This window comes from Kribbella sp. VKM Ac-2568, from assembly GCF_004345365.1.
Classification (GTDB): Bacteria; Actinomycetota; Actinomycetes; order Propionibacteriales; family Kribbellaceae; genus Kribbella; species Kribbella orskensis.
This window is the reverse complement of the sequence record NZ_SLVF01000002.1, coordinates 342,499-457,841: the sequence shown is the minus strand read 5'-3', so window position 1 is coordinate 457,841 and position 115,343 is coordinate 342,499. Positions and strand designations below refer to the sequence as shown.

The following is a 115,343-nucleotide window of genomic DNA, read 5'->3' as shown; positions in this document are numbered from 1 at the left end:
GCTGTCCTTCGCGAAGGCGGAGCCCGGCGCGCAGGCCGCCCTGAAGGAGACCCGGCGGCCTCGGTTCGGGTGGATGTCTTCGTGGCGCACACCTGGCCGAACCGGCCGTGAGAACACGCGGGAGCGTTGAAAGCTGTGCCCAGCATCGTCCTGGCCGGCGGCGGTAGCGCCGGCCATACCTCACCCCTGATCGCCACCGCCGACGCCCTGCGCCGGATCGACCCGACGGTCGAGATCCTCGCTCTCGGTACCGAGCGCGGTCTCGAGACCCGCGTGGTCCCCGAGGCCGGGTACCGGCTGGAGCTGATCCCGCCCGTCCCGCTGCCGCGCAAGCCGACGCCCGCGCTGTTCGCGGTACCGGGCAGGATGCTCGGCTCGGTGAACGCCGCCCGCAAGGTGCTGGACGAGGCCAAGGCCGACGTCCTGGTCGGTTTCGGCGGCTACGTCTCGACCCCGGCGTACGTCGCCGCGTGGCGCCGCAAGACGCCGATCGTCGTGCACGAGGGCAACGCCGTACCGGGCATCGCGAACAAGTTCGCCGCCCGCTACTGCACCCAGAACGTCATCACCTCCTTCCCCGGCACGGACCTGCCCCACGCCCAGTACGTCGGGCTGCCGATCCGCCGGGCCATCTCCACGCTGGACCGGGCGGCTCTGCGGGCCGAGGCCAGGCAGTTCTTCGGGCTGGACCCGGACGCGCCGACCCTGTTCATCACGGGTGGTTCGCAGGGCGCGCAGCGGCTGAACGAGGCGTTCGCCGGCGCGGCCGGCGATCTGCAGGCCGCCGGGATCCAGGTGCTGCACGCGATCGGGCCGAAGAACTCGCTCGAGGTCGCGCAGGGCGGCCCGTACCCGTACAGGGTGCTGTCCTACGTTGACCGGATGGACTACGCCTACGCCGCCGCCGACCTGGTGGTGTGCAGGGCGGGGTCGAACACGGTCACCGAGGTGTCGGGCGTCGGACTGCCGGCCATCTACGTTCCGTTGCCGCACGGTAACGGTGAGCAGGTGCTGAACGCCAAGCCAGTGGTCGATGCGGGCGGCGGGCTGGTCGTCGACAACGCCGCGGTGACGCCGGACTGGGTTCGCGCGACGGTTCCGCAACTTCTGCACGACCGCGGGCGTCTGACAGCCATGTCCACCGCAGCCCAGGGCGTGATCCGCACCGACGCCGACGACCGGTTGGCGCGCATCATCCTCGATGTGGTGAGGTCTGCTTCGTGATCGTCACCGCACCTGACACGAATCTGCCCGCGGAGAAGCTGGGCAAGGTCCACTTCATCGGTATCGGCGGCGCCGGGATGTCGGGCATCGCCCGGATCATGGCCGCCCGCGGGATCGAGGTCTCCGGCTCGGACGCCAAGGACGGCAGGGTGCTCGCCGCGCTCCGCGCCCTCGGCGCGACCTGCTGGGTCGGTCATGCCGCGGAGCACGTCGCCGAGGCGGACACCGTCGTCGTCTCGACCGCGATCCGGGAGACCAATCCTGAGGTGGTTGCCGCCCGCGAGGCCGGCATCCCGATCCTGCCCCGGGCCGCCGCGCTCGCGTCGGTGATGGTCGGCCGGCGGACGATCGCCGTGGCCGGTACGCACGGCAAGACCACCACCACCTCGATGCTGACCGTCGCGCTGCAGCACTGCGCCGCCGACCCGTCGTACGCGATCGGTGGCAACCTGAACGAGTCAGGCTCGAACGCGCACGACGGCAGCGGCGACTTGTTCGTGGCCGAGGCCGACGAGTCCGACCGTTCCTTCCTGACCTACAGCCCCGAGGTGTCGATCGTCACGTCGGTGGAGCCGGACCACCTGGACAACTACGGCGACGAGGCCAGCTACCGGCTCGCGTTCGAGCAGTTCTGCGACCGGGTCATCCCCGGCGGGTTCATGGTGATCTGCTTCGACGACCCGGGCGCGCGCCGGCTGGCCGAGTTCGCCCGCGCCCGCGGCATCGACGTCCGCACGTACGGCGAGTCGGCGGACGCGGACACCCGGGTCACCGAGATCACCGCGACCGGGGCGACCCAGTCGTTCGTGCCGGTGTTCCACGGCCGCAAGCTTCCGGTGGTCAACCTGCAGCAGGCGGGCAAGCACAACGCATTGAACGCGGCGGCCGCCCTCACCGTCGGACTCGGCCTGGGCTTCTCCGCGGCCGACCTGGCCGAGGGCCTCGCGTCCTTCACCGGGACCGGCCGGCGGTTCGAGTTCAAGGGCCTGGAGGACGGCGTCCGGGTCTTCGACTCCTACGCGCACCACCCGACCGAGCTTGCCGTCGACCTGACGGCGGCCCGCACGGTGGCGGGCGAGGGCCGCGTGATCGCGTGCTTCCAGCCGCACCTGTTCAGCCGCACCAGGATCTTCGCGACCCAGTTCTCCGAGGCTCTCGCGCTCGCCGACGAGGTCGTGGTGATGGACATCTTCGCGGCCCGGGAAGACCCCGAGCCGGGCGTCACCGGTGCGCTGATCGCGAACCACGTGCCGCTCAAGCCGGACCAGGTTCGGTTCGAGCCGTCCTGGTCCGCTGTACCGCGGCTGGTCGCGGACATCGCCGAGCCGGGCGACCTGGTGGTCACCCTCGGTGCGGGCGACGTGACGCTGATCGGGCCCGAGGTGGTCGGCCTGCTGGCCGAGCGGGCGGCTGCCCAGGCGGCGGCCGCGGAGTGAGCCGGTGGTGAGCGGGGGATGAGCCAGAGCACTGACCTGGCCCGGGCACAGCAGCGGTTCGCGCGCCGGCAGCGGTTGGTGCGATGGCGCGGCTGGCTGCCCTGGACGGTCGGCGGCCTGGTCGTGGTGCTCGGCGGAATCACCGTCTGGTTGTTCTACTTCTCGTCCGTGTTCGCCGTCTCCGGGGTGAAGGTGTCCGGCGCCGATACGGTGCCGGTGGCAACGATCACCCAGGTGGCCGAGGCGCCGACCGGAACGCCGCTGGTGAAGGTCGACCTGGCCGCGATCGCCGAGCGGGTGCGGACCATCCAGGCGGTGGCGGACGCGCAGGTCACCCGGGCCTGGCCGAACCAGCTGAAGATCGTGGTGACCGAGAGGGTGCCGGTCGTGGTGGTGACGGACGGCAGCAACTTCGAGCTGGTCGACGCCACCGGGGTCGCGTTCAAGACCGTGCCGGCCAGGCCGGAGGGACTGCCCGAGGCCCTGGTGGTCGGCAGCCGGCGCGACGTCACGATCCGCTCGGTGGTGACGGTCTCGGCCGCGCTGCCGGTGAAGCTGCGGTCGGAGGTGGAGTCGATCTCGGCCGCCTCGCCGGATTCGATCACCCTCAACCTCGGCTCCACGGTGAAGGTCGTCTGGGGCAGCTCCGATGACAGCGCGCGCAAGGCCGAAGTACTGAGCGTGCTGATGCGCCGGGAGGCGAAGGTCTACGACGTGTCGGCGCCCGATCTTCCTGTCACCAAAGGCGAAAAGAAGTGACTGCCGACACAACGGCACTCATCGTGGGACCGGCGGCGAGGCGCGTGGACATTGCCGGATCGGGTCCCGTAGCGTTCGAATCAATCTACCGTTGAGATAACTCTAACCATCCACTTGAGGTTCAGGCTTTTCCGGCTGCCGGACAACGGGGATCGGTGTACGGAAGGGTCCGAGGCAGGCGCAGCTCGGACGGCCAACCGGCCATAACGGGAACAGAACGAGGCGAGAGGCGCGGACGTGGCGGCACCGCAGAACTATTTGGCACTCATCAAGGTCGTCGGCATCGGCGGAGGCGGCGTCAACGCCGTGAACCGGATGATCGAGCACGGTCTGAAGGGCGTTGAGTTCATCGCCATCAACACGGACGCGCAGGCTCTGTTGATGAGCGACGCGGACGTCAAGCTCGACATCGGCCGCGAGGAGACCCGCGGACTCGGCGCCGGTGCGAACCCCGCCATCGGCCAGAAGGCCGCCGAGGACCACGCGGAGGAGATCGAGGAGGCGCTCAAGGGCGCCGACATGGTCTTCGTCACCGCGGGCGAGGGCGGCGGCACCGGCACCGGTGGCGCGCCGGTGGTGTCCCGCATCGCGCGCTCCCTCGGAGCGCTGACGATCGGTGTGGTGACCCGGCCGTTCTCGTTCGAGGGCAAGCGCCGGGCGACCCAGGCGGAGGACGGTATCGCCGCCCTCCGTGAAGAGGTCGACACCCTGATCGTCATCCCGAACGACCGCCTGCTGACGATCTCCGACCGCGCCGTCTCCGTTCTGGACGCCTTCAAGCAGGCCGACCAGGTGCTGCTGCAGGGTGTTTCCGGCATCACCGACCTGATCACCACCCCCGGCCTGATCAACGTGGACTTCGCCGACGTGAAGGCGGTCATGTCCAACGCCGGCTCCGCGCTGATGGGTATCGGCTCGTCCCGGGGTGAGGACCGCGCGGTCGCGGCTGCCGAGGCGGCCATCTCCTCGCCGTTGCTGGAGGCAAGCATCGAGGGCGCGCACGGCGTGTTGCTGTCGATCGCGGGCGGCTCCGACCTCGGCCTGTTCGAGATCAACGAGGCGGCCCAGCTCGTCTCGGAGTCCGCGCACACCGACGCGAACATCATCTTCGGCGCGGTCATCGACGACGCCCTCGGTGACGAGGTGCGGGTGACGGTGATCGCGGCCGGCTTCGACGGCGGGATGCCGAAGCGCCGCGAGCAGGCGATGAACAGCGCCCGTCCGCAGAGTCGCCTGCCCGCCGCCGGTGGTGACGTGGCTACCCAGGGGGTGCCGCGCTCGACCCCGGCCGAGGCTGAGGCAACCACCCCACCCGATCAGCAGGCGCCCAGCCAGCCGCCGCCGTACGGCACGCCGCCGACCGCGAGCCAGGCCGGCGCACAGCCGCAAGGTGGGCAGCCCGACGCCGGCTCGGCCACGCAACAGTCTTACCAGCCGCCGGCCGGTACGCCGGTGACGGACGACACGGTTCCGGTGCCGAACACGGATCAGAACCGCGGGACCACCCACTCGGCTCGTCCGCAGGCGGGCGAGCCGGTCCGGACCGCGCAGCCGCAGTCCAACCAGCCGCCGGTCCCGCACCCGCCGACCCCGACGCCGTCGGCACCGACGCAGCACACCTGGCCGACCACGGGCCCGTCGAACTCGCCGTCGTCGCAGCCGGCCCCGCAGCGTCAGCCGCGCAAGCCCGACAACGATGACGACGACCTGGACATCCCCGACTTCCTGAAGTAGTTCCGGCTGAAGTAGTTCCGGCCTCCCGGGTGACCGGGAGGTAATTCGGGAGACGCCTGGTCCTGGCGGTGCTTCACTGACCGCCATGCGCACAGACGAGATCAAGGCAGTCATCGATCAGGTCGCGGCCTTGATCCGCGAGCACTATGTGTTTCCCGACGTCGGCCAGGCGGTGGCCGACAGGTTGATCGCCGCCCAGGTGGCCGGCCGGTACGACGAGGTCACCGAGCCGGTACGGCTCGCCGAGCAGGTGACGGCCGATCTCCAGGTGGGTAACGGGGACAAGCATCTGCGCCTGATCCACCACATCGACGAACTGTTCGAAGAGGACGAGGACCCGGTCGCCGAGGAAGCCGCCTGGGTCCGCCATGTCGAGTTGACCGCCGCCGGGATGGCCCGGGCCGAACGTCTGGCCGGAAATATCGGCGTGCTGGCGATCAAGCCGACGCTGTACGACCCGAAGTACGCCGGTGCCGCGCTGGCCGGAGCCATGACGCTGCTGTGGGGCACCGACGCGCTGCTGCTGGATCTGCGCGGATGCCGCGGTGGATCGCCGGAGATGGTCGCGCTGGTGTGCAGCTATCTCTTGGACGGCGAACCGGTGCACTTGAACGACCTGGTCACGCCGTCCACCGGAGCGGTCCGGCAGCACTGGACGGTTCCGGTGAGTGGGCCCCGCTTCGGCGGCACCAAGCCGATCTGGGTGCTTACCAGCTCGACCACGTTCTCCGGCGCCGAGGAGTTGACCTACAACCTTCAGCAGTTGGGTCGTGCGGTGGTGGTCGGCGAGCGCACCCGGGGCGGCGCTCACCCGCGCGAGGGTTTCACCGTCCACCCGCACCTGGAGGCGTCTGTGCCGATCCAGCGCGCGCTCAATCCGATCTCCGGAACGAACTGGGAAGGAGTCGGCATCTCTCCCGAGGTCGAGGTGGACGCTGAGTCCGCCTTCGCAGAGGCGTATCGACGGGCGCTCGAGCACGTGATCGCACTACCGGCAGCCCCCGGCCGCCGCGAGGTCACCGACGAAGCGCGGGCGGCCGCAGGACTGGTTGCCGTCGCTGGATAACCTTCGGGTGTGTTCGGCTACGACGAGGTTCTCGATGGTGTCCGCTTCGCCTTCACCGATCGCTACGGGGGAGCCAGCAAATCGCCGTACGGCGAGCTGAATCTGGGCAGTGCCGCGGGGGACGAGGCGGACGCGATCGCGGAGAACTTCCGCCGGTTGGCCGGCGCCTTCGAGGTCGACCCGACGGCGGTGATCCGGGTCAGTCAGGTGCATGGACGCGATGTCCACGTCGTCCGGCCCGGCGACGAGCTCCCGGTCCAGCCGAACCCGATCGCCGACGCGCTGGTGACCACCCGGACCGATGTGGTTCTCTGCGTCCGCGCGGCCGACTGCCTGCCGGTACTGCTCGCCGACCGCGTCAACGGAGTCATCGGCGCCGCCCACTCCGGCCGCCGCGGCCTGTACTTCGGTGTCGTCCCGGCGACGGTGGAAGCGATGCGGGCGCTCGGGGCCGAGCAGGTCACCGCCGTGCTCGGGCCGTACGCCTGCGGCCGCTGTTACGAGGTCCCCGAGGAGATGCGCGCCGAGGTCGCCGAGCGCGTGCCCGCGTCGTACGCCGAGACGAGCTGGGGGACACCGTCCATCGACGTGGCCGCAGGGGTTGTGGCGCAGCTGAACGAGCTGGGGTGTGCCGTCATCGACGCGACGAAATGCACCATCGAGTCGGACGACCTGTACTCCTACCGGCGCGAGGGTCCCGTCAGCGGCCGGCTGGCCGGCCTCGTCAGGCTGGCTCCGTGACCGACGCCGTGACCCCCGCGGACGCCGTGGACCGGGAGAACCAGCTGCGGGACAACCTTCGGGCCGTGCGGAAGCGGATCCAGACGGCCTGTGTGGCCGCTGGGAGGGCCGAGGACGCGGTGACCCTGGTCGCGATCACCAAAACGTTCCCGATCAGCGACGTACGGGCTCTGGCGGCGCTGGGAGTGCATGACCTGGGGGAGAACCGCGAGCAGGAGCTGAAGGTCAAGGCTCCGGACTGCCAGGACGTCACCTGGCACTTCGTCGGGCAGTTGCAGTCGAACAAGGCCCGCTCGGTGGTTCGGTGCGCGGCCGTCGTGCACTCGGTCGACCGGTCGTCGCTGGTGAAGGCGTTGTCCCGGGCGGCTGTGGAGGAGGGGAAGACGCTGCGCTGCCTGCTGCAGGTGAGCCTCGCGGCGTACGGATCCGCGGACGCTGCGACCGGGATGAGCCGGGGCGGCGTGGTGCCGGACGACGTACCGGCGTTGGCGGCGGAGGTCGCGGGGGCGGACGGGCTGGAACTGGGCGGCGTGATGGCGGTGGCGCCGCTCGGGTCGGACCCGGACGAGGCGTTCGCCGGACTGGAATCCGTAGCATCGCGGCTACGCTCCGAACACGCCGGCGCGGACTGCATCTCGGCGGGCATGAGCGGCGATCTCGAAGCCGCGATCAGGCACGGAGCGACACACGTTCGGCTCGGGCGCGCATTACTCGGTACGCGTCCTCCTCTGGGCTAGTGTCGACATCGAGCAGGTTTTCGACCCGCTCGCGTTGTCGTTGAACAGGACTGGACCGAGGGGCTGGAGGGCCATGAGCGGCGCGTTGCGCAAGATGGGTGTGTACCTCGGCTTGGTCGAGGACGGCGAGCGCTACAACGCGCGCTACGACGACGAGTACGACGACGGCTACGACGACTACGTGGACGAAGCCGTCGACGGGGAGTCCCACGAGACCGAGCCGGTGCCCGCCCGGAGCAGCAGCTCCGAGGAGCAGGTCGGCACGGTCAGCAAGTTCCCGGATCGACGTGGCGTCACAGCTTCCCCGGAGGTTACCGAGTTGGCCCGCATCACCACCGTGCACCCGCGCAGCTACAACGAGGCGCGCGTGATCGGTGAGCACTTCCGCGACGGCACACCCGTCATCATGAACCTGACCGAGATGGACCACGCGGACGCCAAGCGTCTGGTGGACTTCGCGGCCGGCCTGATCTTCTGCTGCCGTGGGTCGATCGAGCGGATCACCACCAAGGTGTTCCTGGTCTGCCCGCCGAACGTGACGCTGGCCGCGGAGGAGAAGGAGAAGATCGCGGCGGACGGGTTCTACAACCAGAGCTGACGCCCGGTTACCCCCGGTCTTCTACACTCTTGTCTGACTATGACTGCTCTCCTGCTCGTCCTCAGTGTTCTCAGTTGGGTGCTGCTCGCCTTCTTCCTGATGTTGGTGGCGAGGTTCGTGCTCAGTCTGATCGTCATGTTCGCGCCGCAGTGGCACCCGAAGGGCCCGATGCTGCTGCTGTTCGAGCTGATCTACTCGGTCACCGACCCGTTCCTGCGGCCGCTGCGGCGGATCCTGCCGCCGATCGGCGCGGGTGGCATCCGGATCGACCTGTCGATGCTGATGCTGTTCGTGCTCGTCTCGCTGGCGATGTCGATCAACTCGACTGCGATCAGGTCACTGTGATCACAAGCGTGAGGACGCGCACACCTGGGTAGGAGCAGACCCGAGAAACGGGGACACGGGGACCGTTATCGCCCGCCCGGATTCCGCCAGAACACAACGAAGCGATAACGTGATCTACTGAGTCGCCGAGGTCTAGGCCACGGGGACTCCGCCAAGACACAGACAAACGAGGTGAAAGATGCCGCTGACGCCGGATGACGTCCGCTCGAAGCAGTTCACGCCCGTCCGATTGCGGGAGGGCTACGACGTCACTGAGGTCGACTCCTTCCTCGACGAGGTCGAAGCTGAGCTCGAGCGACTTCTCGCCGAGAACGAGGAGCTGCGCGCGAAGCTTGCGGCGGCTCAGCGTGCCGGCAGTGGGCAGGACCGCCCGGTGGTCGACCAGACCGCCGCCCTGCCTCCCGTCGTGCAACAGCCCAAGCCGGCCCCAGTCGTCGTGGAGAAGCCGGAGGAGAAGCCACCGCCAGTCGTCGCGCCCGCTGTTGCGACCGCGGGTGCTGCTGCGGCAGCAGGAACCGTCGGCGACGCCTCCAGCTCCGCTGTGCGGCTGCTGGAGATGGCCACGAAGCACTCCGACGACCTGGTCCAGGAGGCGAAGGACACCGCCGACAAGATCATCGGTGAGGCCCGCGCCAAGGCCGAGCGCCTGGAGAACGAGGCTCGCGGCAAGGCCGACCGGATGACCGGCGAGGCCCGTGCCCGCGCCGAGAAGCTGGACGGCGAGATCGCCGAGCGTCGCGCGCAGATGCTGGGCACGCTGGAGAAGCAGAAGGGTCAGCTCGAGCGCACCATCGACGACCTGCACGCTTACGAGCGCGAGTACCGCAGCCGGCTGAAGACGTACTTCACCGAGCAGCTGAAGGCACTCGGCAACGGCGATGACACGTTGAGCCCGCGCAACGGCTTCCGCCCGGAGGCTCGCGCCCAGGCTCACGGCCACGGCGTTTAAGAACCACCTGCGCTCCAGTTTGTCTGGCCTCTGACAGAGGCGGTGCTAATCCGGCAGCACCGCCTCTTCGTCATGTCTGGACAAATCTGACTGACTGTCGCCCCTTCGTGACGTTGGGTCCCCATCGGCCGCCGGATACCACGGCCAGGTGAGCGGGGCTTTCCGTCCGCCGAGGGTGTCGACGTCGGTGATCCGCAGCCGGGTCGCCACATCGCCGACCCACTCCGCGTGGCAGTCCGCCACGCACAGCCTTCGAGCGCGACGGGTTTCCCCGCCGCGCTGAAGGCCTCCTGCTGTGCGCAGGTTTGGCTCAGGCCTTGGTCAGCCAGTAGCTGAGGCCGAGCTCCTCGTCGGAGCCGGTGCTGAGCTCGTCCGTTGCCGAGGGCGCCGACTGGGTCAGCTCGGTGGCCAGCACCTCGCGGGCGATCTCGTCGGCGTGGTTGCCGAGCGCATTGGCCAGCTCACCCGACGCGGACAGCCAGACGATGATCCGGTCCGAGACCTCCAGGCCGGCGTTCTTGCGGGCCTCCTGCAGGGTCCGGACGACCTCCCGGGCGAGACCGGCCTGCTTGAGCTCCGGCGTCACCTCCAGGTCGAGCGCGACCGTCTCACCTTGCTCGTTGACCACGGACCAGCCCTCACGCGGGCGCTCCGACAGCAGCACCTCGTCCGCGCCGACCTCGATGTTCTCGCCGTCGACCACCACGGTCGCAGTACCGGAGGCCTTGAGTGAGGCGGCCAGTCCGGCGGCGTCCGCAGCGGCGATCGCGGCCGCGACCACCGGCGTCTGCTTGGCGAACCGCTTGCCGAGCTCGCGGAAGTTGCCCTTCGCGGAGTACTCGACGAGGTCGGCGCCGGCCGAGGACAGCGGTTCGACCGAGCCGACGTTCAGCTCTTCCGCGATCTCCTTCAGCAGTTCGTCGTCGAGATCCGCGATCGCGGCCGACCCGACCAGCGCGCGACCGAGCGGCTGCCGAGTGCGGACCTTCGCCTCGGCCCGGGCCGACCGGCCCAGCTCGACTACCCGCCGGGCCATCGAGACGTGCGTCGCCAGCGTGTCGTCGATCAGGCCCTCGTCGTACGTCGGGAACGCGGTCAGGTGGACCGACTCGGGCAGACCCGGGGTAACCGGGCGGAAGACGTCCTGCCAGACCCGCTCGGTGACGAACGGGGTGAGCGGCGACATCACCCGGGTGAGCACGTCCAGCGTCTCGTGCAGTGTCGCCAGAGCGCCGGCGTCACCCGCCCAGAAACGGCGGCGCGACCGGCGGACGTACCAGTTCGACAGCACGTCGACGAACTGGCCGATCAGCGCGCCGAGCTTCTGGGTGTCGAAGGACGCGTAGGCCTCGTCGGTGTCGCGAACCAGCCGGTTCGTCTCGCTGACCAGCCAGCGGTCGAGCACGGACCGCTCCGCGACCGGCGGCGCCTCGGCCGTCGGCGACCAGTCGGCGAGCCGGGCGTAGAGCGCGTGGAAGGCGACCGTGTTCCAGTACGTCAGCAGCACCTTGCGGACGATCTCGTTGAGCACGTTCGGCCCGATGCCGCGCGCCTTCCACGGCGAGCCGGAGCAGGCCATGAACCAGCGCACCGCGTCCGCGCTGTGGTTGTCCATCAGCGGGATCGGCTCGAGGATGTTGCCCAGGTGCTTGGACATCTTCCGGCCGTCCTCGGCCATGATGTGCCCGAGGCAGACGACGTTGCGGTACGACGACTCGTCGAACACCAGGGTGCCGATCGCCATCAGCGTGTAGAACCAGCCGCGCGTCTGGTCGATCGCCTCTGAGATGAAGTCCGCCGGGAAGGCCTGGTCGAACCGCTCCTTCGACCCCTCGACCCACGGGTAGCCCCACTGCGCGAACGGCATCGAGCCCGAGTCGTACCAGGCGTCGATGACCTCGGCGACCCGGCGCGACTCCTCGCCGCAGGTCGGGCAGGCGAAGGTGATGTCGTCGACGTACGGCCGGTGCGGATCGGTTGAGCTGACGTCGCGTCCGGCCAGCTCGCTCAGCTCGGCGAGCGACCCGACGCAGACCTGGTGGTCCTCGGCGCAGCGCCAGATCGGCAGCGGAGTACCCCAGTACCTGGAGCGGGAGACGGCCCAGTCGATGTTGTTGCGCAGCCAGTCGCCGTACCGGCCCCACTTCACCGACTCGGGGAACCAGTTGGTCTTCTCGTTCTCCCGCAGCAGCGCGTCCTTCACCTGGGTGGTGCGGATGTACCAGGACGGCAGCGCGTAGTACATGACCGGGGTGTGGCACCGCCAGCAGTGCGGGTACGGGTGCTCGTACGGCACGTGCCTGAAGAGGACGCCGCGCTCCTGCAGGTCCTTCACCAGGTCCTCGTCGGCCTTCTTGAAGAACTGCCCGCCCACCAGCGGTACGTCGGCGGCGAAGTGGCCGTCCGACTCCACCGGGTTCACCACCGGCAGGTTGTAGGCCCGGGCGACCTGGAGGTCGTCGGCGCCGAACGCGGGGGACTGGTGCACCAGACCGGTGCCGTCCTCGGTGGTCACGTATTCAGCCAGTACGACGTAGTGCGCCGGTTCGGGGAACTCCACCAGGTCGAACGGGCGCTGGTAGGCCCAGTGCTCCATCTCCCGGCCGGAGAACCGCTCGGTGACCGCCCAGGCCTCGCCCAGTGCGCTGAGCAGCGGCTCCGCCACGACCAGCGACTCGTTCCCGTCGGTCGCGACCACGTAGGTGACGTCCGGGTGCACGGCGACGGCCGTGTTGGAGACCAGCGTCCACGGGGTGGTGGTCCAGACCAGTAGGGAGGCCTTGCCCGCGAACGGGCCCGAGGTCAGCGGGAAGCGGACGTAGACCGACGGGTCGACGACCGTCTCGTACCCCTGGGCGAGCTCGTGGTCGGACAGGCCGGTACCGCAGCGCGGGCAGTACGGCGTGATCCGGTAGTCCTCGACCAGTTGGCCCTTGTCGTGGATCTGCTTGAGCGACCACCAGACGGACTCGACGTACTGCGGGTCCATCGTCCGGTACGGGTGCTCCAGATCCACCCAGTAGCCCATCCGGGTGGTCAGCTCGGCGAACTCGTCGACGTGCCGGAGCACCGACTCCCGGCACTTCGCGTTGAACTCCGCGATGCCGTACGCCTCGATGTCCTTCTTGCCGTTGAAGCCGAGCTCCTTCTCGACCGCCACCTCGACCGGGAGTCCGTGGCAGTCCCACCCGGCCTTGCGCTCGACCCAGTGACCTTTCATGGTCCGGTAGCGCGGGAACACGTCCTTGAAGACGCGGGCCTCGATGTGGTGGGTGCCGGGATGTCCGTTCGCGGTCGGCGGGCCCTCGTAGAAGGTCCAGGGGGTGCCGCCGGCCGACTGCTCGAGGCTCTTGGCGAACGTGTCGTTGTCGTCCCAGTAGCCGAGCATCTCCCGCTCGATCGCGGGCAGATCGACCTGAGCCGGGACCTGCCGCCACGGGGTGCTGGGGTTCTCCGCCATTTCCTGCGTCCTTCGTCGAGCCAGTTGCCTGCTGGACGAAGGGACGAGGCGCCGGCGCTGTCGCCGGGCTCCGCGGTACCACCCTTCTTGGTGACCTGGTTGCGATCACCCACTTCATTGCGCGTCGCTGCCGGTTCTACTGGGTCCTGGCGGACTGTTCTTCCGGCGGCTCCGGGGTGATAGCCCCATCAAGGCCTTGCGGTCGCGTTGGGAAAGTGTACGACTCCGCACCACGCGACTACGAATCGTTAATCGGTGGTCAGGAGAGAATTCGTCCATGAGAATTCTCGTGCGGGTGAAACCGGGCGCGTCCCGGACCGCCGTCGGGGGCCGGTATGACGGACCCTCGGGTGCGGCCCTGGTGGTCGCGGTGGCGGCCCGCGCGGTGGAGGGACAGGCGACGAAGGCTGTTCTGCAGGCGGTGGCGGAGGCACTGGGGGTGAGACGCTCCGCGGTGACGCTGGTACGCGGAGCGACCAGCCGGGACAAGCTGCTCGAAGTGGCGGGAAGTGAGGCTGAGATCGGGCCGAAACTGAAGCAATTGCTTGCCTGAACGTTGTCCGACATGTGGCTGTGACGCGCGGAACATCGAGCGGGCTTGAAGGACCGACTACCGTATGTCCACGGTCTGCGCGTCGGGCTGGCACGCGGCCCTCGCGTGTCCTACTGTCTTGCGACCAGTCCGCTTCAGTCTCCGACGAAGGCAGGGGGTAGTCGACCATGGCTACATCGGCTCCGAAGAAGTCCGCCCCCAGACGAAAAGCCGCGGCCGAGAAGAGCGCCGCGAATTCCACTGAAGCTCCGGTCAAGAAGACCGCGGCGAAGAAGACCCCTGCCAAGCAGACATCGACGAAGAGGGTGGCTATGAAGACGAACGAGAACCGCACCCCGGCCACGGCGCCGCCCAAGTCGCCCGTGAAGAAGGCCGAGACGCTCACCGTCAAGGAGGGCGAGACTCCCTGGACCGCGGCCGAGATGGAAGAGCTGCGCGGTGAGCTCGAGGCGGACGCGGTGCACCTGAAGGAAGAGATCCGCGACGCCGAGCAGGAGATCGTCGGTCTGCTCCGCGACGGTGGCGACGGGGCCGGCAACGACCAGGCCGACGTCGGCTCGACCACCCTCGAGCGGGACCACGAGATGTCCTTGGCGAACAACGCCCGCGACATGCTGGACCAGATCGAGCGGGCGCTGTCCCGGATCGACGACGGCACCTACGGCGTCTGCGAGAGCTGCGGCAAGGCGATCGGCAAGGGGCGGTTGCAGGCGTTCCCGCGTGCGACACTGTGCGTGTCATGCAAAGAACGCGAAGAACGCCGCTGAGCGAATCAGAACCGTCCCACCTGCCAGGGGACGCGTCAGCTGACCCCCAGACCGAACCGGCCGACCTCGAGTCGGCCGGTTCTCCGTCGTCCCCGCCTCCGGACGACACCACCTCCGCTGACGAGAACGGCGGCGGCCGCAAGCCGCCGTCGTGGCGGTTGATGGTGGTGTTCGCTGTTGTCGGGTTGCTGGTGCTTGGGCTTGATCAGCTGACCAAGGCGCTGGCGTTGCAGCATCTGACGCCGGGGGAGCCGGTGAATGTGATCGGGTCGCTGCTCAAGTTCAACCTGATCCGCAATCCCGGGGCCGCGTTCAGCCTGGGGTCCGACTTCACCCCGGTGATCAGCGCGGTCCAGATCATCGTCGCGGTCGGCGTCGTCTGGTTGTCCCGGCGACTCGGCTCGATCGGCTGGGCGGTCGCGTTCGGCTTCCTGTTCGGCGGCGCGGTCGGCAACATCACCGACCGGATCTTCCGCGAGCCGTCGCCGTTCCACGGTCACGTGGTCGACTTCCTGCAGACCCCGCACTGGGCGATCTTCAACGTCGCCGACATGGCCGTCACCTCGGCCGCGATCCTGCTGGTGATCCAGACCCTGCGCGGGATCAAGCTCGACGGCACCAAGGACGTGGGTAAGAAGTGAGCGGCGACTCTCGCACGGTGATGGTGCCTGACGGCCTCGCCGGTGAGCGCCTCGACGCCGCGCTGTCGCGGTTGTTCGGCGTCTCCCGGACCAAGGCCGCCGAGCTGATCGAGTCCGGGCTGGTCCAGATGGACGGATCCCCGGCGCTGAAGTCCGCGCGGGTGACTGCCGGCGTGATGCTCGACGTGGAACTGCCCCCGCCGCCCGGCGAGATCACCGTCGTACCGGAGACCGTCGACAACCTGCGGATCGTGCACGACGACGACGAGATCATCGTCGTCGACAAGCCGGTCGGCGTGGCCGCGCACCCGTCGCCGGGCTGGACCGGGCCGACCGTGATCGGGCACCTGGCAGGCGCAGGCTTCTCCATCTCGACCAGCGGCGCCGCGGAGCGCAAGGGCATCGTGCACCGGCTGGACGTCGGTACTTCGGGCCTCATGGTGGTCGCCAAGACGGAGTACAGCTACACCGTGCTGAAGCGCGCCTTCAAGGAGCGCACGGTCAAGAAGATCTACCACGCGCTCGTGCAGGGCCACCCGGATCCGTTCACCGGCACGGTGGACGCGCCGATCGACCGGCACCCGAACCACGACTACAAGTTCGGCGTCGTCGCGGGCGGCAAGCCGAGCGTGACGCACTACGAGACACTCGAGGCCTTCCGGTTCGCGACGCTGCTCGAGATCACCCTGGAGACCGGCCGGACGCACCAGATCCGCGTCCACATGTCCGCGATCGGGCACCCGTGCTGCGGCGACCTCACGTACGGCGCCGACCCGGTGCTCGCCGAGCGCCTCCAGCTCTCCCGCCAGTGGCTCCACGCCATGCGCCTCGGCTTCAACCACCCGGGCTCCGGCGAGTACGTCGAGTACACCTCGGAGTACCCGGCAGACCTCGACCAGGCCCTCGACCAACTGGCCGCCACCCAGTAAGCCCATGAAGCTCTACCTCTCGTCCTTCCGCTTGGGCGACCACCCGGAGCGGCTCGTCGCGCTGCTGCCCGCCTCCGGACGGGTAGCGGTGATCTGCAACGCGATCGACGCCGAAGACCCCGCTCTCCGCCGGGAGAAGGTGGCCGCGGAGATCGAATGGCTGACCGAGCTCGGGCTGCGCCCCGTGGAGGTCGACCTCCGCTCGTACTCCGCCGGTGGCGCTCGCGGCGACTCCGACCTGCGCGCCGGGCTCACGCAGTACGACGGACTGTGGGTGCGCGGCGGGAACGTCTTCGTGCTCCGGGTCGCCCTGGCCCGCAGCGGAGCCGACAAGTTCCTGCCGGACCTGATCCGCTCGGGGGAGCTCGTCTACGCCGGCTACAGCGCCGGGCCGTGTGTGCTGGCCCCGAGTCTGCGCGGGCTGGAGCTCTGCGACGACGTGACCCAGGTCGAGGGCGAGGTGATCTGGGAGGGCCTCGGCGTGCTCGACGAGGCGATCGTCCCGCACCTGAACTCCCCGGGACACCCGGAGACGGAGCTGGTGGAGAAGATCGCCGAGCTGTACGAGCGTACCGGCGTACGGCATCTGAAGCTGCGGGACGGGCAGGCCCTCGTGGTCGCCGGGGAGAGCCGCGAAGTGGTGTGAAGTGGTGTCGTCCACGACCGGATATCGGGCGGCCGAGGACGCGTCGGTGAGCCGACTCAAGGACTGTCGGTGGGCCCACATAGGCTGTGTCAGTCCCGCTCACTCACGCCTCTGGGAGGTCTGCGAAGACATGGCGTCCAGCGACAGTTTCGTGCATCTACACGTGCACACCGAGTACTCCATGCTGGACGGCGCCGCGCGGATCGACGAGTTGTTCAAAACCGCCCAGGAGATGGGCATGCCGGCGATCGCGACCACCGACCACGGCTACGTCTTCGGGGCCTACGAGTTCTGGAAGACGGCCCAGAAGTACGACGTCAAGCCGATCATCGGCGTCGAGGCGTACTTGACGCCGCACACGCACCGCAGCGAGCGAAAGCGGGTCAAGTGGGGCGACGCGAACTCCGGTCGCGACGATGTGTCCGGTAGCGGTGCGTACACCCACATGACGCTGCTGGCGAAGAACACCAGCGGCATGCACAACCTGTTCAGGATGTCATCGCTGGCCAGCCTCGAGGGCTACTACTTCAAGCCCAGGATGGACCGCGAACTGCTGCAGACCTACGGCAAGGGCCTGATCGCGACGACCGGCTGCCCGTCGGGCGAGGTGCAGACCAGACTCCGGCTCGGGCAGTACAAGGAGGCCGTCGAGGCGGCCGCCGAGTTCCGCGACATCTTCGGCGCGGAGAACTACTACTGCGAGCTGATGGACCACGGGCTCGGCATCGAGCGCGACATCCAGCAGGACCTGCTGAAGCTGGCCCGCGAGCTCGGCCTGCCGCTCGTCGCGACGAACGACCTGCACTACACCAAGCCCGAGGACTCGGTCGCGCACGCGGCGCTGCTCTGCGTCCAGTCCGGCTCGACGCTGTCGGATCCGAACCGGTTCAAGTTCGACGCGAACGAGTTCTATGTGAAGACCGCCGCGGAGATGCGCGAGGTCTGGAAGGAACTGCCCGAGGCGTGTGACAACACGCTGCTGATCGCGGAGCAGTGCGACGTGTCCTTCACCGAGGGCGAGGGCCGGTTCATGCCGCGCTTCCCCTGCCCCGAGGGTCACAACGAGGAGTCCTGGTTCGTCGCCGAGGTGGAGACGGGTCTGCACAAGCGCTACCCGGAAGGCGTCCCGGACAACGTCCGCAAGCAAGCCGAGTACGAGATCGAGGTCATCGTCTCGAAGGGCTACGCGGGCTACTTCCTGGTCGTCGCGGACTTCATCAACTGGGCGAAGAACAACGGCATCCGGGTCGGCCCCGGCCGTGGTTCGGGTGCCGGCTCGATGTGCGCTTACGCGATGCGCATCACCGACCTGGACCCGCTGCGCCACGGTCTGATCTTCGAGCGGTTCCTGAACCCGGAACGCATGTCGATGCCCGACTTCGACATCGACTTCGACGACCGTCGCCGCCCCGAGGTGATCCGCTACGTCACCGAGAAGTACGGCGACGACCGGGTCGCGATGATCGTCACCTACGGCACGATCAAGGCCAAGCAGGCGATCAAGGACGCCGGCCGGGTGCTGGATTACCCGTTCGCGATGGGGGACCGGATCACCAAGGCGATGCCGCCCGCGGTGATGGGCAAGGACGTGCCGCTGTCCGGCATCTTCGACCCGCAGCACAAGCGGTACTCCGAGGCCGGCGAGTTCCGCCAGCTGTACGAGTCCGACCAGGACGTGCGCAAGATCGTCGACACCGCGCGCGGGCTGGAGAACCTGAAGCGCCAGTGGGGCGTGCACGCGGCCGGCGTGATCATGTCCAGCGAGCCGCTGATCGACCTGATCCCGATCATGCGCCGCGACCAGGACGGCCAGGTCATCACCCAGTTCGACTACCCGAGCTGCGAGACGCTCGGCCTGGTCAAGATGGACTTCCTCGGCCTGCGCAACCTGACGATCATGGACGACGCGATCAAGAACATCGAGGCCGCGCACGGCTTCACCGTCGACCTGGACGGGCTGGGCAACACCCTCGACGACAAGGCGACGTTCGAGCTGCTGGGCCGGGGCGACACGCTCGGCGTCTTCCAGTTCGACGGCGGGCCGATGCGGGCGCTGCTGCGGCTGATGAAGCCCGACAGCTTCGAGGACATCTCCGCGGTCGGCGCGCTCTACCGGCCCGGCCCGATGGGTGCGAACTCGCACACCAACTACGCGCTGCGCAAGAACGGGCAGCAGGAGATCACCTACCTGCACCCCGAGTTGGAGACGGCGCTGGAGCCGATCCTGGGCCCGACGTACGGGCTGATCGTCTACCAGGAGCAGGTGCTGAAGATCGCCCAGGAGCTGGCCGGCTACAGCCTGGGCAAGGCGGACCTGCTCCGCAAGGCGATGGGCAAGAAGAAGAAGGAAGTACTCGACGCCGAGTACGTAGGCTTCGAGGCCGGGATGAAGGACCACGGCTTCAGCGCCGCCTCGATCAAGGCGCTGTGGGACGTCCTGGTCCCGTTCTCCGACTACGCGTTCAACAAGGCGCACTCCGCGGCGTACGGGCTGGTCTCGTACTGGACCGCCTATCTGAAGGCGAACTACCCCGCGGAGTACATGGCCGCTGTTCTGACGTCCGTGAAGGACGACAAGGACAAGATGGCCATCTACCTGAACGAGTGCCGCCGGATGGGCATCAAGGTGCTGCCGCCGGACGTGAACGAGTCGGACTCGAACTTCACCCCGGTCGGCACCGACATCCGCTTCGGCCTGTCCGCGATCCGCAACGTCGGCGTCAACGTGGTGGCCGAGATCGTCGGCGCGCGGGAGTCCGAGGGCAGGTTCACCGACTTCGTCGACTTCATCGACAAGGTGCCGCTGCCGGTCTGCAACAAGCGCGTGATCGAGTCGCTGGCCAAGGCCGGCTCGTTCGACTCGATGGGGCACGCCCGCCGGGCCGTCGTCGCCGTGCACGAGCAGGCGGTGGACGAGGCGATCGACCTCAAGCGGAACGAGGCGCACGGCCAGTTCGACCTGTTCTCGATGGGCGACGACTCCGACGAGGGCGAGGGCAACAGCCGGCTCACCGTGACGGTGCCCGAGATCGAGGAGTGGGACAAGGCGACCAAGCTCGCGCACGAGCGCGACATGCTCGGGCTGTACGTCTCGGACCACCCGCTGTTCGGCGTCGAGCACGTGCTCACCAACGGCACCGACTGCACCATCGGTCAGCTGCTCGCCGACGAGGACCGCCCCGACGGCACCCAGGTCACGATCGGGGGTCTCGTCACCGCGGTGCAGCGCAAGGTGAACAAGCGCGGTGACATCTATGCGATCGTCACCATCGAGGACCTCGAAGGTTCGATCGAGGTGATGATGTTCTCCTCGGCGTACCAGCTGGCCGCGCACCTGCTCACCAACGACGCGATCATCCTGATGAAGGGCCGGCTGCGCCGCCGCGACGACCGGGTGGAGCTGAGCGGCTCCGACGTCACCGTGCCCGACCTGACCGAGGGCCCGAGCGGGCCGGTGGTGATCACCATGCCGGTCAACCGCTGTACGCCGCCACTGGTCGAGCAGCTCCGCGACGTGCTGCAGTCGCACCCGGGCATGACCGAGGTGCAGCTGCGGCTCCAGGCCCGGCAGAAAACGACGGTGATGCGGATCGGCGACCGGTTCCGGGTCACCCCGACCTCGTCGCTGATGGCAGACCTGAAGGCGCTGCTCGGCCCGTCCTGCCTGGCCAGCTGAGGCAGTGGTGAGCGATGGTCCTTTGCCTGACCAGGGCGGTGGGGCGGGAGTTGCAGGAATGAGCCACACTGGCGACGTGACTCAGCCAGGTCAGCAGCAACCACAGCCGTACCAGCAGCCGTTCGGCTACACCCAGCATCCGCAGCATGGGCAGGCGACGCCGGTGTTGCCGGATCCGAAGATGCCGTGGAGCAAGGCGATCGCCGTGACGATCGCGGTGTTCCTGGTCGCTGGAGTGGTGGCCGGTTGGGCGTGGCAGCAGTTCGCCCCGCTCGCGCAGTACACGGTGGACGACCGTGGTGGGTCGCTCGGCGAAGAGCAGATGACCAAGATCTTCGGCCCGGACGGCACCTTCACGGTGATCGGCTTCCTGGCCGGGCTGGTGCTCGGGGCCGCTGTCTTCTGGTGGTTGCGCAACTACGGTCCGTGGGCGGTCGGGATCGTCGTGCTCGGCTCGGCGCTCGGCGCGGGCATCGCCTGGGGCGTCGGCATGCTGCTGGGGCACGATCCGCTGCAGCCGCGGCTGGAGGCATCCAAGCCGGGTGACCTGCTCGCGGCGCCGCTGGAACTGCACACTTGGACTCCGCTGGCCTCCTGGCTGGTCGGAGCGGCCCTCGCAGCGGCAATAATCGCCGCTACCACTTGGCGGGCAGAACCGGTTGCAACCAGTTCGTCATCTGCCGCGTCACAAACCTCGCCGCAGGTGCAATAGCCTGTCCCGTCCGGTGGTGAGGCCATCGGCAACGCGAGGGGAATCATGTCCGACTACACCAATCCGCCGTCGGGCGAGCGCCACCAAGGCGCGGCCGGCGGACCACAGGGCCCGTACGGCGGCCCACCGCAGGGTCCGGGCTACCCGGGCCAGGGCCAACCGGGTCAGTACCCAGGGGGCCAGGGACAGCCGGGGCAGTACCAGCCGCAGCAGGGGCCGCAGCAGGGGCCGGGGTCGTTGTGGCCGCAGCCTGGTTCGCCCGACTACCCGCAGAACAGCCAGCAGCAGGGCGGTTACCAGCAGGGTGCCCCCGGCAACTACCAGGCCGGCGGCTACCAGCAGGGTGGCTACGAGCAGGGTGGCTACGAGCAGGGTGGCTACCCGCCGGGCGGCCAGCCGCCGTACGGGGGTTTCCCGCAGGCGCAGCAGTGGCAGCCGGAGCCGAAGAGGAAGCGCGGCAAGCTGATCCCGCTGGTCGCCATCGTGGCGGTGCTCGCGGTCATCGGTGGCGGCGCGGTCTTCGCCTACGGGCGGTTGGCCGGCGGTGACCAGCCGGCCGCGGTGCTGCCGGGCAACGCCGTCGCCTACGCCCGGATCGACCTGAACCCGTCGGCCGGTCAGAAGGTGGCCGCGCTGCGGTACCTGATGAAGTTCCCGTCCGCGAAGGAGAAGATCGGCCTCAACAGCGACCAGGACGACCTGCGTCAGAAGCTGTTCGAGCTGATCAAGAAGGACGCCGGCGACGACCTGGCCGACGTCGACTTCGACAAGGACATCAAGCCGTGGCTCGGTGACCGGGCCGGTCTTGCCGCGGTCCCGGGCAAGGACGGCGAGGAGCCGGACGCCGTGGTCGCGGTCCAGGTGAAGGACGAGGGCAAGGCCACCCAGGGTCTGGACAAGCTGTTCGCGGACGAGAAGGACAAGCCGGGCCGGGCGTTCAGCAACGGCTACGTGATCCTGTCCGACGACCAGCCGACGGTCGACGCGGCGGTTGCCGCCAGCAAGGACAGCCCACTGTCGGAGAACGCGAAGTTCAGCAAGGACATGTCCGACCTCGGCGAGCAGGGCTTCGCCTCCTTCTGGGCCGACACCAAGGGCATCGCGCTGGCCGCGGGCAAGCGGCTGACCGACGACCAGCGGGCGGCGCTGCCCGAGGGGAGCGCGGCCGCGGCGCTGCGGTTCGACTCGCAGTACGTCGAGCTGAAGGGCGTCGTGCACGGCGACCAGAGCATCAAGGTCAACGCGTCCGACGCCGGTGACCTGATCGGCAAACTGCCCGACACGACCGCCGGCGCGCTCGCGCTGTCCGACGGCGCGAACCTGGTCGGCACGATCTGGACCCAGCTGGAGAAGTCCTCGTCCGGGCTGAACCTCGGCGAGCTGACGAAGCAGTTCACCGCGGAGACCGGGCTGGTGCTGCCGGACGACCTGAAGCCGCTGCTGGGCAAGAACGTCGCCGTCGCGGTGGACAAGGAAACCTCGAACGGCCCGAAGATCGCCGCCCGGATGGAGACCGACCCGGGTAAGGCCGAGGCGGTCGTGGACAAGGTGAACAACCTGATCCGCACCCGCTCGTCGGTCAACATCCCGATCGAGAAGGCCAAGGACGGCGACACCCTGGTGATCGCCACTGACAAGGCGTACGCCGACCAGGTCCTGCGGGGCGGCAACCTCGGCCAGACCGAGAGCTTCAAGCAGGCCGTGCCGGACAGCTCGGGTGCCGTGATGGTCGGCTACGTCGACTTCGAGGCGGTCAAGTCGCTCAGCGACCGGGTCAGCTCGAACAAGGACTACGACGCGCTGCGCTCGGCCGGCTACTCCGTCCGCGTCACGGGCGACGGTGAGGCCGACTTCACGCTCCGCGTGGTCGCCAAGTAGCAAACCGCACGACCAAGTGGCAAACCGCACGACCAAGTAGCAAACAGGGACCCGGACGGCTGCCGCACAGCCGTCCGGGTCTTTCGTCGTCCACGTCAGCGTCGTACCGCGTAGCGGAGGTTCGTGCTGCGGCCTTCCTGGGTGTTGCTGATCGGGTCGAGATCCACGGTCAGGTTCGAGCTGCGGAAGATCGGGATCCCGTCGCCCAGGAGGATGGGGGCGACGTGGACGAAGATCTCGTCGAGCAAACCGGACTGCAAGCACTGCTCGGCGACGGTGCCTCCCAGGACGAGCAGGTCTTTGCCCTTGGCGGCTGCGAGTGCCGTCCTGACGGCGTCGGTGATGTCGCCGCTGAGAAAGGTGTAGGCGGGGTTCGTCTCGTCTGTGGGCGGGCGGTGGGTGAGGATGAAGATCGGCCCGCGGTAGACACCGCCGTACAACTCGCCGCCGGCCTGGCGACCGAGCTCGTATCCGTTGCGTCCGGCGAGTGCCGCGCCGAGAGTCTCGGGCACTGCCATCCCTTCGCTCTGCGGGCCGAGATCCGCCTTGCGGAGCCAGTCCATCGTGTGGCCGGGACCGGCGATGAATCCGTCGAGCGACATCGTCACGTGATACAGCACCTTCGCCATGGGTCTACCTCCTCGAACGACCGGGGCCTTCCCGGCCATGGTTCTTGAGACGAGGGAGCCCGGGAAAACTCATCACCCGGCGATGTCGAAGCGGGCCGGGCAGCTTCTACCTAGGAGTGAAAGCACTTCGGACAAGGAGAAGCAGAGATGAACCACGTCACCGACATCCGCACCATCGCGATCCCGGTCACCGACCAGGACCGGGCCGTCGACTTCTACGTCGGCACCTTGGGGTTCGAGAAGCACATGGACGCCCCGCTCCCGGAACTCGGCGGTCGCTGGATCGTCGTCGCCCCAGCCGGAGCTACCACCAACCTGGCCCTGGTCCCGGCATCCGACACCAGCCCCGCCGGCACCGACACAGGCATCCGCCTGGTCACCCCCGACGCCGCCACCACCCACGCCACCCTCACCGCCTCCGGCGTCTCCACCGACGACCTGCTCGTCTGGCCGGGCGTCCCGCCCATGTTCACCTTCCGCGACCCCGACCAGAACCAGCTCTACCTGGTCGAGGAGTGAGCTCAGGCGGTGAGCTCGACCCCGGTGAGCTCCTCGCAGGCCCTGAGGAAGTCGGTTTGGACGTCGGGATCTGCGGCGGCGCTGTCATGGCGGTAGGGGTGGAGGTGGTAGAAGTAGTCGCCCGTGGGTGGGTCCGGGGTGGTTGCCAGCCAGACCTGGGTTTCGGGGCCCTGGGACAGGTCGCCCGGGGCGCCCGCGCCACCCATCTTGGTGGCGACCCAGCCGGGGTCGACGGCGTTCGAGGAGACGTCGGGCCAGAGGCGGGCGACCGCGAAGGCCAGGATCACGTCGTACAGCTTGGAGTCCGAGTAGGCCTGAGATCCGTTCCAGCGACGGCGTACCCACTGCAGGTCGTCGAGGGCGAGCTCGCCGCCGAGATGCATCCCCGAGCTGAGGTAGACCAGGCGGCTGGGGCGATCGATCAGCGCGGTGAGCAGGTACGGGGCGAGCACGTTGATCGCGAAGACGTGCTCGAGGCCGTCCACCGTCTCGATGCGCGGCTCGCGATACCCGACCGCGACGTTGTGGATGACGACGTCGAACCGCCCGGACGCGTTCGCCTGGCGGGCCAGGTCCTTCGTCTCAGCGATGCTCGAGACGTCGCCGGTCAGCACCCCGCTCGCACCGGGGAGGGCGGCCCGGGTATCGCGGGCCCGGGACTCGTTGCGGGCATGGAGGACGACCTCGTGGCCCTCGTCCAGCAGCCGTCCAGCCGCCATCAGACCCAGGCCGTCGGCGGAACCGGTGATCAGAATGCGCGACACGTCGTCGCTCCTTTCGCTGTCCCCCGTCCACTGTGCTCGGTCAGGGGGCCTGCGTCCAAGACCCGCTCCGAGCGCTGTCATACCCTGGGGGTATCAGGGAGGTGGCGTGGACGTCGATCTGCGGAAGGTCCGGTACTTCGTCGCCGTGGCCGAGGAGTTGCACTTCGGGCGGGCGGCCGAGCGGTTGCACATCGCCCAGCCGGTGTTGTCGCGGCAGATCCGGGCCCTGGAGGACGAGCTCAAGGTCCAGTTGTTCGTGCGGACCAAGCGGGCCACCGAGCTGACCTGGGCCGGGCGCCAACTGCTCGAGGACGCGCGGCCGTTGCTCGCCTCGGCGGAAGCGGCGAGGCGCCGGGTGGTGCGAGCGGCCCGCGGCCCGAAGACGTTCACCATCGGTTTCATGCCCGGGATCACCGTCACCGCGGCAGTGCGGGCGTTCACCGCACAGCATCCCGGGCTGACGATCGAGCTGCTTCGCACCACCTGGGACGACCAGGTCGAGGTGCTGCACGACGGCAGGGCCGACGTGAGCATCGTGCGGCTGCCGATCGACCAGCAGGGGCTGACCGTCCGCCCGCTGTTCGACGAGCCCCGGGTGGCGATGCTGCCGGCGGACCATCGGCTGGCCGGCAAACCGTCGATCGAGATCAGCGATCTGGCCGATGAGCACCTGCTGCAGCATCCGGACGCTGTACCGGAGTGGCGGGACATCGCCAGCGAGCTGCGCGACGGCCGGCCCCGCCCCGTGCCGACCCTTCACAACGTCGAGGAGAAGCTCGAACACGTTGCTGCAGGCAACGGTATCTCGATCCTCCCGCTGTCCACGGCGAGCTTCTACACCCGTCCTGACGTGGTCAGCGTTCCTGTCGACGACCTCGGCCCGAACCACGTCTGCCTGGCCTGGACCGCGACTCGCCGGTCCAAGGCCGTACAAGACTTCGCCGACATCGCGATCAGGGTGCTGAAGAGTTAGGGCGTCCAGGCCGATGATCTCCCGAGCAGGGCGAGTACGCGGTCGAAGGTCTCCGGTGTGCTGACCGCGAGGCCGGGCTGGAACGCCGCGCCGGGTGTTGTGCGGTTGGCGCCGTCGGGCACGGCTTCGGCGATCGGCAGCGCGGCCGCCAGAACGTCGTCGTCGAAGGACACCGGTACGTCGATCGCGCGGGCCACGTCCCAGCTGTGCACCACGTAGTCGATGAAGTGGAAGCTGACCCCGGTTTCGGCGGGCAGCGTCACGCCGCCGCGGATCTCCGGCAGCCAGAACTCCCGGTCGTCCAGGTCGTCCGCAGCGAAGGCCGACACCACCCGCTCTGCCGACGCCGCGTACTCCTTGGCCGGGTCGTGCACGACCGGCCGGTCCGCCCAGACCGAGCGGTCGCTCGTCTCGCCGTCCGCTACCGCGGCGAACCCGTGGTTCTGGCCGATCATGTGAGCCAGCAGTTGTCCGAGGTCCCACTCCGAGCAGGGCGTGCGCAGGCCGAGCTGATCCGGCCGGACCTGGGCGACCACTGAGGTCGAGACGTCCATCACCCGGCGATGCAGCTCTCGCAGATCATTCATGCCCGTCACGCTAGCCACCGGATCCGACAGTTACGCGGTCGACATGACCCCGGCACGCGTCACCATCAGGCGATGGTGCGAGCCGGAGAAGAAGGTCGCCGTCGCCGTTCTGCTTGCCGACGGCAACAAGAACTCGGACACGGTGGTCTCCGAACTCCTCGCCGCGATCCAGCCGCTGCTAGGCGGCTAGCGCCTCGAGCACACCTTCGCCGTACTTGGCGAGCTTGTTCTCCCCGACGCCGCTGATCTTGCCGAGTTCGGCCAGGGTGCCGGGGAGGTCGGTGGCGATCTGCCGCAGCGTCGCGTCGTGGAAGATCACGTACGCCGGAATGCCCTGCTCCTTGGCGACGGCCGCCCGCCAGGTGCGCAGGCGCTCGAACACCTGGGTGGCTTCGGCGGAGAGGTCCACCGCAGCCTTCTTCTTGCCGCCACTGCTGGACCGGGAAGACCTCAGCGCCCGCTCGGGCTCCCGGCGCATCATCACCTCGCGGCGTCGCCCGAGCACCTCGGCGCTGTCCTCGGTGAGCAGCAGCGTGCCGTAGTCGCCTTCCACCGCGAGCAATCCTTGCGCGAGCAACTGGCGGACCACGCCACGCCACTCGGTGTCCTTCAACTCGGTGCCGATCCCGAAGACGGACAGGTCGTCGTGCCGGAACTGGGTCACCTTCGGCGTCGTCTTGCCGAGCAGGATGTCGATCACCTGGCCGGCGCCGAACTTCTGGTTGCGCTCGTGCTGCAGCCGGTAGACGGCCGAGAGCAGCTTCTGCGCCGGGATCGTGCCGTCCCAGGACTCCGGTGGAATCAGGCAGGTGTCGCAGTTGCCGCAGGGCTCGCCCTTCTGGCCGAAGTACGCCAGGAGTTGCTCGCGGCGGCACTGCACGGTCTCGCACAGCGCGAGCATCGCGTCGAGGTGGGTGCCGAGCCGCCGGCGGTGCGCGGCGTCGCCCTCGGACGTGTCGATCATCTTGCGCTGCTGCACCACGTCCTGCAGGCCGTACGCCAGCCAGGCGGTCGACGGAAGCCCGTCGCGTCCCGCGCGCCCGGTCTCCTGGTAGTACCCCTCGACCGACTTCGGCAGGTCCAGGTGGGCGACGAACCGCACGTCGGGCTTGTCGATGCCCATGCCGAAGGCGATCGTCGCCACCACGACGAGCCCGTCCTCGCGGAGGAAGCGGGACTGGTTCTTCGCGCGGGTCCGACTGTCCAGGCCGGCGTGGTACGGCACGGCCTCGATCCCGTTCTGGGTCAGGAAGACCGCGGTCTTCTCGACGCTGTTGCGGGACAGGCAGTAGACGATGCCGGCGTCACCCGCGTGCTCGGTGCGCAGCAGGTCGAGCAACTGCCGCTGCGGATTGTCCTTCGAGACGATCCGGTACTGGATGTTCGGCCGGTCGAAGCTGGCCACGAAGTGCTTGGCGTCGGTCAGGTTCAGCCGGGTGGCGATCTCGCGGTGCGTCGCCTCGGTCGCGGTCGCGGTCAGCGCGATCCGCGGTACGTCGGGCCAGCGCTCGTGCAACGCCGAGAGCATCAGGTAGTCGGGCCGGAAGTCGTGACCCCACTGGGAGACGCAGTGCGCCTCGTCGATCGCGAACAACGAGATCTTGCCCTGGTCGAGCAACCGCGTCGTCGACTCAACCCGGAGCCGCTCGGGGGCCAGGTAGAGCAGGTCGAGCTCGCCGGACAGGAAGGCCTGCTCGACCTCGCGGCGCTGCTCGTAGTCCTGGGTGGAGTTGAGGAATCCGGCGCGGACGCCGAGCGCTCGCAACGCGTCCACCTGATCCTGCATCAGCGCGATCAGCGGCGAGATCACCACGCCGACGCCGGGCCGGACGAGCGCCGGGATCTGGTAGCACAAGGACTTGCCGCCACCGGTCGGCATCAGCACCAGGGCGTCACCGCCGCCGACGACGGTCTCGATGATGTCCCGTTGCTCCCCACGGAACGAGGCATACCCGAACACGCGGTGGAGGACCTCCAGGGCCTCGCTCGCGGTGTCGTCCAGTGGCTGGCTCGTCTCGGTCACCCGGCGATTCTACGGAGATTGCCCAATCACTGCCGGGCCCCTGTGGACGACGCGCCGATCTCGCCGCGATACGTGCCGATACTCCACACGTTGCCCTCCGGATCCGCCACACTGAACCCGCGCGAGCCGTAGTCCTCCTCGCGCATCTCCCGGACCACGGTCGCGCCAGCGGCCATCGCCTTCGGGAACACCGCGTCGGGATCGTCGTGCACCAGATACACCGAGGACTTCTGGTCGACGAACGCGTCGAACTCGTTCGGCTCGGCGTTGCGGTCGACCGAGCTGACCATCACCCCACCACCGACCGGCCAGGCCAGCTCGGCATGGGCGATCGACCCCTCGGCGGCCCCGGCGTACGAGGCGACCAGGGTGAAGCCCAGGCCCTCGGTGAGGAACTTCAGCGCGGCCTGCCCGTCCCGGTAGATCAACGTCGGCCAGACGCCGATCGCAGTTCCTTGCTGGGCTTGTTTCTGCGTCTCGTTCACGGTTGCGTTCATGCCTCCGACTCTGGCAGCGGGTCCTCGTTCCTGTCTTGGACGAATGGGAGTTCCTCGGTCATCCACTGCCGCGGCGAGCACCCGGCGATCGAGTGCCACTCACGGGTCAGGTGTGCCTGGTCGGCATACCCGAGGTCTGCCGCGAGATCGGCCAGCCTGGTCGTGGGTCGCTGCTTCAGCCGGTTGACGGCCTGCTCGAACCGCAACACTCGCGCAGTGACCTTGGGCGCTAACCCGTACTCCGCGCGGAACCGCTCGGTCAGATGCCGCCGGCTCCACCCGACCTCCGTCGCCAACTCCTGTACTCCGACGCCGCCCGCCGTCTCGCACAACCGTCGCCAGGCCCAGCCGAGCTCGGCCCTCGGCTCGGGCACGGGCTCGTCGCGCCAGTTCTCCAGCAGTAACCGCTCGACCAGGTCGAACCGTTGCTCCCAACTCGTCCTCTCGCGCAGTTGCTCGTTGAGCTCCTGCGCTGGTCGGCCGAGCACTTCGTCGAGGTGGATCACGATCGAGGCGAGCTCACCCGGTGGGATACCGAGCAGCGCCCGCGAACCCGCCGGAGTCAGTGCGAGCTGGATGCCGGCGACGTTGGGGGACTCGCCGATCCGCACGGCCGTCGAGTGCAGCCCGCCGACGAGAGTGTCGAACTTGTCCACCGGAGCACCGGGCCAGGCCACCCCGACCGGCTCGTCCAGGCTGATCACGATCGTCAGGTACTGCGAGGGGAGTCCCCGGTGCACCTCCGGCGGCTCGTCGACGTACGCGTAACCGATCAGGGCGCCCAGATACGGCCGCAGCGCCGGCACGGCCGCGCGGGCGTGGAACTCGAACCCGGACTCCATCTGCTCAGGCTAGATCCCTCCGCCGACAGGAGCAGGCCAAGCGGCCGCGGCCGCTCAGGTGACGACCGCGATGCGGGACCGGAGTACCGGTATCTGGACGCGAGGTGGCACCATGCAAGGTGGACGGAAGCCGCCGCACCGGAACAACCTGGAGAGATCGTCGTGCCTGAACTGAGGTCCCGCACTGTCACCCACGGCCGCAACATGGCGGGCGCCCGCGCCCTCATGCAGGCCTCCGGCGTCGCCAGGGAGGACTTCGGCAAGCCGATCATCGCCGTGGCAAACAGCTTCACCGAGTTCGTCCCCGGGCACACGCACCTGCAGCCGGTCGGCCGGATCGTCTCCGAGGCGATCCACGCGGCGGGCGGGATCGCCCGCGAGTTCAACACGATCGCGGTCGACGACGGCATCGCGATGGGCCACGGCGGGATGCTCTACAGCCTGCCGTCGCGGGACCTGATCGCCGACTCGGTCGAGTACATGGTCGAGGCGCATTGCGCCGACGCGCTGATCTGCATCTCCAACTGCGACAAGATCACCCCGGGCATGCTGATGGCCGCGCTGCGGCTGAACATCCCGACCGTGTTCGTCTCCGGCGGCCCGATGGAGGCCGGCCGGGCCACCCTGGTCGACGGCACCGTGCGCAAGCTCGACCTGATCGACGCGATGTCGGAGGCCGTGAACGAGAACGTCTCCGACGCGGACATCCTGCGGATCGAGGAGAACGCCTGCCCGACCTGCGGTTCCTGCTCCGGCATGTTCACCGCCAACTCGATGAACTGCCTGACCGAGGCGATCGGCCTGTCGCTGCCGGGTAACGGCTCGGTGCTCGCCACCCACACCGCCCGCAAGGCGCTGTACGAGAACGCGGGCCGGACCGTCGTCGAGATCACCAAGCGGTACTACGAGCAGGACGACGCCACCGTGCTGCCCCGGACGGTCGCCTCGCGCGCCGCGTTCGAGAACGCGATGGCGCTGGACATCGCGATGGGCGGTTCGACCAACACGATCCTGCACCTGCTCGCCGCGGCCCAGGAGGCCGAGGTCGACTTCGACCTGGACGACATCAACGACGTCTCGCGTCGCGTGCCCTGCCTGGCGAAGGTCGCGCCGAACGTGGCACCGGGCGGCACCTACTACATGGAGGACGTGCACCGGGCAGGCGGCATCCCCGCCATCCTGGGTGAGCTGTACCGGGCTGGGCTGCTGAACGAGGACATCCACACGGTGCACAGCGCCTCGATCGACGAGTGGCTGAAGAACTGGGACCTGCGCGGCGGTTCGCCTTCCGCCGAGGCTGTCGAGCTCTGGCACGCTGCGCCTGGCTGCAAGCGGTCGGCAACGGCGTTCTCCCAGTCCGAGCGCTGGGACGCCCTCGACACGGACGCTGCCGGCGGCTGCATCCGCGACCACGAGCACGCGTACTCCGTCGACGGCGGCCTGGCGGTCCTCAAGGGCAATCTGGCGGTCGACGGCTGCGTGGTGAAGACGGCGGGCGTCGACGAGTCGATCTGGACCTTCGAGGGGCCGGCGGTCGTCTGTGAGTCGCAGGAAGAGGCGGTCGAGAAGATCCTCGCCAAGGCGGTCAAGCCCGGTGACGTGGTGGTGATCCGCTACGAGGGTCCCAAGGGCGGCCCGGGCATGCAGGAGATGCTCTACCCGACGTCGTTCCTGAAGGGCCGCGGCCTGGGCAAGGTGTGCGCGCTCGTCACCGACGGCCGCTTCTCCGGCGGTACTTCGGGGCTGTCGATCGGCCACGCCTCCCCGGAGGCGGCCTCGGGCGGCACGATCGCCCTGGTCCGGGACGGCGACCAGATCCGCATCGACATCCCGAACCGCTCGATCGACCTGCTCGTCCCTGACGAGGAGCTCGACGCGCGGCGCGAGGCCCTGAACGGCGTCTACGCGCCGAAGGCCCGCGACCGCAAGGTCTCGGCCGCCCTCCGCGCCTACGCCGCGATGGCCACCAGCGCGGACAAGGGCGCAGTACGAGACGTCACGAAGCTCGGCTGAGCTACTCGAGCACCACTATCTACGGTCCGCGAGCAGCGGAGCACACCATCACCCAGCTCGGCCCGGGCGGGAGTCGGCACCTCGCACACCCTCAAGGCACCTGGGACAGGCTATTGCTTGTCCCCGCCCCCAGCATCGTGGCCGAGGTCCCGGTTCCTGACATGCGCGCTCACGCGTTCCACTCGGCTCGGCCGTGAACCCTCAGAGGACTGATTCGAGGTCGAAGGCGAGGGTGATCGCCTCGGTCAGCAGGATCTCCTGGTCGGGGAGGAGGTAGCCGATCAGGCGGCCGAGCTGGAGCTTCGGGATGGTCTGGAGGTTGTCGCAGCTGATCGCGCTCGGGTGGTCGAGGCCGTTCTGGGTGCCGACCAGTACTTCGGTCGACAGGCCGCGGATCGTGCTGGTGATCGGGGCGACGGTGACGTTCCTCAGCCGTGGCCGGATCAGCTCACGGGTCAGGACCACCACGGGCCGGGGCTTGTCCAGCCGGGCGACGTGCAGCGGCCGCATCAGTCGAGGTCGGACAGCGCAGTACCGCCGGCGTAGCTCGCGAGTCCGTCGAGGTCGGACGGCTCGCCGTACTCGGCCAGAATCGCGGCGTCCCGGGCAGCCAGTTCCCGGCGGCGCTCGCGCTCCATCGCCCGGGCCACCACGGAGGCCCGGCTGGATGCCTTGTTGTCGTCGACGAGCCGGTCCATGAACTCGACCAGCTCGTCCGGCAACCGCACAGTGATCTGCTTACTCATACCAGAACCATACCGCTCTGGGATTCACTTAACCACCAGTCGGCGGAGGGGACCGGTCGAGCCGGTCAGTTCGGGGACATGTCGGACCAGGGGAGGTCCGTGGCGGGGAGGGACGGGAGGGCTGTGATCGCGGCGAGCTCGGAATCCAGGAGGCCGACAAGCTGAGCCAGGCGGGTGGTGGTGTCGGTGGACTCGAGGAGCTTCTGGCGGTCGGGAGTGACGAGCGTCATCGCGGCCGACATCAGGTACGAGAGGGTGGTCGGATCGTCCGGCAGTGACTCGATGTGCAGGCCGGGCTGGGAGATCTCGGTCACCGCCGCGGCGTATCGACGAAAGCGCTGGACCGCCACGGTCGCAGTACCGAGGGGGTCGTCGCCGGGTTCCTCGTCGAGGAATTCGACGTCGGCGACCAGGTAGTCGCCGCCGCTGTCGAGCTCGGCGACCTTGAAGCGGCGGTTGCCGGTCAGGGTGACCTCGACCGGGCCGTCGTCGCCCGGGTCCAGGGAGATCTCGGAGATGGTCGCGGCGCAGCCGGTGCCGTAGAGCGAGCGGAACACCCGGTCGCCGAGCTCGTAGCCGTCCCGGACCGCCACCGCTCCGCAGACGAGTTCGCCGCCGTTCTCGACCAGGTCGCGGATCACCGACCGCCCCTGGACGTCGGTGACGGGGATCGGGAGCACCAGCCCTGGGAAGATCACTGTCTCGACAGTGAGGAGCGGCAGGCGGGAGTCCATGCCGTCGAGCCTAATGGCAACCGCCCGCGGTCACCGTCCGTGCAGCAGACGGCGCGCGGGGACCGGGGGAGGCGACCACTAGACTGAGCCCCATGATTCGCCGCGTCGACCTGCGGGGCCGAGTGGCAGCCGGAGAGGTGCTCAACCTCCAAGCCCTGGTCCCCCGAGCCGTATTCGACGTCGAGGCCGCCCTCGACGTCGTCCGACCCATTTGCCTGGACGTCCGTCATCGGGGCCTCGAGGCGATCAGGGAGTACGGCGAGAAGTTCGACCATGTGCGGGTGGAGGACCTCCGGGTCCCGGCCGAGGCGTTGAAGACCGCGCTGGAGGAGCTCGACCCCGAGGTGCGCAGCGCGTTCGAGGAGTCGATCCGGCGGGTGCGCGAGGTCAGCGAGGACGAGCGCGGCGGGGACGTCGAGTCCCAGCCCGCGCCGGGTGGCCGGGTGACCCAGCGGCTGGTCCCGGTGCAGCGCGTCGGGCTGTACGTCCCGGGCGGCCGCGCGCCGCTCGCGTCCAGCGTGGTGATGAACGTCGTACCGGCTCAGGTGGCGGGGGTTCCGTCACTCGCGGTGGCCTCGCCGCCCCAGAAGGAGTTCGGCGGTCTGCCACACCCGACCGTGCTCGCGGTCTGCGCGATGCTTGGCATCGACGAGGTCTACGCGATGGGTGGCGCCCAGGCGATCGCCGGGTTCGCGTACGGCTTCGAGGGCTGCCGCAAGGTCAACCTGATCACCGGTCCGGGCAACATCTACGTCGTCGCGGCCAAGCGGTTCCTGCTGGGCGAGGTCGGCATCGACTCCGAGGCCGGCCCGACCGAGATCGCCGTGCTGGCCGACGACAGCGCGAACGCCGCGCACGTCGCCGCGGACCTGATCAGCCAGGCCGAGCACGACCCGATGGCGGCCAGTGTGCTCGTCACCCCCAGCGAGACGCTTGCCGCCGCGGTGGAGGCCGAGCTCGGCGTGCAGGTCGCGCGGACGAGGCACCGGGAGCGGGTGGAGGAAGCCCTCGCCGGGCAGCAGTCGGCCGTAGTACTGGTCGACGACCTGGAGCAGGGCACCGCGGTGGTGGACGCGTATGCGGCCGAGCACCTCGAGATCCAGACGGTGGACGCCGAGGAGCGAGCCGGGCTGATCAACAACGCCGGCGCGATCTTCATCGGCGGCTGGTCACCGGTGTCGCTGGGCGACTACTGCGCGGGGTCGAACCACGTCCTCCCGACGGCAGGCTGCGCGTGCCACTCGTCCGGCCTGTCCGTGCGCAGCTTCCTGAAGGCGATGCACGTCGTGAACTACTCGCGCGAGGCGCTGCAGCAGGTCGCCGGGCACGTGGTCGCGCTCGCGCACGCCGAGGACCTGCCGGCCCACGGCTCGGCCGTGTCCGTTCGCTTCCGGGATGAGGACTGATGGGCCGCTTCGACGGGCTGCCGCTGCGCGACGAGCTGAAGAGCTTCGAACCGTACGGCGCGCCGCAGCTGGACGTCCCCGTCCTGCTCAACGTCAACGAGAACCCGTACCCGCCGAGCGAGGCGACCGTCGCGGACATCACCGCGTCCGTGGCGGAGGCCGCGCGCGGCCTGAACCGGTACCCGGACCGCGAGTTCCTCGACCTGCGGGCCGACCTCGCGGCGTACCTGGGGCGTGAATCGGACGCGCAGCTCACCGCCGAGCAGGTGTGGGTCGCCAACGGGTCCAACGAGGTGATGCTGCACCTGCTGCAGGCCTTCGGCGGTCCAGGCCGTACTGCGCTCTCGTTCGCGCCGACGTACTCGATGTATCCGGAGTATGCGCGGGACACGAACACGGCCTGGGTCACCGGTCGCCGGTCCGAGGACTTCACCCTGGACCAGAGCAAGGCCCTCGCCGCGATCTCCCGGCACAGGCCGTCCGTAGTACTGCTGGCGTCACCGAACAACCCCACCGGTACCGCGCTGCCGATCCAGCTGGTCGAGGCGGTCGCCGCCCGGACCTCCGCGATGGGGGCGGTCCTGGTGGTGGACGAGGCGTACGCCGAGTTCCGCCGGGCCGGTACGCCGAGCGCGGTCACGTTGTTGCCGTCGTACCCCAACCTGGCGGTGGCTCGGACCACCTCGAAGGCGTTCGCGCTGGCCGGGGCGCGGGTCGGTTATCTTGCCGCCAGCAAGCAACTCGTGGACGCGCTGCGGATCGTCCGGCTGCCCTACCACCTGTCGGCCGTGACGCAGGCGGTCGCCCGGGCGGCGCTGCGGCACTCCGACGAGCTGCTCGGCCGGGTCGAGCAGCTCCGCACCGAGCGCGACGAGACGGTCGACTGGCTGCGGGCCCAGGGCCTGCGGGCGGTGGACTCCGACGCGAACTTCGTGCTGTTCGGCACCTTCGCCGACCGGCACGCGGTCTGGCAGTCGCTGCTGGACGACGGCGTGCTGATCCGGGAGACCGGGCCGGCCGGCTGGCTGCGGGTGTCGATCGGCACCGGCGCCGAGATGGCGGCGTTCCGCGCCTCGCTGGAAAGAGTTCTGAAGACAGACGTGGGAAGGCAGACATGAGCAGGACAGGCCGGATCGATCGCGAGACCAGCGAGTCCAAGGTGCTGGTCGAGCTCGACCTGGACGGCACCGGACGGGCGGACATCTCCACGGGGGTCGGCTTCTACGACCACATGCTCAACGCGCTGGCCAAGCACGCGCTGCTCGACCTGCACGTGAACACGGTCGGCGATCTGGAGACCGACGCGCACCACACCGTTGAGGACACCGCGATCGGCATCGGCCAGGCTTTGAAGGAAGCGCTGGGGGACAAGCGCGGGATCAGGCGGTTCGGCGACGCGACCGTTCCGCTGGACGAGGCGCTCGTGCACTGCACGGTCGACCTGTCCGGCCGGCCGTACTGCGTGCACACCGGTGAGCCCGACGGCCAGGTCTACGCGATCATCGGCGGCGACTACGCCGGTTCGCTGACCCAGCACGTCTTCGAGACGCTCGCGTTCAACGCCGCGATCTGCATCCACATCCGGGTGCTGTCCGGCCGCGACCCGCACCACATCGTCGAGGCCCAGTTCAAGGCCTTCGCGCGGGCGCTCCGGGCCGCGGCCGAGCTCGACCCGCGGCAGCCGGGCATCCCCTCCACCAAGGGCGCCCTGTGAGCAAGAAGGTCGTCCTGCTCGACTACGGCTCGGGCAACATCCGCTCCGGCGAGCGTGCGTTGCAGCGGGTCGGCGCGGACGTCACCGTCACCGCGGACTTCCAGCAGGCGCTCGACGCGGACGGCCTGCTGGTGCCCGGCGTCGGCGCCTTCGAAGCCTGTATGACGGGCCTGCGCGCGGTGCGCGGCGACGTCCTGGTGGATCGCCGGCTGACCGGCGGGCGGCCCGTGCTCGGGATCTGCGTCGGTATGCAGATCCTCTTCGGCAAAGGCATCGAGCACGGGGTCGAGAGCGAGGGCTGCCACCAGTGGCCCGGGGTGGTGGAGCGGCTCCAGCCGAACGGTGACGAGCCGGTTCCGCACATGGGCTGGAACACGGTCGACGTACCGTCCGGCAGCAAGCTGTTCGAGGGCATCGACAAGGAGCGGTTCTACTTCGTCCACTCCTACGGCGTCCGCGAGTGGGAGCTGAAGGACACCCGAGCCTCGGTGGCCCCGGCGGTCACCTGGACGTCATACGGCGGCGACCGGTTCGTGGCGGCGGTGGAGAACGGCCCGCTCAGCGCCACCCAGTTCCACCCGGAGAAGTCCGGCGACGCCGGCGCCGATCTGCTGGCCAACTGGGTCCGCTCGCTCTGAGGGCGGCTCGGGCGAACGGCCTCCGCCTCATGCGGAGGGGGTGAGGACGGCTCCGGGCGCCCGGGTGTGGGATGGGTTGCGGCGGCAAGTCATGTCGTCGTGATCGAGGGGTGGCCGGCGATGGGCGGGATCAGCAGCACCACGGAACGGGCGGCCGGCGACCCGTGATGTCCTGGACCGCGGGCTTCCGGGCCCACCAGTTCGTCCGGCAGAGCCTGTGGGTGGTGCCGCTGATCGGTGGCGTGATCGGTGCGGTGCTGGCCGACGTCGACCTGTGGCTCGAGGGCCGGATCGCCTTGCCGCCGGGGTGGTCGTACTCCGAGGACACCGCGAACGCCGTGTTGTCGGCCGCCGCGGCCGCGATGGTCGGGCTGATCGGCTTCGTGGTCACGATCGGCGTGCTGGTCGTGCAGATGGCGACCGGCACTCTGTCGCCACGCTTCATGCGGCTGTGGTACCGGGATCGGCTGCAGAAGCTCGTCCTCGCGGCGTTCACGGCCACGTTCACCTTCGCCTTCGCCCTGCTGCGCCATGTGGAGTCCGACTCCGTACCCGATCTGGGTATCACCCTGGTCGGGCTGGCCGTCGCTGCCGACCTGATCCTCCTGCTGCTGTACTTCGACCGATTCGTGCACGCGCTCCGGCCGGTCGCCGTCGCGGCTGCGATGGCACAGGCCGGTCTTGCGGTCGAAGCCGGCGAGGATCGCCTCACCACGGCCGCCGGGTCGGGCGATCAGGGGGTCGGGCGCGGCGCGCCGGACGAACGGGTGATGGCGCCTAGGTCGGGCGCCATCCAGGCCATCGACATCGCGGGCCTCGTCCGGTTCGCGGCGGCTCGCGGCCAGGTCTGCGTCGTACCGCACACGATCGGTGACTTCGTCACCGTGGGGAGCGTGCTGATGGAGGTTCACGGGGCGGCGAGCGAGACCGACCTGCGCCGTCTGGGCGGGATGATCTCGCTGGGCCGTGAGCGCACGATCGACCAGGACCCGGCCTTCGCCCTGCGCATTCTGGTCGACATCGCCATCCGCGCGCTGTCCCCGGCGGTCAACGACCCCACCACGGCAACCCAGGTGATCAACCACATCGACGCCCTCCTGCTCGGGATCGGGTCTTCCGACCGCGCCTTCCGGGGGACCGCCCTCGACGCCGACGGCCGGGTCCGCCTGGTCGTCCGGACCCGCGGCTGGGCGGAGTATCTCGACATCGGGGTGACCGAGATCCGCCAGTACGGCGCCACCTCCCCGCAGATCTGCCGGCGGTTGCGCGCCATGCTCGAGGATCTGCGGGCCGGAGTCCTGCCCGCACGCCGGGCGGCCGTGCAATTTCAGCTCGATGCCCTGGACCGGGCAACCGACGCGGCGTTCGCCGACCCGTTCGAGCGGGCGCTGGCGAGGATGAGCGACCGGCAGGGCCTCGGCACCACCCGGCCCGGCGAGACGTCCGATGCCAGCCGTTGATCGGCGACTCATCGCGCGGACATCGGCGGTCCGCGCGCTGTTGCTGCGGTCCGCCGCCCTCGGGGTCGCGACCGCGGCCCTGGTCGTCGCGCAAGCCTGGCTGCTTGCGGGGCTGCTCTCCGCGTCCTTCCAGGACGGCGCGGGCCTCGACGAGTTGCGCGGCCCGCTGCTGATCCTGCTCGGCGTCGTCATCGCCCGTGCCGTGCTCGCCTGGTTGGCCGAGCTGATGGCGCACCGGGCCGGCACCCAGGCCAAGGCGGAGCTGCGGATGGCCCTGCTGCGGCACGTCGTCGCACTGGGCCCGGCCTGGCTCGCCGGGCACCGCACCGCTGAGCTCGAGGCACTGGGTACCCGCGGCCTCGATGCGCTCGACGGCTACTTCACCCGCTACCTGCCGCAACTGGTATTGGCGGTCGTCATCCCTACCGCAGTCATCACCGCGGCAGTGACGCAGGACATCGTGGCAGCGGCGATCATCGCCGCCACGGTTCCCCTGATCCCACTGCTGATGGCGGTCGTCGGTGCCGGTGCCAGGGCCCAGGCGGCCAAGCGTCTTGTCGCCCTGCAGCGGCTGGGCGGCCACTTCCTCGACAGCATCGCCGGACTGACGACGCTCAAGGTGTTCGGGCGGGCGCGCGCCCAGGCAGACCTGGTCCGTCGTACGACGGACGACTTCCGCGAGGAGACGATGGGCACACTCCGAGTGGCCTTCCTGTCCTCCCTGGTGTTGGAGCTGCTCGCGTCGTTGTCGGTGGCGGTGGTCGCGGTGGCTGTCGGAATCAGGCTCGTCAGCGGCGATCTCGACCTCTCGACCGGCTTGTTCGTGCTCATCCTCGCTCCTGAGGCCTACCTCCCGCTGCGCACTCTGGGCGCGAGCTTTCACGCCAGCGCGGATGGTGCCGCCGCGGCGGACCAGGTGTTCACGGTCCTGGACAGCCCGCTTCCGGCCGGCGATACCGGCGCCGGTCTCCTGTGCTACCCGGCCGTGGATCTGCGGGTGGACGAGGTGTGCGTGAGCTATCCGGACCGGGCCGGACCCGCGCTCGACCGGGTCAGCCTGTCGGTCCGCCCGGGTGAGGTGGTGGCCTTGACCGGTCCGAGCGGCTGTGGCAAGTCGACCCTGATCGCGGTGCTGCTGGGCTTCGTCGGCGTGGACTCCGGACAGGTGACCGTCTGCGGGGTGGACCTCGCCGAGCTCGATCTCGACCTCTGGCGCCGGAATGTGGCCTGGGTCCCGCAGCGGCCTTACCTGCTGGCCGCGAGCCTGGCCGACAACGTCAGGCTCGGCAGGCCGGACGCTGCTGAGGAGGACGTACTGCGAGCGGTTCACGACGCCGGGCTGGCGCAGATGACCGAGCGGTTGCCGCACGGGCTCGCGACGCCACTGGGCGAGCGCGGCGCCGGCCTGTCCGCGGGGGAGAGGCAGCGCCTCGCGCTGGCCCGGGCGTTCCTGATGGATGCGCCGCTGCTCCTGCTGGACGAGCCGACGGCCAACCTGGACGGGGACACCGAGGCGTCGGTGCTCGCAGCGGTCGCCCGCCTGACCGTCGGCCGCACCGCGCTGATCGCCGCGCACCGACCGGGTCTGGTCACGTTGGCGGACACGGAGATCCGGCTGGAACACGCGACCTCGGTGGGCTACCGATGACTTCCAGACTGACGGCCCGGCTGGCTGCGGCCAGCCTGCTCGGGGCGGGTGGCGCCGCCGCCGGCCTCGGTCTCGCGGCGACCGCCGGCTGGCTGATCGCCCGCGCCTCCGAACACCCGAACATGGCGGCGCTCGGACTCGCTGTGGTCGGGGTGAGGTTCTTCGGAATCAGTCGCGGGCTGCTCCGGTACGCCGAGCGCCTGGTCGGACATGATGCGGCGTTCCGCGTCCTGGCTGAGGTACGGATGAAGGTCTACGCCAGACTCGAGCGTCTCGCCCCGGCCGGCCTGCCGGCTTTCCGGAGCGGTGACCTGATGGCCCGTTTCGTCGACGACGTGGATTCACTGCAGGATCTGCTGCTGCGCGTGATCTCGCCGTACGTCGTCTTCGTCGCCTCCGCCGGGTTGACGATCGCCCTGGTCGGGACCTTGGTACCGACCGCCGGCGTGGTCGTCCTGGTCGCCGCGCTGCTCTGCGCGACTGCCGTTCCCGTCCTGGCCCGGCAGTTGGTGCGACGGTCCGAAGCGCGCCAGGCCGAGACGCGAGGCGAGCTGTCGACTGCCGTGGTCGACCTGGTCCAGGGCGCGCCCGACCTGATCGCCTTCGGTGCCGCGAAGACGCAGTTGCTACGAGCCGGTCGAGCCGATGCCGAGCTGGCCAGGGTGGCCCGGGCGGCTGCTCGCACCGCTGGGACCGGCTCGGGGCTCACCACACTGCTCGCGGGGCTGTGCGTCTGGGGTGTGCTCGCGGCCGGAATCGTTGCCGTCGACAACGGCCGGCTTCCCGGTGTCCTGCTCACGGTCGTCGTCCTCGTCTCCTTGGCTTCCTTCGAGCTGGTGACCGGCCTCCCGCAGGCCTTCGCGACGTTCGAGCGGGTACGCCGTTGCCAGGAACGGGTCGATGCCCTCCTGGCTGTCGACGACCCGGTCAGCGAGCCCACGGATCCGGTGCCGCTGCCGGCCGCGCCGTACTCGATCCGCCTGCGCGGCGTGCGCGCCCGCTACCCGTCCGGACGGCTCGCGCTGGACGGGATCGACCTGGATCTGGCTCCCGGCGACAGCGTCGCGGTGGTCGGACCCAGCGGAGCAGGCAAGTCCACGCTGGCCGCCGTCCTGATGCGGTTCCTCGAACTCGAGTCCGGTACGGCGTCGCTGAACGGGGTCTGTCTCGGCGACCTGGAATCCGACGCTCTTCGCCGGGTGGTCGGCCTGGCCGGGCAGGACGCACACGTCTTCGACCGCACGATCGGCGAGAATCTCCGGCTGGGGCGGCCGGACGCGACCGAGGCCGAGTTCCGGGCCGCGCTGGCGGAGGTCGGGCTGCTGGCCTGGGTCGACGGTCTACCGAACGGCCTGGCGACCGAAGTCGGCGAGCACGGCGCCCGGCTCTCCGGCGGCCAGCGGCAGCGGCTCGTCGTCGCTCGCGCCCTGCTGGGGGACTTTCCGGTGCTCATCCTCGACGAGCCGACCGAGCACCTCGACCCTGGGGCCGCCGGCGCGCTGACCGCGAACCTGCTGGCCGCTGCCTCCGGGCGCACCACCCTGCTGATCACCCACCGGCTGAGCGGCCTGCAGACCGTCGACCGGATCCTGCTGCTGGAGGCCGGGCGGGTGGTGGAGTCGGGCACACACGCGGACCTGGTCGCGGCCGGCGGGGCGTACTCCCGGATCTGGAACAGGGAGCAAGGGCACCTCATCCGTTCTGAATGATGCGCTGACCGCCGACCCTGGTCGAGGCTGCCAGAAAGGACGAACTCTTCCGACGAGGGGTGATCAGCCCGAGGAGAGGTCTGCGATGGACCCGACCGACCTGGCGCGTATCCAGTTCGCCACCACCACCATCTACCACTTCGTCTTCGTCCCGGTGACGATCGGGCTGGCGTTCCTGGTGGCGATCCTGCACACCCAGTGGTACCGATCGGGCGACCCCGACCACAGGCGGCTGACCCGGTTCTTCGGGACACTGCTGTTGATCAACATCGCCGTCGGGGTCGTCACCGGGCTGGTGCAGGAGTTCCAGTTCGGCATGAACTGGTCGGCGTACTCACGGTTCGTTGGCGACGTCTTCGGCGCGCCGCTGGCGATGGAAGGGCTGGCGGCGTTCTTCCTGGAGTCGACCTTCCTGGGGTTGTGGATCTTCGGCTGGAACGTGCTGCCTCGGCGGGTCCACCTCGCCACGATCTGGCTGGTTGCGATCGGCGCGTCGCTCTCGGCGGCGTTCATCATGGCCGCGAACTCGTGGATGCAGCACCCGGTGGGCTACACCACCAACGCCCAGACCGGGAGGCCAGAGCTCAGCTCGATCGGGGACCTGTTCACCAACCCCGTGTTCGTCTGGGGCTATGTCCACGTGATCCTGGCTTCGCTACTGACCGGAGCAGTGTTGATGCTGGCAGTGTCCGCGTGGCAACTCAGGCGCCGCGAGCACGGCGAGCTCTTCCACAGCTCGGTCAAACTCGCGATCGTCGTCCTCGTCCCGGTCTCGATCCTGGCGCTGGGGGTGGGCAGCCACCTCGGTGTGGTCGAGGCGGAGTACCAGCCGATGAAGATCTCGGCGGCCGAGGCACAGTGGGAGACCTGTCAGCCCTGCTCGTTCTCGCTGTTCCAGATCGGCGGCGGCAGGAACGACGAGACCCCGACCCAGCTGCTCGAAGTTCCCCATCTGCTGTCCCTGCTCGCCACGGGCACGTGGAACGGCCAGGTGGAAGGGCTCAACGAACTGCAGGCCGCCGACGTCCAGAGGTACGGCGATGGCAACTACGTGCCGAACGTGTTCGTGCAGTACTGGTCGATGCGGGTGATGGCCTACCTCGGCAGTCTGATCGCGCTGCTCGCGCTCTGGGGCGCGTGGCTGCTGTACCGCCGGAAGCTCGCGGTGTCGCGCGTGTTCCTCTTTGTGGCGACCTGGTCGGTGCTGGCGCCGGTCCTGATGAACACGGCCGGCTGGATGCTGACCGAGAACGGGCGCCAGCCGTGGATCGTCCAGGGACTCATGAAGACGGCGGACGGCGTGTCCACCTCGGTCAGCACGACCGAACTGGCGATCAGCATCGGGGCGCTGGTGGTGGTCTACGTGCTGATCGGGATCGTCTACCTCTTCCTGATGCTGCGCTACGCGCGGCGCGGCCTCGAGCTCGAGCACGCCGACGACGAGCCCGCGGGCGATCCCCCGACGCCGGCGATCACCTATTAGCGAGCGTTCCGGGAGGCAGCCGTGGGACTACCCGAGCTGTGGTTCGTGATCATCGCGATCCTGTGGACCGGCTTCTTCGTCCTGGAGGGCTTCGACTTCGGCGTCGGGATGCTGCACCGGGTCCTCGGCCGGACCGACCGGGAGCGCCGGGTGGCGATCAACACGATCGGCCCGTTCTGGGACGGCAACGAGGTCTGGCTGGTCGTCGGCGGTGCGGGAATCTTTGCCGCGTTCCCCGACTGGTACGCCAGCTGGTTCTCGGCGAGCTATCTCGCCGTCCTGCTGCTGCTGGTGGCGCTGATCATCCGCGGCGTGTCCTTCGAGTTCCGCGGCAAGGTCGACGGTCCGGGCTGGCGCCGGCTGTGGAGCGGCACCCTGATGACCGGCAGCCTGGTGGCGCCGCTCGTTCTCGGGATCGCGCTCGGTGACCTGGTCGCGGGCCTTCCGATCGACGCGGACGGCGAGTTCACCGGGTCGTTCTGGGATCTCTTCACGCCGTTCGGCCTGTGGACCGGGGTGACGCTGGTGGTGCTCTGCCTTGTCAACGGAGCGACGTTCCTCGGGATCAGGACTACCGGTGAGCTCCGTGAGCGAGCGCACCGCGCCGCTCGCCTGATCGGCTGGGTGGGTCTCGTCGTGGTCGCGGCCTTCGCGGTCTGGACCCTGGTCGTTGCCGACCACGGCTGGGCGCCGATCCTGCCTCTCGTAGTCGCACCGGTGGCCCTGCTCGTATCCATCGGGGCCGTGCATCGGGAACGCGACAGTTCCGCGTTCCTGCTGTCGGCGACGGCGATGGCGTGTGCCGTGGCGGGACTCTTCGCCGCCCTCTACCCGCAGGTCCTGGTGTCCAGCACGGATCCCGCGAACAGCCTCACCGTGGCCAACGCGGCGTCGGCCGACTACGCGCTCAAGGTGATGAGCGTTGTCGCGCTGATCTTCTTTCCTCTGGTGCTGCTCTACCAGGCCTGGTCGTACTTCGTTTTCCGTCATCGCCTGAGTACTTAGGTGAGGTCATCCACCGTGGATGACGACTCCAGGCCGAACTCGACGAAGGGTGGAGAGATGGCTGGCGATCAGCACTACGACGTGATCATCATCGGCACCGGCGCGGGTGGCGGCACACTGGCCCATCGGCTGGCGCCGTCCGGCAAGCGGGTCCTCCTGCTCGAACGCGGCGACTATCTGCCGCGAGAACGCGAGAACTGGGACTCCACGGCGGTGTTCGTGCAGGGCCGGTACCGCGCGCCGGAGTTCTGGTACGACGAGCATGGCCACGAGTTCCCGCCGGAGATCAACTACTACGTCGGGGGCAACACCAAGTTCTACGGCGCGGCCCTGTTCCGGTTGCGGCCGCAGGACTTCGGCGAGCTGCGGCACCACGGTGGCGTCTCGCCCGCCTGGCCGCTGCGGTACGAGGACTTCGAGCCGTACTACACCGAGGCCGAGCACCTCTACCGGGTCCACGGCCGTCACGGCGAGGACCCCACCGAGGGTCCGGCCAGTGCGCCGTACCGCTTCCCGCCGGTCGAGCACGAGCCCCGGATCCAGCAGTTGAGCGACGACCTGGACAAGCAGGGGCTGCATCCGTTCCATCTGCCGATCGGCGTCGATCTCATCCAGGACGAGGAGGGCCGGGCGACCCGGGACAGCGTCTGCATCCGGTGCGACCGGGTGGACGGGTTCCCGTGCCTGATCCAGGCGAAGTCGGACGCGCAGGTGATCTGTGTCGACCCGGCGCTGAGGCACGAGAACGTCTCGATGGTGACGAACGCCCACGTGGTGCGGCTCGACACCGATCCCACCGGACGGACCGTCTCGCAGGTCGTGACCGAGATCGACGGGTCGACCGTCCAGTTCAGCGCGGACGTCGTGGTCGTCGCCTGCGGCGCGGTCAATTCCGCCGTACTACTGCTGAAGTCGGCGAACGACCGCCACGCGCAGGGTCTCGCGAACAGCTCGGACGTCGTCGGCCGGCACTACCTGCGGCACAACAACCTCGCGCTGATGGCGGTGTCGAAGGAGCCGAACCCGACCCGGTTCCAGAAGACCCTGGCGATGAACGACTGGTACCTCGGGGACGACGACTGGGACTACCCGCTCGGCGGGATCCAGATGCTGGGCAAGTCCGACGCCGAGCAGGTCCGCAGCGGCGCGCCGCGCTGGGCCGGCAAGGTCTCACCGAACATGCCGTTCGAGACGATCGCCCACCATGCCGTCGACTTCTGGCTGTGCGGCGAGGACCTTCCGCTGCCGGACAACCGCGTCACCGTACGCAAGGACGGCTCGATCCAGCTGGCCCTCGACGAGAAGAACAACGTCGAGGGGGTCAACCGGCTCAGGCACAAGTTGCAGAACATGCTCGGCGACCTCGGGATGCACGAGCACAAGTTGCTCGACAACAGCATCTACCTGCACAAGGGGATGCCCATCGGCGCCACCGCGCACCAGGCCGGCACCGTGCGGTTCGGCGACGACCCGGCGAGCTCGGCGCTCGACGTGAACTGCAAGGCCCACGACCTCGACAACCTCTACGTCGTCGACACCAGCTTCTTCCCGAGCATCGGCGCCGTGAACCCTTCGCTGACCGCGATCGCGAACGCGCTCCGGGTAGGCGACCACATCCTCGACCGGCTCCGCTGAGCCCAGCCGACCCGGACTGATTAGGAGAACCTCTATGCCAACCGCCGACATGGACGCACTGGTCATCTTCGGAGCGACCGGTGACCTCGCAAAGCTGGAGACCTTCCCTGCCCTGGTCGGCCTGGTCGACCGGGGCGTGCTCGACGTACCGATCGTCGGGGTGGCCAAGAGCGGCTGGGGACTCGAGCAATTCCGCGAGTACGCCGCCGCGTCGCTGCGGGACAACGGGATGGATACGAGCAGTCCGGCGGCGGCCAAGATGCTGGGGCTGCTGCAGTACGTCGACGGTGACCTCGGCGACGACGCGACGTACGCGGCGATGGCCGACAAGGTCGGAACCGGTGGCCGGGCGCTGTTCTACCTCGAGGTGCCGCCGCCGCTGTTCGGCCGGATCGCCAAGGGCATCGCGACCGCGGGCAAGGCCGACGGGGCCCGGGTGATGGTCGAGAAGCCGTTCGGCACCGACCTGGCCAGCGCCCAGAAGCTCAACGCGACCATGAACGAGGTCTTCCCCGAGGACGCCATCTACCGGGTGGACCACTGGCTCGGCCTGGACCCGTTGGAGAACGTGCTGTTCGCCCGCTTCGCCAACTCGGTGCTCGAACCGCTGCTCAACCGCGATCACGTGGAGAGCATCCAGATCACCATGGCGGAGAGCTTCGACGTGTCCGACCGAGGCAGCTTCTACGACCGCACCGGGGCGATCCGCGACGTCCTCCAGAACCACATGCTGCAGGTGCTCGCGAGCGTGCTGGCCGACCCGCCGGGCCATCTCGACGACGCCGCCTGGCGATCTCAGAAGACCGCGGTCATCAAGTCACTGCGCCCTCTCACCGCCGAGGACACGGTGCTCGGGCAGTACGACGGCTATCTGGACGTCGCCGGCGTCGATCCTCAGTCGCGGACCGAGAGCTACGTCGCGGTCCGGCTCGCCCTCGACACCTGGCGCTGGGCCGGCGTACCGATCGCGATCCGGGCCGGGAAGTGCATGCCGGTCACCGCGACCGAGGTGGCGGTCCGGTTCCGCCGCCCACCGCAGGACATCTTCGGGCTCGCGGGGTCCGCCGGCGCGAACCAGTTGCGGTTCCGGATCTGGCCGGAGAGCGAGGTCGGGCTCACCCTCACCGGCAAGAAGCCCGGCGCCGGCTGGACCGCGCAGGCCGAGGACCTCACCTTCGCCGAGCTGCCGGGATCCGACCAGCGACCGTATGACCGGCTGATCGGGGCGGCGCTCCAAGGCAGGCAGGCGCTCTTCGCCGCGCAAGACACGGTCGAGGCCGCCTGGCGAGTGGTCGAGCCGGTGCTCGGTGACGTCGTCCCGGTCGTCCCGTACGCCAGGGGCAGTTGGGGGCCGAAGGAGGCCGACGCCCTGCTACCGCACGGCGTGATCTGGCACGACCCGGCCGGATGATCCAGGAGGCCGGTCGCATGAGACAGCGGACCAGGAGCAGCGCGGAGGATCGATCGGAGCCTCGCCGGGTGGTGATCGTGGGTGGAGGCTTCGCCGGTCTGTTCGCGGCGCGCGCGTTCCGGCGCCGACGGGTGCAGGTCACCCTCGTGGACCGCGCCACCCACCACCTGTTCCAGCCTCTGCTGTACCAGTGCGCCACCGGGGTGCTGTCCGAGGGCCAGGTCGCGATGCCGCTGCGGGCGATCCTGCGCAAGCACGCCAACGTCGACTGCGTGCTCGCCGAGGTGACCGGTTTCGACGTCCAGGCCCGCATCGTCCACGCGCTGCGGCCGACCGGCGGCGAGCTCGAGTTCCCGTACGACGACCTGATCCTGGCCGCCGGCGTGCGGCAGTCGTACTTCGGGCATGACGAGTTCGCCGCGTTCGCACCCGGGATGAAGACCCTGGCCGATGCGCTGCTGATCCGGCGCCGGGTCTTCGGCGCGTTCGAGATGGCCCAGTCGGCCACCGATCCCGAGGAGCGCCGGCGGTGGCTCTCGTTCGCTCTGGTGGGCGCCGGCCCGACGGGGGTCGAGCTGGCCGGGCAGATCCGTGAGCTGGCCACGTCGACGCTGAGCAAGCAGTTCCACGACATCGATCCCACCGAGGCCAAGGTGCTGCTCTTCGACGGAGGCGACGCGCCGCTCAAGCCGTTCGGCCCGAAGCTGTCCGCCAAGGCCGCCGCAGCGCTGACCGACCTCGGCGTCGAGCTCCACCTCGGCTCGATCGTCACCAACGTGGACCAGAACGGGTTGGTGGTCCGGGGACCCGACGGCGCGAGTACGCCGTACGAGGTGGGAACCGTGCTGTGGGCCGCCGGGGTGGCGGCGCAGCCGGTCGCCGACCAGCTCGCGAAGGCCGCGGGCGCGGAGCAGGACAGGGCCGGACGGATCAAGGTCCAGCCTGACCTCACCCTGCCCGGCCACCCGGAGATCTCGGTGGTCGGTGACGTGATGAGCCTCGACGACCTTCCGGGTGTCGGCGAGGTGGCGATGCAGACCGGGTACTACGCGGCGAAGCGGATCAGGGACGAGGTGGACGGGAAGACCGATCCGCCGAAGCCGTTCCGGTACCGCGATCTGGGCTCCGCGGCCTACATCGCGCGCGGTCAGGCTGTCGTATCGGTCAGCCGGGTGCACCTGAGCGGCCGGATCGGCTGGCTGGCCTGGCTCGGCATCCACCTTGCCTTCCTGACCGGTTACCGCAACCGGTTCGGGGCGGTGCTCAGCTGGGCGATCGCCTTCAGCCGGGAGACCCGGCGCGAACGAGCCTTCACGATGCAGCAGGTCGCACCCGGTGGCGCCGACCTCTATCGCAACCGAAGAGGAGAAGACCCATCATGAGCGACTACCCACCCATCGCCGACCACGGGTTGATCGGCGACCTGCAGACCGCCGCGCTGGTGACCATGGACGGATCCATCGACTGGTTCTGCTGTCCACGGTTCGACTCGCCGAGCGTCTTCGCGGCGCTGCTCGACCAGGAGCGCGGCGGCTACTTCCGGGCCCGGGCGACCGGCACCGGCGTCACGAGCCGGCAGCTGTACTTCCCGGACACCGCGATCCTGATCACCCGGTTCATGACCGAGGACGGCGTCGGCGAGGTCGTCGACTTCATGCCGCCGGCCGGCAAGCAGCCCACCGCGAACCACCGGATCCTGCGGATGATGCGGTGCGTGCGGGGGCAGATCAACTTCGAGGTGGACATCGCGCCCCGGTTCGACTACGGCCGCAAGGAGCACGAGACGCAGCTGGTCGAGCAAGGGGCGGTCTTCGTGACCGAGGACCTGAGCCTGACGCTGCACGCGGTCCGTGAGCCGGGTGACGAGCGGCTGGCGCAGGTGCGGGTGGACGGCGGCGACATCCACGTCGACTACGCGATGACAACCGGGGACGTCCGGGGGCTGGTACTGGAGTCGGCGGCCGAGGGTCCACCGCGAGAGATCGGGGTCGCGGAGTTCACGGCGATGTTCGAGGACGCCACGACCTTCTGGCGTGAGTGGCTGTCCAAGTCGACGTACACCGGCCGGTGGCGGGAGATGCTGCAGCGCTCGGCGATCACACTGAAACTGATGACATACGCGCCGACCGGCGCGCTGGTGGCCGCACCCACTGCCGGGTTGCCCGAACAGGTCGGCGGCGAGCGCAACTGGGACTACCGCTACACCTGGGTGCGGGACGCCTCGTTCTCCGTGTACGCACTGCTCGGCATGGGCTTCACCGAGGAGGCGGCCGAGTTCTGCGCGTGGTTGCGGGACCGCGTCCAGGAGAAGACCACGGGGAAAGGCGGTCCGCTCAACATCATGTACCGGGTGGACGGTTCGTCCGACCTGGTCGAGGAATCGCTCGAGCATCTCGAGGGCTACCGAGGGTCCCGGCCGGTGCGGATCGGCAACGGCGCCTCGGACCAGCGGCAGATGGACATCTTCGGCGAGGCGCTGGACAGCATCTACTTCGCGGACCAGCACGGAATCGAGCTCGGCCACCACGGCTGGATCGCGCTGCGTGGCATCGTCGACTGGCTGACCGACAACTGGGACCTGCCGGGTGAGGGGATCTGGGAGACGCGCGGCGGGCAGAAGGACTTCACCTATGGCCGGGTGATGAGCTGGGTCGCCTTCGACCGGGCGATCCGCATGGCCGCGGAGCATGGCCGGCCGGGGGCGGTGGACCGCTGGGCCAACAGCCGGGACACGATCTACAACCAGGTGATGCAACGCGGCTGGAACGAGAAGGTCGGAGCCTTCGTGCAGCACTACGACGACACCGTCCTCGACTCGTCGATGTTGCGGATGGCAACGGTCGGCATGATCACACCCGACGACCCGATGTGGCTGTCCACGCTGGACGCGATGGACGCCGAACTCGTGGTCGACAGTCTGGTCTACCGCTACAACCCGGCCGCTTCGCCGGACGGGCTGGCCGGCGACGAGGGCACGTTCTCGCTCTGTACCTTCAACTACGTCGACGCGCTGGCCCGGGCCGGCCGCCTCGAGGAGGCCCGGCTCATCTTCGAGAAGATGCTCACCTACGCCAACCACGTGGGCTTGTACTCCGAGGAGATCGGCTCGACCGGCGAGCAGCTCGGCAACTTCCCGCAGGCGTTCACGCACCTGGCGCTGATCGATGCGGCCATCACCCTGAACGCCGCGCTGGATCAGGCGAAGGCCGGCGGGCGGCACACCGCGCCCGACGTCGCGGCCGCGCGCCGCCAGGCGGATGCGGCGGCAACCTGACCGGCGATCCGGCCGGCGTCCTGACCCCGCGTCCTGACTGGCGCGCGCCCTAGGGCCCGGTCTCGTCGAGTGCGTCGGGGCTGCGGGCGATTCTGCGGTCGATGGCGACCGCGATCGCCGGGTACACCAGCACGGACAGGACGCCCGCGCCCACCAGCGCGGCCGCGTTCTCCGGGAGCATGTGGCCGGTCTCGAGTCCGATCTCGCTGAGAGCGACGAGCAGCGGCAACGCCGTCGACACGATGAAGACGAGTTCGAACCGTCTCGCCCGGGGGAGTGCGGTGCGGTACACCAGCAGCGTCGGGAGGCCGCGGGCGACCAGCAGCAGGAGGAAGAACAGGAACAGCCGCGCGGGGGCTTCGACGATGGAGCGCACGTCGACCCCCATCCCCGACGAGACGAAGAAGATGGGGATGAAGAAGCCGTAGCCGACGGCATCGAGCTTGTGGTCCAGCGCCTCGACGTTCCCGGGTGCCCATCGACGCAGGACGACGCCCGCCACGAAGGCGCCCAGGACGACGTCGAGCCCGAAATCGTTGGCGACGACGAGCAGGAGCAGCAACATCGCGACCGTCCACCGCAGCGTGGTCTGCGAGGTCGCGTGCTCTCCCTCCGACAGGATCCGCGCGATCCGGCCGCCACGACCCAGCCTGGGCGCCAGACTCAGCAGCAGCCCGAGGAGGCCCATCGCGAGCAGGGAGATGAGCCCGATGAACCGGCCGTTCGACCCGAGGAAGATCGCGATCGCCACGACGGGCAGGAACTCCCCGACCGCCCCCGCGGCGAGGACGAAGGGGCCGAACGCCCCGCGCAGCATGTTGTTGTCCCGCAGGATCGGCAGCAGAGTTCCCAGCGCCGTCGTGGTCAGACCGAGCGCGACCGGCACGAACGCCTTCACGAGGCCCAGCGCCGCGAGCCCCCCGACGACCGCACCGGCCACCGCCACAGTGACCACCCAGCCGACGATGGCGAGCTTGCCGGCCCGCTGCCGGAAGACCGCCAGCTCCAGCTCGTAGCCCGCCAGCAGGAACAAGAACCCCAGACCGACGTTCGCGAGCAGCTCGATGCTGTCCGGGTCGGCCAGATCGAGCACCTCCGGCCCGACGACCACACCGCCGAGAATGAGCACCACGACCTGAGGAACCCGGAACCGGCTCAGCAACCCGACGAGCACCGGCGTCACGGCCGCCACCAGCGCGACCACGAAAAGGCTGGTCAGTCCCAGACCGAGTTCAGCACCCATTCCACCAGCCTGACTGATCGTCCGTGCCGGAACCTCCCCCCGCCCGGACGATCAGCAGCGCATCGCAGCCCGAGTCGCTCGCGCTGACCTCCTGTACCACGGCGTTGCCGTAGTTTGCTCCTGACTGAGCGGGAATGCGTTGTCAGGCAGCGTTTCCGGTCACGATCACGTTTTGGCGACCGGCGTCCGATTTCCGGGCCGGAGGTCTTCCGCAGATGACATCGGTGCTGTCACACTCACTCGCCAGGACGGTTGGAACCTTCGGGGATCCAGGAGGCCGGACGTGCTGGCAGCGACGAATCTCGAGGTCGTCTACGACGATGTGATGCTGGTGCTGCGCGGAGTCAGCCTCGAGGTCCCGCAGGGGCGGATCGTCGCCCTGCTGGGGGCCAACGGGGCAGGCAAGTCCACGCTGCTGCGCGCCATCTCGGGGCTGCTCGACGTGCACGGCGGCGAGGTGAGCCGCGGCGCGATCACGCTCGACGGCGAACCGATCCACGACCTGGACCCCAGCCGGATCGCTGCCCTGGGCATCAAACAGGTGATGGAAGGCCGGCGGATCTTCACCGAGCTCACGGTCGAGGAGAACCTGCGGGTCGGCGGGCACGTCAAGCCGCGCTCGCTGAAGGTCAACCTGGACCGGACCTACCAGTTGTTCCCGGTGCTGGCCGACCGGCGGCGCAAGATCGCCGGCTACCTGTCCGGTGGTGAGCAGCAGATGCTGGCGATCGGGCGCGCCCTGATGTCCGACCCGCGGTACCTGCTGATGGACGAGCCGAGTCTCGGGCTGGCGCCGATGGTGGTGCAGCAGATCCGGGACGTGATCGTCGACATCAACGCGGCCGGCACCACCGTGCTGCTGGTCGAGCAGAACGCCGCGATGGCGCTGGCGATCGCCGAACACGGTTACGTGCTGGAGAACGGCGCGATGGTGATGGACAAGCCGGCCGCCGACCTGCTCGCCGACGGCGACGTCCGGGAGTTCTATCTCGGCCTCGGGGCCGAGGGCGCCTCCAGGTCGTTCCGCGACGTGAAGCACTACCGGCGCCGGAAGCGGTGGTTGTCATGACCGCGACCGAGACCCGGCCGGAGTCCACCCGCCCGGCGGCCCGACCGGTGCTCACCTTCGACGACGTGCTGCTGGGGTTCTCCGGCGTGACCGCGCTCAACGGCGTCAGCTTCACCGTCGATCCCGGCGAACTCTTCGCGGTGATCGGCCCGAACGGCGCGGGCAAGACCTCGATCTTCAACGTGCTGTCCGGGGTGTACCGGCCGCAGCGGGGCTCGGTGCGGTTCGGCGACGAGGAGTTGATCGGGCGCAAGCCGCACGCGATCGCGCGGCTCGGCATCGCCCGGACCTTCCAGAACATCGAGCTGTTCTCGAACCTGACCGTGCTCGACAACCTGATGCTCGGCCGCCATCACCACCACCCGTACGGCGTGCTGGCCGCGTTCGCCTGGCTCGGCAAGGCCCGCCGCAACGAACTCGCGAACCGGGTGGCGGTCGAGGAGATCGTCGACTTCCTCGAGCTCGCCCAGTGGCGGCGGATGCCGGTCGGCCTGCTCCCGTACGGCGTCCAGAAGAGGGTGGAACTGGGCCGGGCGCTCGCCTCGGAGCCGAAGTTGCTGCTGCTGGACGAGCCGGTCGCCGGGATGAACCTGGAGGAGACCGAGGACATGGCGCGGTTCATCCTCGACATCCGCGACGAGCTCGGCCTGCCGATGGTGATGGTGGAGCACGACATGGGTCTGGTGATGGACCTGGCCGACCGGATCATGGTGGTCGACTTCGGCCGGCCGATCCGGACCGGCCGGCCCCGGGAGGTGGCGACCGATCCCGACGTGGTGCGCGCCTACCTGGGCGAGGAGCACAAGATCGTGGACCAGGCGGGCGTGCGGCATGCCGGCGGCGAGCGCGCATGAGCACGGTCACCGCGGGAGTCCGGTTGTCGACGATCGCCGCCCGGGTGCGGGACCGCGCCACCGCGACCCCGGACGTGATCGCCCTGCGGGAGAAGGACCTCGGCCTGTGGCAGCAGGTCAGCTGGTCGCAGTACTGGCAGACCGCTGAGCTGGTCGGGCACGCGTTGCTTGCCCTGGGCATGGAAGCGGGCGACCGGGTGGCGATCCACTCGGAGAACCGCCGGGAGTGGCTCTACACCGACGTCGGTGCGGTCGCGGTCCGCGCGGTCACGGTCGGTCTCTACCCGACGAACCCGGTCGCGGAGGTCGCCTATCTGCTGCGCCACTCGGGGACGCGGGTGCTGATCGCCGAGGACCAGGAGCAGGTGGACAAGGCGCTCGCGGTCGCCGACGAACTGCCGGACCTGGAACACATCGTCTACCTGGAGCCACGCGGCATCCGCCATCGGTACGACGACCCACGGCTGCTGGCCTGGCCCGATTTCCTTGCCCTCGGCAAAGAGCACCTCGAGGTGCACCCGGATGCTGTGGACGAGCGGATGCGCCAGGTCCGCCCGGACGACGTCGCGACGCTGGTCTACACCTCGGGGACCACCGGGCCGCCGAAAGGCGTGATGCTCACGGTCGCCAACGTGGACTTCGCCATCCAGGAACTGGTCGAACGCGGCGGGTTCACCGCGCCGCCGCCGTCGTCCAAGGACAGCGTGTTGTCCTACCTGCCGTTGTGCCACGTCGCCGAGCGGGTCTTCAGTTGCTGGTTCGGCGCGGGTGCGGGCGTCTGCGTGCACTTCGCCGAGTCGATCGAGACCGTCGCTCCCAACCTGCACGAGGTGCAGCCGACGATCCTCTTCGGCGTGCCGAGGATCTGGGAGAAGATCGCGGCCGGCGTCCAGATCCGGATCGCCTCGGCCGGCCCGCTGAAGCGCCGCGTCGGCGGCTACTGGCTGCGCCGTGCCGACTGGATCGGCGACACCCTCGCCGCCAACGGCGGCCGGCACACCGCGTCCTCCCGGCTTGTCCACGCGATCGGGTACGTCGTCTGCTACCGCGCGCTGCTCGACCGGATCGGCCTGCGCAAGGTCCGGTACGCCGCGTCCGGGGCGGCGCCGATCGCGCCCGAGGTGCTGCGGTTCTTCATGGGTCTGGGGCTGCCGATGCACGAGGTGTACGGGATGACCGAGAACACCGCGGTGGCGACGGCGAACCGCCCGGGCCGGGTGAAGGTCGGCACCGTCGGCGAACGGCACGAGGGGGTGGAACTGCGGATCGACGAGACCACCGGCGAGATCCTGACCCGGCACCCGGGCACCTTCGCGGGGTACTGGCAGGACCCGGAGGCGACCGAGCGGATGATCGACCCGGACGGCTGGTTGCACACCGGCGACGTGGGGGAGTGGGTCGACGGCACCCATCTGCGGATCACCGACCGGATGAAGGACCTGATCATCACCGCGGGCGGCAAGAACATCGCCCCGTCCGAGATCGAGAACGCGCTGAAGGCCTCGCCGTACGTCAAGGAGGCGGTGGTGATCGGCGACCGGCGCAAGTACCTGTCCGCGCTGATCGGGATCGAGCCGGACACCGTCGGCCACTGGGCGCAACTGCACCGGCTGCCGTACTCGACATACCGGGATCTGTCCTCGAAGGCGGAGGTGGTCGCGCTCGTGCAGGGAGTGGTCGACGAGGTCAACGAGCGGTTCGCGACGGTCGAGCAGGTGAAGACGTTCCGGCTGCTGCCGAAGCTGCTGGAGCACGAGGACGGTGAGCTGACCGCGACCCAGAAGGTGAAGCGGAGCGCCGTCACGAACGCCTTCGCCGATCTCGTCGAGTCGATGTACCGCGGAGGTGTGCGGTGAACGAGTTCGTCGCCACGGTGGTCCGCGGTCTGGGCAACGGCTCGATCTACGCCCTGCTCGCGTTGGGTTTCGTGATCATCTACAAGTCCATGCGGGTGATCAGCTTCGCCCAGCCGGCCTTCATGATGACCGGCGGCGTGCTCGTCAGCTACCTGGTGCTCGAGCTGAACTTCTTCCTGGCCGTCGTGGTCGCGCTGCTGCTCACCGCGTTGCTCGGCGCGGGGGTCGAACGGGTGGCGCTGCGGCCGATGATCGGCAAGCCGGTGTTCGTGATCGCGATCATCACGCTCGGCGTCGACATCGTGATCCGTACGGTGGTGAACTCCTTCATCGGCCTGGACATCCGGCAGATGGGCGACCCTTGGGGCCTGAAGCAGGTGAAGCTGCTCGGGGTGACCGTTGACCAACGGCACCTCGCCACTCTGGTCACCACGCTGGTGGTGGTCGCCGCGCTGTTCGCCTTCTACCGCTGGTCCCGCACCGGACTCGCGATGCGGGCGGCGTCGTCGGACCAGGAGGTCGCGCAGGCCCAGGGCGTGTCCGTCGGCCGGGTGTTCTCGCTGTCGTGGGCGCTCGCGGCGATGCTCGCCGGCCTGGCCGGGGTGTTCCTGTCGACCGGCATCGGGCTGGAGCAGAACCTCTGGCTGACCGCGTTGAAGGCGTTGCCGGTGATCATCCTGGGCGGCCTGGACTCGCTCGGCGGCGCGGTGATCGCCGGGCTCGCGATCGGCGTGGTCGAGGCGCTGGTCGGCAACTACGGCGGCGACCTAAGCCCGGTCTTCGGCGGCGACTTCTTCCTGGTCGTGCCGTACCTGCTGATGCTGCTCGTCCTGCTGGTCAGACCGTACGGCCTCTTCGGCACCCGGGAGGTGGAGCGGATATGAGCAGCACCCGGCTCGGCAGACCTCAGCTCTACCTGTCGTACGCGCAGGACATGGCGTTGCTGAACACCCCCGCCAAGCGCTGGTGGACCCTCGTCCTGGCGCTGGTCGCAGTACTGCTGCCGTTCATGCTCGAGGACGACCTGCTCGCCGTCCTGGCCACCGCGTTCGTCGCCGCGATCGGCGCCATCGGCCTCAACCTCGTCACCGGGTACGCCGGCCAGGTGTCCCTGGGGCACGCGTTCTTCCTCGGGCTCGGGGCCTATACGGCGGCGACGTTGTCGGGTGATCCGGACAGCACCCGGCTGATCGGGTTCGGGATCACCTCGTTCCCGATCTGGTTGCTCGCGTCCGGCCTGGTCGCGGGACTCGCCGGACTGATCGTCGCGCCGCTGGCGGCCCGGCTGCGCGGGTTGTACCTGGCCGTCGTGACGCTCGGGCTCGTCTTCATCGGCGAGCACCTGTTCAAGCACTGGGGGGATCTCACTGGGGGAGTGGGGGTCGGGCGGCCGGCCGCGGTACCGGAGTTGTTCGGCATCCAGTTCGCTGTCGACGGCGAGTTCTTCACGAAGGCGCAGAAGCTGTACCTGTTGATGTTCGTGCTGCTGGTGATCTTCGGGGTGCTGGCGCGGAATCTGGTCCGGTCGCGGATCGGCCGGGCGCTGGCCGCGGTACGGGACCGCGATCTGGCCGCCGAGGTGATCGGCGTCGACGTGACGCGGTACAAGATGATCGCCTTCGCGGTGTCGTCGTTCTACGCCGGCGTCGCGGGGGCGTTGTTGTACGTGATGATCGGCTTCGTCGAGCCGGGGTCGTTCAACCTCGCGCTGTCGGTGCAGTACATCGCGATGATCCTGGTCGGCGGCGTCGCCACCATCTCGGGATCGGTGCTGGGCGCGTTGTTCATCACGCTGTTGCCGCGGGTCACCCGCGAGCTGCCGGCCGTGCTGCCGTTCATCAGCAGCAGTTCGACGTCCGGGGGCATCACGGTCTTCCAGGTCGAGACGATCCTCTACGGCCTGTTGATCATCGGCTTCCTGATCTTCGAACCGCGAGGGCTGTTCGGGATCTGGATCCGCATCCGTACCTACTGGAAGTCGTGGCCGTTCTCGCACTGACCGCTGGGGTCCGTCGGGGAGAAGCCTGAGGAGGAAGAGCGATGAGCAGAAGTCGCAGGACGGTCGCGGTGGGCCTGGTGGCCGCCGTACTGGCCGTCGCCGGGTGCCGGAACGACGCGCCCGAGACACAGCAGGGCAGCGAGGGCGTCAAGTTCGACGTCGGCGTCACCGCGGACCCCTGTCCGAGCGCGGTCGACCAGGCGAAGGGCTGTATCTACCTCGGCGTCATCTCGGACCTGACCGAAGGCCCGTTCAAGGCGCTGGGGGTGCCGGTCACGGAAGGCCAGAAGGCGTTCTGGAAGCGGGTCAACACGGCCGGCGGCATCGGTGGGTACGAGGTCGACATCACGAAGTACACCAAGGACAACAAGTACAACCCGCAGATCCACAACGAGGTGTACTCCGAGATCAAGCCGAACGTGCTCGGCCTCGCGCAGACCCTCGGCTCGCCACCCACCGCGGCGATCCTCGCGGACCTGAAGGCGAGCAACGTGATCGCGGTACCGGCCTCGTGGACGTCGGCCTGGGCGTTCGAGGACGTGATCCTCGAGTCGGGCACCAACTACTGCTTCGAGTCGATGAACTCGGTCGACTACGGCGCGGAGACGCTGAAGGCGAAGACCGTCGCGGCGGTGCACTTCCCGGGCGACTACGGCGACGACGCGGCCGCCGGTACGAAGATCGCGGCCGAGGCGAACGGGATGACGTTCACCGACATCCCGACCGCGCCGGGGCAGGAGAACCAGGGCGCGGCGATCACCAAACTGGTGGCGGCCAAGCCGGACATGGTCATCCTCACCACCGGTCCGACCGAGGCGGCGACCATCGTCGGCGGCGCGGCCCAGGCGGGGTACAAGGGCAAGTTCATCGGCACCAGCCCGACCTGGAACCCGGCCCTGCTGAAGAGTCCGGCCGGGCCCGCGCTGACGGCGCTCTACCTGCAGTCGGCACCTTGGGGTCCGTACGGGACGGACACCCCGGGCCACAAGGCGTTGCGCGAGACCCTGGGGGAGGCCGCGTTCAAGGCCGCGCCGAGTGACGGGTACACGGCCGGCTGGGTCTGGTCGTACCCGATGAAAGCCGCGCTGGAGAAGGCGGTCGAGAGCAAGGACCTGACCCGGGCCGGGCTGCTGGCCGCGGTGAAGTCCCTGACCACGGTCGACTACGAGGGCATGCTGCCCGCCGACGCCGGCAAGTACGGCGGAGAACCGAACGACCGGGTCTTCCGGCAGAGCCTGATCTCCAAGGTGGATGCTCCGTCGCCGACCGGGGTGGCGGTCGAGAAGGACTTCTTCACCGGCAAGACAGCCGAGAAGTACGAGTTCAGCAAGCCCTGCTACCAATAGGTAGTGGGTGTTCGTGTCGCGCGTGGACCGGGTGGTCTGCGCGCGACACGTCGCGTGTGGGCCGCGCTACGGTCGAGGATCCGGGTGCGGCGCGACGCGCGGTTCACCTTGTCGTTGACGGCTGTTCACCATACGTTCACAGGGGTCGGCAGTTTCTTCCCGCCCAAGGAGGCCCCCTCGTGTCCGTGGAACCGCAGTCGAATCCCCTGTCCCGGCGGCAGTTCGTCGCCCGTGCGGCCGCAGCGGGTGTTGCCGTCAGCGTGGCAGGCTCGGTCGAAGCGCTGTACACCGCTCAACCGGCGCTCGGCACCTCGGGCCCGAAGATCGGGTACGGCCCGCTGATCGAGGACCCGAAAGGCATGCTCGACCTGCCACGCGGGTTCAAGTACAACGTGCTGTCCCGCGAGGGCACGGTTCGGCCGGACGGGTTGCAGACGCCCAGCCGGTTCGACGGGATGGGCACCTTCCCGGACAGCCACGGCGGCAACCGGCTCGTCCGGAACCACGAGTGCAGCCCGACCGCGACGATCAAGGTGGTCGCCCCGCCGGAGCGGACCTACGACCCCGCGGGCGCGGGTGGCACCAGCACGCTGGTCGTGGACCGGCACAACAACGCGACCAAGGAGTTCGTCAGCCTCGGCGGCTCGGCGATCAACTGCTCGGGCGGCATCACCCCGTGGCGCACCTGGCTCACCTGCGAGGAGACCGAGCTCAAGGCCGGGCAGAGCGGCTACACCAAGGACCACGGCTTCATCTTCGAGGTCGACCCGTATGACGACCGGCGCAACAACCACCCCTTCCCGCTCAAGGAGATGGGGCGGTTCCAGCACGAGGCGGTCGCGATCGACCCGTCCACCGGCATCGTCTACGAGACCGAGGACGCCTTCGTCGCCCCGCTCGGCGGCTTCTACCGCTTCCTGCCGAACCGCCCACGCGGCGGCTGGGGCAGCCTGCGCGCCGGTGGCGAACTACAGGCGATGAGCATCGCCGGTACGCCGGACCTGTCCGTGTTCCAGGAAGCCGGCACGGTACTGGGCAACGTCGAGTGGGTGAAGGTCCCGGATCCGCTGGCGACGAGCGAGTCGGTCCGGGCCCAGGATTACGCGAAGCCGATCACCGGCGGGTACAAGCTCGAAGGCTGTTGGTGGGGCACGCGCGACCGCTGCGTGTACTTCGTGTCGTCGTTCGCGCGGACCGAGCTCGGCCCCCAGCAGAACCACGACGGCCAGGTCTGGAAGTACGACCCGCGCAAGCGCACGCTCCGCCTCGAGGTCATCTTCACCCGCCCGACGCCCGGCTCCGACAACCCCGAGTTCGATGCCCCCGACAACATCACGATGTCGCCGTACGGCGGTCTGATGATGTGCGAGGACGGCCTCGGCGACCAGCACATCCTCGGCACCACCGAGGACGGCGAAGTCTTCAAGTTCGCCAGGAACCGGGTCAACAACGGCACGCCAGAAGCCCCGGAGTACGGCGAACTGGCCGGCGCCGGCTTCTCCGCCGACGGCCGCACCATGTTCTTCAACGTCTACACCCCAGGCATCACCTACGCCATCACAGGCCCCTGGCGCCGCCGCCGGTAAAACCCCTGCCCACGCAACTCCTCCGTCGCCGCTCCCACCCACCCGTGGCCCGCCGCTCCTGCGTCGCGGCTCGCGGGTGGGTGCATTCCCCGATGCCTCTATCTCGATGGCAGGACAAGGCGTAGCGTGCCGATTGAGGACTGCGGACCGCGACGTAAGGGAGCTGCTGTCCCCACCGGTGCTACACCCACCGGTCGGGCAGGATGCGTCGCCCCACGGACATCGCGGCAGCAGCGGCGACGTCCACTGCCTGGCTCGCGCCACTCGCCGACCAGAGCAAGTCGCGGGGCATGCGACCCTTGCCGCGTTTGCAGCGCTGAAGGGCTGTCCGCATGCAAAACAACACCATTTTGTCCGCCGGCCGCTTCGCCGCCATGGTCCTCCTCGTCCTGCTTCTGGGCGGGTGCGCCGACAAGGTCGCCTCGACGAGCACCACGCCGCCCCCCGTGTCGCCGGCCGTGTCCGCGCCTGCCACCACGAGCGCGGCGCCGACGGCCACCACGGTCCCGTCCATGACCGCAGAGGAGCTTGTCTGGCTCAAGGCGGTCACGTCGCTGCACAAGACGATCGACAAGGCCTTCATGGAAACGGGGACCGTCTACCTCACGCGCGCGAAGATGAAGTCGTATGCGACCGCCCTACGCAGCTGCAATCGTGAGCTCATCCGAATCGGATCCCCTGGCGACCGCCTGCAGCCGGTGCACGCGATGGTCAAGCAGGCATGCCAGACCTTCGAAAAGGGCGCGAAGTGCTGGGATGCGGCTATCAAGGTCAGTGACGCGGGCGGCGCAGTGACCGGCACAGCCAACGAGCGAACGTTCAACCGGGCGAGCCAGTGCGGCTTCGAAGCTCAGGGAAACGGCAGCAACCTCCTCGGGAAGGCCGAGGCGAAGGGCGAGGAGATCAACGCCGAAGTCGGCTGAGTGGCAGGGGCTCGGTTACGGCAGGACGCGGACCTCGGTGAGGTCTACCAAGCCGGCGTTCTCGACCACGGTCGGGCGGCGGCCCTGACGGGGTGGGCGGCCGTCGACGACGATCGGCAGGGGGCGGATCGTCACGTCGTGGACGCGGAGGTCGACGTACGTACGGGTGGTGACGGCTCCGTCGACCTCGCTCCGGCCCCAGCCTGCGACCCGGATCGCGTAGAGGTCGCCGCACCAGCCGATGTCACAGTGCTGGATCAAGAGGCGTTGGTTGATCCCCGAGTCGGCACCCTTCTCGTGGTAGCGATCGGTGTTGTCCCCGGGCAGCAACCGGAAGCCGATCTCGACTCGCTCGCACTGGACGTCCCGCACCTCGACGTCGTGCACCGAGCTGAGACAGAAGGCCTCGAACGCGTCGTACACCCGCAGGCCGACGACCTGGAAGTGGTGAGGGTGCAGGGAGTGCCCGGTGATGTCGCTGACCCCGGCACCGACGGCACCCCAGTGCGCGATGAAGGCTGTGCCTCCTCCCCGTACCTCGAGATCCGCGAAGCGTGCGTCCCGGACGGCCCCGATCAGGGTGATGTTGTTCGCCGCACATCGGCCGGTACGCCGGACCACCACCCGCTCGACGGTGATCCGTTCGATCCATTCCGGCTTCTCGGTGTAGAAGTACTGGCCGATCGTGACGGCAGTCCAGGCGGCCCCGTCGTGTGGACCCGGCGAGGCGTCCGGAAGCTCGAGGGTGAGGTCGGCGACCGATACGCCTGATCCGAGGACATGGATCAGCGGCGACTCCTCGGCCTCCGCCCGCCACAGCGTCGTACCGGAACCGGAAAGTGACCACCGATCGGTGAGTATCAGCCCTCCGGTGATCGGGTAGGAGCCTGCAGGCAGGACCACGCGGCCGGGTTCGGACTCGCCGAACAGACCGCGGAGCAGCGCACCGTTCTTGTCCCCATCGCCTTCGAGCTGCGGCCGGTACTCGGCGACCATCAGGACTCGGATTGGACGACGAGCTCCCAGCGCACTGTCTTGTCGTCGACGCCCGGCAGTTCACGCAGGACCGATGGGTCGATCGACAGCCGGATCAGCGCCGGGGTCCGCAGCGGACCGTCGGTGACGATCTCGATCTCCGCACCGGCACGTGCACGCACCTGCACACCGGGCGTCGCGCCGGATTCGATCCCGGCCAGCTCCACCCGGACGAGCTTCCGGCTGACCAGGTCGAACATCACGTCGGCGAGGAGGTTGGGCGGCGGCCCCGGCGGCGGTGCCGGAGCCGGAGGGGCGACGCTTACCGGGGGCGCGGAACGGCCGGGCATCCGCCTCCGGGCAGCTCGCAGAACCCTGTGCTCGAGAGCCGCCGCCCGCCTGCTCACTCTCCTCGCCGCCGGAGCGGCAGCCACCGGGACGACCCAGCGGGCGGCACGCTTGATCCTCCGCATGACCTTCCGCTTGATGCCGCGCGACGTACTCGGCCGGCTTTCGACCGGCTCGACGACCGGCGCGACCTTGGTCCGGGGGCCCGGCACCAGCGGTTCGACCAGAGTTGCCCCGGCGATCCAGCGCCGCGGCTCGTCCCGGCCGGTCGGATTGGCTACGAAGTACCCGGCTCGAAGCGTCAGCGTGTCGCTGTCCGGGTCGAGGGGCAGGGTGCCGGTGGAGACCAGCCCGATCTTCCGATCGCCCTGCACCTCTGCGAACTCGATCGCTTCCATCATGATGCCGACCGAACCGGACGGGACGGCCGGCGCCCACTCCGGCCGGTCCTTGTCGACGCTGTCCATCTCGAAGACGAACAGCCCTTCCGCGGTCAACTCCTCCGGCTGCAGGTCGAAGCTGACGACCCCGGTCGCTGCCCTGCGGAAGTCCGCCGCCGGCCGGACCAGCAGTGTTGCGCCGCGGGTCTTGCCCTGCGAACGCACCAGGAGCAGTCGAGGTGCGCCGGCACCCCGGACGGGACCCGGCGTCGTGATGCGTTCTTCCCACCAGTCGAGCGACATGCTGTCGTAGCGGAAGTGCGCGGTGACCCGGACGGGACGGCCGGTCGGTCGCACCTTGACACCGAGCAGTCCCGGCGAGGCGATGAAGCGGCCGATCACGGCCGTGCCACGGACGAACTGGTCGACCGTGGTGAGCTCAGGCGCCGCCCCCGAGCTCACTCTTCCGGGCAGCGCCAGCGGCTCGACCACCCGATCGAAAGCGGTCTGGAAACGCGGCGTGGTGAAGGTCCTGATCACAGCTCACCCACTCCACCCAGCGCCAAGCCGAACTCCTCGGCCGGCAACCTCATGTCGATGCGGGTCAGGAAGGGATCCTTGCGGGCCCACATCCTGCGGACGGCGGTGAAGGCCGGGTCGGCGTCTGCCTCGACGTGCTGCATCGCCACCCTGACGGAGAGCAGGAGATGCTCCGTCCGGCCCATTTCCCAGTGCTGAACCAGTTGGGTCGAGACGTCCGTTCCGCCGCGGTAGAACCACCCCCACAGCCGGGCCCGCTCGATCTGCTCCTCGGTGAGCAGCGGGCGCCCGTGCAGCAGGCTCTCGATCGACTCGGCCAGCCGGTTCCAGTAGTCGTCGGCGTCCTTGGCCACGATGGTGAACCCGCACTGGCTCCACTCCGACCAGCCGGCCTGGAGGGCCGGGATGCCGAACGCGGGAAGCTCGTTGCTGATGCTGCCGCGGACCGTGATGCCCAGATCGACCAGACTCCACATCACGTTCTTGCTCAGCTCGAGACTGGGGAGGAAGACCAGCGGCGAATCGGCGTGCCGCTCCTTCAGACTGTCGAAGAACCCGGTCGCGTCGTACAGGTACTGATTCGGGTGGTCGATGAACAGCCAGTTCACGTCGTCACGCTTGACCGCGAAGTCCGCCGTCGCCTCGTACCAGGCGGCCAGGTCGTCGAAGAGCTCGACGTTCGTGCGGGGCGCGTCGGAGATGGCGTGGTTGTACACCGCTACCACCGGCTTGTCGGGGTCGAAGCCGAATCTGGCCAGCGCGTGCTCGCGCACCGACAGCCGGTCCTCGGGCGTCTGCAGCTCGATCGCCGACATCGCGCCACCACGCCACCACGACGGCTTGCCCCAGTTGCCCTTCAGCCGCCAGGCCGACAACTCGGCGCCGGACCGCAACCGATCCCGGTTCGACCAGACGTACTGCTCGTAGAACTCGGCGATCTGCGGGGTGAGCTCGGCCCGGAAGGTCGCGGTACCGCGCCGGGTCTCGGGGAAGAGCGCGTACGCCTTGAAGGTGCCGGTGCTCTGGACGTGCACCGTGGGCACGTTGAAGCGGGTGGCCGTCTCGACCGCCAGGCCCCAGTGGTTGTAGTCGACGTGGCTGGTCACCAGGGCGACCGGGTCCAGGCCGGCGAAGAGGGCGTCGTAGATGTCCGAGAACTGCGCGCTGCGCTCGCGGATCCCGGCGTATTTCGCACCGGCGCGGATCTCGTCGGTCACGCGCGGAACCTTGAGCACCCGGCAGACCGTCGCGCGGACGAACTCCTCCAGCACGGCCGGATCGATTCCCGAACCGGACACCGGCAGGTCTTTTCCGGCGACCCGGAGATCGCCGCGCTCGGGATCGTCGAGCCAGCTGTCCACCAGGTCGTGGATGTCGATCACGTCGACCGCGCCGTACGCGTGCGAGATGGCCGCCAGCGCCTCGGCGTCGAAGAACGTCCAGAGGATCTCGTTCCAGTCGTCGTCCGCGCCGGTGAAGACGACCAGCCGGGCCGGGAGGAACCGGCGCAACGCGTTCGCGAACGTCAGGTTACGCAGCGTCACGCGAATGTCCTGGCTCATCGCTTCGACCAGGATCACCCGCTCGCCCCCGGGAAGCAGATTCCGCTGCCAGAACTCGAATGCGGTACTGCAGAACAGAAGGAACTCAGGAGACTCGGTCAGCTGCTCCTGATCTCCATCTGTGATTGTCATCAACGATTTATAGCAGGCTATTGGCAAATACTCACCGGAGTACTGTCTTTCAAACGGTCGATTAGAACCGGTGAGTACCCGGCCGGATCTTCACGGCCGGGTAAGTTCGTAGATTCTCACCCGGGATTCCTGGTGGCGGAGTACGGCAAAGTCGTTCAGTTTCGCCGAAACCGGCCCGTCGCGAAGGTCGGCGTAGATCCAGCGCACGCCGTACTGCGATCGCAGCCGGTCCACCAGTTGCGAGGTCGGGGCGGTGAGGACCCGGTTGGTCAGGTCCAGCCGGTCGGGCCACGGCGAGGGCTGGACGGTGTACTTCCGGCCGTTCACACCGTGCGTCGCCATCGCCTGCTGCGTATAGGCCCAGCCCTCCAGGAGCGTGCGGCGACCGGCGATGCCGCTCACGATGTAGCCCCGGGCGTCGCACCCGGGCCGCTGGGGACCAGCCGGCCTGCAGAAGGTGTTGGACACCACGACATCGTCCGGCCCGGAGTTCTTGGCCAGCCACCGGGCCGCGGCGAGCTCGTCGGGGTAGACCCGCCAGAACGCCGACACGTAACGCCCCGAGCCGGGGTCGTCAAGCGCCGACCAGGCGTCCGACGCTGTCGTGCCGATCGGCAGCCCGATCACGACGAGAACCGCGAAAGCCGTACCCAGGCCGGTCAGGCCCGGCCGCAGGCGCGCCGTGAGCCGCCATGCCACCAGCACGAGTACGGCGAGCCCGACGGCAATCAGCAGAGGTCGGGCCAGTACCTCGATCTGAGCGGCCCGTGACCCGGTGGCGGGTTCGCTGACCAGGTCCGCGCACACCGCGATCGCAGTGCCAGTCACAAGCCCGGCCAGGCCTACGCGCAGGATCGTGCGTCGGCTCCGACCTTTTACCCCGGCGGCGACCAGCCAGGCGACGGCTGCGGCCGCGAACGGTGAGCAGGAGCGGAGGAAGTAGTACTCGCTCGCGGAAGGGTGATCCACCAAGGACAGCCCCAGCCAGGAAGCGGTCAGCGCGCCGATCAGCCACCACGCGACCGGGTCGCGCCGTACCGCCTTGACCGTGGCCAGCGCGAAGCCGGCCAGCAGACCGGCATGCGCGAGAGCCAGCCCGGCGAGCGTGACCACAGCTCCCGCCACCGCGAGGTGATCCCCGGTCAGGGACGGGAGCAGCAGGCCGCCCGTGCCGGCCATCGATCCGTCACCGGTGGAGCCGCGATAGCCGGGCTGGAACTTCGCGATGGCGAAGAGCTGGAATCCCGATCCACTGGTGCTGCCGGCCACCGTGAGCAACGTCCCGACCGCGATCGCCGCCAGCAGTCCACCGATCAGGAAGGACCGCCACGGGATCCGGCGGTCCCTCAGCGGCAGGAACAACGCCGACAGACCGACTCCGCCGAGCAGGATGGGCAGCACCGTCGGCTTCGATCCGCCGCCGACGATCGCCATCGCGACCGCGAGCACCCAGAGACCCCAGCCGCCGTCGCGGTAGAGCGCGGCGATGATGAAGTACGCAGCCGCGGTGACAGCCAACGTCGCCAAGGTCTGCGAGGGACTCAGCAAGCTCACCGGGCCGACCGGGTCCACCTGGGGCCAGGCAGGCACCAGGAAACCCAGGTGCGGCACGACGAAGATCACGGCGGCCAAGAGGCCGGTCCACCACACCCGGCTGACCTGGCGGGCCAACGCGGCTCCGGCCAGTACGGCGACGAACGTCACCGGCAGCATCCACAACCGGTACAGCACCAGGATCGGTGAGAGCCTGGTGATGTCGACGGCGCCCGCGATGTCGGCATTGGGGAACCAGTGGTAGTCCAACGCCTCTCCGGCCACCTGGGGCAGTTGCGGCGGGACGCTGCGGAGCAGTTCGTTCACCATCGACAGGTGGTAGAGCAGGTCGGGATAGTACGAGACGCCGCGAGGTGGTGGCACGTGATCCGCCATCAGGCCGAGCGTGATCGCCAACGCGAGCAGGCTCAGGCAGATCGACAGTCCCCAGGACCAGGCCATCGGCATCGGTTCGGGCTCGGCGATCCGCCAGTGCTGCCGCAGTCCCGGCACCAGCGCGAAACACAGCAGGACCAGCGCCGGCCAGACGACCAGAGCCTGCTGCCAGCCCAGCCAGGTGAACAGAGCCCACCCCGCGAGCTGGTAGGCAATGCCGACCGCGGCCCCCAACCCGACGTCCTCGGCCCAGTTGCCGGTACTGCGCCACAACGCCCGCATCAGCAAGATGCCGGGAAGGGCAACGCAGAAGACGAAGTAGGCGGCGTAGCGGGCGACAGCGCCGAGCGGCACGTCGATCATCGCCAGTCCGACCACCGAGGCCAGCGGCGGGAGCAGCCAGGGCAAGACCCGCAGCGACAACCCCAGAGAGGGCTCTCGATCGATCACAGCCATCGCCAACCGTCCCTCCGTCGCTCGGGCCCCGAGGGACTGTATCTCAACCGATCTCACCAGCTCGTTCGGCGAGCCTCATGCTGTAGCGCGCCGACGATCCGCCGGGTGGCACCCCTACCCGTGCTCAAATAGGCCGGTGAACACCGCAGCGGAGCGATCGGGCGCGACGGCGACCGAGCCGAGGGAACCTTCCGTCGCCCCGCGTCCTCGCGCGTCCGGCCTGGCGAATATCGCCCGGCTGGTTCCGTGGCTGGTTCCGGTCGGGGCCGGCGTCGGCGGGCTGCTCGCGATCGACGTGCCGCTTGCGCCCATCGTCAAGTACTGCGTCTATTTCGCCTGCTGTGTCGTCCTGCCCGGCATCCTGGTGCTCCGGTTCGCGTGGCGCAGTACCGGAAACTGGGCCGAGGACGTCGGCCTCGGTGCGGCGGTCGGGATGGTCTGGCAGCTGCTGGGCTGGGCGATCTTCACGGCCCTGGGACTGCAATCGTGGTTGCCGGCCTGGCCGATTCTCGTTCTGGCTGCCTTCGTGGTGGTGCCTCGGTTGCGGCCATGCTGGCGGATCGCGGCGCCGGCTCCGCTGCCGGTGGCCTGGTCCTGGGGGCTGGCGATCTGCGCGACGGCGCTGGTCGTCATCACCACTTTCACCATGCTTGCGGATCACAAGGCACCACCGAACGGTACGTACTACTACCAGGATCTGCTGTTCCACCTGTCGATGGTGAACGAGCTGATGCGGTCGATGCCGCCGCAATGGCCGCAGGCTGTCGGTGTACCGCTGGAGTATCACTGGTTCGCCAACGCTGACATGGCCGGTGCGGTGGACATCACTCGTGTCTCCCCAGCCCTGGTGTTGTTCAGGCTCTGGCTGTTGCCGCAGGCGGTTGTCGTGCTGCTCGTGTCCGCCTGCCTGGCCCGGCAGGTCAGCAAGGTGTGGTGGACCGGAGTGCTGGCCGCACTGGCTGTCCTGCCGACAACTCCTGCGAGTCTGCTCAGCCCTTCCACGACCTTCAGCATCGTCACCGGGGCCGCGGCGGCGATCTTCCTCATCGACGTCCTGTTCCGTCGCAGCGGCGCCCGTGGCGCCTGGGTGCTCGCCGCGGCGCTGGCGGTCGTCGGCGGTGGATCGAAGCCGACGGTGCTGCCCATCCTGCTCGGCGGAGTCGGACTGGCCGCGCTGTTCGTGCTGATCCGGGACCGGAAGCTGCCGTGGCGTTCGATCGGCGCGGGCGTGATCCTGCTGCTCGCGCTGATCGGTACCTTGCGCTTCGTCTCCGGGAGCACCGGTGGATCGGGGCTCCAGTTCTTCGGCGTCGCCAGGTTCCGGCCGGACTACCAAGTGATCACCGGCGACACCTCGCCGCCAGGCACCGGCGGCCTGCTGCCGCCGTCGCTGACCTCGGGTGACCAGACAGCGATCGCCGGAGTCGCGGTCATGCTGGGGCTGCACCTGTTGTCATCCGCCGGACTGCTGGCCGGTTTCGGTTTGCTTCTGGTCCGGAAGACCAGACGCGATCCAGTCGCCTGGCTGCTGGTCGGAGCCCTCACCGGCGCTTGGGCGGGCATGCTGTTGGTCAACCACCCTTCGGCGGGCCAGCTGTACTTCCTGCGCAGCGTCGTGCCGTTCGCGGCCGCGGCGGCGGCCTGGCTGGTGGCTGTCGCATTCGAAGGCCGCAGCCGCCGAACCATCGCGGTGGTCAGCGTGTCCGCGCTCGTGCTCGGATACGTGTTCTACGAGGCCACGAAACCAGCCAGGCGCCAGTCCGCAGACCCCAGAGCGGCTCAGGTCGAGGCGCTGGCACAACCGCTGCTGGTGGCCGCCGTACTGACCGCGCTGCTGGTCGTCGGATGGTTACTGATCAACCGTCTCTGGGTGAGACAGCCGGGACTCGGCGTCGCGATACCCGTCCTCGTGGTGACTGCGCTGTCCCTTGTGGCCCTGACCAACCGCTCGTACTTCGGTATCCGGGCGGACGGGACCTACCGTGCGGTGAACGCGATGGTCCACCCGGACGAGCAGGCGGCCGCGTTGTGGCTCGGGGCGAACTCCAGGCCGACGGACGTCGTGGTCACCGGCAGTTGGTGCCAATCGGCCGGTCCCCGGAAGGCCGGTTGCGATGCGCGGGGCTATCTCGTCAGCGGACTCGCGGGTAGGCGAACCGTGATGGAGGGCTGGGCGTACACCCAGCAGGCGCTTGCTACCGATGGGGCCGGCGGCAAGCGGTACATGTTCCAGCCGTCGCCGTGGCCGGACCGGGTCCAGCTCACCCTTCAGATCTTGACGGCGCCGACCGCAGAGTTGCTGGAGGAGGCTCGCACACAGTACGGCGCACGGTGGATCTTCGCCGACCAGCGCGACGGACCGGTGTCCGCGAAGCTGGACGAACTGGCGGTACTGCGTTATCAGCAGGGCGAGATCAAGATCTACGAGCTCGGCCCTTGACTGCGGGCGGTGGCGCCGGAGGCCAGGAGGTATTGGCCGGTGGCGTAGGTGGACATGACCAGGGGGCCGCGGAGCGGGAAGTCGCGGCCGGACCTCGCAGTCGCCGAGCTGCGACGGAGGAGCTGCGTGGGGGATGACCGTAGTACAGGGAACTGCCCGGGCACGGGCGTCTGGGGGGACGTCCGTGCCCGGGGCAGAGGTCTGGCCGGGAGGTCAGCGGCTGAGCTGGGGGGTCAAAGGCTGAACCCGGCGGTTCCTACGGTTCGTCGATGACTATCGCGGCCTCCATCTCCAGGACTCGGCGGTAGTCGTCGTCCAGGGTCTGGGCGTCGCTGTGGATCAGGATCACCCAGGCCAGGCAGGTGAACAGGTCGACCGTCTCGGGGACGATCGCCTCCTCTTCGTGCAGGATCTTCATCCAGTGGAACGATTTCAGGCTCTCGACGCCGTCGAAGACGTCGCGGTTGCGGAAGTAGCCGTCGCGGTAGGCGGAGATGAAGATGCCGCGCAGGTGCTGGACCAGGTCGAAGCTGTCCCGGACCTCGCCGCGGACGCGGTGCGCGACCGTGCGCTTGATGTGGTTGTCGCCGGTGGCCAGTTCGCTGACCATCTGGTGACCGCCACCCGCGGGCCTGGCGGCGACCTCGATCAGCCGGGGACCGTCGGCCGTCATCATCACCTCGGCGTGCCCGCAGCCGACCCGGATGCCGACGGCGTCGAGGACCTGCTGGGTGTACGGCCAGAGCGCCAGTACTTCGGGATCGTCCGCCGCGAGGAAGTCGATCCGGTGGTAGATGCCGATCTTGTCGCCGCGGCTGATCTTGGTGTAGCGGCAGACGTCGACGAGCGAGTGCTTGCCGTCCACGGTGTAGCTGTCCACCAGGTACTCCGTGCCCTCGGCGTACTCCTGGATCAGCACGGCGTCGTTGACCAGACCCATCTTGTTGGTCCGGCCGAGCACCCGGTCGAACCGTTCGCGCCAGTCGCCGTCCTCGAAGACGACGTACACCTCGTCACCGGCGGCGCTCTTGGGCGGCTTGATCACCAGCCGCTTGCCGAGCAGGTCGTTCTCCTTCAGCCAGCGCTCGGCCTCGGCCGGGTCCGCCGTACGGAGCTGCCGCAGCCGCGGTACACCGGCTGCCGACAGTGCCTGCGCCATCTCCCACTTGTCGCGGCGCGCGCTCGCAAGTGATGGCTCGTTGCCGGTGCCGGGCACCAGGATCTCGGTCAGCTGGTCGCACAGCTCGACGCCGCTCTCCGCACCCGGCACCAGGTACTGCGGGTCGTAGGCCCGGAGCTCCTCGGCCAAGGCGGCGACGTCGCCGGTGAGGTAATGCACGTGCTCGAAGTCGTCCGGGTGCCAGCTCGTCGTGTACGCCGGCGGTGGTTCGGACCCGCTCAGTACGGCGACCGGGATCTGGCCGGCCTCCTTGAAAGCGGCTGGATATTCCTGCCCCGTGGACAGCGGGTCCACGATGATCGTGTATCGACCGGGGTGGTGGGGCGGGGAAGGTATCAAGTTGGTCATGAGGTCCTCCTACGAGCTTTCGCTCGGCAACGGCTCTGCGGCCGGGGTGATGTCCACTGCTGGTTCTTCCGTGGCGGCTGTTCCGCTCGACATCCCGAAGTACGCGAGCACGACGCCGACCGCACCGGCCAGGCCGCACCACACCCAGACCTGGGTGCCGGACGTGTTCCACAGCCAGACGCCGAGGAACGGACCGAGCGCGGAACCGAGTCCGAACATCGCGTGCGCGGACCCGACGTACCGGCCGAGCAGTGGTTGCGGTGCGGCCATGCCCGGGTAGGCGAACATCGTCGGGCCGCCGATGATCTCGGCCAGCGTCCACAGCAGAGTGCCGATCACGAAGATCGCGATCCCGCCGGGCAGCGCGTAGAACGCCAGCCCGCCGCCGAGCAGCACGAAGCCGGTGATCGCGACGATCCGGGCCGGCCAGTGCTGCACCACCTTGGTCACCAGCAACTCGCAGGTGATCACGATGAAGCCGTTCAGCGCGACCACCGCGCTGAACCACCAGGTGGACAACCCGTCCGCCTTCATGTGCAGCGGAAGCACCGCGAGGTACTGCATGTAGATCGCGGCGTTGATGAACATGCACAGCAGGAACAACACGTACTTGTAGTCGCGGAGTACGGCGAGGTAGCCGCCGCTCGGCTGGGCGGCGTCCACGTCCTGTACGCCGGCCGCGGTGTCGGCAGCCGACGGACGCCGCTTCGGCAGTGCGACGATCGCGACGACGGCATAGGCCAGGGCGGCGAGCGCCTCGCCGATGAACAGCAGGTTCCAGGAGATGGTGACCAGGGCCGCACCGATCAGCGGTGCGGCGGTGGTGCCGAGGTTCATCGCCAGCCGGTAGACCGCGAAGATCATCACCTGGCGGTTCTTCGGCGTCAGCTCGGTGAGCAACGCCGCCGACGCGGGCCGGTAGAACTGCCCGACCGCACCCGCGAGCGCGACCACCACGACGACCGCGGTGTAGCTCGGCACGTAGGCGATGGCGAGCACGAAGCCGGCCATGCCGAACATGCTGATCATCACCGCGGCCCGCGGCCCGACCTTGTCCGACAGCGAACCGCCGATGATCAGGCCGATCACCGACCCGCCGCCGTAGATGCCCAGCGCGGTACCGGCCTGGACGTCGGTGAAGCCCTTCGAGGTGGTCAGGAAGAGCACCAGGAAGACCTGCAGGAACCAGCCGAGCTTGTTCACGAAGACGCCGACCAGCAGCGCCTTCACCGCTACCGGCGCATCGCGGATCGTCTCCCAGATGCCCGTGCCTTCTTCGGTGGCGGAGCTCATGGCGTGGTCTCCTCTGGCTCTTTCACCTTTCCGGACCAACGCAAAGCCTTCTCGGCCGCGTCGAGGCCGGCCCGGCAGTCGTCCACCGAGGTGGCCACTGCGGTCGCGTAGGCGATCCGGCCCCAAAGGGTGCCTTCCGGCGGCGGGCTCGTCGTCTGCCCGGCCTCCATCAGCACGGTGAGCTGGTCGATGGTGGCGGGCAGGTCGGTCTGGTCGAACTCGACCGACTCCAGCACGGTGTCGTTCTCGTCCACGTAGAAGAAGCGGACGCCACCGACCATCGCGCGGTCCGGGACCAGCTCGGGGGAGCGGCCGCAGGCGACCGCCGCGGCGGCCAGGCCCGGGTCGGCGCCTGTCGCCTGGAGCCCGAGGTACGGGATCATGTCGCCGCCGATCCGGGCGTTGATCTCGATCACCTTCGGGCCGTCGGCCGTCATCATGATCTCGGTGTGCGTGACGCCGTCGGTGAACGCGATCGCGGCATGCGCGTTGACGAGCACCTGCATCAGCTGCTCGTCGGCCAGCAGCGGGTCGGCCGCGTCGACGTAGTGCCCGATCTCCTCCGCGTACGGCGGGTAGCCGATCTCCTTGCGGGCCAGGCAGAACGGCGTCACCTGTCCCTGGAACACGGCCGAGTCGATGCTGATCTCGTAGCCGTCGGCGAACTCCTCGACCAGCACCTTGACGTCGTAGTGCGGCGCCTCCGGCACGGTGGTGTCGTGCGCGAAGGCCCAGTTGTGCTTGAGCTCCTCGGGCGAGTTCACCTTGACCACGCCCAGGCTGGCGGCCAATGCGCGAGGCTTGAGGATCACCGGGTAGCCGAGCTTGTCGGCGGTGACGAGTGCGTCGTCCACGGTGTCGACGAGCACCGACTCCGGCTGCGGTACGCCGAGCTCGGCGAGCGCAGTACGGGTGAGGTGCTTGTCCCGGCAGCGGTTGATCATCGCGACGTCGCCACCCGGCAGGCCGAGCGCTTCGGCCACGTGGGCGGTCTGCAGGATGCGTGCCTCGTCCCAGCAGAGCACGCCGTCGATCGGCTGCTCGTCGTTCAGCTTTTTCGCGGACGCGACCAGCAGGTCGGCGTCGAGGGTCGTCTCCAGCACGGTCCAGCCCTCGATGTACTCCTTCTCCCACGTCGGTTCCGCGTGCAGGAACATGTGGATCCGGTACTTCGGGGCGACGGAGCGCAGGATGTACTCGCGGAACAGACGCATCCCGGTGGCCACCACGAGCAGGTGCGGGCGTTCAGTGTCGGGGTTCATCTCAGGCCTCCCGGACCGGTGCTGGAATCTGCTCGATGTAGGTGACACCGGTACTGCCGTCGCTGCGGCGGAAGTGGTCCGAGATCCGGATCCGGCCGCGGGCGTCCAGCGCGGGGACGCTGTGGCACTCGCCGCTGACCAGGTCACCGGCGGCGGTCAGCAGGCAGTACGCCGCGTCGAACGAGCCGTCCGGGCGCAGGTGCCCGACCAGCCGTCCGCTGCGCAGCGAGCCGCCGGCGTAGAACTCCGCCCAGACCAGGTCGTCCTCGCGGTGGTACTGCCCGTACGGCGCGCCCGCGGCGGGGTCGTCGACGACGAGCTGGAACCACACGCCGTCCACGTCCGGAGCGAGCGGCTCCGGGGCGACGGCCGTCACCACTTCACCGCGCAGAGCTCGTCGGAGATCGGGTAGATCTCCCGGTCGAACATCGAGTTCAGCACGATCGCGGCCCGGACCGGCAGCTGCGTCAGGCCCGCGTTGGTCAGGCCGTGGCTGTACCGGCTGGCGTTGAACGAGTAGATCTTGTGGCCGTTCATGCCCTTCCAGCGGACCGAGTAGTCCGGCTCGACCAGCATCTCGCCGTCGTCGTCGTAGTCGATCCGGTCCCGCAGGTCGTCGTCGAACGGCGCCTGGACGTGCTCGCGTCCGGCCGCCACCACCACGTGCCGTACGTCGTGCTCCTCCGGCGTCTCGGGGGTCGTGCAGCGCAGCCGGAGCAGGCCGTCGTCCAGCAGCTCCGACGAGGTGACGTCGCGACCGGGGAGCAGCGTGACCGGGAACCGCCCGAGCGTCAGCAGGCCGTCGTAGTTGGCCTGGTAGAGCGCCTTCAGGCCACCCGGGGTGAGGGCGTCACCGCTGTAGCGGGAGTCGACGATCATCTCCCGGCGCTTGCCGCGGTTGAGGCCCTGCAGGAACTCGATGTGCGACGGCCGGTACAGCTCGTTGGCCATCGGGGAGTCGTCGATGCTGCGGAACCACTGGTTCCGGCCGATCCAGCGGATGTCGGTGAAGCCCGAGCCGAGCAGCCGCAGGACGCACTCGAGGCCGGTCTGACCGCCACCGACCACGGCGACCGGGTCGGCCTTGTACGCGTCCATCTGGGGCAGCCGGACGCCGAGCTCGTCGGCGATGAAGGCCTGCTCCTGCGGGAGACCGCGGACGTACTCAGGCCAGACCGGCCGGGTGCCGAGGCCGAGCACCAGGTGCTCGGAGACCGCGGCGGGCTGTCCGCCGACGGTGACCTCGAAGCCGTCGTCGGTGATCGAGATCGAGTCGACCCGGGAGCTGAAGTTGACCACGCCGAGCCGCTCGGTGGCCCAGGCCAGGTAGCGCTCGTACTCGATCCGCGGCAGCGCGTCGAACTGGGAGTTGATCAGCGCGTACAACCGCCCGGAGGTGACCAGGTAGTTCAGGAACGTCAGCTCGTGCCGCGGGTCGACCAGCGACACCAGGTCCTTCATCCAGCCCGTCTGCATCCGGACCCCGGGGTAGAGCAGCGGCGTGTGCCAGCCGGCCACCGGGCGGGAGTCGAACAGGGCCAGTTTCTCGGTCGTGACGTTCTTGTACAGGGCCGCCAGCGACAGGTTCGAGGGACCGGCACCGATGCCGATCGTGTGGAACCTGGGCGGGCTGCCGATGGCTCGTTCCGTGATGGTCATGCGCTTGTTCTCCGTCCGCGAAGTGGTGTTACGGGTGTTTCCTCCGGTGACAAGCGGCCCGAGCAGGTCGCTCGCTGCCGTCCGGCTCGCGGCCAGCGCGGTTTTCACGCTGCCGCCGGACCCACCGGTGAAAGTGAAGAGCCGATGTGTGCTGCCGAGCACCGACCACAGGGTCAGTACCGGCGGATCGGCATAACAGTCGGCGCTGTTGACCGTCCTCGCGGTCTCCAGCAGCCGGAGATGCGGCAGCCGCTCACCGGCGATCCGGACCGCATGGTCGGCGAGGTCCTGGATCGGCCGGCTGCTGCCGGGTGGCACCGACCAGCGGTGCGTGTCGACGCCGAGCAACAACCCGCCGTCGGCGGTCGGCCGCCCGTACAGGTCGCTGGTCTCGTCGACGAACATGGTCGGCAGCGCGCCGTCCACCTTGTAGACGGCGACCTGGATCGCCTTGGTCCGGTACGGCTCGGCCGGCAGCTGGTTGCCCGAGAGCAACCCGGGCGTCCAGGGACCGGCGGCCACCACGACGACGTCGTACCGGCTGCTGTCGCCCGGAGTACGGCAGCTGACCGAGCCGTCGGGGTGGGGGACCAGCCCGACGACCGGGCCCGGCACAACCTTGCTGCTGCGGCCACTGCTGAGCTGCTCGATCACCGCGCTGCGCAGCTCGTCCGGCCGGATGAACCCGGCCCGCTTCTCCAGTACGCCGACCGTGTCGTCGGGCAGACCGTGCCAGCCGCGGCTGCGCAGGGTCTCCGCGTCAACGATCTCGGCCGAGCCCGGGTGGATCGCCTCCACCTCGGCCACTGCAGCCTCGAGCCCGGCCTGCTTGGCGAGCAGGTAGGTGCAGCCGGTCTCTGTGTACCCCGCTTGCTCCAGCAGGGCAGGGGATTCCAGCAACTCGGCCAGGCTCTCGATCGCCAGCCGCCGCTGCTCGGGATGGGTCTCGAACGCACGTACTCCGCCGCCGGACACAGCGGTGGCGTCCGAGCCGGGTGCGCCCGTCACCAGGTCGACGGAGACGCGCGGGTAGGCGCTGAGACGCCAGGCCAGGAGCGTGCCGGCGATACCGGCCCCGATGACGCAGACTCGCATCGGCCTACTCGCCGCCCGTCCCGGTCAGTGCCGCCCGCAGCGAGCCGGTCTCCCGTACGCCGCCGGCCAGCAGGCTGAGCAGACTCCGCACGGCCAGCGACGGGTCGAATCCGCTCGGCCGCAAGGCGTCCTCGCCACGGGCCAGCTCGACCTCGGCCAGAGCCGGATGGAGCGCGTCCGTGATGGGGTGGGTGCCGTCCAGCATCGGCCCGACCCGTTCGGCGAAGGCCCGGAAGGTTTTCCAGGTGAAGTCGCTCTGATAGCGGTCCGGCCGATCCCAGGCGAGAAAGAGCCTGACCAACGCCGGGTCCTCGTCGCGGAGCAATTCGTTCGCCCAGACCGCGTGATTCCGGCTGGTCGAGAACTTCAATCCGTCCAGCGTGTAGAACTCGTTGACCACCAGTCCGGAAAGAGGTAATGGATCAATTCCCGCGGCCGCCCACATCGCCTGCCAGTACAGGGCGTACCAGAACGCATTGTCGAGGCCGAGGAAGTGCCACAACTGGTCCACCCGGCCGAGCGCGGCGCGGTAGCCGGCCAGGTCGGTAGCGGTCGGATCCACCGCCCGGGCGACGTTGTAGAGGTCGGTCAGCGCGACCTCCGTGTAAGGGCCGATCCGCAGCCCGGCCAGCGGTCCGTCGCCCTCGATACCCCAGTTGGTCGGGTAGGCGAGGGCGATCTCGGGCAGGCCGGCCGCCAACTGGCGGTCGATCAGCGCCCGGACCGCCGGTGGCAGATCCGCCTTCAGCCAGAGGTCGGTCAGCGTCGCGCGGTGATCCTCCATCCGCAGGACCGGGACGACCGCCTGGAACGGGCGGGGTTCGCCGCCACACCGGCCGCAGACCGGATCGACCATGCCGTCGACGTAGGTGAAGCCGCCGCACTGCTCGCAGGCGCCACCCGACGCCGGCGCCTGGCATCCGCCGCAGAGACCGGCCAGGTAGGACTCGTGCAGGGTCCGCGAGCAGTCCGCACAGGCGTGCAGGGTCACCTCGCGCAGCGGCGCCGCGCCGCTGGCGACGAGCTCGTTCATCAGCTGCCGGATGATCGGCGCGTGGTCGTCCTCGAGCGGATCGCTGAACCGGTCGTAGCCGATCCGGGAGCGCTCGTAGGTCTCCTTGATGTCTGCCCGGAAGTCCGCCAGCATCACGCCGACCTCGACACCTTCGCGCTCCGCCCGGGTCAGGACGTAGTTCTGGTGCACGTCCAGACCGGTGGTGACGACGACCCGCTCGCCCCGCGCCCGTGCTGCCCGCGCGGCGATGTCGGCCGCGAGGTACGGGCCGGACAGGTGGCCGACGTGCAGCGGACCGTTCGCGGTCGGTTGCGGGAAGGTGAAGACGGTGACCGGATCGGGATGCGCCGGACCGTTCATTGCGCGGCCGCCGTGGCCTCGACCGGTCTGTCGGCCTCCTCTGACGGTGCCGGCCCGGAGCCTTCGGTCTCCAAGGGCATCCAGTAGGCGCTGAAGACGGTCAGCAACTCGTCCGCCGATCGGTTCTGCACGACGTGGGCCTCGGTGCTGCCCAGCAGGAAGGCGTTGCCGGTCGTCACCTCGTGCACGACGCCGCCGACCAGGACGTGCGCGGTGCCCGCGACGACGATCGACAGTTCCAGTTCGGGGTGTTGGTCGATGGGGCTCTCCGAACCGGGTGGAACGGAGTACCACATCGCCTGGAAAGGCATATCGCGGTCCAGTCCGTACTGCTCCCAACGGACTACCCGAAGATCTTTCACAAACAGGCTCTCGCCGGTGATCAGGTCGAATGTACGCATGCTTCACTACCCTCCGTAGCCGGCCCAGGGCGCGGCTCAAGAAGTTGTTTGCAACAAATGAAGGTACGGAACAGACGCTTTGATTCAGCCTTGGATCATCACCGGCACCGCAACGGCCGAAAGCCCTTGTGGCGCTGGTGAAAGCCCGGCGACCCCCCAGTCTCCGTGACCGGAAATATAGGGAAGGTAGCGCTCCGAGTAAAGGGGAGTACGCAACGAATTCCAGAAGACCCGTAACCGCACCGGAAATATTTCGTTATTGCCCAGTTACATCAGCATTCCGTGTCCGGACGGACACGTACGGATACCGGTCTGCACCGGTCCCGCGCCAGGGCAGCCTCGGGCTGCCTCAGACCTGGCCGGGGAAGGCCACCGGAGCGCCGCCCCAACCGAGCTGGGCCGACGCCGTCGCTATCAGTGTCTGGATCGCGAAGGTCCGGACCTTCGCCTGCTCGGCCGACTCGACCAGGTCGCCGTAGACCGCAGCCAGTCGCTGCTCGATCAGCAGCACGAGAGCGGTCGCGGTTGCGGCATTCGTCACAGCCCGCGGCAACTCGTACGCCGGTTCGGCGGCGGCCGGCTTCTCCCCGAACTCGAGCAGCAGGTCGGTCAGGGTGTCGCGTCGGCGGCGGTGCTGCTCGTACAGGGTCGTCGCCGCCCGGAAGCGTGCTCCGCTGAGCTTGCCGCCGGCCACGCCCACGCCGTACAGGGCAGCGTGCTCTCCGGCCAGAGCTGCCTGGAGGGCCTCGTTCTCGGTCACTGGGCGGCCTGCTTCTTCTTGGTCAGGGTCGCGGCCAGCTGACTCTCGGAGGCGGCCACCATCGCGAGCAGGCGAGCGGGTGTGCCAGACAACTTGGCGGCGGCGACGGCATGGGTGATGGCCAGCTTCTGCTCGCGGGTTGCCAGGTCGGCCACGGCGGCCGAGGCGGTCTTCGGCAGTGCCGGCAGCTTGCCGGGCTGGGGTGGCTCGGCTCCGCTGACCTCCTTCAGCTTGGCCAGGTGGGCGGCGTGGAGCCTCACACCGGGAGAGAGTTGGGCGCGCGCCGCGGGGAAGGCCAGGCCGACGTTGCTGTAGCGCATGGCCAGCTGAGCGATCTGGACGGCCGCCGTGGTCAGGGCTGCCACCACGGCGGGGTCGGTGCTCGGAGCCGGCTGGGAGGTGCCGCCTAGACCCTCCTCCGCCCCCCGCGTGCCCGGCCGATCGGGCTCGTCGTCGCAGCCGGTGAGCACCGTGGACAACACGGTCGCGGCACCGGCGGTGAGGGCTGCGGTCCGGAGCGCGGTCCGGCGCGAGAGGCGGAGGGGATCGTCTGGCACGGCCGAAACGATATCCCGGCCGGAGCCAGTGGCTCGGACACTGCTCCCGGCCAGATATGGTGGGCTACTGCCCTCGGTCGGATCGCCGAGCGGAATTTTACGGGTGCACAACTGGAGAGAGAGGCAGGTCTACCTGTGAGCCGAAGGACTGACCACACGGACCCCGAGAGCCTCGAAAACTTCCTGCGGCCGATCGTCCAGCAGTTCGGCTGCGACCTGGAAGCCGCGGACGTCGCGCCGGCGCCCGGCAGGGGCCGGATGCTGCGCGTGCTGGTGGACCGCGACGGCGGTATCAGCCTGGACGACGTCGCCGAGGTGACCCGGGCGATCTCCAAGGCGCTCGACGCGGACGACGTGATGGGTGACGGCGCGTACACCCTCGAGGTGTCCAGCCCCGGGGTGGACCGGCCGCTGACGCTGCCCCGGCACTGGCGGCGCAACATCTCCCGCCTGGTCGAGGTCACCCTCGTGGCCGGCGGCAAGGTGACCGGCCGCATCAAGGCTGCCACCGACGAGGCTGCCGAGCTGGACGTCAAGGGCCGCCCGCGCACGATCGCCTACGCCGACATGACGAAGGCCAAGATCCAGATCGAGTTCAACCGGCCAGCCGGCAACGACGAACCTGCCGCTGACGGCACGGTGGAGGAGAACTGATGGACATCGACATGGCCGTGCTGCGGTCCCTGGAACGCGAGAAGGACATCGCCTTCGACATCGTCGTGGAGGCGATCGAGCAGGCCCTGCTGGTGGCCTACCACCGGACCGAGGGCGCTCAGCAGCAGGCGCGGGTCGAGCTGGACCGCAAGACCGGGCATGTCACCGTGTACGCCCGCGAGCTCGCCGAGGACGGCACGGTCGCCCGCGAGTTCGACGACACGCCCGCCGACTTCGGCCGGATCGCCGCCACCACGGCCAAGCAGGTCATCCTGCAGCGGCTGCGCGACGCCGAGGACGACGTCCGGTACGGCGAGTTCTCCGGCAAGGAGGGCGACATCCTCTCCGGCGTCATCCAGCAGGGCCGCGACCCGCGCTCGGTGATGGTCGACCTCGGCAAGATCGAGGCGGTGCTGCCGGCCCCGGAGCAGGTGCCGGGGGAGAAGTACGAGCACGGCTCCCGGCTGCGGGTCTACGTGGTCGGCGTCCGGAAGGGCTTCAAGGGCCCCCAGATCACCGTCTCCAGGACCCACCCGAACCTGGTGAAGAAGCTGTTCGCGCTCGAAGTACCGGAGATCGCCGACGGGACCGTCGAGATCATGGCGATCGCGCGTGAGGCCGGTCACCGGACCAAGATCGCCGTCCGGACGCTGAACCCGTCCGTCAACGGCAAGGGCGCCTGCATCGGCCCGATGGGCCAGCGTGTGCGCAACATCATGCACGAGCTGCACGGTGAGAAGATCGACATCATCGACTACAGCGACGATCCGGCCACCTTCGTCGGGAATGCGTTGTCCCCGGCGCAGGTTTCATCAGTAGAGGTGGTCGACGCCGCGGCACGCGCCGCCAGGGTCGTCGTCCCCGACTACCAGCTCTCGCTGGCGATCGGCAAGGAGGGGCAGAATGCCCGCCTCGCGGCCCGGCTGACGGGCTGGCGGATCGACATCCGACCGGATACTGATGTGACTCGTGGGGACGAGAAGGTAGACTGATCTCTCGGTCGGTCGACTGAGTCGTCACCACACCCTGAGGATCACCTGACAGTGACTGCAGACGCGCGCCCTGGCAAGCCTGGGGAGCGCACCTGTATCGGGTGTCGGAAACGGGACAGTCCGACCGGCTTGCTGCGGATGACGGTTTCTGGAGGACGTGTCCTCCCGGATCCCGCTCATCGGGCACCCGGCCGTGGGGCGCATCTGCACCCGGTGACCGGATGTCTCGACCTCGCCGAGCGTCGCAAGGCGTTCCCGCGGGCCTTCAAGGTTCCGGGACCGCTTGATCTGACGCTTGTGCGGGAACAGGTGGAGCAGCAGGAGCACGACAGCAGGACAAGTGCGGCCGCCCGGCCGCCCGCAGCGGTTTGAAGGCCGTCGCGACGACATGAAGGCGGGTCATCGACTCATGACCACTCGATGAGTGTCGAACGATGAGTGCAATGCGATGAGCATGTACGTCAACTAACGGTCCGCGCCCCAGGCTCGGACCAGAGGGAGAGTAGTGGCAAAGGTCCGGGTCTACGAGCTCGCGAAAGAGCTCGGAGTTACCAGCAAGGTCGTTCTGACCAGGCTGAACGACATGGGAGAGTTCGTCCGATCGGCGTCCTCGACGATCGAGGCACCCGTCGTTCGACGGTTGGCGGAAGAGTTCGAGAAGAACCCGCCGAAGAAGCGCGCGGCCAAGAAGGCCGCGGCAAGCACATCAGCAGCGCCGCAGGCGACCGCACCGGTCGCCCCGGCGGAGCCGGTCGTGGAGAAGAAGGCGGCAGCGCCTGCTCCGGCCGCACCGGCACCCAAGGTGGAGGCCGAGCGCACCGCGCCGGCCGCCGAAGCAACCCCGGCTCCGGTCGCGGCTGAGCCGACGGTGACCGAGAAGGCCGCTCCGGTCGCCTCGGCCCCCGCTCCGGCGCCGTCCCCGGCCCGTCCGGGTCCGCGCCCCGGCCCCAAGCCGGGTCCGCGTCCCGAGGCCACCCCTGCTCCGGCAGTGGAGGCCACGGCCAAGGCGGCTCCCGCGTTCGAGGCGCCTGCGGCCAAGGCCGCCGAGGCCCCGGCCGCTCCGGCCCCGTCCGCCCCGAGCCCGGCAGCGCCGCGGCCCGCGGCAGAGTCCCCGGCCCGTCCGGCGCCGCGTCCCGGAGTACCGGGCAACGCTCCGCGTCCGGGTGGTGCGCCCCGTCCGGGTGCGCCTCGTCCGGGTGGTTCCCCGCGTCCGGGTGCTCCCGGCGGTCAGGGTTCCGGTGGCGGTCGTCCGGGCGCTCCGCGTCCGGGCAACAACCCCTTCAGCTCGACCCAGGGCATGCAGCGCGGTGGCGCACGTCCGGGTCCGGGTGGCGCTCCGGCGGCCCCGGCCCAGGGTGGTAGCCCGGCGGGTATGCCGCCGCGGCCGCCGCAGGCTCGCAGCGGTGGGTCCGACCGGCCGCGTCCGTCCGGTGGTGTTCCGGGCGCCCCGCGTCCGAACCCGGCGATGATGCCGAAGTCCTCAGCCGGTACCTTCACCGGCCGTCCGTCGGGGCCCGGCGGCGGCGGTGGTGGCGGTGGCGCCGGTGGTGGTGGCCGTGGCCGTCCGGGCGGCGGTCCGGGTGGACCGGGTGCCGGTCCGCGCAGTGGCGGCGGCGGTGGCGGTGGCGGCGGCGGTTTCCGTCCCGGTGGTGGACCCAGCGGTCCTCCCGGTGGTGGCGGCGGTCGTCCGGGCCCGGGCAACCGGGGCCGTGGCGGGACGCAGGGTGCCTTCGGGCGTCCGGGCGGTCCGGCCCGTCGTGGTCGCAAGTCCAAGCGCGCGAAGCGCCAGGAATTCGACAACATGCAGGCGCCGGCCGTCGGCGGCGTACGCGTCAAGCACGGTGACGGCGAGGTCGTGAAGCTCGCTCGTGGCGCCTCGCTGACGGACTTCGCCGAGAAGGTCGGCGTCGACCCGGCATCGCTCGTGCAGGTGCTGTTCCACCTGGGCGAGATGGTGACCGCGACCCAGTCGGTCAACGAGGAGACCCTGCAACTGCTGGGTACCGAGCTGAACTACGACGTCCAGGTCGTGTCCCCGGAGGACGAGGACCGCGAGCTGCTCGAGTCGTTCGACATCGACTTCGGGTCGAACGAGGGCGACGAGGCCGACCTGGCCTCCCGTCCGCCGGTGGTGACCGTGATGGGTCACGTCGACCACGGTAAGACGAAGCTGCTGGACGCCGTCCGGCACGCGAACGTCGCGGCCAAGGAAGCCGGTGGCATCACCCAGCACATCGGTGCGTACCAGGTGACGACCGAGGTGGACGGCAAGGAACGCGCCATCACCTTCGTCGACACCCCCGGTCACGAGGCGTTCACCGCCATGCGTGCCCGTGGTGCGCAGGCCACCGACATCGTCATCCTGGTGGTCGCGGCCGACGACGGCGTGATGCCGCAGACGATCGAGGCGCTGAACCACGCCCGGGCGGCGAACGTCCCGATCGTGGTCGCGGTGAACAAGATCGACGTGCCGAACGCGGACCCGACCAAGGTGCGCGGTCAGCTGACCGAGTACGGCCTGGTGCCCGAGGAGTACGGCGGCGACACCATGTTCGTGGACATCTCGGCGAAGGCCCGGCTGAACATCGACGGTCTGCTCGAGAGCGTCATCCTGACCGCGGACGCGGCGCTGGACCTCCGGGCCAACCCGGACATGCCGGCGCAGGGTCTGGCGATCGAGGCGCACCTCGACAAGGGCCGTGGTCCGGTCGCGACCGTGCTGGTCCAGCGCGGCACGCTCCGGGTCGGCGACTCGATGGTGGCGGGTCCGGCGTACGGCCGGGTCCGGGCGATGCTCGACGAGCACGGCAACAACGTCGAGGAGGCCCTCCCTTCCCGTCCGGTCACCGTGCTCGGTCTGACCGCGGTGCCGGGTGCCGGCGACAAGTTCCTGGTGGTCGAGGACGACCGGATGGCCCGTCAGATCGCTGAGAAGCGTGAGGCGCGGGCTCGTGCGGCGGCCAACGCCAAGCGGCGCGCCCGTCGTACCCTCGAGGACTTCATGGCCTCGATGGAGAAGGGCCAGAGCCAGGAGCTGCTGCTCATCCTCAAGGGTGACGTGTCCGGTTCGGTGGAAGCGCTCGAGGACGCACTGGTGCGGATCGAGGTCGGCGACGAGGTCAACCTCCGCGTCATCGACCGCGGCGTCGGTGCGATCAACGAGAACGACGTCAACCTGGCCATCGCGTCGGACGCCGTCATCATCGGCTTCAACGTGCGGCCGGCGGGCAAGGCCGGGGATCTGGCCGAGCGCGAAGGTGTGGATGTCCGGTACTACTCGGTCATCTACGCGGCGATCGACGACATCGAGGCGGCCCTGAAGGGCATGCTCAAGCCGATCTACGAAGAGGTCCAGCTGGGCCAGGCGGAGATCCGCGAGATCTTCCGCTCCTCGAAGGTCGGAAACATCGCCGGTTGCTGGGTCACCACCGGCACGATCCGCCGCAACGCCAAGGTCCGGTTGATCCGGGACGGCGCCGTGGTGGTCGACAACGCCGACCTGTCGTCGCTGAAGAGGTTCAAGGACGACGCGTCCGAGGTCCGCGAGGGCTTCGAGTGTGGTCTGACGATCCAGGGCTACAACGACATCAAGATCGGTGACGTCGTCGAGGCGTTCGAACTGCGCGAGAAGCCGCGCAGCTGATCGGTCCCGGCGCCGAGGTCCCCGGACCCCGGCGCCGGACAGCCTAGTAACGTCCGGAGTGGCGGTTTCTCAACCACCGTCGCTCCGGACGTTACGCATGAATGGACGTCAAGCAGGAACACGAGGGAGTGAGCCCTGATGGGTGAAGCAAGGGCGAAGCAGCTGGCCGACCGGATCCAGGTACTCGTCGCGGAGTTGCTGGAACGCCGGGTCAAGGACCCGCGGCTCGGCTTCGTCACCGTGACGGACGCCAAGCTGACCGGGGATCTGAGCGAGGCGAGCGTCTTCTACACGGTGTACGGCGGAGAGCAGGAGCGGGCGTCCACCGCCGCCGCGCTCGAGTCGGCCCGTGGCCTGATCCGCAGCGAGGTCGGCAAGGCCCTCGGCCTGCGGCGCGCGCCGAGCCTGGCGTTCTACCTGGACGCCATCCCGGAGACCGCCGGCCAGATCGAGGAACTGCTGGCCAAGGCGCGGGCGGCCGACGCCGAGGTGGCCAAGGCCGCCTCGGGCGCCAAGCCGGCCGGTGACGCCGATCCGTACAAGCGCCGCGAGGACGATGACTCCGACGACGAGTGACCTGGACTTCTCCGTCGCCGACGGCATCGTCGTCGTCGACAAACCGGCGGGGCTGACCTCGCACACGGTGGTGGCCAGGATCCGCAAGCTGGCCGGCACCCGCAAGGTCGGCCACGCCGGCACGCTCGACCCGATGGCGACCGGCGTACTGGTGGTCGGCCTGAACCGCGCGACGCGGCTCCTCGGCCACCTTCAGTTGGCGGACAAGTCGTACGACGCGACGATCCTCCTCGGCGCCTCGTCCAGCACGGACGACGCCGAGGGGGAGATCAGCCCGGTGGCGTCCGCCGACGACCTTGCCGCCGTGACAGTCGAGTCGATCGAGGCTGCTGTGGCGGGTTTCCGCGGGGAGATCTCGCAGGTGCCGTCGAAGGTGTCCGCGATCAAGGTCGACGGGCGGCGAGCGTACGAACGGGTCCGCGCGGGCGAAGAGGTCGCGCTGAAGGCCCGCAGCGTCACCATCAGCCGGTACGACGTGGTCGACGTCCGGCCCGGTTCTTCGGGTATCGAGGTCGACATCTCGGTCGATTGCTCGAGCGGGACCTACATCCGAGCCCTTGCTCGCGATCTTGGTGCAGAGCTTGGGATAGGCGGACACCTGACGATGCTCCGGCGTACTCGTGTGGGTGCTTTCGGCTTGTCGTCGGCGCACACGCTGGAAGAGCTGGGGGAGTCCTTCACGATGCTCCCGATCGCGGACGTCGCGGCCGACACGTTCCCCCGCTTCGACGCCGACGCGGAACAGGCCGCGGCCATCCGTACTGGGCGTCCTCTGCCGGGCCTGAAACTCACAGCCGGCCAACAAACCGCCATGTTCGACCCAACCGGCACCTTCCTGGCCCTGTATGAACCCCACGGCCCCCTGGCAAAACCCACAGCCGTCTTCGTCAGCTAGAGGTCTTGGGCGACGAGAACGTCCTGGGAGGTCCCTGACGGGGTTGGTCCCGAGCTGTGACCTGACTCGGCCTTCCGCACCGACCTCACTGCGTGTCACGCTCGCAAGGTGATCAGTCTGGTCACCTTTCTGTGGGGGGAAGTCAGCTCTCACGTGTTTTGAGCGGTCGGATGCCTGGGGGGATCATGATCCGTCGGTTGATCGCGTCGGCAAGTGTTGTTCTCCTGCTGTCGGCCATGATGACGACGTTCGCTGCTGGATCTGCGTCCGCAGCCGGCGCCAACGTGACCATCACACCCTCCGTGGCCTCGAACGGCACGACGACCTTGGTCTACCGGGCCACGGTGACCCGTGCCGGGACGGTGCGCGACATTGTCATGTCGATACCCTCCGGCTCGACTGGCCGGATCACTTCGGTCAACGGAACCGTGAGCACCGTGTCGCCCGGAGTACTGAAATGGCGACCTAGCAAGACCGTGGTTGTGGGCGTCGGCGCCCGTTTCGCCATCCCCCTCTACGGCCTCCGTCTACCTAGCGGCGGACCCTGGACCCTCAGCTTCAAGGCGACCGGCACAACCGGGTCCATCCTGTCCTCCGGCACTGGCACTCTGACACCCCTGCGGACGTACTCCGCCAGTGTGGCCATCACCGCCAGCAACCCGATTCCTGCTCAAACGACGACGCTGAACTACTCCGCCACGGTCACCCGGGCAGGCATCCTGGCCGCGGTCCGCATGCAGTTGCCCGCGGGAGCCCGAGGCGCCGTCACGAGTGTGAACGGGACACTGACGACCTCCAGCGGCTACGCGACCTGGACTCCCCGTGCTGCCATCAGCGTCGCCGCCGGTGCACGGCTAAGCATCCCGATCTACGGAGTCGTGCTGTCCAAGTACGGCGGCATCCTGACTCTCGCGATGTCCGCCCGAACCTCGACGGGCACGCTCCTGTCGTCCGGCTCCGGCACGCTGGCGCTCATCGCGCCCCCAGCTGCGATGCCGCCGGTAGCGGTCGCCGGCTTCGCGCCTGTCCCGGCCGGGTGTCCGACCGCCTGGCCGTCCACGACCGCGGAGAACGCGAAGCCTGGAACCGGTGGCTGGGTGATCCCGACCTCGATGAACGGCACGCTGGCTGCCTACCTCACCGAGGTCTCGGCCACCTGCGGAGACACCGTCGACCTCAAGGTGACCTCCGGCAATCCGGTCAGCGTCGTCGCCTATCGGATGGGTTACTACCAAGGCCTTGGCGCCCGTGAGATCTGGCGCCAGAACGCCGTTCCGACCGTCGTTCAGCCGGCCCCGGTGACGGGCGGAACCGCCAATGGCAACCCGCTACGGATGACGTCCGCGGCGCACTGGTCCAAGACTCTGAGCATCCTTGTCGATTCCGCCTGGGTGCCGGGCACCTATCTCATCAAGGTCAGCGACGGTACGTCCGCCTCCTATGCGCCGTTGACGATCCGCGACGACACCGGAACGAAGCACGACCTGCTGATCCAGCAGGCGAACGCGACGTGGGAGGCCTACAACAAGTACGGCGGTGTGAGCTTCTACAGCGGTCTGACCACCGGTTCCGGCCGCCTCACCTACAACCGCCCGTATGCCGAGGGGCAGGGGTCCGGGCAGTACCTGCCGCTCGAGCAGGGGCTGGTGTTCTGGGCCGAGTCCAAAGGGCTGGACGTGACCTACTGGACCAACAACGACCTGGACGAGTTCGGGGGTCAGTTACCCAACCGCGCGGGGACGATCTTCCTGCCCGGCCACGACGAGTACTTCTCGATGGGCATGCGTGCCGCTCTGAGCCAGGCGATCAACCGTGGCGTCAACGTGGCGAACCTCGGCGCCAACACGGCGTACCGCTTGATCAGGTTCACTGACGGCAGCCGGAGGGCCTGGGACATCGACCGGTACACCGACGGCTACAACTCGACCCTCTGGCGCTATCTCGGCGACGCGTACGCATCGCAGCCGTATCTCGGGGCCGAATACATCTGTGGCCTCCCTGGCAACACCCTGATCACGGGGACGAGCTGGGTATTCAACGGAATCGCCCCGGGCACCAGCCTGCCTGGCTTTGTTGCGGGCGAGATCGACCGCGTCGACTCGAATCTGTATCGGCGGCCAGGCCTGACCGTCGTCGCCAGCGGCACCGGCATCTGCCGCACAAGCGGTCAGGCCCGTCCCATGCACACAACGACGTTCACCGCCGCCTCGGGTGCCCGCGTCCTCAACGGATCGACCTTCGCGTACGGCTGCTTCCTCGTAGCCCGCTGCCCCTCCACCTGGACGGTGCCATCACCGTCCGCACAGTCACAGCAGGCAGTCGGCAGGATGGTCGCCAACATCACCGAATGGGTCAGTCGCGGCGCAATCCAGGTGCCGGGCGACAACGCTGTCGCCGCAGTACGAGTAGCCGTTCCCAAGCACCACCTCGAAACCAGCAACCAGCCCTAGCCCGACGGCGTTGTCGACACGGTGACGAGGAGCCGCGACCCAGGGGTGGGCGTGGGGCTTCGCAGTACGCTTGAGGTGTGCGTTCCCGTCCCACACTGACCTGGTCTCCTGGGCCTGATGTGCTCTCGTTGGCACCCGGCACTACGGACATCGCTCCCGTTGCAGACGTGGTTGCCGAGGGAGGTGTGGTGGTTCTCAGCGGGGCTGGGATCTCCACCGAGTCCGGGATTCCGGACTACCGCGGCGAGAGCGGCAGCTTGCGGACGCATACGCCGATGACGTACGGCGATTTCGTGGGGACCGAGTCTGGCCGTCAGAGGTATTGGGCGCGGAGTCACCTCGGCTGGCGGACGATCGCCCGAGCTGATCCGAACGACGGCCACCGGGCGGTCGCGGCACTGCAAGCCCGCGGATTCCTCAACGGTGTCATCACCCAGAATGTCGACGGGCTGCACGGCGCGGCCGGCGCGCGTGACGTCATCGAACTCCATGGGAACCTCGACCGGGTGATCTGTCTGAACTGCCGCGCAACAAGTCCGCGCGAAGAGCTGGATCGCCGGTTGCGGGCGGCCAACCCGGTGTTCGAGGCAGAGGCGACCCGGATCAATCCCGACGGTGATGTCGAACTACCCGACGAGGTGGTGAAGGACTTCCGGCTGGTCGACTGCACGAACTGTGGTTCGCCGCTGCTCAAACCAGACGTCGTCTTCTTCGGCGAGAACGTCCCGAAGCCCCGCGTCGAACGCTGCTACCAGTTGATCGACGAGGGGAACGCCGTACTGGTGCTCGGATCCTCCCTGACCGTCATGTCCGGCTTCCGCTTCGTCCGGTACGCCGCCAAGGCCGGAAAACCCGTCCTGATCATCAACCAGGGCCACACCCGCGGCGACCCCTACGCCACCCACCGAGTGAACCTCCCCCTGGGCCAAGCCCTGACCACCCTCACCGACACCCTCGTCTAACGCCACCACCTGCAATGCGTGAAGTCATACGAACCGGTGAGGTAGCAGTAGCCGGTTGAGCCGCCAGCCGTGGGGGAGAACGAGCCACCGGGCCGGGCCACTCTAGGTTGGGTGACCAGATGATTACAAGGGGTGATCAGGGGACCTGTTGCTCCGACCGGACGCGTGACATGGAATCCTGCTCTCATGCGTGTCTGGCACGGTTTGGACGAGGTGGACCCGGGGTTCGGTCCGTCGGTCGTCACCATCGGCAACTTCGACGGCGTGCACCGCGGCCACCAGGAGGTGCTCGCCCACGCCAAGGCCCGAGCGGCCGAGCTGGGTGGGCTGCCGGTGGTCGCGATGACGTTCGACCCGCACCCGATGGTGGTGCTGCGCCCGGACCGGGCGCCCGCGATGATCAGCGAGCCCGATCAGCGGGCCGAACTGCTCGGCGCGGCCGGTGCCGACGCCGTGCTGATCCTGCCCTTCAACAAGGACGTGTCGTCCTGGTCGCCGCAGGAGTTCATCGACCGCGTCCTGGTGGGGACCCTGCATGCCAAGGCGATCGTGGTTGGGGAGAACTTCCGCTTCGGGCACAAGGCCGCCGGCCACGTCGACACCCTCGTCGCTGCGGGTGCCGCGGCTGGGTTCCAGGTGGAGGGCCTGACCCTCGCGGGAGACAGCCAGCCGTGGTCGTCGACGCACATCCGTGAGCTGATCGCCGCGGGCGACGTCGAAGGCGCCGCGGCGGCGCTCGGACGCCCGCTACGGGTCACCGGGACCGTCGTCGAAGGCGACAAGCGCGGCCGCGAGCTGGGCTACCCGACCGCCAACATCCCTGCCCTGGCAGGCGCCGCGGTCCCGCTGGACGGGGTGTACGCCGGCTGGCTGACCGTGCTGGAGCCCGCACCCGGCGCCCCGCAGTACTCCGAACCGTTGCCGGCGGCCATCAGCGTGGGCAGCAACCCCACCTTCGACGGGGTGGACCGGCGGGTGGAGTCGTACGTGCTGGATCGCGACGACCTCGAGCTGTACGGCGCGAATATCGCGGTGGACTTCGTCGCCCGGTTGCGCGGCAGCCAGATCCGCTTCGACAGCATCGACGACCTGCTGGTCCAGATGAAGGCCGACGTCGACAATGCCCGCCGGATTCTCGCCGAGGAGTAGCCTTCACGTCGAGGACACGAGCCCAGTTCCTTACCGGGAATTAGGGTGACGTGTCCGCGGACTGATACTCTTGGCGCTGCCGTCTGAACGGCCGCGGATCGAGAGTGCCCGGGTGACCCAAGCCCCGGTGCGCCGCGCAACGGAAATCGAGAGGACCTCCGTGTCATCAGCTAATCCTGAAGCGAAGAAGAAGATCATCGGTGAGTACGCCCTGACCGAGGGTGACACTGGTTCCCCCGAGGTCCAGGTGGCGCTGCTCACGCACCGGATCGCCGACCTGACGGAGCACCTCAAGGAGCACAAGCACGACCACCACAGCCGTCGTGGCCTGCTGCTGCTCGTCGGTCAGCGCCGCCGGCTGCTGAACTACCTGGCGAAGAAGGACATCAACCGCTACCGGTCCCTGATCGAGCGGCTCGGCCTTCGCCGATGACGTCGTGAGGAGCGGCCCCCGGATCCGGGTGGCCGCTTCTCGCGTATCTGCGGTCCCCGGTGGCAACCACCACCGGGCGCCGCGGGACAACTGAAGAATCAACGACAACGAGACGACGCGAAACGCGTGTCGGGACTACGACCGGTCCTCGGTAGTGGCCTTCGGGGGTGCCATCCAACCATGGGCACCCGCGGGCCTCGATCGAAGACCGGCACCCCGGAGCTCGCGCCTCGCAGTCGTCTCAAGCGAGAGAGGGGTATCCCGTGTCGGGATCCACAAACGCGCCCATGGAGGGCGCAGAATTCGCTGAAGCCGTCATCGACAACGGCAGCTTCGGCACCCGCACCATCCGCTTCGAGACGGGCCGTCTGGCCCAGCAGGCCGCCGGCTCCGCCGCCGCCTACCTCGACGGCGACACGATGGTGCTCTCGGCCACCACGGCCAGCAAGAAGCCCAAGGACCAGTTCGACTTCTTCCCGTTGACGGTGGACGTCGAGGAGCGGATGTACGCCGCCGGCCGCATCCCGGGCTCGTTCTTCCGCCGGGAGGGCCGTCCTTCCGAGGAGGCCATCCTGACCTGCCGGCTGATCGACCGCCCGCTGCGGCCGTCGTTCGTCTCCGGCCTGCGCAACGAGATCCAGGTCGTCATCACGGTCCTGGCGCTGAACCCGGACAAGCTGTACGACGTGCTGGCGATCAACGCCGCGTCGATGTCCACCCAGATCGCCGGGCTGCCGTTCTCGGGCCCGATCGGCGCCACCCGCGTCGCTCTGATCGACAAGCAGTGGGTCGCCTTCCCGACGCACTCCGAGCTCGAGGACGCCGTCTTCGACATGGTGGTCGCGGGTCGTGTCACCGACACCGGTGACGTCGCGATCATGATGGTCGAGGCCGAGTCCACCCCGGGCACCTTCGACGCCGTCGCCGCCGGCAAGCAGGCGCCGACCGAGGAGATCGTGGCCCAGGGCCTGGAGGCCTCGAAGGCCTTCATCAAGACCCTGGTCGAGGCGCAGTCCGAGCTGGCCGCCAAGGCGTCCAAGCCGACCGGCGAGTTCCCGCTCTTCCCGGACTACCAGGACGACGCGTTCGCCGCCGTCGAGGCCGCTGCCACCGAGGAGCTGTCGCAGGCCCTCACCATCGCGGGCAAGCACGACCGCGAGGAGGCCACCGACGCCGTCAAGGCCGCCGTGGTCGAGAAGCTGGCCGCCGACTTCGAGGGTCGTGAGAAGGAGCTGTCCGCAGCCTTCCGCTCGCTCACCAAGAAGCTGGTCCGCAAGCGCGTGCTGACCGACAAGGTCCGCATCGACGGCCGCGGCCTGGCCGACATCCGCCCGCTCAAGGCGCAGGTCAAGGTGCTGCCGCGGGTGCACGGCTCGGCGTTGTTCGAGCGCGGCGAGACCCAGATCCTGGGTGTCACCACGCTGAACATGCTCCGGATGGAGCAGCAGCTCGACACGCTCTCCCCGGAGACGCGCAAGCGCTACATGCACAACTACAACTTCCCGCCGTACTCGACCGGTGAGACCGGCCGGGTGGGTTCGCCGAAGCGCCGCGAGATCGGTCACGGCGCGCTGGCCGAGCGGGCCCTGGTGCCCGTGCTGCCGTCGCGCGAGGACTTCCCGTACGCGCTGCGCCAGGTGTCCGAGGCCCTCGGCTCGAACGGCTCCACCTCGATGGGCTCGGTCTGCGCCTCGACGCTGTCGCTGCTGTCCGCCGGTGTGCCGCTGAAGGCGCCGGTCGCCGGTATCGCGATGGGCCTCATCTCCGGTGAGGTCGACGGCGAGACGGAGTACGTCGCGCTGACCGACATCCTGGGCGCGGAGGACGCGTTCGGCGACATGGACTTCAAGGTCGCCGGCACGAAGGACTTCGTCACCGCCCTGCAGCTGGACACCAAGCTGGACGGCATCCCGGCCAGCGTGCTCGGTGCGGCGCTGACTCAGGCCAAGGACGCGCGGCTGACCATCCTCGACGTGATGGCCAAGGCCATCGACGCCCCGGGTGAGATGAGCGAGTTCGCGCCGCGGGTCATCTCGGTGAAGGTCCCGGTCGACAAGATCGGCGAGGTCATCGGCCCGAAGGGCAAGATGATCAACCAGATCACCGACGAGACCGGTGCCGACATCTCCATCGAGGACGACGGCACGGTGTACATCGGTGCGACGGACGGCCCCTCGGCCGACGCGGCGCGCGCGATGATCAACGCGATCGCCAACCCGACCATGCCGGAGAAGGGCGAGCGCTACCTGGGCACGGTCGTGAAGACGACCAACTTCGGTGCGTTCATCTCCCTGCTCCCGGGCAAGGACGGTCTGCTGCACATCTCGAAGCTGCGCGGCCTGGCCGGCGGCAAGCGGGTGGAGGCCGTCGAGGACATCCTGTCCGTCGGCCAGAAGCTCCAGGTCGAGATCGCCGAGATCGACGACCGCGGCAAGCTGTCGCTGATCCCGGTGCTCGAGGAAGATGCCGACAAGAAGGCCGACGAGAAGGCCGACGACGCAGAGGTCGCTCCCGCCGAGTGACACGTGCGATCACCAGCACGCTGCTGAGCCCGGAGGCGGGCGGTCCGGTCAAACGGACCGTCCTGCCCTCCGGGCTTCGCGTGCTCTCCCAGTCCGTACCGGGCTTCCGCTCGGTCACCTTCGGCGTCTGGGTCGGCGTCGGCTCGCGGGACGAGCCGGTCCAGCTGTCCGGTGCCACGCACTTCCTCGAGCACCTGCTGTTCAAGGGCACCGAGCGCCGCGACGCGCTGGAGATCTCCGCCTCACTGGACGCCGTCGGCGGCGAGATGAACGCGTTCACCGGCAAGGAGTACACCTGCTACTACGCCCGGGTGCTCGACTCCGACCTGCCGCTCGCGGTCGACGTCATCTGCGACATGATCACCTCGGCGACGCTCACCGAGGAGGACGTGGAGAGCGAGCGGGACGTGATCGACGAAGAGATCGCGATGCATGCCGACGAGACGTCGGACCACATCCACGACCTCTTCGCCGAGCAGCTCTGGGGCCAGTCCCCGCTGGGCCGCTCCATCACCGGTACGCCGGAGTCGGTGGCGGGCCTGACCCGTCGCCAGGTGGTCGGCTGGTACCGCCGTCGCTACCAGCCGGCCGACATCGTCGTATCCGTCGCGGGCAATGTGGAGCACACCGACGTGGTGAGGCTGGTCCGCAAGGCGTTCGAGCGCCACTGGGTCACCGCTGAGGCCGAGCCCGCTCCCGTACGCCGAGGTGCCGCGCGCCGCGTCCCGACGTACGGGGGAGTGCGGGTGCACCACCGGGACGTCGAGCAGGCGCACCTCGTGCTCGGTATGCCCGGGCTGGTCCGCAACGACGAGCGCCGGTATGTCGCCGGCGTGCTGCACGGCATCGTCGGGGGCGGGATGTCCTCGCGGTTGTTCCAGGAGGTCCGGGAGAAGCGTGGTCTCGCGTACTCGGTCTTCACCTTCGGCTCTGCCTACGCGGACACCGGCATGGTGGGCGTCTACGCGGGTTGTCTGCCGAAGAAGGCGCCCGAGGTGCTCGAGGTGGTCCGGGCCGAGCTGGCCACGATCGCCAAGGGCACGATCACGCCCGACGAGCTCCTTCGCGGCAAGGGCCAGATGCGCGGCTCGGTGGTGATGGGGCTGGAGGACACCGGCGCCAAGATGACCCGGATCGCCAAGGCCGAGCTCGTCTATGGCGAGCTGCCCACCGTGAACGACATCCTGGCCCGGATCGACGCGGTCACCCTGGACGACGTCGCAGACCTCGCCGCCGAGCTCTATGCCGGCCAACAGGCCCTCACGGTGATGGGTCCCTTCGACGAGGACACTTCAGCCTTCGTTCTGTGACCGCCTTGTTGCCGTCCGGCGCGCCCTCGACAGCCCTGTGCGACGGGAGCAGACTGGCGGCAGGGAGGGGGGCCCGCGATGAGCACAATCACTCCGGACGTGCACCTCGACGCACAGGCACTCGACGACCTCCGGGCGGACTTCCGCGGCGAGCTCGTCGGTCCCGGTGATCCGGCGTACGACGAGCGCCGAAAGGTCTGGAACGGTTCGATCGACCGGCATCCGGCGCTGATCGCCCGCTGCACGGGCGTCGCCGACATCCGCGCCGCGATCGGCTTGGGCCGGCGGACCGGTCTGCCGGTCGCGGTCCGCGGCGGCGGGCACAGCTTTCCCGGTCACTCGAGCTGCGACGGCGGCATCGTGATCGACCTGTCGCCGCTCAAGGGCATCCGCGTCGATCCGGTCCGGCGAACGGCCCGGGCCCAGGCCGGCGTCCTGCTCGGTGAGCTCGACCGTGAGACCCAGGCCTTCGGCCTGGCGACGCCTTCCGGCATCGTCACCCACACCGGCGTCGCCGGTCTCACCCTGGGCGGCGGGATCGGCTGGCTGATGCGCAAGTACGGGCTCAGCATCGACAATCTGGAGTCGGTCGACGTGGTCACCGCCGAGGGTGAGCTGGTCACCGCGAGCGAGGACGTCAACGCGGACCTGTTCTGGGGTGTTCGCGGTGGCGGTGGCAACTTCGGCATCGTGACCGAGTTCGAGTTCCGGCTGCACCCGGTCGGTCCGATCGTGCTGGCCGGCCCGGTCCTGTGGCCGATGGAATCGTCGCCCGAGCTGCTGCGCTTCTACCGGGACTGGATCACCGAGGTGCCGGATGAGCTCACCACCGCGGTCGTCCATCGATGGGTGCCGCCGCTGCCGGCGATTCCGGCCGAGTACCACGGACGCCCGGTGGTGATGGTCATCGCGTGTTACGCCGGTCCCGTCGAGGACGGCGAGCGGGTGCTGGCACCGCTCAAGGCCTTCGGACCGCCGTTGCTGGACCTGTGCACACCGATGCCGTACCTCGCCCTCCAGGCGATGCTCGACCCGGGCTTCCCGCACGGACGCTGGTACTACATGCGGGCCTGTGACGTCGCCGAGCTCTCCGACGAGGTGATCGACATTGCGGTGGAGCGCGGCCTGGCGATCGACTCGCCGTTGACGTCGTACCCGATCTTCCAGCTCGGCGGCGCGATCCGTGGCGTCGATGCGGCCGGGTCCGCGTTCGGTGACAGATCGAGTGGGCACACCTTCAACTTCGTCGGCGCGACGACCGGTCCGGACGGTTTCGCCGAGCAGCGCGAGTGGGTGCGGCAGTGCTGGCGGGCGCTCGAACCGCACCAGTCCGGTGTGTACGTCAACTTCCTCGGCGACGAGGGTACGCCACGGATCAGGGATGCGTACGGCGCCCCGGCGTACGAGCGGCTCAAAGCGCTCAAGCAGAAGTACGACCCGGGCAACCTGTTCCACCTGAACCAGAACATCCCACCCGGCTGACCCTCGGCGTGCACAAACGCCACTTTGGTGAGCAAACGTCCTCAGGCGTGGATCGTCTGATGACTTGGGCAGGAAACGTGGTTATCGTGTCCGAAGCCTGCCTTGTCGGCCCAGGGTGCTCTGACGTCTCGCCAAGGTAACGCGTTTGTTACTTGCGTCCATTTTGTCCCTGACAACGTTGACATGCGCAGTTTCGACCAGCCAACATGGCGGCTATTCCGCCTACCGGCCCTCCCGCCGAGGAAGTTGGTTCAGACCGTGCGACGTATGACTGGTGTTCTGGGGGTGACACTCGGCCTCGCCCTGGTGCTCAGCAGCTGTGGTGACGGCAAGAGCAGTGGAGACAACGCCGGAGGTGGTGGCGCCAAGAGTGTGGTGATCGCCATCGCGGCGGACCCGCTGGAGTACATCAACCCGCTGAACGAGAACGGCAGCCCCGGCATCCAGGTCGCGCAGGCCATGTTCGCGCCGCTGGTCACCACCGATCCGAGCAGTGGCAAGACCGTCAACGTGATGGCCGAGTCCGTCACGCCGGACAAGACCAGCCAGACCTGGACGATCAAGCTGAAGCCCGGCAACTCGTTCCAGAACGGCCAGCCGCTGACCGCGAAGGACTACGTGGACAGCTGGAACCTGACCGCCCAGGGCTCCACCGCCTGGAAGAACAACGGCTTCTTCTCCAAGGTCGAGGGCTACGACGCGCTCAACCCGGAGACACCCGACGGCGCGACCCCGAAGCCGACCGCGGTGAAGACGCTGAGCGGCCTCAAGCAGATCGACGAGATGACCTTCTCGGTCAAGCTCAAGGTTCCCTTCTCGCAGTTCGGCCTGACCCTGCAGTACCTCGGGCTCGCGCCGCTGCCGGAGGAGGTCCGGAAGAACCCCGACGCCTACAAGCGCAAGCCCATCGGCAACGGCGCCTACAAGCTGGACGGCACCTGGAACGCCGGTGAGGACATCAAGCTGGCCAAGTGGGACGGCTACAAGGGCCCGAACGCGCCGGACGCCGACTCCATCACCTACCGGTACATCCCGAACGCGGATACGGCCTACAACGAGTTCCTGGCCGGCACCGTGGACTTCGTGGACGTGCCGCCGACCAAGGTGAAGACGTTCAAGACCGACGCCCCCGACGGTTGGGTGACGGCCGAGAGCTCCGGCGCCAACTACCTGACGATCCCGGCCTGGGACGCGCGCTTCAAGAACCCCAAGCTGCGGCACGCCTTCTCGATGGCGATCGACCGCAAGGCCTTCGCCGACCTGGTCGGCCTGTCCACCCCGAGCAAGGGCCTGATCGGCCCGGACATCAACGGCTACCGCGACAACGCCTGCAAGTACTGCGACTTCGACGCGGCCAAGGCCAAGCAGCTGCTCCAGGAGGCCGGTGGTTTCTCCGGTCCGGTGAACATCAACTACAACACCACCTCCGCGACCGGCCAGATCTTCGCCGAGGCGATCGGCAACATGATCCGGCAGAACCTCGGCCTCGAGGTGAAGTACACCGGCAAGCAGGGTTCGGAGATCACCGAGCTGGCCGACACTCGCAAGCTCGACGGCCTGCGCTTCAGCGGCTGGGGTCACGACTACCCCTCGATCGAGGACTACCTGACCCCGATGTTCAAGTCCACCGGTGACGCGAACTTCGCCGGCTACAACAACCCGGCGCTGGACAAGGTGCTGGCCCAGGGCGACGCCGAGCCGGACCAGGAGCAGGCGATCAAGCTGTACCAGCAGGCCGAGGACATCGCGCTCGAGGACATGCCGCTGATCCCGCTGTACGCCAAGCAGAACGCCTACCTGCACTCGGCGAAGATCGAGCCGCGGGTCTCGAAGTACACCGGTGTCCAGGCGCTCTACTCCACGTTCAAGTGACCCGGTTCGTCCTGCGCCGCGTACTGGCGGCCATCCCGATCGGCCTGATCGTCACGCTGGGGGTCTTCGCGCTCGTCTTCGCGATGCCCGGAGACCCCCTGCGGGAACTGGCCGGTGACAAGCCCATCCCGGCCGCCGTGCTGGCGGCGAAGCGGGCCCAGTTCCACCTCGACGACCCCTTCATCGTGCAGTACCTGCTGTCGATGAAGGACATCCTCACCGGCCACTTCGGCAGCACGTTCGCCGGTGCCGACATCGCCGACCAGCTGAGGCTGCGGATCCCCGTGACACTGAAGCTGGCCACGTTGAGCCTGGCGCTGCAGTGGATCGCCGGTCTCCTGTTCGGGCTGTACGCCGGCTTCCGGCGCAACGGCGTGATCGACCGGATGCTGCTGCTGTCGACGCTCGTCGTACTGGCTGTCCCGGGCCTGGTCCTGTACTTCGCCGGGCAGTACGTGTTCGGCGTACAGCTCAAGTGGCTGCCTGTGTCCGGTGTCGCCGACGGCTACCCGATCTCGTACCTGCTGCCGGCGGTCTGCATCGCGATCACCGGGTTCGCCGGGATGGCGCGGCTGACCAGAACGTCGATCGTGGACACCGCTAACGCCGACTTCGTCAAGACGGGCCGGGCCAAGGGCCTGGGGGAGCAGCGGATCCTCTGGCGGCACGTGCTGCCGAACGCGCTGCTCCCGGTCGTCACCCTGATGGGCATCGACTTCGCCGGCATCTTCGCCGGCGCGGTCCTTGCCGAGAGCATCTTCAACCTGCCCGGGCTCGGCCAGTTCATGTTCCAGGCGATCAAGCTGAAGGAAGGTGGCGTGGTGGTGCTGCTGTCCACGTTGGCGTTCCTGATGTTCATCCTGATCAACCTGCTGGTCGACATCGTCTACGGCGCGATCGATCCGAGGGTACGCAATGTCTGAGACGCAACAGGTCTTCGAGACCGAGACCCAGGACCTCGAGGGCCGGACCCTGTCCAACCGCGAACTGCTGCGGGCGCTGCTGCGCAAACCGCAGTTCGTGGTCTGCGTGCTGCTGGTCCTGACCTTCTTCGTGATGGCCGCCTTCCCACGGATCTTCACCTCCGTCGATCCGCGGTTCTGCGAGCTCGGCAAGAGTCAGCACGGCCGGGAGCCCGGGCACCCGTTCGGCTTCGATATCCAGGGCTGCGACTACTTCGCCAACGTGATCTACGGCGCCCGGCCGTCCGTGCTGGTGAGTGTCGTCGCCAGTGTCGGCGGCTTCGTGGTCGCGGGCATCCTGGGGTTGCTGGCCGGATACTTCCCGGGCGCGGTCGACACCGTGATCTCGCGGACCGCCGACGTGCTGTTCGCCCTGCCCGGGCTGATCGCGCTGATCGTGATCCTGAACTCGGTGCCGAACCGGAGCATCTGGATCATCGTCGCCGTCATCCTGCTGACCTGGTGGCCGCAAGGCATGCGGGTGATGCGGTCGACGGTCTTCTCGGTGCGCAACCGGGAGTACGTGCTGGCGGCGCGATCCATCGGGGTCCCACCCTGGCGGATCCTGCGCAAGCACGTGTTCCCCAACGCGATGGCGCCGCTGCTGGCGATGACCACCCTCGGCGTCGGCGGTCTGGTCGGTCTGGAGGCCGTGCTGACGTTCCTCGGGGTCGGGTTGCAACCGCCGTCGATCTCGTGGGGCAGCCAGTTCGGTGTCGCCGCGTCCTACCGTGACACCCCCCACCTGTTCCTCTGGCCGGCGCTGTTCATCTCGACGATGACGATCTCGTTCATGATCATCGGCGACTCGATCCGCGACGCCCTCGACCCGAAGTTGCTGCGATGACTACCGGTGAAGTACTGCTGAAGGTGGACAACCTCAGCGTCGAGTTCGACACCCCGCACGGCTCCGTCCGCGCGGTCGACGGGGTGTCCTGGCAGGTCCGGGCCGGTGAGACGCTGGCGATCCTGGGCGAGTCCGGCTCCGGCAAGAGCGTCTCCACCCAGGCGCTGACCGGGATCCTGGAGATGCCACCCGGGCGGATCGTGTCCGGCAGCGCGGAGTACCGCGGGGTGGACCTGATCGCGATGCCGGTGAAGGAACGCCGCAAGATCGTCGGCGACCGGATCACGATGGTCTTCCAGGACTCGCTGTCCGCGCTGAACCCGGTCCAGTCGGTCGGCACCCAGATCGCCGAGTGCTACCGGGTGCATCGCGGCCTGTCCAAGCAGGACGCGATGAAGCGCGCGGCCGAGATGCTCGACCAGGTCCGGATCCCGGCCGCCGCCAAGCGGGTGCGCGACTACCCGCACGAGTTCTCCGGCGGGATGCGGCAGCGGGTGATGCTGGCGATGGCCCTCGCGCTCGACCCCGACGTACTGATCGCGGACGAGCCGACCACTGCGCTCGACGTCACCGTGCAGGCGCAGATCCTGGAACTGATCGAGGAGTTGCAGGCCGAGCGCGACATGGGCGTCGTGCTGATCACGCACGACCTCGGAGTGGTGGCGGACGTCGCCGACAACGTGGTGGTGATGTATGCCGGCCACGTGGTCGAGCGGGCCGCCACCGCAGAAGCGCTGGACTATCCCGTTCACCCTTACACAGAAGGGCTGCTGGGCTCGATGCCGTCGGCCGAGCTGAAGGGTCAGGAACTGCCGACCATCCCCGGTACGCCGCCGTCGCTGCGGGCGATCCCGTCGGGCTGCGCATTCCGGACCAGGTGCCCGCATGCGATCGACGACTGCGCGCTGGAGGTGCCGAAGCTGCTGACGGTCGCCCCCGGCCGGGACGCGGCCTGCATCCGGCGTACCACGATTTCCGCGAAGGAGGCGGTGTGATGAGCGAAGAGTTGCTGGTGGCAACGGAACTGGTGAAGCACTACGACATCAGTCCGGCCTTCTCCTTCGGTACGAAGACGCTGGTCCGGGCGGTGGACGGCGTCGACCTGGTCCTGCGCAAGGGCGAGTCGCTCGGCATAGTCGGCGAGTCCGGCTGTGGCAAGTCGACCCTGGTCCGACTGCTCGCGGCGCTGGAGAAGCCGACGTCCGGCGAGGTCCGGTACGGCGGGGTCGACGTGAGCAAGCTGAACGGCAAGGACCTGCGCAAGTGGCGCCGCAACGTCCAGGTCGTCTTCCAGGACCCGTACTCCAGCCTCAACCCGCGGCTGCGCGTCGGCGAGATCGTCGCGGAGCCGCTGGAGGTGCACCCGGACGTCTCGAAGGGCATGGACATCCGGGCCCGGGTCCGCGAACTGCTGGAACTGGTCGGGCTCCGGGCCGAGGACGAGACGCGGTTCCCGCACCAGTTCTCCGGCGGACAGCGCCAGCGCATCGGCATCGCCCGGGCGATCGCGCTGAACCCGGACGTGCTGCTCTGCGACGAGCCCGTCTCGGCGCTCGACCTGTCCGTCCAGGCGCAGGTGGTGAACCTGCTGATGCGGCTGCAGCGCGAGCTCGGCCTGAGCATCATCTTCGTCGCCCACGACCTGTCGGTGGTCCGGCACGTGTCCGATCGGGTCGCCGTGATGTACCTCGGCCGGGTGGCAGAACTCGGCGAGCACCACGAGGTGTACGACGTACCGGCGCATCCCTACACGCAGGCGTTGCTCTCGGCCGAGCCGGGTCTCGCCCGCCAGGGCCGCAAGCGCATCGTCCTGGCCGGTGACCCGCCCTCCCCGGTGAGTCCGCCGTCGGGTTGCCGCTTCCACACCCGCTGCCTCCGAGCCGAGGCCCGTTGCTCCACCGACATCCCCGAACTCCGCCAGATCCCCACCGGCCAGACCGTCTCCTGCCACTTCGCCGAAGAAGCCCAATCCACCTACACAACCCCCGTCACCGCCTAGCACCCAGCGGCCGCGAACTCCCTGATCGCTGCCGCCGGGAGCGGGGTGAGATCCTTGGCGGGACCGGTGGTGGTGATGAGGAAGGGTGCGGATGATCAAGGTTGCGGTGCTGGGTGCCAAGGGGAAGATGGGCGCCCAGACGTGCCAGGCCGTGGCGGCCGCGGGCGATCTCGAGCTGGTCGCGGCGCTCGACCAGGGCGATGAGCTGACCGGACTGACCGACGCCGGCGCCGAGGTGGTGGTCGACTTCACCCGGCCCGAGGTCGTGATGGACAACCTTGCCTGGTGCATCGAGCACGGCATCCACGCCGTGGTCGGCACCACCGGTTTCGATGAGGAGCGCCTAGCCACCCTGCGCGCTCAGCTCGACGCCAAGCCCGGCGTCGGAGTACTGATCGCCCCGAACTTCTCCATCGGCGCCGTGCTGATGATGCAGTTCGCCGCCCAGGCCGCCCGGTACTACGAATCCGTCGAGATCATCGAGCTCCACCACCCCGACAAGGTGGATGCCCCCTCCGGTACGGCGCGTCGTACCGCCGAGCTGATCGCCGAGGCCAGGCGGGAAGCGGATTCCGGGCCGATCCCGGACGCCACCACGACCGGGCTCGAGGGCGCGCGGGGCGCGGACGTCGAGGGGATCCACGTGCACGGGATCCGGTTGCGCGGTCTGGTCGCGCACCAGGAGGTGCTGTTCGGCGACATCGGCGAGACCCTGACGATCCGGCACGACTCGATGCACCGCGAGTCGTTCATGGCGGGCGTGCTGCTCGGCGTTCGCCGGATCGTCAGCACGCCCGGCCTCACCGTGGGCCTTGAGCACTTCCTCGACCTCTCCTGAGACGACGGGGTCAGGAATGACGGCCAAACGCTCCGCGGTGGTGCTCGCGGTGGTCTTCGTCGCGTACGCCGTGCTGCTCGGCTGGCGGGGAGTCCTGCTGATCGGCACGGGTGATCCGGTCGCCGTCGGGCTCGGCATCGCCGTCCTGGTGATCCCGGTGGTCGGGGCGTACCTGGTCTGGCGGGAGATCCAGTTCGGACGGCAGACGGAGGCGCTCGCGCGGGAGCTCGGCGAGTCCGGCGGCCTGCCCGTCGACGATCTCCCCAGGCGGCCGTCCGGGCGGATCGACCGGGCCGCGGCGGACGCCGCCTTCACGAAGTACAAGGAGGAGGCGGAGGCCGCGCCGGACGACTGGCGGGTCTGGTTCCGCCTCTCCACGGCGTACGACGCGGCGGGTGATCGCAAGCGGGCGAGGGCCTCGATGCGGACCGCGATCGCCCAGCACGCCGGGCGTTAGCGCTCCGAGTCGGCCGGGAGTTTCCTGGGAGTTGGCTGGGAACCCCACCGGATCGCCTGACAATGCGGTGCGGTAGGGGATACCTTCAGGGGGTGCGTGGCGACCGCCACGCACGAGGTCGGAGACTGGGTGGGCCGTCCTTTGCCATCAGACGGGTCTCGCCGCGGCTCGGACGATGCCCAGCCAACGGGTTTCGGTGACCTGCTCCGCCGGCACCGGCGCGACGCCGGATTGTCACAAGAGGGGCTGGCCGAACTCGCTGGCCTGAGTGTCGACGCGATCGCGGCCCTGGAACGGGGTCGTCGTCGAGCGCCCAGGCCACACACGCTGAGGCTGCTCGGAGACGCTCTGAAGCTCGGCGCGCCCGATCGCGCCCAGTTGACCGCCGCTGCTCGCCGCGACGCAGACCCGGGTCAGCGCGCCGCTCTGCGCCCGGCGCCCGTTGCCGCGAACGAACTGGTCGGCCGCGCCACCGAGCTCGCCGAAGCCGGGCGACTCCTCGGCGAGCGGGCCACCCGGCTGCTGACCCTGAGCGGACCCGGCGGTGTCGGCAAGACCCGCCTCGCGCTCGCGGTCGCCGGGGGAGTGGCCCACAGGTTCGACGACGGGATCTGCTGGGTGCCGCTAGCAACGGTCTCGGATCCGGCCGCGGTCGCGGTGACCATCGCCGCGTCGACCGGGTTGCACCCGCTCGACGGTGGCCGGCTGGTCGAGGAGATCGCGGCCCAGGTCGGCGCCCGGAGTCTGCTGCTGGTGCTGGACAACTGCGAGCATGTCGTCGCCGACGTCGCGCTGATCTGTTCCACCCTGCTGGAGCGCTGCCCGAACCTGTCGGTGCTCGCGTCGAGCCGTGAACTGATGAGAGTCCCGGGCGAGAGCGTTTTCGTCGTACCGCCGCTGGCGCTGCCGGTGACCGAGGACGAGCTGGAGAACTCGCCGGCGGTCAAGCTGTTCGTGGATCGTGCGACCGCACGAGGCCACACCCCAGCCGACCAGATGGAGCAGGTCGCCCAGGTGGTCCGCAGGCTCGAAGGTTTGCCGCTCGCGATCGAGCTGGCCGCCGCCCGGACGAACGTGCTCACCGTGGAAGAGCTCGCTGCCGAGCTGGAGAGCTCGTTCGGCATCCTGGCCGGTGGGAACACCACCGCCGGACCTCGCCAGCAATCGCTGTACGGCGCGATCGAGTGGAGCCACGAGCTGCTGACCCCTGCGGAGCGGGAGTTGTTCGCGCTGCTGTCGGTGTTCGTCGGCGGGTGGACGCTGAACGCGGCCGCCGCCGTCCTCACCGGGACCATCAGCCCAGGCCCCCTCGAGCGGGCCCGCGCGCTCGACCTGACCAGCCGGCTGGTCGACAAGTCCCTGATCAGGGTCAACCGCGACCGCGGCATCGCGCGGTACGACATGCTCGCGGTGATCCGTGAGTTCGCCGCGGACCAGCTGCTGGCCTCCCGCCGCTACGAGGAGATGGCCCGGCACCATGCCGCGTTCTACACGGCGTTGGCCGAGGAGGCTGAGACCCACCTGCGCGGGGCGAACCAGGCCGACTGGCTCGACCGGCTGGACGGCGAGCTGGACAACCTCCGCAGCGCGATGTCCTGGTCGCTGCGCTCCGGCACGAACGGCGAAGCGCTCCGCCTGGCCGGAAGTCTCTGGTTGTTCTGCTACCTCCGCGGCCACTACGCCGAAGGCGGCGAATGGCTGGAACGCGCCCTTGCGCTGCCGGACGCCTCCGACCCGGGGCTGGCGTCGTACCGGGCGAAGGTCTGGCTCGGCGCGGGCATGCTCGCCTTCCTGCAGTGCGAGTACGAGGTGGCGACCACCCGGCTCGAGTCGGCCCTCGCGCAGTACAAGGAGCTCGACGACACGGCCGGTACGGCGCTGGTCATGCAGCGTCTGGGTGGGGTCGCCCGGGAGCGTGGTGACTACGTGACCGCGGAGAACCTGCACTGCCAGAGCTACGACCTGTTCGAGAGCCTGGGGGACCGGTCAGGGATGGCCTGGGCACACAACCACCTCGGGTTCGTCGCGTGGCTCCGCGGTGACCTGGAGATCGGAGCCCGGCGCTGCCGCAAGGCGATGAACAGCTTCCGCCTGCTCGGCGACGGCGAAGGCCTCGCCTGGGCGTTGATCAGCCTCGGCACGATCTCGCAGTACAGCGGTGAGTTGACCGAGGCCGAGGACCTGCTGCAGGAGAGCCTGGCGCTGTCCCAACGGCTCGGGTACCGCGAAGGCATCGCCTGGTCACTGAACCAGCTGGGCATCGTGGAGCGCCGCCGTGGTTTCACCGAGCGTGCGGTGCACCTGCTCGATGAGAGCCTGGCCGAGCACCGGGATCTGGGCGACCGCTGGCGTTCCGCGAGCGTGCTGGAGGAGCTGGCGACGGTCGCCCGGCAGCGCAGCCGGACGGAGTACGCCGCCTTCCTGCTGGGCGCCGCGGACGGGATCCGCGAGGTCATCGGGGCACCCGTGCCCGAGGTCGAGAAGGCCGACCATCTGGAGACCCGCCAGGCGATCGAGCAGTCCCTGGACCGGCGGGCCTTCCGCGCCGCCTGGTCCGCCGGCCGATTAGCCCCGCTGGCCGCTGTCGCCGACGGCTACCCCGGCCCGACTCACGCGTCCGACCGCTCCACCTGGCTCTGAGACACCCCAGCTATTCGGGGGCATTTGACGGCCTCTGCTAACTGTCTGTAGGCGACCGCGGACATGGGAATGCCCGTACTCCGGGGCCGCCCCGCCGCGGAGTACGGGCAAATCTGGCCTCGCGAGGCACCACGACCTGGGGGATCGAAGGTACCCCGCGAGGGATCTGAGAGCGGGCTGGGACAAGCGAGAACGGGTCCCGGCCGGCTGTGTCTCTGTCTGACCCCCCAGGCAGTCCCCCCACACCACAGCCGGCCGAAGCCTCGTCGGCGATGTTCCCCTCACGTCGAGCCCTCCCGGTCGACGCTTGGTTCTCCCGCGCTGACTCAAGGTTGACGTGGTCACGCTCTGTCGCACAGGGACGAAACCCTGACAATGCCCTGACAAAGACGTACTGACAACGAAAGCCCGGTCACGACCTTGCCGATCGTGACCAGACGTTTTCCCTGTGTGCCGGAATTCGGGTCGAAAGTGCGGTTATTTCACGACGTGAACTGCCAATTAGCGCAGATAACCTGAGATCATCCTGGTGAATCCGGCGACGCGGCTCAGTGGCGCGCCCGCCGCATAGTCGGTGGAATACGGCGCGGTCGGGGCCGGAATGCCTTCGCCCGCGCAGGTGGTGTCCTTGGCCGGCGCCTTCCCGGTGGTGAGGAAGGTGTTGACGATCTTGTCGGCGCACTTGTTCACGCCGCCGTAGATGCCGTGGTCGCCCTCGCCGGTGATCGTGAGCAGCCGCGACCCGGCGTACCGGCGGTGCGCCGATCGGGCGAGTGAGATGTTGGTGGCGGGGTCGTGCACCGACTGCACCATCAGCGTCGTCGGCAGTCCCTTGCCGGTCGGGACGGGCATCTCGAGCTGCGGCCGATCCCAGTAGAAGCAGGGGTTCTCGTTCATGCCCCAGCCGAGCAGGGGATAGTGCGGTCCGAGCCGGGCGGCCAGCTGGTCACCGACCTCGCGGCCCTGCGGCCAGGCGGTGTCGTTGCAGGTGACCGCGGTGAAGGTCGCGTTCTCGGCGCTCTCCGCCAACGGCCGGCCGGACTGCCGCAGACCGAACGGCGCCAGGCCGACCGTGTGCCGGGTCGCGCGCTCGACGAGTTGCCGTTGGCGGGCCGGCGGGAGTTCGTCCACTTTCCGTTGCGCGGCGCGGGGTCCGCCTTTACTCTGAGCCGCTGAAAGATCACGCAGAAATGCCAGGTCGAGAGCCAGTGACGGGAAATCCATCTTTGTATACATATCCCCGGCGACGATGTTGTCCAGGGCGTTCTGGTCGTAACTGATCTTCACCGACCCGTCCAGGAACTCCTCGACCGCCGGCTGCTTTTTCAGATCCGCCCGGAGTCTTTCGTAGGTCCTGATCACCAGCCGTGGAGAACTTCCGAGTTTCAGCTTCGCGTCGTACTTCGCTGCCCAACCCGCGAAATCCTCGCGGAATCGGCGCTCGAATCCCTGCGGCTGTGCACTGAACGTATCCAGCCACGGCCGGGTGAAGTCGGTGTTCGAGTCGAGCACGAAGCGGCCGACGTGCTCGGGGAAGTAGGTCTGGTAGTACGCGCCCAGCCAGGTGCCGCCGGAGTAGCCGACCCAGTCGATCTTGTCGAAGCCGAGCAACTGGCGGATCAGGTCGATGTCCTGCACGGTCTGCGCGGTGTTCACGTACGGCAGCAGCCCGCGCGACTGGCGGGCGCAGTACGGGCCGGTGAGGCGGGAGGCCTCGGAGATCAGGTCGAGGTTCCACGGGTCGCGGTCGCGCGCGTCCATCGTGTAGCCCGGGGCGCCCTCGCAGATGACGTTGTCGCTGTCGCCGGTGCCACGCGGGTCGAACCCGACGGTGAGGTGGTCCTTGGCGAGTTCCTTCTGGCTTGCCAGGTACGGCGCCATGCCGAGCCCCGCGGCGCCGGGGCCGCCCGGGTTGCCGAACACGACCCGGCTCGGCTTGCCCTTGGCCGGGGCGACCTTGCTGATCGCGAGCTGGATGTCCTTGCCGGCGTACTGCTTCGACCAGTCGCGCGGGGCGGCGATCTTCGCGCAGTACGTGCGCAGTTCCGGGTCGCCGCACCGCTTCCAGGCGGGTGTCTGGTCGAGGTACCGCTTTGCCACCTCGTTCGGGCCCAGCTGCACTCGCGGTTGTGCTTGTGAGGCCTCGACCGAGGCGGTCGCCCCGGAGCCGGGGATCAGCAGTAGTGCCGTAGCACTGATACCGAGGCCGACGGCCAGGGTACGGAACTTCATACATCCTCCAACGGATGGCCAAGCGTAATCGGACCATCGCAATCTGTCATGTCAGGGTGTGACGGTCGAGCACCACCCCCGGCCCGTCGCGGGATGCTGCGAGTGATAGTGGAGCGACCCGTGATCAGGTCCCGCAGAGTTGGTGGAGGAGGGTCTCGAGGGTCCATTTCTCCCAGTGGGCGGGCGTCCAGTGGCGCTCGTCCACGAGGAGCAGGTAGAGCTCGGGGCTGAGGAGTCCGAACAGCACGTCCGCGGCGTGCTCGACGGTGACTCCCGCGCGGGCGCCAGGCTTGCTCAGCAGGCCGGCCGCGGCCGCGGTCTGCACGGTGAGTCGCGGGTCCTCCTGCTGGTCCGGCCAGAGGTCCCCGATCGCGGGATGCGTCGACGCGGCGGCCGCCAGCATCTTCATGATCGGCGCCACTCTTTCGAGCACCGCCCTGGTACCGGTGACGTGCCGGCGCAGCTGCTCCTGGGCGGTCTCCGCGGCCAGCGCCTCGCGGAACCACGGCCGGTCCAGGGTCGCGACCGGCTCGTCGTCACCCGCGATCGTCCGGTCCACCAGCTCCTTCAGCACTGTCTGCTTGTTCCCGAAGCTGTAGTAGATCGTCTGCACCGCGCACCCCGCCTTCGTGGCGATGTCCTGCAGCGCGGTCGCGCCGTACCCGTCGCGCACGAACAGCTCGCCGGCCGCGTCGAGGATCCTACCGCGGGTCAGCCGTGCCTTCTCGGAGCGTCCGTCACTCTTCTTGACCTGGATCATGTTTGTAGTCTATCTCTAGAGTTACTCACTAGAGTCCAACTATAAGGAGTTTGCGATGACCATCCTGCGCCTGACCCGATTCAGCCTGAAGCCGTCGGTGGACGCCGACGCGATGCTGAAGACCCGGGCGGACCTGATCGACGCCGTCCGCGCGCAGTTCTCCGGCCTGACCGAGACCCGTCTCGCCAAGGTCGACGACACCACCTGGCTCGACCTGTGGCGCTGGGAGTCCGCTGAGGCGCTCCAGACCGCCCTGGCCGGCGCGCCCGCCCTGCCCCAGGCCGGGGCCGCGTTCGCCCTGATCGAGGACGCCACAGAGGAACGGATGGAACTGGTCGAGGAACGCTGACCGGTGGTGGGCGCGCTCGTCCGGAGCGTGCCCACCAATCTGTCGGCGGCCGGTTCTAGGGTGACCATGCGCGATCCTGAGGGGACGAGTTCTCCGTGGAATGAGGCGGGTGATGGACGAGTTGTGGAGCTGCGAGAGGTGCGGCCGGAGGTTCGCCAACCGGAACCAGTCGCACACCTGCCGCGCGCTCGGTGACCTCGCTTCGCACTTCCACGGCAAGGACCCGGCGGTGCGGGAGACCTTCGACCAGATCGTCGAGGTGGTGCAGGGGTTGGGCCCGGTGGAGGTGCTGGCGGAGAAGACGCGGATAGCCCTGCATGCACGGATGAGCTTCGCCGCATTCACCCCACGGATCCACTGGCTCGACGGCCACGTAGTACTGGCCGAGCGCCTGGACAGCGACCGCTTCACCAAGGTCGAGGTCTACTCCCCGCGCAACGTCCTCCACGCCTTCCGCCTTCGCGCCCCGTCAGAGGTCGACGCCGAGGTGATCGACTGGCTCACCCGCGCCTATGCCGTCGGCCGCCGGCAGCACCCCAGGTAATTGCGTATCCCCTGGCCCCGAGCGGGTAGATGCTGGGGTGCCTGTTGCTGACGGAAGGGGATGGTCGGATGAAGGTTTCGCTCGAAGCGGGGGAGTTCCACTACGTCGAGTACGGCGATGAGGGGGCTCCGCCGATGGTGCTGGTGCACGGGATGGGGTGGAGTTCCTCGACCTGGGAGCAGGTGGCACCGACCCTGGCGAAGACCCGGCGGATCATCGCCTTGGACCTGCGGGGTCACGGCGAGAGCGTGTGGACCCCGACATACTCCTTCGAACAGATGCGGGACGACCTGCTGGAGTTCGCCGATCGGCTCGGGCTCGGCAAGTTCCTGCTCTGCGGCCACTCGATGGGGGCGAGCGTCTCGTGGCTCTTCGCCGAGCGGTACGTCGATCGCCTGACCGGGCTGGTCATCGTCGACGCGGCGCCGCCGGACGGGGACGGGGACTGGACGGTCCCGCCGAAGCCGGAGGGTGAGCTCGTCGCCGATTGGGAGATGCTGATCGCGCTCTATGGTCAGCAGGCGAAACCGGATCCTGCCTGGTGGGCGGACCTGCCGAAGATCACCGTCCCTACCTTGATCGTCGGAGGTGGCTCCACGAGCAAGGTCCCGCAAGAGTCGCTGGCCGCCGCCGCGAAGCTGCTCCCGGACGCCACCCTCGTGACGGTCGAGGGCGCGGGCCATCACGTGCAGACCGCCAAGCCCGACGAACTCCTCGCTGCCATCGAGCAGTGGGCGAAGGACTGAGGTCAGTCCTCCAGGGGCGTGCCGGTGTGGGTCTTGATGTGGTCGGGGATCGGGTCGTGGGAGTCGCCGGTGGTGGGAGTGCCGGCCGGGTCGATCACCACGATCGAGGCGCCGCCGTCGGAGAACGGCCGGTGGTAGACGCCGCGGGGTACGACGAAGACACAGCCCGGCGTCAGTGAGACGACGCGCTCGTCCGGGTCCCGCAGCGCGATGCTGAGCTGGCCGTCCAGCACCAGGAAGAACTCGTCCGTGGTGTCGTGCACGTGCCAGACGTAGGAGCCCGCGACGTGGGTCACGCGGACGTCGTAGTCGTTGATCCGCGCCGCGATCCGCGGGCTCCACAGCTCGTCGAAGGTCTTCAGGGCGGCGTTCAGGTCCACAGGTTCGGTATTCACCTGATCATCGTCGCCGCGTGCGCCCGGTCGGCGTGAGTGCTAGGAATAGCGTATGCCGAAAGAATCCTCGCACGACGGTGGACGCGCTCGGGCGCACGACCGGGCGCACCGGGTCGCGGTGATCGTCGACCACGGCTCGAACCCGTTCGAGCTGGGCGTGGCGACCGAGTTGTTCGGCCTGCGCCGCCCGGAGCTCGACCGCACCTGGTACGACCTGACCCTCTGTACGCCGGAGCCGGCGGTCCGCCTGGCCACGGGGTTCTTCACGCTGACCGGTGTCGCCGGGCTCGATCAGGTCGACGCCGCGGACACGGTGATCGTGCCGAACCGCCCGGATCCCGAGGTGCCGCCGTCGCCCGCGGTGCTTGACGCAGTACGACGGGCTGCCGCGCGCGGGGCCCGGCTGGTCAGCTTCTGTACGGGTGCCTTCACGCTCGCGGCAGCCGGCGTACTCGATGGGCGGCGGGCAACCACGCACTGGCGATGGGCTGAGCTATTCAGCAGCATGTTCCCCGCGGTGAAGCTGGAGCCGGATGTCTTGTTCGTTGACGACGGCAACGTTCTGACAGCGGCCGGGAGCGCGGCGGCGCTGGACCTCGGGCTGCACATCATTCGCCGCGATCACGGTGCCGAGGTGGCGAACGCGGTCAGCCGGCGACTCGTCTTCACCGCGCATCGCGATGGAGGCCAGCGCCAGTTCATCGACCAGCCGGTCCCGCCGGTCGCCGATACTTCGCTGGCTCCGCTACTGGCCTGGGTGCGGGCGGAACTCGCGAGCCCACTGACGATCGCGGACATCGCCGCACACGCGTCGATGAGCCAGGCCACGTTGCACCGGCGCTTTCAGGCCGAGCTCGGGACAACGCCGCTCGCCTGGCTCACCGCCGAACGCGTCGCCCTGGCGTGCCGGTTGCTCGAAGCCGGTGAGGTCCGGCTGGACGCGGTGGCCCGGCAATGCGGACTGGGCACGGCGACCAACCTGCGGATTCAGTTGAGGCGACGTACCGGGTTGACGCCGACCGACTATCGCCGCCGCTTCAGCCTGGCGAGCCCGGGGTGAACGTTCGCCCCTTCACCCGGCTGGCGCACGGCTGCCGGGTGAAGGGGCGAATGAGCGGGTGCGGCTAGTGGCCGGCGCTTTGGCCGCCGTCCACGTGGAGGATCTCGCCGGTGACGAACTGGGCGGATTCCAGGTAGAGGACGGCTTCGACGATCTCGGAGAGTTCACCCATCCGGCCGACCGGGTGGAGGCCGGCGAGCGACTCGTGGGTCTCCACCGGGTGCATCGGAGTCTTGATGATGCCGGGGGAGACGGCGTTGGAGCGGATGCCGCGGGCGGCGTACTCGATCGCCAGCGACTTCGTGGCGGCCTGCAGGCCACCCTTGGTCAGCGACGCCAGCACCGAGGGGACGTTGGAGTTGGGGTGGTCGACCAGGCTGGTGGTGATGTTGACGATGTGGCCGGTGCCCTGGCTGAGCATGTGCGGCACCACTTGCTGGGTGGCGCGGAAGAAGCCTGCCAGGTTCACCGCGACCAGCGAGGCGAACTCTTCCTCGGTGTAGTCGGTGAACGGCTTCGCGACGAACAGGCCGGCGTTGTTGATCAGGGTGTCGACGCGGCCGAACCGCTCGATCGCCGCGCTGATCACGCGCTCCGGAGTCCCCGGATCGGCGATGTCGCCCTGGACGGTGACGAGGTCGGCGTCGTCGGACGGCGCGATGGTGCGGGCGTTGGCGACGACGGCCCAGCCGAGCTTGCGGTAGGCGGTGACGAGACCGTCGCCGATGCCTCGGGACGCGCCGGTGACGACGGCGACCTGCTGACCTTGCGTGGAGCTCATGAGGGACCCTTCTTCAGTGGAGTTGTGGTACTAGCCGACCGGTCTACTAAGAAGCTAGACGACCGGTCGACAAAGATCAAATGCGGTTCATCCTGGGACGGTGTGAAAGGCACGCTGGCGCCCGGTCTCGTTCGCTCGTCGGCTGTCCTGCGCGGCTCGCTCGTCCTGATGGCTGCGACGCTCGCGGGCATGGCCGCCACCCACTCGACTGCGCTCTGGATCGTGCTGCGGCTGCTGGCGGGAGCCGCGAGTGCACTTGCCTTCGTCAGCGTCGTCAGCTCCCTGCTGAGCCACCTGCGCGACCATCCGGCGCACCTGCCGGGCCGGGCGTTCGGGGGAGTAGGAGCCGGCATCGCCCTGTCCGGACTGCTCGTGCTTGCCATTCGCTCAGTCGCCAGCTGGCAAGTCGCGTGGTTGGCCTCTGCCGCTCTGGCGGTGGTGTTCGCCGTCCTGTCGTGGAATCTGCGTCCCGAGTCGCCCGCAGTCGAGGGCCATGTGCCGGTGACGCGGCTACGTCCGCGGACGCTGTTCGGGGCGACGTTCCTGGGAATCGGCACAATCGCCCTCGCGGCTGGCTCACACCTGCAGTTCCCGCGTGCGGTGGCCCTGCTGACCGCGGGGTACTCCGTCGGCCAGATCCTCGGGCCGCTGGTGGTCACCCCGTTGCTCCGGAACGGCTACCACCAGGCGCTGATCCTCGCGGCGGTCGTGGTCAGCACCGCGGCGGTCGCGGCCGCAGTGCTGCGGGTTGGGTTCCCGCATCAACTGCCGGCCGCAGACGACCGCGGAGTCGGTGAGGAGCGCGTCAGTGCTCGGTGCTGATCCGGGACACGTGGTACTGCCGGATCTTCCAGGCGCCCTCGTCGAACTGAAGGACCAGCGACAGGTGGACCGGGGCGGTCCAGCCGGTCGGGTCGCGGAAGGTGACGTCCGCGAAGCCGCCGGCGGCCTGGTCGCCGATCGTGTAGGTGTGCAGGAGGTCGACCTCCGCGCTGCGGTTGTCGGCGACGGCGGCGTAGTAGTCACGGACCGCGTCCCGGCCGGCGATCACCTCGGGGCCGAAGCCCTGGAACAGCGCATCGGTGGTGAACAGTTCGGCCATGGCCTCGGGCTGGTGGCCGTCGAACGCGGCCTTCCACTGGTCCAGTACGTCGTGCATCGGGTTGCCCATCGCGACTCTCCTTCAACGGAAACAGAAACTAGCCGACCGGTCGGCTAAAACAGTAGACGACCGGTCGTACACTGGACAACATGGGACGGACAAGTGATGCGCGGGAGAAGATCCTCTCGGTGGCGCAGGCGCTGATCGAGGTGCGTGGGTACTCGTCGCTCGGCGTGGCCGAGATCTGCAAGGCGGCCGGCGTGCCCAAGGGCAGCTTCTACTACTTCTTCGAGTCCAAGGAAGCCCTGGGGCTGGCCGTGATCGACCGGCACTGGGAAGACCAGCGGCGCGACTGGACTGCGATCCTGCAGAGCGATGCGGAGCCGCTCCAGCGGTTGCGGAAGCTGTTCGAGGCGACCGAGGCAGCTCAGCTGGCCGGTCAGCAGACCTGCGGCACCGTCTCGGGTTGTCTGTTCGGCAACCTGACACTGGAGCTGAGCAACCAGGCCGAGCCAATCCGCAAACGCCTGCAGGAGATCTTCGACGAGCAGGTGGATCTGGT

General features: G+C 68.8%; 100 protein-coding genes and 1 pseudogene (2 of these 101 only partly in view). 72 read left to right on the top strand and 29 right to left on the bottom strand.

Annotated elements, in window-relative coordinates; genetic code table 11:
* The 11 genes and pseudogenes from ftsW to EV648_RS05910 form a co-directional block, all read left to right on the top strand.
* Nucleotides 1-130, top strand: the final stretch of a protein-coding gene (gene ftsW / locus EV648_RS05960) for a putative lipid II flippase FtsW (protein ID WP_132285856.1). The gene continues 1,166 nt to the left of window position 1, outside the view; only the last 130 of its 1,296 coding nucleotides appear in the window; its start codon lies off the left edge, out of view; the stop codon is at nt 128-130.
* 5 nt (nt 131-135) lie between these two features.
* Nucleotides 136-1,224, top strand: coding sequence for an undecaprenyldiphospho-muramoylpentapeptide beta-N-acetylglucosaminyltransferase (murG, locus tag EV648_RS05955; protein WP_132285853.1), 1,089 nt, complete (start codon nt 136-138; stop codon nt 1,222-1,224).
* Nucleotides 1,221-2,660, top strand: a complete 1,440-nt coding sequence (murC, locus tag EV648_RS05950) for a UDP-N-acetylmuramate--L-alanine ligase (RefSeq protein WP_132285850.1) — start codon at nt 1,221-1,223, stop codon at nt 2,658-2,660. The genes murG and murC overlap by 4 nt, the downstream gene beginning before the upstream one ends.
* Before the next feature lie 18 nt (nt 2,661-2,678).
* Complete coding sequence (locus EV648_RS05945) at nt 2,679-3,419, top strand: cell division protein FtsQ/DivIB (protein ID WP_132285847.1); 741 nt, start codon at nt 2,679-2,681, stop codon at nt 3,417-3,419.
* Between the two features lie 237 nt (nt 3,420-3,656).
* Nucleotides 3,657-4,659, top strand: a pseudogene (gene ftsZ / locus EV648_RS05940) (cell division protein FtsZ); the annotation flags it as partial.
* A gap of 579 nt (nt 4,660-5,238) precedes the next feature.
* Entirely contained in the window at nt 5,239-6,219 is a 981-nt protein-coding gene (locus EV648_RS05935; protein WP_132285841.1) for a S41 family peptidase, read from the top strand.
* Between the two features lie 9 nt (nt 6,220-6,228).
* Complete coding sequence (pgeF, locus tag EV648_RS05930; RefSeq protein ID WP_132285838.1) at nt 6,229-6,960, top strand: peptidoglycan editing factor PgeF; 732 nt, start codon at nt 6,229-6,231, stop codon at nt 6,958-6,960.
* Nucleotides 6,957-7,697 carry a YggS family pyridoxal phosphate-dependent enzyme gene (locus EV648_RS05925; RefSeq protein ID WP_241994922.1) on the top strand — a complete coding sequence of 247 codons (741 nt, stop codon included), beginning with the start codon at nt 6,957-6,959 and terminating at the stop codon, nt 7,695-7,697. The genes pgeF and EV648_RS05925 overlap by 4 nt, the downstream gene beginning before the upstream one ends.
* Nucleotides 7,698-7,770: 73 nt before the next feature.
* Complete coding sequence (locus tag EV648_RS05920) at nt 7,771-8,295, top strand: cell division protein SepF (protein ID WP_132285832.1); 525 nt, start codon at nt 7,771-7,773, stop codon at nt 8,293-8,295.
* Between the two features lie 39 nt (nt 8,296-8,334).
* Entirely contained in the window at nt 8,335-8,640 is a 306-nt protein-coding gene (locus tag EV648_RS05915) for a YggT family protein (protein WP_132285829.1), read from the top strand.
* A 178-nt stretch (nt 8,641-8,818) separates the two neighbouring features.
* On the top strand, nt 8,819-9,589 hold the full coding sequence (locus EV648_RS05910) for a DivIVA domain-containing protein (protein WP_132285826.1): 771 nt from the start codon (nt 8,819-8,821) through the stop codon (nt 9,587-9,589).
* 310 nt (nt 9,590-9,899) lie between these two features.
* Here EV648_RS05910 and ileS read toward each other — a convergent pair whose 3' ends face one another.
* Nucleotides 9,900-13,049, bottom strand: a complete 3,150-nt coding sequence (ileS, locus tag EV648_RS05905; protein WP_132285823.1) for an isoleucine--tRNA ligase — start codon at nt 13,047-13,049, stop codon at nt 9,900-9,902.
* Nucleotides 13,050-13,326: 277 nt separating this feature from the next.
* Here ileS and EV648_RS05900 point away from each other — a divergent pair, with 277 nt between their 5' ends.
* The 8 genes from EV648_RS05900 (at nt 13,327) to EV648_RS05865 (ending at nt 22,851) form a co-directional block, all read left to right on the top strand.
* Entirely contained in the window at nt 13,327-13,602 is a 276-nt protein-coding gene (locus EV648_RS05900) for a DUF167 domain-containing protein (RefSeq protein ID WP_132188022.1), read from the top strand.
* Nucleotides 13,603-13,769: 167 nt separating this feature from the next.
* Nucleotides 13,770-14,369 (top strand): TraR/DksA C4-type zinc finger protein, encoded by a 600-nt coding sequence (locus EV648_RS45055; RefSeq protein WP_132285820.1) that lies wholly within the window; start codon nt 13,770-13,772, stop codon nt 14,367-14,369.
* Entirely contained in the window at nt 14,342-15,010 is a 669-nt protein-coding gene (lspA, locus tag EV648_RS05890; RefSeq protein WP_132285817.1) for a signal peptidase II, read from the top strand. Before EV648_RS45055 ends, lspA begins: the two co-directional genes overlap by 28 nt.
* Before the next feature lie 20 nt (nt 15,011-15,030).
* Nucleotides 15,031-15,939: an RluA family pseudouridine synthase gene (locus tag EV648_RS05885; RefSeq protein ID WP_132286714.1), complete on the top strand. Its 909-nt coding sequence runs from the start codon at nt 15,031-15,033 to the stop codon at nt 15,937-15,939.
* Nucleotides 15,940-15,943: 4 nt separating this feature from the next.
* On the top strand, nt 15,944-16,585 hold the full coding sequence (locus tag EV648_RS05880) for a Type 1 glutamine amidotransferase-like domain-containing protein (protein WP_132285814.1): 642 nt from the start codon (nt 15,944-15,946) through the stop codon (nt 16,583-16,585).
* 130 nt (nt 16,586-16,715) lie between these two features.
* Nucleotides 16,716-20,261, top strand: coding sequence for a DNA polymerase III subunit alpha (gene dnaE / locus EV648_RS05875; RefSeq protein WP_132285811.1), 3,546 nt, complete (start codon nt 16,716-16,718; stop codon nt 20,259-20,261).
* A gap of 76 nt (nt 20,262-20,337) precedes the next feature.
* Entirely contained in the window at nt 20,338-20,973 is a 636-nt protein-coding gene (locus tag EV648_RS05870) for a hypothetical protein (protein ID WP_241994921.1), read from the top strand.
* A 45-nt stretch (nt 20,974-21,018) separates the two neighbouring features.
* Nucleotides 21,019-22,851 (top strand): DUF3352 domain-containing protein, encoded by a 1,833-nt coding sequence (locus EV648_RS05865; protein ID WP_132285788.1) that lies wholly within the window; start codon nt 21,019-21,021, stop codon nt 22,849-22,851.
* A gap of 95 nt (nt 22,852-22,946) precedes the next feature.
* On the opposite strand, the gene EV648_RS05860 is transcribed toward EV648_RS05865, so the two are convergent.
* Nucleotides 22,947-23,480 carry a dihydrofolate reductase family protein gene (locus EV648_RS05860; RefSeq protein ID WP_132285785.1) on the bottom strand — a complete coding sequence of 178 codons (534 nt, stop codon included), beginning with the start codon at nt 23,478-23,480 and terminating at the stop codon, nt 22,947-22,949.
* A 147-nt stretch (nt 23,481-23,627) separates the two neighbouring features.
* On the opposite strand from EV648_RS05860, the gene EV648_RS05855 reads away from it, so the two are divergent.
* On the top strand, nt 23,628-23,999 hold the full coding sequence (locus EV648_RS05855; protein ID WP_132285782.1) for a VOC family protein: 372 nt from the start codon (nt 23,628-23,630) through the stop codon (nt 23,997-23,999).
* 2 nt (nt 24,000-24,001) lie between these two features.
* Here EV648_RS05855 and EV648_RS05850 read toward each other — a convergent pair whose 3' ends face one another.
* On the bottom strand, nt 24,002-24,763 hold the full coding sequence (locus EV648_RS05850) for an SDR family NAD(P)-dependent oxidoreductase (protein WP_132285779.1): 762 nt from the start codon (nt 24,761-24,763) through the stop codon (nt 24,002-24,004).
* Between the two features lie 106 nt (nt 24,764-24,869).
* Between EV648_RS05850 and EV648_RS05845 the strand changes: the two genes are divergently transcribed.
* Nucleotides 24,870-25,736, top strand: coding sequence for a LysR family transcriptional regulator (locus tag EV648_RS05845; RefSeq protein WP_132285776.1), 867 nt, complete (start codon nt 24,870-24,872; stop codon nt 25,734-25,736).
* Here EV648_RS05845 and EV648_RS05840 read toward each other — a convergent pair.
* On the bottom strand, nt 25,733-26,323 hold the full coding sequence (locus EV648_RS05840) for a TIGR03086 family metal-binding protein (RefSeq protein WP_132285773.1): 591 nt from the start codon (nt 26,321-26,323) through the stop codon (nt 25,733-25,735). The two genes, EV648_RS05845 and EV648_RS05840, sit on opposite strands and share 4 nt — an antisense overlap.
* Here EV648_RS05840 and EV648_RS42430 point away from each other — a divergent pair.
* Nucleotides 26,322-26,513, top strand: coding sequence for a hypothetical protein (locus EV648_RS42430; protein WP_158293906.1), 192 nt, complete (start codon nt 26,322-26,324; stop codon nt 26,511-26,513). The two genes, EV648_RS05840 and EV648_RS42430, sit on opposite strands and share 2 nt — an antisense overlap.
* Here the strand turns inward: EV648_RS42430 and recQ are convergent.
* From recQ to EV648_RS05825, 3 genes are read right to left on the bottom strand one after another with little or no spacing between them, the layout of a single operon-like run.
* A complete protein-coding gene (gene recQ / locus EV648_RS05835) occupies nt 26,502-28,346 on the bottom strand; it encodes a DNA helicase RecQ (protein WP_199234441.1) in 1,845 nt (614 codons plus the stop codon). The genes EV648_RS42430 and recQ overlap by 12 nt on opposite strands.
* Nucleotides 28,347-28,372: 26 nt before the next feature.
* Entirely contained in the window at nt 28,373-28,843 is a 471-nt protein-coding gene (locus tag EV648_RS05830; RefSeq protein ID WP_132285770.1) for a VOC family protein, read from the bottom strand.
* The gene (locus tag EV648_RS05825) at nt 28,840-29,685 is read right to left on the bottom strand and encodes a helix-turn-helix domain-containing protein (RefSeq protein WP_132285767.1); all 846 of its coding nucleotides are present in this window, start codon (nt 29,683-29,685) and stop codon (nt 28,840-28,842) included. Before EV648_RS05825 ends, EV648_RS05830 begins: the two co-directional genes overlap by 4 nt.
* Before the next feature lie 162 nt (nt 29,686-29,847).
* Between EV648_RS05825 and ilvD the strand changes: the two genes are divergently transcribed.
* Nucleotides 29,848-31,698, top strand: coding sequence for a dihydroxy-acid dehydratase (gene ilvD, locus EV648_RS05820; protein ID WP_132285764.1), 1,851 nt, complete (start codon nt 29,848-29,850; stop codon nt 31,696-31,698).
* A 201-nt stretch (nt 31,699-31,899) separates the two neighbouring features.
* Here ilvD and EV648_RS05815 read toward each other — a convergent pair whose 3' ends face one another.
* The 3 genes from EV648_RS05815 to EV648_RS05805 form a co-directional block, all read right to left on the bottom strand.
* On the bottom strand, nt 31,900-32,208 hold the full coding sequence (locus EV648_RS05815; RefSeq protein WP_132285761.1) for a type II toxin-antitoxin system PemK/MazF family toxin: 309 nt from the start codon (nt 32,206-32,208) through the stop codon (nt 31,900-31,902).
* A complete protein-coding gene (locus tag EV648_RS05810; RefSeq protein ID WP_132285758.1) occupies nt 32,208-32,444 on the bottom strand; it encodes a ribbon-helix-helix domain-containing protein in 237 nt (78 codons plus the stop codon). The genes EV648_RS05815 and EV648_RS05810 overlap by 1 nt, the downstream gene beginning before the upstream one ends.
* 65 nt (nt 32,445-32,509) lie before the next feature.
* Complete coding sequence (locus EV648_RS05805; protein WP_132285755.1) at nt 32,510-33,178, bottom strand: LON peptidase substrate-binding domain-containing protein; 669 nt, start codon at nt 33,176-33,178, stop codon at nt 32,510-32,512.
* 92 nt (nt 33,179-33,270) lie between these two features.
* Here EV648_RS05805 and hisD point away from each other — a divergent pair, with 92 nt between their 5' ends.
* From hisD to EV648_RS05740, 13 genes are all read left to right on the top strand, one after another.
* Nucleotides 33,271-34,584 (top strand): histidinol dehydrogenase, encoded by a 1,314-nt coding sequence (gene hisD / locus EV648_RS05800; RefSeq protein WP_132285752.1) that lies wholly within the window; start codon nt 33,271-33,273, stop codon nt 34,582-34,584.
* A complete protein-coding gene (locus EV648_RS05795; RefSeq protein ID WP_132285749.1) occupies nt 34,584-35,702 on the top strand; it encodes a histidinol-phosphate transaminase in 1,119 nt (372 codons plus the stop codon). Before hisD ends, EV648_RS05795 begins: the two co-directional genes overlap by 1 nt.
* The gene (hisB, locus tag EV648_RS05790) at nt 35,699-36,298 is read left to right on the top strand and encodes an imidazoleglycerol-phosphate dehydratase HisB (RefSeq protein ID WP_132285746.1); all 600 of its coding nucleotides are present in this window, start codon (nt 35,699-35,701) and stop codon (nt 36,296-36,298) included. Before EV648_RS05795 ends, hisB begins: the two co-directional genes overlap by 4 nt.
* On the top strand, nt 36,295-36,936 hold the full coding sequence (hisH, locus tag EV648_RS05785) for an imidazole glycerol phosphate synthase subunit HisH (RefSeq protein ID WP_132285743.1): 642 nt from the start codon (nt 36,295-36,297) through the stop codon (nt 36,934-36,936). Before hisB ends, hisH begins: the two co-directional genes overlap by 4 nt.
* Before the next feature lie 167 nt (nt 36,937-37,103).
* Nucleotides 37,104-38,396, top strand: coding sequence for a DUF2254 family protein (locus EV648_RS05780; RefSeq protein ID WP_132285740.1), 1,293 nt, complete (start codon nt 37,104-37,106; stop codon nt 38,394-38,396).
* A complete protein-coding gene (gene cydD, locus EV648_RS05775) occupies nt 38,383-40,044 on the top strand; it encodes a thiol reductant ABC exporter subunit CydD (RefSeq protein WP_132285737.1) in 1,662 nt (553 codons plus the stop codon). Before EV648_RS05780 ends, cydD begins: the two co-directional genes overlap by 14 nt.
* Nucleotides 40,041-41,753 carry a thiol reductant ABC exporter subunit CydC gene (gene cydC, locus EV648_RS05770; RefSeq protein ID WP_132285734.1) on the top strand — a complete coding sequence of 571 codons (1,713 nt, stop codon included), beginning with the start codon at nt 40,041-40,043 and terminating at the stop codon, nt 41,751-41,753. The genes cydD and cydC overlap by 4 nt, the downstream gene beginning before the upstream one ends.
* An 85-nt stretch (nt 41,754-41,838) precedes the next feature.
* Nucleotides 41,839-43,236 carry a cytochrome ubiquinol oxidase subunit I gene (locus tag EV648_RS05765; RefSeq protein WP_132285731.1) on the top strand — a complete coding sequence of 466 codons (1,398 nt, stop codon included), beginning with the start codon at nt 41,839-41,841 and terminating at the stop codon, nt 43,234-43,236.
* Nucleotides 43,237-43,257: 21 nt separating this feature from the next.
* Complete coding sequence (gene cydB, locus EV648_RS05760; RefSeq protein WP_132285728.1) at nt 43,258-44,241, top strand: cytochrome d ubiquinol oxidase subunit II; 984 nt, start codon at nt 43,258-43,260, stop codon at nt 44,239-44,241.
* Nucleotides 44,242-44,298: 57 nt separating this feature from the next.
* Entirely contained in the window at nt 44,299-45,876 is a 1,578-nt protein-coding gene (locus EV648_RS05755) for a GMC oxidoreductase (RefSeq protein WP_132285725.1), read from the top strand.
* A gap of 34 nt (nt 45,877-45,910) precedes the next feature.
* On the top strand, nt 45,911-47,287 hold the full coding sequence (gene zwf / locus EV648_RS05750) for a glucose-6-phosphate dehydrogenase (protein ID WP_132285722.1): 1,377 nt from the start codon (nt 45,911-45,913) through the stop codon (nt 47,285-47,287).
* Nucleotides 47,288-47,304: 17 nt separating this feature from the next.
* Nucleotides 47,305-48,669, top strand: coding sequence for an NAD(P)/FAD-dependent oxidoreductase (locus EV648_RS05745; RefSeq protein ID WP_132285719.1), 1,365 nt, complete (start codon nt 47,305-47,307; stop codon nt 48,667-48,669).
* Nucleotides 48,666-50,561, top strand: coding sequence for a glycoside hydrolase family 15 protein (locus EV648_RS05740; RefSeq protein WP_132285716.1), 1,896 nt, complete (start codon nt 48,666-48,668; stop codon nt 50,559-50,561). The genes EV648_RS05745 and EV648_RS05740 overlap by 4 nt, the downstream gene beginning before the upstream one ends.
* A 49-nt stretch (nt 50,562-50,610) precedes the next feature.
* Here the strand turns inward: EV648_RS05740 and EV648_RS05735 are convergent, their stop codons facing one another.
* Nucleotides 50,611-51,804, bottom strand: coding sequence for a cation:proton antiporter (locus tag EV648_RS05735; RefSeq protein ID WP_132285713.1), 1,194 nt, complete (start codon nt 51,802-51,804; stop codon nt 50,611-50,613).
* Nucleotides 51,805-52,087: 283 nt separating this feature from the next.
* Here EV648_RS05735 and EV648_RS05730 point away from each other — a divergent pair, with 283 nt between their 5' ends.
* The 8 genes from EV648_RS05730 (at nt 52,088) to EV648_RS05695 (ending at nt 61,437) form a co-directional block, all read left to right on the top strand.
* Nucleotides 52,088-52,873, top strand: coding sequence for an ABC transporter ATP-binding protein (locus tag EV648_RS05730; RefSeq protein WP_132285710.1), 786 nt, complete (start codon nt 52,088-52,090; stop codon nt 52,871-52,873).
* Entirely contained in the window at nt 52,870-53,727 is an 858-nt protein-coding gene (locus EV648_RS05725; RefSeq protein ID WP_132285707.1) for an ABC transporter ATP-binding protein, read from the top strand. The genes EV648_RS05730 and EV648_RS05725 overlap by 4 nt, the downstream gene beginning before the upstream one ends.
* Nucleotides 53,724-55,583: a long-chain fatty acid--CoA ligase gene (locus tag EV648_RS05720; protein WP_132285704.1), complete on the top strand. Its 1,860-nt coding sequence runs from the start codon at nt 53,724-53,726 to the stop codon at nt 55,581-55,583. Before EV648_RS05725 ends, EV648_RS05720 begins: the two co-directional genes overlap by 4 nt.
* Nucleotides 55,580-56,467: a branched-chain amino acid ABC transporter permease gene (locus EV648_RS05715; protein ID WP_132285701.1), complete on the top strand. Its 888-nt coding sequence runs from the start codon at nt 55,580-55,582 to the stop codon at nt 56,465-56,467. The genes EV648_RS05720 and EV648_RS05715 overlap by 4 nt, the downstream gene beginning before the upstream one ends.
* A complete protein-coding gene (locus EV648_RS05710; protein ID WP_132285698.1) occupies nt 56,464-57,582 on the top strand; it encodes a branched-chain amino acid ABC transporter permease in 1,119 nt (372 codons plus the stop codon). The genes EV648_RS05715 and EV648_RS05710 overlap by 4 nt, the downstream gene beginning before the upstream one ends.
* 41 nt (nt 57,583-57,623) lie before the next feature.
* Nucleotides 57,624-58,928, top strand: coding sequence for an ABC transporter substrate-binding protein (locus EV648_RS05705; RefSeq protein ID WP_132285695.1), 1,305 nt, complete (start codon nt 57,624-57,626; stop codon nt 58,926-58,928).
* Nucleotides 58,929-59,107: 179 nt separating this feature from the next.
* Nucleotides 59,108-60,514 carry an alkaline phosphatase PhoX gene (locus tag EV648_RS05700; protein ID WP_132285692.1) on the top strand — a complete coding sequence of 469 codons (1,407 nt, stop codon included), beginning with the start codon at nt 59,108-59,110 and terminating at the stop codon, nt 60,512-60,514.
* Nucleotides 60,515-60,846: 332 nt separating this feature from the next.
* Nucleotides 60,847-61,437 carry a hypothetical protein gene (locus EV648_RS05695; RefSeq protein WP_132285689.1) on the top strand — a complete coding sequence of 197 codons (591 nt, stop codon included), beginning with the start codon at nt 60,847-60,849 and terminating at the stop codon, nt 61,435-61,437.
* A gap of 15 nt (nt 61,438-61,452) precedes the next feature.
* On the opposite strand, the gene EV648_RS05690 is transcribed toward EV648_RS05695, so the two are convergent.
* The 4 genes from EV648_RS05690 to EV648_RS05675 form a co-directional block, all read right to left on the bottom strand.
* Nucleotides 61,453-62,433, bottom strand: coding sequence for a hypothetical protein (locus tag EV648_RS05690; RefSeq protein WP_132285686.1), 981 nt, complete (start codon nt 62,431-62,433; stop codon nt 61,453-61,455).
* Nucleotides 62,433-63,680, bottom strand: coding sequence for a hypothetical protein (locus tag EV648_RS05685; RefSeq protein WP_132285683.1), 1,248 nt, complete (start codon nt 63,678-63,680; stop codon nt 62,433-62,435). Before EV648_RS05685 ends, EV648_RS05690 begins: the two co-directional genes overlap by 1 nt.
* Nucleotides 63,677-65,374 carry a hypothetical protein gene (locus tag EV648_RS05680; protein WP_132285680.1) on the bottom strand — a complete coding sequence of 566 codons (1,698 nt, stop codon included), beginning with the start codon at nt 65,372-65,374 and terminating at the stop codon, nt 63,677-63,679. The genes EV648_RS05685 and EV648_RS05680 overlap by 4 nt, the downstream gene beginning before the upstream one ends.
* Before the next feature lie 90 nt (nt 65,375-65,464).
* Complete coding sequence (locus EV648_RS05675; RefSeq protein ID WP_132285677.1) at nt 65,465-67,759, bottom strand: hypothetical protein; 2,295 nt, start codon at nt 67,757-67,759, stop codon at nt 65,465-65,467.
* A 136-nt stretch (nt 67,760-67,895) separates the two neighbouring features.
* On the opposite strand from EV648_RS05675, the gene EV648_RS05670 reads away from it, so the two are divergent.
* Nucleotides 67,896-70,199 (top strand): hypothetical protein, encoded by a 2,304-nt coding sequence (locus EV648_RS05670; RefSeq protein WP_241994920.1) that lies wholly within the window; start codon nt 67,896-67,898, stop codon nt 70,197-70,199.
* Between the two features lie 256 nt (nt 70,200-70,455).
* On the opposite strand, the gene EV648_RS05665 is transcribed toward EV648_RS05670, so the two are convergent.
* The 9 genes from EV648_RS05665 to EV648_RS05625 form a co-directional block, all read right to left on the bottom strand.
* On the bottom strand, nt 70,456-71,727 hold the full coding sequence (locus EV648_RS05665; protein ID WP_132285675.1) for an ATP-grasp domain-containing protein: 1,272 nt from the start codon (nt 71,725-71,727) through the stop codon (nt 70,456-70,458).
* Between the two features lie 9 nt (nt 71,728-71,736).
* Nucleotides 71,737-73,020, bottom strand: a complete 1,284-nt coding sequence (locus EV648_RS05660; protein ID WP_132285673.1) for an MFS transporter — start codon at nt 73,018-73,020, stop codon at nt 71,737-71,739.
* Complete coding sequence (locus EV648_RS05655) at nt 73,017-74,282, bottom strand: acetyl-CoA carboxylase biotin carboxylase subunit family protein (protein WP_132285671.1); 1,266 nt, start codon at nt 74,280-74,282, stop codon at nt 73,017-73,019. The genes EV648_RS05660 and EV648_RS05655 overlap by 4 nt, the downstream gene beginning before the upstream one ends.
* Before the next feature lies 1 nt (nt 74,283).
* A complete protein-coding gene (locus EV648_RS05650; RefSeq protein ID WP_132285669.1) occupies nt 74,284-74,658 on the bottom strand; it encodes a hypothetical protein in 375 nt (124 codons plus the stop codon).
* Entirely contained in the window at nt 74,655-77,036 is a 2,382-nt protein-coding gene (locus EV648_RS05645) for an FAD-dependent oxidoreductase (RefSeq protein ID WP_132285667.1), read from the bottom strand. Before EV648_RS05645 ends, EV648_RS05650 begins: the two co-directional genes overlap by 4 nt.
* A gap of 4 nt (nt 77,037-77,040) precedes the next feature.
* Nucleotides 77,041-78,411, bottom strand: a complete 1,371-nt coding sequence (locus tag EV648_RS05640) for a class I tRNA ligase family protein (RefSeq protein WP_132285665.1) — start codon at nt 78,409-78,411, stop codon at nt 77,041-77,043.
* Entirely contained in the window at nt 78,408-78,812 is a 405-nt protein-coding gene (locus tag EV648_RS05635; RefSeq protein ID WP_132285663.1) for a cupin domain-containing protein, read from the bottom strand. The genes EV648_RS05640 and EV648_RS05635 overlap by 4 nt, the downstream gene beginning before the upstream one ends.
* A gap of 349 nt (nt 78,813-79,161) precedes the next feature.
* Entirely contained in the window at nt 79,162-79,572 is a 411-nt protein-coding gene (locus EV648_RS05630) for a ferritin-like domain-containing protein (RefSeq protein WP_132285661.1), read from the bottom strand.
* Nucleotides 79,569-80,129, bottom strand: a complete 561-nt coding sequence (locus EV648_RS05625) for a cell division protein FtsK (protein WP_132285659.1) — start codon at nt 80,127-80,129, stop codon at nt 79,569-79,571. The genes EV648_RS05630 and EV648_RS05625 overlap by 4 nt, the downstream gene beginning before the upstream one ends.
* Before the next feature lie 135 nt (nt 80,130-80,264).
* Between EV648_RS05625 and rimP the strand changes: the two genes are divergently transcribed.
* The 21 genes from rimP (at nt 80,265) to EV648_RS05520 (ending at nt 106,812) form a co-directional block, all read left to right on the top strand.
* The gene (rimP, locus tag EV648_RS05620) at nt 80,265-80,783 is read left to right on the top strand and encodes a ribosome maturation factor RimP (RefSeq protein ID WP_132285657.1); all 519 of its coding nucleotides are present in this window, start codon (nt 80,265-80,267) and stop codon (nt 80,781-80,783) included.
* Complete coding sequence (nusA, locus tag EV648_RS05615; RefSeq protein ID WP_132285655.1) at nt 80,783-81,775, top strand: transcription termination factor NusA; 993 nt, start codon at nt 80,783-80,785, stop codon at nt 81,773-81,775. Before rimP ends, nusA begins: the two co-directional genes overlap by 1 nt.
* A gap of 51 nt (nt 81,776-81,826) precedes the next feature.
* Nucleotides 81,827-82,147 (top strand): YlxR family protein, encoded by a 321-nt coding sequence (locus EV648_RS05610; RefSeq protein ID WP_255512784.1) that lies wholly within the window; start codon nt 81,827-81,829, stop codon nt 82,145-82,147.
* A gap of 133 nt (nt 82,148-82,280) precedes the next feature.
* On the top strand, nt 82,281-85,418 hold the full coding sequence (gene infB / locus EV648_RS05605) for a translation initiation factor IF-2 (RefSeq protein WP_132285653.1): 3,138 nt from the start codon (nt 82,281-82,283) through the stop codon (nt 85,416-85,418).
* Between the two features lie 138 nt (nt 85,419-85,556).
* Nucleotides 85,557-85,994, top strand: coding sequence for a 30S ribosome-binding factor RbfA (gene rbfA, locus EV648_RS05600; protein WP_199234440.1), 438 nt, complete (start codon nt 85,557-85,559; stop codon nt 85,992-85,994).
* Entirely contained in the window at nt 85,975-86,889 is a 915-nt protein-coding gene (gene truB, locus EV648_RS05595) for a tRNA pseudouridine(55) synthase TruB (protein WP_132285649.1), read from the top strand. The genes rbfA and truB overlap by 20 nt, the downstream gene beginning before the upstream one ends.
* A 185-nt stretch (nt 86,890-87,074) precedes the next feature.
* On the top strand, nt 87,075-89,339 hold the full coding sequence (locus EV648_RS05590; protein WP_158293905.1) for a N,N-dimethylformamidase beta subunit family domain-containing protein: 2,265 nt from the start codon (nt 87,075-87,077) through the stop codon (nt 89,337-89,339).
* Nucleotides 89,340-89,506: 167 nt separating this feature from the next.
* Nucleotides 89,507-90,301 (top strand): NAD-dependent protein deacetylase, encoded by a 795-nt coding sequence (locus EV648_RS05585; protein WP_241994918.1) that lies wholly within the window; start codon nt 89,507-89,509, stop codon nt 90,299-90,301.
* A gap of 186 nt (nt 90,302-90,487) precedes the next feature.
* A complete protein-coding gene (locus EV648_RS05580; protein ID WP_132285643.1) occupies nt 90,488-91,450 on the top strand; it encodes a bifunctional riboflavin kinase/FAD synthetase in 963 nt (320 codons plus the stop codon).
* Between the two features lie 160 nt (nt 91,451-91,610).
* Entirely contained in the window at nt 91,611-91,883 is a 273-nt protein-coding gene (gene rpsO / locus EV648_RS05575; protein ID WP_012920573.1) for a 30S ribosomal protein S15, read from the top strand.
* A 287-nt stretch (nt 91,884-92,170) separates the two neighbouring features.
* Nucleotides 92,171-94,405, top strand: coding sequence for a polyribonucleotide nucleotidyltransferase (locus EV648_RS05570; RefSeq protein ID WP_132285641.1), 2,235 nt, complete (start codon nt 92,171-92,173; stop codon nt 94,403-94,405).
* The gene (locus EV648_RS05565; RefSeq protein WP_132285639.1) at nt 94,402-95,715 is read left to right on the top strand and encodes a pitrilysin family protein; all 1,314 of its coding nucleotides are present in this window, start codon (nt 94,402-94,404) and stop codon (nt 95,713-95,715) included. Before EV648_RS05570 ends, EV648_RS05565 begins: the two co-directional genes overlap by 4 nt.
* A 78-nt stretch (nt 95,716-95,793) precedes the next feature.
* Nucleotides 95,794-97,197 carry an FAD-binding oxidoreductase gene (locus tag EV648_RS05560; RefSeq protein ID WP_132285637.1) on the top strand — a complete coding sequence of 468 codons (1,404 nt, stop codon included), beginning with the start codon at nt 95,794-95,796 and terminating at the stop codon, nt 97,195-97,197.
* Nucleotides 97,198-97,464: 267 nt separating this feature from the next.
* Nucleotides 97,465-99,069 carry an ABC transporter substrate-binding protein gene (locus tag EV648_RS05555; RefSeq protein WP_241994917.1) on the top strand — a complete coding sequence of 535 codons (1,605 nt, stop codon included), beginning with the start codon at nt 97,465-97,467 and terminating at the stop codon, nt 99,067-99,069.
* Nucleotides 99,066-99,992, top strand: coding sequence for an ABC transporter permease (locus tag EV648_RS05550; protein ID WP_132285633.1), 927 nt, complete (start codon nt 99,066-99,068; stop codon nt 99,990-99,992). Before EV648_RS05555 ends, EV648_RS05550 begins: the two co-directional genes overlap by 4 nt.
* On the top strand, nt 99,985-100,878 hold the full coding sequence (locus EV648_RS05545) for an ABC transporter permease (protein ID WP_132188086.1): 894 nt from the start codon (nt 99,985-99,987) through the stop codon (nt 100,876-100,878). Before EV648_RS05550 ends, EV648_RS05545 begins: the two co-directional genes overlap by 8 nt.
* Nucleotides 100,875-101,873 carry an ABC transporter ATP-binding protein gene (locus tag EV648_RS05540; protein WP_132285631.1) on the top strand — a complete coding sequence of 333 codons (999 nt, stop codon included), beginning with the start codon at nt 100,875-100,877 and terminating at the stop codon, nt 101,871-101,873. Before EV648_RS05545 ends, EV648_RS05540 begins: the two co-directional genes overlap by 4 nt.
* Nucleotides 101,873-102,877, top strand: coding sequence for an ABC transporter ATP-binding protein (locus EV648_RS05535; RefSeq protein WP_132285629.1), 1,005 nt, complete (start codon nt 101,873-101,875; stop codon nt 102,875-102,877). Before EV648_RS05540 ends, EV648_RS05535 begins: the two co-directional genes overlap by 1 nt.
* Before the next feature lie 91 nt (nt 102,878-102,968).
* Nucleotides 102,969-103,715, top strand: a complete 747-nt coding sequence (gene dapB / locus EV648_RS05530) for a 4-hydroxy-tetrahydrodipicolinate reductase (RefSeq protein WP_199234439.1) — start codon at nt 102,969-102,971, stop codon at nt 103,713-103,715.
* 16 nt (nt 103,716-103,731) lie between these two features.
* A complete protein-coding gene (locus tag EV648_RS05525) occupies nt 103,732-104,172 on the top strand; it encodes a hypothetical protein (RefSeq protein WP_132285625.1) in 441 nt (146 codons plus the stop codon).
* A gap of 96 nt (nt 104,173-104,268) precedes the next feature.
* Nucleotides 104,269-106,812 carry a tetratricopeptide repeat protein gene (locus EV648_RS05520; RefSeq protein WP_132285623.1) on the top strand — a complete coding sequence of 848 codons (2,544 nt, stop codon included), beginning with the start codon at nt 104,269-104,271 and terminating at the stop codon, nt 106,810-106,812.
* A 501-nt stretch (nt 106,813-107,313) separates the two neighbouring features.
* On the opposite strand, the gene EV648_RS05515 is transcribed toward EV648_RS05520, so the two are convergent.
* Both EV648_RS05515 and EV648_RS05510 read right to left on the bottom strand, forming a co-directional pair.
* Nucleotides 107,314-109,044: an alpha/beta hydrolase gene (locus EV648_RS05515; RefSeq protein ID WP_132285621.1), complete on the bottom strand. Its 1,731-nt coding sequence runs from the start codon at nt 109,042-109,044 to the stop codon at nt 107,314-107,316.
* A gap of 124 nt (nt 109,045-109,168) precedes the next feature.
* Nucleotides 109,169-109,804, bottom strand: a complete 636-nt coding sequence (locus EV648_RS05510; protein ID WP_132285619.1) for a TetR/AcrR family transcriptional regulator — start codon at nt 109,802-109,804, stop codon at nt 109,169-109,171.
* 55 nt (nt 109,805-109,859) lie between these two features.
* Here EV648_RS05510 and EV648_RS05505 point away from each other — a divergent pair, with 55 nt between their 5' ends.
* The 3 genes from EV648_RS05505 to EV648_RS05495 all read left to right on the top strand — a co-directional run bounded on the left by EV648_RS05505 (nt 109,860) and on the right by EV648_RS05495 (nt 111,443).
* Nucleotides 109,860-110,153, top strand: a complete 294-nt coding sequence (locus EV648_RS05505; RefSeq protein WP_132285617.1) for a hypothetical protein — start codon at nt 109,860-109,862, stop codon at nt 110,151-110,153.
* Nucleotides 110,154-110,265: 112 nt separating this feature from the next.
* Nucleotides 110,266-110,697: a DUF5655 domain-containing protein gene (locus EV648_RS05500; RefSeq protein WP_132285615.1), complete on the top strand. Its 432-nt coding sequence runs from the start codon at nt 110,266-110,268 to the stop codon at nt 110,695-110,697.
* A gap of 68 nt (nt 110,698-110,765) precedes the next feature.
* Nucleotides 110,766-111,443 (top strand): alpha/beta fold hydrolase, encoded by a 678-nt coding sequence (locus EV648_RS05495; protein ID WP_158293904.1) that lies wholly within the window; start codon nt 110,766-110,768, stop codon nt 111,441-111,443.
* 2 nt (nt 111,444-111,445) lie between these two features.
* On the opposite strand, the gene EV648_RS05490 is transcribed toward EV648_RS05495, so the two are convergent.
* Nucleotides 111,446-111,838, bottom strand: coding sequence for a cupin domain-containing protein (locus EV648_RS05490; protein WP_132285611.1), 393 nt, complete (start codon nt 111,836-111,838; stop codon nt 111,446-111,448).
* Nucleotides 111,839-111,890: 52 nt separating this feature from the next.
* Between EV648_RS05490 and EV648_RS05485 the strand changes: the two genes are divergently transcribed.
* Nucleotides 111,891-112,898, top strand: coding sequence for a GlxA family transcriptional regulator (locus EV648_RS05485; RefSeq protein ID WP_132285609.1), 1,008 nt, complete (start codon nt 111,891-111,893; stop codon nt 112,896-112,898).
* A 64-nt stretch (nt 112,899-112,962) separates the two neighbouring features.
* On the opposite strand, the gene EV648_RS05480 is transcribed toward EV648_RS05485, so the two are convergent.
* Nucleotides 112,963-113,679: an SDR family NAD(P)-dependent oxidoreductase gene (locus EV648_RS05480; RefSeq protein ID WP_132188097.1), complete on the bottom strand. Its 717-nt coding sequence runs from the start codon at nt 113,677-113,679 to the stop codon at nt 112,963-112,965.
* A 102-nt stretch (nt 113,680-113,781) separates the two neighbouring features.
* Here EV648_RS05480 and EV648_RS05475 point away from each other — a divergent pair, with 102 nt between their 5' ends.
* Complete coding sequence (locus EV648_RS05475; protein ID WP_199234438.1) at nt 113,782-114,501, top strand: YbfB/YjiJ family MFS transporter; 720 nt, start codon at nt 113,782-113,784, stop codon at nt 114,499-114,501.
* Here the strand turns inward: EV648_RS05475 and EV648_RS05470 are convergent.
* Entirely contained in the window at nt 114,485-114,850 is a 366-nt protein-coding gene (locus EV648_RS05470) for an SgcJ/EcaC family oxidoreductase (RefSeq protein ID WP_132285607.1), read from the bottom strand. The genes EV648_RS05475 and EV648_RS05470 overlap by 17 nt on opposite strands.
* A gap of 80 nt (nt 114,851-114,930) precedes the next feature.
* On the opposite strand from EV648_RS05470, the gene EV648_RS05465 reads away from it, so the two are divergent.
* A protein-coding gene (locus EV648_RS05465) for a TetR/AcrR family transcriptional regulator (protein WP_132285605.1) crosses the window boundary here: on the top strand, nt 114,931-115,343 show its 5' portion. The gene runs 202 nt beyond the window's last position; 413 of the gene's 615 nt are visible here — the first part of the coding sequence; the start codon lies at nt 114,931-114,933; the stop codon falls past the right edge of the window.

Coding starts and splice junctions, on each gene's coding strand:
- EV648_RS05945 (WP_132285847.1), top strand. CDS start 2,679: ATGAGCCAGAGCACTGACCTGGCCCGGGCACAGCAGCGGTTCGCGCGC.
- EV648_RS05935 (WP_132285841.1), top strand. CDS start 5,239: ATGCGCACAGACGAGATCAAGGCAGTCATCGATCAGGTCGCGGCCTTG.
- EV648_RS05920 (WP_132285832.1), top strand. CDS start 7,771: ATGAGCGGCGCGTTGCGCAAGATGGGTGTGTACCTCGGCTTGGTCGAG.
- EV648_RS05915 (WP_132285829.1), top strand. CDS start 8,335: ATGACTGCTCTCCTGCTCGTCCTCAGTGTTCTCAGTTGGGTGCTGCTC.
- EV648_RS05910 (WP_132285826.1), top strand. CDS start 8,819: ATGCCGCTGACGCCGGATGACGTCCGCTCGAAGCAGTTCACGCCCGTC.
- ileS (WP_132285823.1), bottom strand. CDS start 13,049: ATGGCGGAGAACCCCAGCACCCCGTGGCGGCAGGTCCCGGCTCAGGTC.
- EV648_RS05900 (WP_132188022.1), top strand. CDS start 13,327: ATGAGAATTCTCGTGCGGGTGAAACCGGGCGCGTCCCGGACCGCCGTC.
- EV648_RS45055 (WP_132285820.1), top strand. CDS start 13,770: ATGGCTACATCGGCTCCGAAGAAGTCCGCCCCCAGACGAAAAGCCGCG.
- lspA (WP_132285817.1), top strand. CDS start 14,342: ATGCAAAGAACGCGAAGAACGCCGCTGAGCGAATCAGAACCGTCCCAC.
- EV648_RS05885 (WP_132286714.1), top strand. CDS start 15,031: ATGGTGCCTGACGGCCTCGCCGGTGAGCGCCTCGACGCCGCGCTGTCG.
- EV648_RS05880 (WP_132285814.1), top strand. CDS start 15,944: ATGAAGCTCTACCTCTCGTCCTTCCGCTTGGGCGACCACCCGGAGCGG.
- dnaE (WP_132285811.1), top strand. CDS start 16,716: ATGGCGTCCAGCGACAGTTTCGTGCATCTACACGTGCACACCGAGTAC.
- EV648_RS05865 (WP_132285788.1), top strand. CDS start 21,019: ATGTCCGACTACACCAATCCGCCGTCGGGCGAGCGCCACCAAGGCGCG.
- EV648_RS05860 (WP_132285785.1), bottom strand. CDS start 23,480: ATGGCGAAGGTGCTGTATCACGTGACGATGTCGCTCGACGGATTCATC.
- EV648_RS05855 (WP_132285782.1), top strand. CDS start 23,628: ATGAACCACGTCACCGACATCCGCACCATCGCGATCCCGGTCACCGAC.
- EV648_RS42430 (WP_158293906.1), top strand. CDS start 26,322: ATGCCCGTCACGCTAGCCACCGGATCCGACAGTTACGCGGTCGACATG.
- EV648_RS05840 (WP_132285773.1), bottom strand. CDS start 26,323: ATGAATGATCTGCGAGAGCTGCATCGCCGGGTGATGGACGTCTCGACC.
- EV648_RS05830 (WP_132285770.1), bottom strand. CDS start 28,843: ATGAACGCAACCGTGAACGAGACGCAGAAACAAGCCCAGCAAGGAACT.
- EV648_RS05825 (WP_132285767.1), bottom strand. CDS start 29,685: ATGGAGTCCGGGTTCGAGTTCCACGCCCGCGCGGCCGTGCCGGCGCTG.
- EV648_RS05815 (WP_132285761.1), bottom strand. CDS start 32,208: ATGCGGCCGCTGCACGTCGCCCGGCTGGACAAGCCCCGGCCCGTGGTG.
- EV648_RS05810 (WP_132285758.1), bottom strand. CDS start 32,444: ATGAGTAAGCAGATCACTGTGCGGTTGCCGGACGAGCTGGTCGAGTTC.
- EV648_RS05805 (WP_132285755.1), bottom strand. CDS start 33,178: ATGGACTCCCGCCTGCCGCTCCTCACTGTCGAGACAGTGATCTTCCCA.
- hisD (WP_132285752.1), top strand. CDS start 33,271: ATGATTCGCCGCGTCGACCTGCGGGGCCGAGTGGCAGCCGGAGAGGTG.
- EV648_RS05795 (WP_132285749.1), top strand. CDS start 34,584: ATGGGCCGCTTCGACGGGCTGCCGCTGCGCGACGAGCTGAAGAGCTTC.
- hisB (WP_132285746.1), top strand. CDS start 35,699: ATGAGCAGGACAGGCCGGATCGATCGCGAGACCAGCGAGTCCAAGGTG.
- EV648_RS05780 (WP_132285740.1), top strand. CDS start 37,104: ATGTCCTGGACCGCGGGCTTCCGGGCCCACCAGTTCGTCCGGCAGAGC.
- cydD (WP_132285737.1), top strand. CDS start 38,383: ATGCCAGCCGTTGATCGGCGACTCATCGCGCGGACATCGGCGGTCCGC.
- cydC (WP_132285734.1), top strand. CDS start 40,041: ATGACTTCCAGACTGACGGCCCGGCTGGCTGCGGCCAGCCTGCTCGGG.
- EV648_RS05765 (WP_132285731.1), top strand. CDS start 41,839: ATGGACCCGACCGACCTGGCGCGTATCCAGTTCGCCACCACCACCATC.
- EV648_RS05755 (WP_132285725.1), top strand. CDS start 44,299: ATGGCTGGCGATCAGCACTACGACGTGATCATCATCGGCACCGGCGCG.
- zwf (WP_132285722.1), top strand. CDS start 45,911: ATGCCAACCGCCGACATGGACGCACTGGTCATCTTCGGAGCGACCGGT.
- EV648_RS05745 (WP_132285719.1), top strand. CDS start 47,305: ATGAGACAGCGGACCAGGAGCAGCGCGGAGGATCGATCGGAGCCTCGC.
- EV648_RS05740 (WP_132285716.1), top strand. CDS start 48,666: ATGAGCGACTACCCACCCATCGCCGACCACGGGTTGATCGGCGACCTG.
- EV648_RS05735 (WP_132285713.1), bottom strand. CDS start 51,804: ATGGGTGCTGAACTCGGTCTGGGACTGACCAGCCTTTTCGTGGTCGCG.
- EV648_RS05725 (WP_132285707.1), top strand. CDS start 52,870: ATGACCGCGACCGAGACCCGGCCGGAGTCCACCCGCCCGGCGGCCCGA.
- EV648_RS05720 (WP_132285704.1), top strand. CDS start 53,724: ATGAGCACGGTCACCGCGGGAGTCCGGTTGTCGACGATCGCCGCCCGG.
- EV648_RS05710 (WP_132285698.1), top strand. CDS start 56,464: ATGAGCAGCACCCGGCTCGGCAGACCTCAGCTCTACCTGTCGTACGCG.
- EV648_RS05705 (WP_132285695.1), top strand. CDS start 57,624: ATGAGCAGAAGTCGCAGGACGGTCGCGGTGGGCCTGGTGGCCGCCGTA.
- EV648_RS05695 (WP_132285689.1), top strand. CDS start 60,847: ATGCAAAACAACACCATTTTGTCCGCCGGCCGCTTCGCCGCCATGGTC.
- EV648_RS05690 (WP_132285686.1), bottom strand. CDS start 62,433: ATGGTCGCCGAGTACCGGCCGCAGCTCGAAGGCGATGGGGACAAGAAC.
- EV648_RS05680 (WP_132285680.1), bottom strand. CDS start 65,374: ATGACAATCACAGATGGAGATCAGGAGCAGCTGACCGAGTCTCCTGAG.
- EV648_RS05675 (WP_132285677.1), bottom strand. CDS start 67,759: ATGGCTGTGATCGATCGAGAGCCCTCTCTGGGGTTGTCGCTGCGGGTC.
- EV648_RS05665 (WP_132285675.1), bottom strand. CDS start 71,727: ATGACCAACTTGATACCTTCCCCGCCCCACCACCCCGGTCGATACACG.
- EV648_RS05660 (WP_132285673.1), bottom strand. CDS start 73,020: ATGAGCTCCGCCACCGAAGAAGGCACGGGCATCTGGGAGACGATCCGC.
- EV648_RS05655 (WP_132285671.1), bottom strand. CDS start 74,282: ATGAACCCCGACACTGAACGCCCGCACCTGCTCGTGGTGGCCACCGGG.
- EV648_RS05645 (WP_132285667.1), bottom strand. CDS start 77,036: ATGCGAGTCTGCGTCATCGGGGCCGGTATCGCCGGCACGCTCCTGGCC.
- EV648_RS05640 (WP_132285665.1), bottom strand. CDS start 78,411: ATGAACGGTCCGGCGCATCCCGATCCGGTCACCGTCTTCACCTTCCCG.
- EV648_RS05635 (WP_132285663.1), bottom strand. CDS start 78,812: ATGCGTACATTCGACCTGATCACCGGCGAGAGCCTGTTTGTGAAAGAT.
- nusA (WP_132285655.1), top strand. CDS start 80,783: ATGGACATCGACATGGCCGTGCTGCGGTCCCTGGAACGCGAGAAGGAC.
- rbfA (WP_199234440.1), top strand. CDS start 85,557: ATGGGTGAAGCAAGGGCGAAGCAGCTGGCCGACCGGATCCAGGTACTC.
- truB (WP_132285649.1), top strand. CDS start 85,975: ATGACTCCGACGACGAGTGACCTGGACTTCTCCGTCGCCGACGGCATC.
- EV648_RS05590 (WP_158293905.1), top strand. CDS start 87,075: ATGATCCGTCGGTTGATCGCGTCGGCAAGTGTTGTTCTCCTGCTGTCG.
- EV648_RS05580 (WP_132285643.1), top strand. CDS start 90,488: ATGCGTGTCTGGCACGGTTTGGACGAGGTGGACCCGGGGTTCGGTCCG.
- EV648_RS05570 (WP_132285641.1), top strand. CDS start 92,171: ATGGAGGGCGCAGAATTCGCTGAAGCCGTCATCGACAACGGCAGCTTC.
- EV648_RS05560 (WP_132285637.1), top strand. CDS start 95,794: ATGAGCACAATCACTCCGGACGTGCACCTCGACGCACAGGCACTCGAC.
- EV648_RS05555 (WP_241994917.1), top strand. CDS start 97,465: ATGACTGGTGTTCTGGGGGTGACACTCGGCCTCGCCCTGGTGCTCAGC.
- EV648_RS05545 (WP_132188086.1), top strand. CDS start 99,985: ATGTCTGAGACGCAACAGGTCTTCGAGACCGAGACCCAGGACCTCGAG.
- EV648_RS05540 (WP_132285631.1), top strand. CDS start 100,875: ATGACTACCGGTGAAGTACTGCTGAAGGTGGACAACCTCAGCGTCGAG.
- EV648_RS05535 (WP_132285629.1), top strand. CDS start 101,873: ATGAGCGAAGAGTTGCTGGTGGCAACGGAACTGGTGAAGCACTACGAC.
- dapB (WP_199234439.1), top strand. CDS start 102,969: ATGATCAAGGTTGCGGTGCTGGGTGCCAAGGGGAAGATGGGCGCCCAG.
- EV648_RS05525 (WP_132285625.1), top strand. CDS start 103,732: ATGACGGCCAAACGCTCCGCGGTGGTGCTCGCGGTGGTCTTCGTCGCG.
- EV648_RS05515 (WP_132285621.1), bottom strand. CDS start 109,044: ATGAAGTTCCGTACCCTGGCCGTCGGCCTCGGTATCAGTGCTACGGCA.
- EV648_RS05510 (WP_132285619.1), bottom strand. CDS start 109,804: ATGATCCAGGTCAAGAAGAGTGACGGACGCTCCGAGAAGGCACGGCTG.
- EV648_RS05505 (WP_132285617.1), top strand. CDS start 109,860: ATGACCATCCTGCGCCTGACCCGATTCAGCCTGAAGCCGTCGGTGGAC.
- EV648_RS05500 (WP_132285615.1), top strand. CDS start 110,266: ATGGACGAGTTGTGGAGCTGCGAGAGGTGCGGCCGGAGGTTCGCCAAC.
- EV648_RS05495 (WP_158293904.1), top strand. CDS start 110,766: ATGAAGGTTTCGCTCGAAGCGGGGGAGTTCCACTACGTCGAGTACGGC.
- EV648_RS05485 (WP_132285609.1), top strand. CDS start 111,891: ATGCCGAAAGAATCCTCGCACGACGGTGGACGCGCTCGGGCGCACGAC.
- EV648_RS05480 (WP_132188097.1), bottom strand. CDS start 113,679: ATGAGCTCCACGCAAGGTCAGCAGGTCGCCGTCGTCACCGGCGCGTCC.
- EV648_RS05470 (WP_132285607.1), bottom strand. CDS start 114,850: ATGGGCAACCCGATGCACGACGTACTGGACCAGTGGAAGGCCGCGTTC.